The following is a 104,685-nucleotide window of genomic DNA, read 5'->3' on the forward strand; positions in this document are numbered from 1 at the left end:
GCCTCCATAGCAATAAGGCTACCTTCGGGGAATTGTCTAATTTTATCGAGCAGCTTGTTTCTGTTAACCTTTTTGTTACTCATGACAGAGTTATCCATAAGACAAACACAAACTTGAAAAACATTTTTGGCTAAATCGATACCAATAACTTTAATATCCATGATGGAAACCTCCAGAACTATTTGTCAGCTTTAAGCTTGGCATAATACTGCAAGCTTAGGTGCTGAGGCGTCCATCACATCACTACACTTCAAGGGACAGTATGTTGCTAAGAAATTCAGTTACGGAAGGTGCAGAACTGCAATTTTGTAGATATTCAAACAGCCCTACAATATTTTTATGATACTCAAGTGTGGCCATCGCTATTTCATCCGTATCCATCCTCTTAAACGGATGTTCACCTATGGTGTTAAAAGGAATAGCGGTTTTTTCATAATAATGCCGACAATAAGTGTTAAGTGCATTGCTATTGCCATTATCTTCGAACTGTCTGATAACCAGTGCCATTTTTTGCTCGTGGGCTGAAATATACTCCAACAGTAATCCGCTTCTTTCGCTATCATTTGTAAGTGCGCAATGTGCCGCAAATGCATGCAGCTGTTGGTGTATATTTCTAGTCCATTGCATAACATCATATAGCGTTTCTATTTGCATATTATTCTCCTCAAAATGGGAGTCCTTGGTCTTTACTGTAAAAAATGAATCACTTTTCTATGCATTGATGAAAATAAACTTACTAAATAAGCCCATATTTACAATGACATTATGCCCCATTAAAAGTGCAGTTTTGAAATGATTATTGACTAAGTAGTCAAGCGCTGATGTCTATTATTAATTTTATGTTGTTGACAATTTGTCATCAACATAAAATACTTTATAAGTCCAACAACGGTTTAATCTATGTAACATCTGGTCTTTAGCTTAAAAAGCTGGCGATAACCCACAACCTTGTAATAAGGCTAATGGCATGAGTATACCTATATTTTTCTATTGACTCTGTTCGTTGCCGCACTGATTGTTGACAATACAATGCGCACAAGAAAGAAGGAAAACTACCAATACAATATGTTGCCATTCCATAACTAGATTGAAGGGCATCATCTTCCCGCTTTCAATTAATAACAGCATTGGATTTTGGAACGAACCATAGGTGAGCTAGCCCAATATTTACCGATATCAGTACTGAGTCGTTAATAAGCACGAAACAAGCCATCAAAATATTTGGAATAACAATAATAGAAGATAAAAAAGGAGTCGCCGATAACGCGGCTACTCCTTTTATTTAGCGGAAAATTTAAAAGCGGTAATTAAAGCTCAGGGTCACATTACGTGGGGTTCCGTAATGATACACACTATATGCTTCGGACATTGAGGCAGAAGCAGACATATAAGCATAGTATTTTTCGTCTAATAGGTTCTCTACGTTAAGTTGCAGATCCATATTGTCAGTAAGGTTATAACGAGCCATCAGGTTGACTAAAGAGTAAGCATCCTGATCGATTTTTACTGTCCCCCCTTCAGAGTAACTATCACTCTGCCAGTTAATACCACCACCCACGCTCAACTCAGGCAGGTAATCGACAAACTGATAAGTTGTGAATAGTTTAAACTGTTTGCGAGGGCTAGTAGTCGCCACTTTTTTTCCTTCAGCATCTTCCGCTGTAAACTGCGAATAGCCAGCCGTGATATTCCACCCATCGATAAACTCCCCCACCACTTCTAACTCAAAGCCTGTACTCTCAGTACCTTGAGCAGCTTTGTAATAAGTGGTTGGAGTACCGTCAACAATGATAGTCCCAGCGGCTGTTGCCAGATTATCCTGTTCAATCTTAAACAGTGCTACAGTGGTGTGTAGACGGTCGTCCAGATAAGCGCTTTTTAAACCGATTTCATAGGCTTTACCTTCGAGTGGCTCTAAATAATCACCGTTAATATTCTTACTGTTCTGCGGATTAAATATTTCGGTATAACTAGCGTAAACACGATGCTCTTCGTTTATGTCATACAAGGCGCCAACATAAGGAACGAACACGCCATCATCACCAAAGTTGGTATCAGTACCATAGCTGACCCCTTCGCGGTTCCAACTAGAAATACGGCCACCAGCAATCACTTTTAAATCATCGGTAATTGTTAGCCGAGTTGCTGCGTAGAAACCTTTCTGCTCGGTATCCATATTTAACTGACGATTGGCGTTTGTTGACCATTCAGGCTCTTCAAAGGCGTTGCTTTGCCAATCATAAAAGTTTTCAACTGCCTTTGAGTCCCAGCCCGTCATATTCTCACGGATGGGTTCATAAGTATCAGCATAGGATTTCTGTTTGCTGTATAAGGCACCAGTCACAAATTGATGCTCACGGTTAAAGAGTTGGTAATCGCCTTTCAACTGAAAATCGAAATTATCAGAGTTACTTTCACCATGGCTGTGATAACGCTGACCGCTCAAACCTGCACCGGTTTCTTTATTCAGCAAGCCAGACATATAGATCATTTTGGTGGTGGTTTCATATTCCATGCGATTATAGTTCGCCACCAACTGCCAACCATTGCTGAAATAATGGTTCAAGTTAGCAAAATAGTTGATGTTAGTCGTTTCCCAACGGCTCCAATCTGCCGCTGTTGTAGTAGAAACATCCCAATCAGTAGCCGAACCATCGCTGAATACTGCTGGTAACGCACCCCACATCGCTCCTTTGGGGTTGTTGTTATTGTAACTACCGCCGACGCGCAGCATAGTGTTGTCAGTAATGTCTGAATCAATTACGCCGTAAAGAATAGTCTTACGGTCTTGATAAAGATCCTGATAAGAATCGCTATTGACATATTTAGCGACCATACGACCACGCACACTGCCACTGTCGTTAAGGCCATTAGAAACATCTGCGGTAACTTGTTTTTTATCCCAGCTACCCGTAGCAACATCAACATAGCCCTTAAGTTCGTCACTGTCGGCATGTTTGCGCACTAGGTTGATTGAAGCAGAAGGATCCCCTGCCCCCGTTAGTAAGCCTGTTGCACCACGCACCACCTCTACACGCTCGTACAGAGAGATATCTGACACAGTCTCACCTGCATCGCCCCCCAAGCTCCAAGATAAAGGTACGCCATCAATCTGGTAATTCTGAACCGCAAAACCACGGGCCATAAAGCCATTTCGAACGTTATCTGTTTTAGATGAAGACAAACCTACTGTGTTATTAACCACATCAACAACGGTATTGAGTGCCTGATCCTGGATCCGTTCAGCGGTCAAGATGCTCACTGACTGTGGCGTTTCCTGCAGTGACAGCCCTAAGCCTGTGGCGGTATCAATGGTTCGACTCACAGTGTACTTGCCCATCACTGTTATTTTTTCAATATTTTGATCATTTGCATCTGCAGCAGAAGACGGCTCTGCAGCCAAGACTGACAAAGGGTTTAATGCCAAAGTAATGGCAGACGCGAGAGGTAGTAGATAAAAGCGCATAGTAATTTAGGGAGTTTATTTAGGATGAACATACGGTAACACTATTGCGAATCACTTTCATTTGTATTTTGGTGATGTATATAACAAATTCATCATTTATTAATGAGGAATAAACGTCCCCGTTGTGTTTATGCCTTCAAAAGTGAGCGTTTACGGCGAAAAAGGTTATTCTTTACCCGTATTCGGTTAATCATTCTTAATCTACGCCACTAAAAGCGACCCTGAAATTATTACTCCATAGGATCGCCATTAGTGTTTAGCTTTTACCTCATTCAGTGTGTCTGTACTATTAGCTCGGCAGGCAGAGGCCACTTTGCCACTTGCCACTCACCTTGCCAATTCTCTATCGATATCCACAGACTATCTGCGGAGGTTAGTGTCTTAGTTGCGATGGCGTGTACGTGTTGGCCATGCTTATTACCGTGCAAAATACCATTCTCGCTGCGCTGTAAATCTGCTATTGGCAAAGCCTGCGTTCCAATATTGGCATAGCCTTGGCGTATATTGCCTACCTCACCTTTTTCAAAAACCAACATAAAATCTTTCACATAGTCATCATGATGTACATAGGGTGCTTTTAGATCTAAGGGTAAAGGGGCTATTTTAAATTCACCTAACTCTTGAGCCTGCCAGGCCGGTGGAAATGTAGGTGTTAGCGACTGATACAAAAACAATAGGGGGAGCAATAGAATAAACCCACTCAGTTTATATTTATTTTTTTGCCAAAAAGTTGAATGAATGAAAGCCATTAACGTACCTCCTCTAACCTATCTGCCACAGTACTGGGGGATCCCATTTTTTTAATTGCACGCACATTACGCAGTCCCCACATCATAAATCCTGTGATTGACATACCCGATAGGATCACCCCAAAAATAAACCAAATGATTTTTGTCCAGATACCACCTAAGGTACCGTAATGCAAAGGATCTGCGATATGCATTAGCGTTTGTATCCCTGTCATCGTCTCGGGTGATGTCGTTTTTGCAATCTCCCCCGTCCAAGGGTTAATGCTGAGGTTATAAGAATACTGATCGTAAAAAATGTGATCGCCGCTACCACTCAGATGATACATGTCACGATTATGCTCTGGTTTCATCACATAGCTTGGTTGAAAGTCTGGAAAGTGCGTTTGCGCTAATGTTAAGGCTTGTGCAAATGTCACGCTTGGATCTGCGGGATTCACATCACCCTTTTGGATAAAGGGCAATTGCTCAGCAGCAACCAATGGCGCATGTGGCTCGATATCAATATCTGCATGCCAAAAAATGGCTTGGACTAAATACCATAATCCGGTAACGGCCATAATCGTGATAAACCAAATAGACCACACACCAGACAATTTATGCAAATCGGCCAATAGTGTCTTTTTACCTTGACTCACACGCAATTTCGGAGCAAAAAAACTTCGCCAAAAACGTTTATAAACAATGAGTCCCGTCACTAAAGACGCGAGCATAAACAGCGCCATCGAACAGACAAGGTAATAACCCAAGCTGTAACCGCTTTGCCAAGGAAATAATAACCAAGCATGTAAAGATCTGATAAAACCGGCAAATGTCATGCCTTCATTAATCTGTTGTATCTCACCTGTGTATTGATTGACATAGGCCATGGCATAGGGTTTATCCGCGTCACTGAACATGATCACATTGACCATATAAGGTTCTAATGTCATAGTGCCAGAGACTGCCGCACTTGGGTAGGCTTCCTCAACAATCGTCATTAATTCACTAACCGGTTTTACGGGTAAATCATTAGGGTTCAACGCCCTCGATGCAGGATTAGTTAACCAAGTGATCTCATGACTCAGTACCGCAATCGTCCCCGTCAAGCAGATAAAACAAAATAACAACCAAATTGGGAGCGACACCCAACCATGCAACATAAACCAGAATCGGTTACTGATCTTCGCCATTTGTGACTTTCCTAACACTTATCGTATTTCGCGAGTGTAAAGGTAATGCAAATTGTTATCAATACGATGTGCTGGGAATTGTTTTCAATTAGAATGCCGGTCACAAAATACTATGATGGGGAATCATGATGGATAAAACCTTGTTAGCAGCGCTCATTTCGAGCCTATTGTTAGCGCCGAGTTCCTACGCCGACGAAACTCAATCAGACGCAGACGCCAATATCGAAGTGATCAGTATTAAAGGTAGTCGTTTAGATAAAGCTGCTACAGCAACGGGCTTACCCTTAACACTGAGAGAAACGCCGCAGTCAGTGACGATTATAGATCAAGAATTTATTCAGAGTTTTTCTCTTAACAATGTTGCTGACTTAATGTTTTTAACACCGGGTATTTCTGCACAGAAAGCAGAAACTAACCGCTACTTTTTCAGCGCCCGTGGTAATCCAATCACTAACTTCCAATTTGATGGTGTGCCTGTTAACTATTCTAGTTTCTTCAATGATGCTTCGACCGATACAGTTATCTTCGATCGAGTAGAAGTAGTTCGTGGTGCAACCGGATTATTAACGGGTGCAGGAGAACCCTCGGCCGCCATCAACCTCATTCGTAAACGTCCAAAATCTTCACCAGGGGGTTACCTCAGTGCAAAAGTAGGTTCATGGGACAGTTATCGTGTAGAAGGTGATAGTTCAGTGGACATAACAGAAGATGCCGATGTCCAAGCACGTTTTGCCGCCGCCTATGAAAAATCAGATAGTTTTACCGATCTAGCCGAAGATGAAAATCTGCAAATTTATGGCATCGTTACTGCAAGATTAAGTGATAGCACATTATTCACTTTGGGCGCGGACTATAGTGACCGCGATCCTAAAGGCTCCACTTGGGGAGCGCTGCCAGTGTTTTATGCCGACGGCAGTTTAGCGAGTGACCTTCCCCGTTCGACGACCACTGCAGCATCTTGGTCTAGTTGGAAACGCCATGGTGCGAACGTTTTTTCTACTTTAGAACACAACTTTGATAATAACTGGGAACTCAAACTCGACATAGAACATCGTGAGGATAAGATGGATGGGCACTTGCTATATTTATATGGCTCCCCAGATAAAATCACAGGTTTGGGGATGAGTGCATTGCCTATGATTTACCAATCAACCCGTAAGCAAGATGCGGCGCGAATATTTGCTTCAGGGCCATTCGAACTATTGGGTCGAGAACATAAACTAACAACCGGGCTACTCTATTCAAAACAAGATATTAGCGCCGACTCTTACTACACCACAGATGTTTTAAGCGTAGGTAATTTCTTTGAGTGGGATGGCTCGATTGCAGAGCCAAATTATCCATCGATTCCCACCAATGAAGAGACTGAAGAGATCCAAAAAGGTGCCTATATTGCTACCCAACTCAATTTGCACGATCAGGTCACACTGCTGTTAGGAAGCCGTATCAGCCAATATAAAGTCGATCCAGGTTATGAGCACAATGATGTCATTACGCCGTATGCAGGATTGATTTACGATATCAGTGACAGTGTGTCGATTTATACCAGTTACACTGAGATTTTTCAGCCTCAAGATGCCAAAGATGCTAATAACAAACGCTTAGACCCGACAACTGGCAATAATATTGAACTTGGCAGTAAAGCCGATTTTTTCGACGAAAAACTCACCGCCAGTGTTGCAGTGTTTAAAGTTCAAAAGGAAAATGTGGCGGAAAAAGATCCTAACATTAAAGACCCACTTCCTGATGGTAGCTTTCCAATGCGCGCTGTGGATGGCACCAGTAACCGTGGTTTTGAAATGGAACTAACGGGTAGGCCCACAGAGGATTGGGATCTGTACTTCAGTTACACCTACAGTGAATCTGAAAAAGCCGATGGTTCGGCCTTTGGCACACATTTGCCTAAAAACTTAGTACGATTATCTTCGCTCTATCACTTTGATGGCGCTCTAGAAGATCTCACATTAGGTGGCAACTTAAGCTGGCAGAGCAAGATTTATGTAGAAAACGCGGGGCCTAACGGCGAAAGCTCTGAACAAGCCAGTTATTTCCTTACCAATCTTATGGCAAGTTATCAACTCACTGATGATGCGATTGTTCGTTTGAATATTCGAAACTTGTTTGATGAAAAGTACTACTCGAGTATCGATTTCTACAATCAAGGTTTCTTCGGCGAACCGCGAAATGTCGAACTTAGCCTGAGTTATAATTTTTAGTCTAATTGTTAATCGCCAATACCGCGCATCACTTTTATGCGCGGTATACCTAAAGCTAAACTATCCTGCGTTAAAACAGCATCCGGTAAACTTCAATGGATTAACCCTTTGGGCTCAGGGGGATAATCCATTACAATGAAGTCCATTTTGAGTTCGTAAAACAGATGTTCCGCCTATGCCTAAATCTCACACCCACATGCATCAACATTTGCAGATGCCACATGCTAAATTAGATCTGCAAGCTCTAGCGGGCACCCTTGCCTTTGAGCAAGTGACCGTTATTGGTAATGCTTCTGGCGATTGGCAGCCTGCGACCACAGGTACGACATTTATTTTTAACGGTACTCAATGGGCTGAAAATAGCAATGTAAATAATCAGATAGTAAATATTGCCAACGGTGGTTTTGCTGAATCAAAATATGCCTTTGTGGTACAAGGTCATCCACAAAGTGGTCTGCTTACCCAAGCCTTGACGCAAGTTGCGATTGAATTAACGCCTCAGCTTGGTTGCTGGCCTTCATCTGGGTTAACCACAATCGTGTTGATGCAGCAGTTGTCTCAGCATGTGCAAGTGCAGCGGATGTCGCTGTTTCCGAGTTTAGCAAGACCCAATGATTTACCGCTTGAAGACCACTTACCTTGCATGGTGCATAATTGGTTAGGCGAGCGGCGAATTGCCCAGGCTTTGGTACCATCGCTCGACTGGCCTGAATTTAGCTTAGCGTCCGTACTTTTACCTCGCCTATCCGCAATAAACCAAATGCAACCATGCCAAGTCGCACCTAGGATAAACGCAGGTAATCCCTTTGATTTACTTGAGCGTTTACAAGAGTCGAGCTTATTAATCGCAGATGCGCTAAATCCAGCCACGCGGCAGATGCAACTTGAATGGCTAATCACACTGGCGCATACACCCATCAACATTTGGCAGCAATTTGCTCATCCTAGCCAGCTCATCAATGCTGAAGCTTTATTTTTCAACCACATGCCAGAATCAAAACCTAGCTATTGGTATTTAATGGATATTCAGGCATCTCAATATCTTGATGCGATTCGCCATAGTTTGGCCTATTGTTGGCAAACGTTGTCGACTAAGCACGCGAGCTAATGATTGGCAATCAGTCTTCAAACGGCTCGTGACCCTCCCCCTGTCCACTGCCATTCGCATTCAAAACACCTAAGGCGAATGTCGTTTTACATTTTGCCTTGCCCTCTAGCGACGCTAAATTAACCTCTGTTCAAATGCATGACTCAAAACGTCAACACACCCTAGTTAAGGGGATTTTTACCCAATGCGATCCCCAGCGGTTCAAAGTAATTGATCAGTGCCTGAAAAATCACTTGTCTGTGGGCCTCATCGGGATAAGCCCCCTCCTTTGCCATTGCTGAAAAACGGGTTCCCGACACTAAATACGGATTCGAAATATCAGTATAGGATTCAATACAGGCTTCAAATGCTCGCGCCATCATCTCCGTTGGCCGAGAGAAGTACTGCATCCCATGTTTTTTATCTAATACAATTGCTCGGCGAACATAATCATGGGGCTCATCACCCTGTCCACTCAACAATGTCACTTTGAAGATCTCAGATAATCGAGCATTTAATGGATGCTCTATGATGGGCAGATCGGATAGCCAAAGATCGCTCGCACACTGAAACCGCTTATTAGTGGGTTTGAATGATTTAGCGGCAATATAATGGTCAAACGCATGCCAAAACTCATGGGCTAAAGCACCAGCACCTGCATTTTTAGCCAATGCCAACTCTCGGGTCGCGGGTGCATAATGGGCCTGAACGCCCTTTTGGCCGCCATGACCAAAGGCCAGGCTGACGGTTTCCCGCAGCCCTAAAGTTAAAGGTGGCAATTTTAAGATAAAGGCCAAATCGGCGAGCGAATCAAATACTAAATCCGCAGCAATCCGCGATTCATCCCGCGTCACCCAGCGGCCAACACGCACATGGCTAAAACCAAAGGTTTGTTTAATATCAAGAAAAGTGACTTGCTCACCAAATCGATAATCGGGTCCATGGCGGTTATATTGCTGATTGATTAACACGGCTTACCTTGAACCCTATGCAGTGAGAGACACATTAAGCTGGCTATTTTAGGTGAAAATGCACAGGAACAAAACGCTGCATTAAGTGCAATATCAAGTTAAGAATAGGAGCCAAGCAGCGCTTACTCTTGGTTTGGTATCGCGATACTTAGATTTCGACAACCACAGGGTTCGTTAAGCTTTAGCCGTTAATATCACATCATCCCAAACCACGACACGATTTCGCCCCGTAGTTTTAGCGTGGTACAAGGCTTTATCGGCCTCGGCCACCAGCTTTTCAGCATCTGAACGGCACTGACTCCCGATTTCAATCGGTGAAGGCACAGACTGAAGCGCTAAAATACCGCTGTTTTCTTCGATGGCATGATGAGTGATCACAGGTGTTAACGCACTCACTCCTGCCGAAAATTGATAGTGAAAATCGTCGACTATCGCTGAAAGATCTTCATTCGCAAGCGCTGACATCATACGCGTCACAATTTTCTGCGCGACATCGACCGACGTTTCTGGCAGTAATAGCGCAAATTCCTCACCGCCGAAGCGACCAAAGATATCGTATGGGCGCGTGCGAGCACTGATAAATTGGGTAAAATGCTGCAGTATCTTGTCACCCACTTGATGCCCATAGCGATCATTAACGAGTTTAAAATAATCGATATCCATCATGACAAGGCACAAAGGTAACTGTAGACGACTCAAGCGTTTGATTTCATGCTCTAACTGCTGGAAAAAATGCCGTCGATTAGCAATACCGGTTAATTCATCGGTGAGTGCGAGTCGATTCAACTCAGTCTGCGCATTCCTTAGGGCAAATTCGACCTGTTTTAACTGGGTAATATCGGTGCAAACAATGACCATATCGCCATTGTGATAAACCTGCTCAGAAAGTTGCAACCAGCTACCGTCGACCAGATCCACTTCAAAACGTCGAAAAGCTGATTTACGTTGATTCGCATGAATAAGTTCAAGCCATTCCTCTATGGTTTCATGATCAATTTTAGGCCCTTGCTTATGGGTAAAGGCAAAGTGCATCATGTCGTCAAAATGCCGGCCAGCCATGTCTTGATCAACAAAACCAAACATTTTCGCAAAGGTATGGTTATAAAAGATAAAATGATTGTGCTTGTCCAAAACAGCGAGGCCATTCTCGCTTAGCCGTAAGGCTTCGGTTAAAAAGGGGTAAACAGACTCAAGAGATTCTTTTTCCATCGATTATTCCTAGCAATGACGCTTTTAGAGAAGATCTCCGACATGTTTAGATTAGCAGCGTTCTACACTAATCACAGCGTCTTTGTCTTTACCCCTATATTACCGCAACGGGATTAGCTCTACCGCGATGTAAATCCCACACATTCGGCAAATAAGCTTTAAAAACCAGATCCAATGCTTTGATAATTTAAGATTTTACGGCCAATTTACTGAGTTACAGTGGCGCGCGCATTTTTCACCAGAGGTATACGACAAAACATTAGATGCAGTCATGAAGCTTGAGCCCTGAAGAAGTTAGCCATGTTCATAAACTTAGAAACCCTAGGTTTCTACTCAACGTATTGGAGAGTAAATACCATCATGCTAAGCATGTGTGAGTCGTATCAGCAAACGCTAGATCCAAATAATTGAAGTGATAAGCTCTCAATAGTTGAAGTAAAATGTCAGCCTGTGTAATTTTCAAATATACTTTTATCCACTTTCAACATCTCCCCAACAAAAATGCTCAATAACTTTATTTAACGATAACCCTCTGCCTTTCACAAAAACGCATAAATATTCTCATTTAATTCAAATTGGCTGTTGCAAAGGCTCATAAAAGCGGTTAGTTTAAATCCACTTATACGGGTAGACGTCCGTAACAACGAATTCAACGCTTCACTGTATTTCGACCGCACTTTATTCGAACAGTTAAGCTAATAAAGTTAAATACCGAGAGAGTAAAATGAGCCAACTACTGAACGCTATCCACCATCACCACCATATGCGGTAGCCTTCGGACGCTCACTGCCGGAGGACTATATCCTTCTGGCGGACTGATTCAAGATGATCATAAACCCCTGGAAGGAATTCCGGGGGTTTTTGCATTTAGGCGTTAATTTGGGTTTTAATTTAAATAAGCAACTTTAGATATTTAATAAATTATCAATACGTTAGCTAGAGCACTGAGCTAGATTCCTTAGCTAGGGCCCATTGAATGGCAGGGCGTATTAAACCGATTAAACAACACACTTTTGAATCTTTTAATTTTGATACTTTTGAGCGAGATAACACTATGACTGAATCGAACCGTTTACGCATCGCCATCCAAAAATCTGGCCGTCTTTCTACTGACTCTCAGCAACTGCTAAAAAGCTGTGGCGTTAAATTTTCCATTAATGAACAACGCCTTATCGCTCACGCTGACAATATGCCTATTGATTTACTGCGCGTTCGTGATGACGATATCCCAGGATTGGTGATGGACGGCGTGGTTGATATGGGGATCATCGGTGAAAACGTGCTCGAAGAGGAACAAATCGAGCGTCAAACTCTGAACAAACCCGCAGATTGCCTCAAACTGCGTCAGTTAGATTTCGGATCATGTCGCCTCTCGTTAGCCGTACCGACAGAATTCAGTTACGCCGATGCTTCCTCGTTAGAAGGATTACGCATCGCCACTTCTTACCCGAACCTACTGCGCCGTTTTATGCAACAAAAAGGCATAACTTATCGCGACTGTATGTTAAAAGGCTCGGTTGAAGTCGCCCCACGTGCCGGCCTTGCCGATGGTATTTGTGATCTCGTGTCGACGGGCGCCACCTTAGAAGCCAACGGCTTATACGAAACCGAAGTGATTTACCGCTCTATGGCCTGCATCATTCAATCGACCCAAACCCAAACGCCGACTAAACAAGCACTCATCGACAAGATTCTGTCCCGTGTCAATGGCGTTATCCGCGCCCGTGAGAGCAAGTACATACTGCTGCACGCGCCAACCGAAACCTTAGATCAAATCGTCGCCCTGTTGCCCGGCGCGGAAAATCCAACCGTATTGCCATTAAATGATGATACTAACCGCGTTGCTATCCACGCCGTCAGTACCGAAGATTTATTCTGGGATACCATGGAACAGCTGACCGCACTCGGTGCCAGCTCGATTCTGGTGATGCCAATCGAAAAAATGATGGGGTAATGTATGGAAATCCTAACTTGGTCAACCTTATCAAGCACCGAGCAAAAAACGGCGCTGAAACGCTCGCCCTTAATTGGTGACAGCGGCTTAGAGCAAAGCGTTCGTGCCATTATCGATGCGGTGGCAACGCGGGGGGATGCCGCCATTGCCGAATTTAATCAAAAGTTTGATGGCTTCAATAGCGCAACCAGAGATTTAAATGGACAAGGAAGTGGCGAGCTGCGTCTGAGTGAAACCGACATTACTGCAGCAAGCGCACGAGTATCACCAGAGCTGAAAGCGGCGATCGCCAAAGCCATGGCGAATATAGATGTGTTTCACAGCGCCCAGCAATTTCGCCCGATTGATATGGAAACCGAGGCGGGAGTACGCTGCGAGCTACGTAGCGAACCGATTGAAAAAGTGGGTTTATATATTCCTGGTGGTAGTGCGCCATTAATTTCTACCGTGATGATGCTTGCCCTGCCCGCCAAAATTGCAGGCTGCGAACAAAGAGTATTAGTCAGCCCACCGCCCATCAACGATGCCATTATCTATGCCGCCAATGCCTGTGGGATCACTGAAATTTATCAAGTGGGTGGTGCGCAGGCCATTGCAGCGCTAGCCTTTGGCACGGAAACTATTCCCGCGGTCGATAAGATTTTTGGCCCAGGTAATCGCTACGTGACTGAAGCTAAACGCTTAGTGTCACAGGATGGTCGCTGCACTGTGTGTATCGATATGCCGGCTGGCCCTTCTGAAGTGTTAGTGATTGCCGATAGCGACACCAATTGCGAATTTATTGCCGCCGATTTGCTTTCACAAGCAGAGCACGGCCCTGATTCGCAAGTGATTTTAGTGACAGATTCGCAAGCTATCGCCGATGGCGTAAATGACGCGCTGACAAGACAGCTCGCTGCCCTGCCGCGTTGTGATATAGCTACAACGGCACTACTGAGCAGTCGCACTTTTGTTGTGGACGATATGCTACAAGCCGCGCAGGTTTCCAATCAATATGGGCCTGAGCACTTGATCATTCAAACGCGCTTTCCCCGTGAGGTGCTGAAAAACATTCGCGCCGCGGGCTCGGTATTTTTAGGCGCTTATACACCTGAATCTGTTGGCGATTATGCCAGTGGCACCAACCACGTGCTACCGACTTACGGTTACAGCCGCGCCGTGTCGAGCCTGTCATTAGCCGACTTTAGCCGCCGCTTTACCGTGCAGGAACTCAGCGCTAAGGGCTTAATCGGATTGGGGCAAGCAGTCATGACGTTAGCCAGTAACGAATTGCTCGATGCACACAAAAATGCCGTTGCCATTCGTCTAGCTAGCCTAGAGAAATGACCCGCCTAGATCTTAAGTGATTAGCACTTAAGTGAACAACTCTTAAGTGATTAGCCCTTAAGTTTATAAAAATAGAGCTGAGTGAAGAAAATGAGCCAAGTGAGCAATATGGAAAAGACAGCAGACCCCACAGCATCAACGTTAGCAGCATCAACGTTAGCGCAATCGGCGCCGCTAAATTTAGCCGAGCGTTTAGCGCGCCCTGAGTTACTGGATTTAACACCCTACCAGAGTGCCCGCAGACTGGGCGGTCGTGGTGATATTTGGATCAATGCCAACGAATCGCCTTTTAATAATGTCGATACGGCAGCGCTCGATTTATCAAAATTGAATCGTTACCCAGAATGCCAACCGCCGCAGCTTATCAATGCCTACAGCGAATACAGCGGCGTGAGCGCCAGCAAGATAGTTTCCAGCCGCGGCGCCGATGAAGCGATTGAACTGTTAATTCGCGCCTTTTGTATTCCAGGCGTCGACAGCATCGCCTGCTTTGGCCCGACGTACGGCATGTATGCCATCAGTGCGAACACCTTTAATGTGGACGTTAAAGCATTAAATCTCAGCGCGGAATATGGCTTGCCGACAAGCTATGCCGAGGACGTTCGCGGCGCAAAACTGGTGTTTATCTGCAATCCCAATAACCCGACGGGGACTGTGATCGACAAAGCCATTATTGAGCAAGCGATCAAGGCCCTGCCCAACACGCTTGTGGTAATCGACGAGGCCTATATTGAGTTTTGCCCCGAATACAGTGTGGCGGATTTGCTGGAAAGCTATCCGAATCTAGTGGTACTGCGCACCCTGTCAAAAGCCTTTGCACTTGCCGGCGCACGCTGTGGTTTTATGCTGGCAAACGAGGCCGTAGTCGAAATCATTATGCGCGTGATTGCGCCCTATCCAGTGCCGCTGCCCGTGAGTGAAGTCGCCACCCAGGCGCTATCGAGCGCAGGCGTTGCAAGGATGAAAGTGCAAGTCGCACAATTGAATGAGCAAGGCGCCAGACTCACTGCGGCGATCAGCGCATATTGTTCAAAATCGAATAGTTCAGAGTCCCGCGCCCGCGTGCTTAAGCCTAACGGCAATTATGTACTGGCTGAATTTGATGATGTCGCTAAGGTCGCAGCATTACTGCAAGGCAGCGGTGTTGTCGCCCGCGCTTACAAAGACCCAAGGCTTGCCAAAGCTATCCGCTTTAGCTTTAGTTCAAAGGCGGATACCGATGTGTTAGTGAATTTATTTGAATCGCAACGCACTGAGCAGTCATCAGAAAACGAATAATAAGTCACTGATAATAAGTCACTGATAATAAATCTCTGATCATAAAAAACTAATAAAAAGCGAATGCAACGCTGAAGGTAAAATCAGCTTAAGCATTAGCTAAACGACTTGAGTTTGAAGGTAGAGCCATGAACCCACAATTTATCCCGAATGTTGCACAAAAAATTCTGTTTATCGACCGCGATGGCACCTTGATTGAAGAGCCCATCACCGACAAACAGGTCGATAGTCTAGCGAAATTAGTGTTCGAGCCACAGGTGATCCCCGCTTTGCTACGTCTGCAAAAGGCAGGGTTTCGCTTAGTCATGGTCAGCAATCAAGACGGCCTTGGCACACCGTCTTTCCCGCAGGTAGATTTCGATGCGCCCCACAATATGATGATGCAAATCCTCAAAAGCCAAGGGGTGAACTTCGAAGATGTGGTAATTTGCCCACACTTTAATGATGAAAATTGCAGCTGCCGTAAACCTAAGCTTGGGCTAGTGAAAGACTACCTCACCCAAGGCTGCATCGATTTCACCCAATCGGCGGTAATTGGCGATCGCGAAACCGATGTGGAGCTGGGCAATGCCATGGGCATTAAAAGCCTGAAATATCAACGCGACACTTTAGGCTGGAACGCCATCGCCGATGCGCTGCTCAATAAAGGCCGCACCGCCACAGTCGTACGTACCACCAAAGAAACCGATATTCGCGTGACTGTGGATCTCGACAGCCCCGTTAAAGGTAAAATCGACACTGGCATTGGCTTTTTCGACCACATGCTCGATCAAATTGCCACCCACGGTAATTTTAGAATGGATGTGAAAGTCGATGGCGATCTGGAAATCGACGATCACCACAGCATCGAAGACACGGCACTAGCCATAGGTGATGCCCTGCGCCAAGCGCTCGGTGACAAACGCGGCATTGCCCGTTTCGGCTTTAGCCTGCCGATGGACGAAGCTAAGGGTGAGTGTCTGCTGGATATCTCTGGCCGCCCTTTTATCAAATTCTCGGCCGATTTTGAGCGCGAGCATGTGGGCGAAATGGCCACTGAAATGGTGCCGCACTTCTTCCGATCCTTTGCCGATGGCCTGCGCTGTACGCTGCATGTGTCGACGCAGGGCGATAACGATCACCACAAGGTTGAAGCCCTGTTTAAAGTGCTCGGCCGCGCGCTACGCCAAGCAGTTAAAGTTGAAGGCGATATTCTGCCATCGAGCAAAGGCGTACTTTAAGGCATCAGCATAAATCGTTTAAGAGGTTAGGATGCAACAAGACACTCTATTAACAGCTAGCCCGCAATTAACAGCAAATGAATCGCCAGATGCTGAAACCGTCATCATAGACACGGGCTGCGCCAATTTAAACTCAGTACGTTTCGCCTTCGAGCGTTTAGGCGCTAAGGTATTGGTCACAGACGATAAAGCCAAAATCAAAGCGGCAAAACGTGTGGTACTGCCGGGTGTGGGCACGGCGGGTGCAGCCATGGCGTCCTTACATGAAAAAGGCTTGGTCGAACTCATTCAAGGCCTGACTCAACCTGTGCTGGGTGTGTGCCTTGGCATGCAAATGTTGGCGGAAATTTCTAAGGAGCGCGGCGGAAAAGGTCAAGATTGCGAGTGCTTAGGCATAATCCCGACCGATATTTGCGAGCTGGATACGCAGTTACTCAAAGCTGAAAGCCTACCTTTGCCGCACATGGGCTGGAACCAACTTAAGCTTACGACAAACTCACAAGGAGCCAAAATCCCTAACGTTCACCCGCTGTTTACGGGCATTGAAGATGGCAGTTATGTGTATTTCGTCCACAGTTACCGCGCGCCGTTGAGTGAATTTACCTTAGCCCAATGTTCCTATGGTGAAGACTTTAGCGCCGCCATCGGCAAAGGCAACTTTATGGGCGTGCAGTTCCACCCCGAAAAAAGTGCCGCCGTGGGTGCGCAAATTCTGCGTAATTTTTTACTGATGGACGAGTTGCAAATGAACGAAGCTCTGATGAACGAAGCGCTGCAAAGCAACTCTGCTGATGGCCAATCTGGTGTAAAGAAGGCTGACCAATGAATAAATTACTCATTAAAAAAGTATTTATTAATAAATTACTTATAAACAAATCAATCAAGGATATGAGCTTATGATTATTCCTGCGATTGATTTAATTGATGGCAATGTCGTCCGCCTCTATCAGGGCGATTACGACCAGCAGACCACCTTTGATTTAAGTCCTTTGGCGCAGCTGCAATCCTACGAGGCACAAGGCGCTAACTGGTTGCATATCGTTGATTTAACCGGCGCGAAAGATCCCGCTAAACGCCAAACTCGCCTTATCAGTGAATTAGTGGCAGGACTAAACGCCAATATTCAAGTGGGCGGCGGTATTCGTACTGAAGAACAAGTCACTGAATTATTAGCTATCGGTGTAAAAAGAGTGGTAATTGGCTCACTTGCGGTGAAAGAACCTGAGTTAGTTAAACAATGGTTTATCAAGTACGGCAGCGAAGCGATTTGCCTCGCACTCGATGTCAATATCAACCAGAGCGGCGAGAAAATGGTCGCCGTATCCGGTTGGCAAAGTGGCGGCGGTAAGAGTTTAGAATCCCTTGTAGAAACCTTTAGCGCTGTCGGCTTAAAGCATGCGCTAGTGACTGACATTAGCCGTGATGGCACCTTAACGGGCGCCAATACCGCGCTTTATCAAGAAATTGCAGCTAGCTATCCCGACATCGCTTGGCAAGCCTCTGGCGGTATTGCGACCCTTGATGATGTGAGCGCCGTGCGAGATAGCGGCGCTGCGGGCATCATTATCGGTAAAGCCTTGCTTATCAATCAGTTTAACGTGGCGGAGGCAATCCAATGCTGGCCAAACGACTAGTCCCCTGTTTAGATGTAAAAGACGGTAAAGTAGTGAAAGGCGTGCAGTTTCGTAACCACGAAATTGTCGGCGATATCGTCCCCTTAGCCGCGCGTTATGCCGAAGAAGGCGCCGATGAGCTGGTGTTTTATGACATTACCGCCAGCGCCCACGAACGTGTGGTCGATAAATCTTGGGTGAGCCGCGTGGCGGAGCAGATTGATATTCCCTTCTGCGTGGCAGGTGGTATTAAAACCATTAGCCAAGCCCGTGAGTTATTAGCCTTTGGTGCGGATAAGATTTCGATTAACTCGCCCGCCTTAACCGATCCAAGTTTAATCTCGCGCCTGCAGGACGAGTTCGGCCGCCAGTGTATCGTGATTGGTATCGACTCCTTTTTCGATGCCACCAGCAACAGCTATAAAGTAAAGCAATTTACTGGCGATGAAGCGGCGACCAAAGATACCCAATGGTTTACCCAAGACTGGGTTGAAGAAGTGCAAAAACGAGGTTGTGGTGAAATAGTACTCAATGTGATGAACCAAGACGGCGTGCGCGGTGGCTATGATATCAAGCAGTTAAGTCTTGTTCGCGCCATCTGCGACGTGCCTTTAATTGCCTCGGGCGGTGCTGGGACTATAGCGCATTTTCGTGATGTATTTATTGAAGCTAAGGTCGATGCGGCGCTGGCAGCGAGCGTATTCCACAAGGCGATTATCAACATTGGTGAATTAAAAGCCTATTTAGCGGCCGAAGGGATTGCGATTAGACGCTAGAGCGGTTCTAGGTTCTAGGTTCTAGGTTCTAGGTTCTACAAAGAGATTAAGAGTAAATATTATGCCAACGCAAACAAACACTAAGTCGGATTTTAGCCCTGTTCAAGTTAATGAGCTGGATTGGGACAAACAGGATGGGCTCATTCCTGCCGTTATCCAAAATCATTTATCGGGCAAGGTATTAATGCTCGGTTATATGGATAAGGCCGCGCTGGAAAAAACCTTAAGCACAGGTGATGTGACCTTTTTCAGCCGCTCAAAACAGCGTTTGTGGACTAAGGGTGAAACCTCAGGCAATACGCTAAAATTGGTGGCTATCGATAAAGACTGCGATAACGACAGCCTGTTAGTTCAAGTGATCCCCAACGGCCCAACCTGCCACAAAGGCACCGAAAGTTGCTGGTTAGATGACAATGCGCACCCATTTTTGAACAACCTCGCCAGCTTAATCACCTCGCGTAAAGGGCAAAGTGCCGATTCCAGCTACACGGCGTCTTTGTTTGCGCGAGGCACGAAACGTATCGCCCAAAAGGTCGGGGAAGAAGGTCTTGAAACCGCCCTTGCCGCTGCGACCCACGATAAAGAAGAGCTAGTTAACGAAGCCTCAGATCTTATCTATCACTTGCTGGTATTGCTTGAAGATCAAGATTTAAGCCTCAGTGACATCACAGCAAACTTGCTGGCAAGACATGAAAAGGCGCTACGGAGTAAAGCATAATCTGCTTACTGTTCCTGATGTCTTACTATCGATTTTACCGCTAAAAATGCCGCCCGCTTAAATCAAGTCGGCGGCATTTTTTATCGCGCGATTCCCTCAAGTGCCATTGCCGCAATGTGATCAATGAATATCTTGCGCCTTAATCCTGTGACAAAAAAACAATCAAAATACTGTTGTAATGGTTGACAAGTACGGTTCAGTTCCCTATGGTAACCTCCGTTGCCGTTAGGTTATTAAGGCAAAGCATCAAAACACTTATCCGTTTTTACTCAACACACGCTAAGGCAAGTTTTATGTGTTTCACACCCTTTTATACTCCCTATCTGTAGCCGCAATGGATATACCCAAGCTACCTGAAGATATGAGTTTCAGAGCGCCTAGGGGGCTTCAATTCAAGGCGCATCAATGACAGAATGTCGACCACCTTTTGAATTGATGCAACACGGGAGTGGAGTACCCTAGACGCTCCGTCCCGGCGGGTTTTAACGCACTTTATGCGGTGTTGGTTATTTTTAACTTAGCCCGCTAGGTCTGCAAATAACCGCCTTGCCTAAAGTGCGTTAAACTCCCTCTGAATCCTGCATTTTCAGGTTGTTTGGGTATAAAGGCACCTCGCCTGACCTTCCATTGTGGCCATATCCTTTCGGATCCGCTGAGCGCCACTGTCTCATTTGCTTAAATCATTTTGTGCTTGAATCGCATCAAAATCCTTTAAGGCAGTTGCTTTAGGATCAAGTCTTTATCTCTTTTTCTTGTAACACGCTTTTGAGATCATGTTATGACACAGAATAAAATTTTCGGCAGTTTACTGCTTATCGCCGGCACCACAATCGGCGCGGGCATGTTGGCTTTGCCTATCGCTTCGGCGGGACTCGGTTTTGGCACCTCCTCCGCCATTATGCTCATCCTATGGGCGCTGATGGCCTACACGGCACTGCTTATGGTGGAAATCCATCAATTCGCCCCCAGCGATGCCAGCCTTAATCACTTAGCGCAACGCTTATTGGGTCGTAAGGGCCAGTTGATCGCCAATAGCGCCCTGATGTTTTTACTGTACGCCCTCTGCGCCGCCTACATTGCTGGCGGCGGCGAGCAAGTGAACCAAAAACTGAGCACTTGGCTAGGACTAAATTTGCCACCGCAGGCGGGTGCAATCCTATTCACCCTGCTGGTTGGCGCCATTGTGGGCATGGGAACCCACTGTGTGGATCTCATCAATCGCGGTTTATTTGCCCTTAAGCTATTGGCATTATTGCTTATGTTGGCCTTGTTACTGCCGCAGGTTGAAAGCCCACATTTGCTCGAACTCCCGCTCAACCAAGGGCTGATTATCACGGCTATTCCGGTGATTTTTACCTCCTTTGGTTTTCACGGTTCGATTCCCTCAGTGGTGCGCTACTTGGGCGTTGAAGTCAAAGCCCTGCGAAGGATCATGTTGTTTGGCTCGGCTTTGCCATTAGTTATTTACCTTTTGTGGCAACTGGGCAGTCAAGGCGTATTGAACCAAAGTCAATTGCTCGAAAACCAGAGTTTATCGAGCTTTATCAATCAACTGGCAAGTGTGCTGCACAGTGAATACTTAAGTAGCGCTATAAGTCTATTTGCCGATCTCGCCCTTGCGACTTCGTTTTTAGGGGTGAGTTTAGGTTTGTTCGATTTTATGGCCTCAAGCTTAAGGCAAGAAGATAATGCAACAGGTCGCAGCTTAACCGCGGCTATCACCTTTTTACCGCCCTTAGGTTTTGCCCTCTTCTACCCTCAAGGTTTTATCACAGCGCTGGGTTACGCGGCGATTGCGCTGGTGATCCTCGCCATCTTTTTACCTGTGGCCATGGTGTGGACACAACGACAGATGCGAGACGCTGCCAATATGCCGATGGGTTATCGGGTTGCGGGCGGCAAGTTAGCCTTAATGCTCGCCACACTTTGCGGAATTGTGGTGATCGCCGCCCAGATATTTAGCTAGCCGCAATTCACTCACCAAGGGTGAGTTAACTAAAAGTTAGCTAGCCCGAATGACAGATTAAGTACAAGAGTCTGTAAAACCTCAACTATTGACATCAGGCTCTTGTCTATTCAATGATCCTTTCACATTAGTCAGCTAAGCCCTTGAGTGTTAAACTGCCTCAGGTGCTCGTGCGCGATATAAGAGCTCCGATGTAGCCGCTCCGAAGTAAAAGTGCCGATGAAATATACACATTCGTGTATTTGTGCACTGCTAAGGCACGAGTTTGATCAGGGCTCAGTCAATAAGGATAAATATCAAACCCAATGCCAATCCACAACAAGCCAAGCCGTGGCAATGCCTCCGATAGCAAGGCACTTCAGCACGAGGCAACGCAGATATCCGCAGGCCCTCGCAGTGGTGCTTTAGGTTTTGGAACGGATACTCATGTTGCTGCGCAAAATCGCCGTAAATTCCCCCTAAAAAAAACCTTATTGGCGACCAGCTTAACGGGCATCTTGGCGGGCGTGGCGTTAACTGTTTGGATTGTGAATACCCAGGCTGAACAACTCATCATACGGGCGGCAAATTTTGCCCTCACAGGTATGGACAGCGAACTGATTGACATTGAATTAGGGAAAAGTCAGTTAGAACATTGGCGAATTACTTCTGCCAATCTGAGGGTGCATGATAGCCATATCAAGCTTAATGATTTGAATATTCAGCTAAAACTTGACTGGCCACAGAGTTTTGCCGAACTTAAACAGTTCAGCCAAGCCTCTTACCTCACTCAAAAAATTACCCAAATATCCACAGGTGATATTGAAGTCGAGTTAGGGCAATCACTGTTTTTACCCAATCGGAATGCCATCGATGAACAAGGCCCCGCATTGGCCTTAGATATCAAATCACTACCACTCATCGATATCGGAAAAACCAGCCTTATTCTCAACTCCCACCATCTCAACACCCATAATGATTTACCCGCCTATCGTTTGGTAATGGATAAGTTGAGCCTTAACGGCGCAGGGGAAATCAACAGCGAGTTTAGCCATGCAGGCGAAAGCATCGCCATACTTAAAGCCACACTCGAAACCAACAAATGGCAACTCATGAGTCAAATCCAGCTCGCGCCGCTGCTTGCAAGCTTGCATCAAATCAGCCTAAGGCAAGCGCAGGACAGTGTACTGAGTCCGTTAACTGAGCTTGATAAAGATTGGCAAGCGTTAGCGATTGATTTACAAGGCCAATTGATATCCAACAGCAGTATCACATTAACCTCAGGCGAGCTTATCAGTGAGCATCAGTTAATCGAGCCAAAGCTGACCTTTAATCAGTTGGCTGCGCTGCAACTTGCACCTAAACCCGAGCTTGCGCCAAAACCTGAGCTCGCATTTAAGATTGCTGGGCATTTAGCTGAACTTGACCTAAAACTAGAGCCCTTTAGCTTAGCGCTGAGTCCAAATACAGAGCAGCAACAGCGATTGATGCAGCTACTCGATAAGTCGCTGGCTAAGCCTTTAACTCAACCTTCGTCTCAATCTTTAACCCATCCGGCAGCCAAGACTGCTTCAGAGCAAGTGCCTGATCCGCTAGCGAGTCAAATCGCTAAGCTACTATCGGGGCTCAAAAGTACAGATACACCTGTGGGGATCGCACTGACATTGCCTGAAGCCCTGCACTATCCGCTGACTCAAATTCCGCAAGATGTGCACTTAGCTAATCCCCTTGCGATTAAACTTCCTCGAGTGAAGCTTAAGACCTTAGGCAGTAAGCTCGATACCCAAGTCGATTTGGCCAATGTTGAAATCACAAAATCAACCAAAGCACTGTCCTTCAAAACAGATTGGCGCCTTAGTACGAGACAAACAGGCTCAATGCAATTATCTGAATTGTGGGCAAATCCTCCGCAGGATTTTAGCTGGAATAATAGTCAGTTAACGACAGCAGGCACATTTAACTTAGTTCAGACGTCAAGTTCAACCGATTGGCAATTTATCACTGCCGCTACCGAATCGACTGAACTGACACAATCAATAAAACAAAATACAGGCAACACGCTACAGTTCGCCGTGGGTGAGCTTAAGCGTATTAGCACGCAAAATAAAAATGCGGCTAAACATGCAGAGTTTAGCCTTGGTAGTATCGCGATAAATGCCCTCGCGCCGCTGAACATAAGCTCGCAGAAAAGCACTCATACTCAGAGTTCTGGTATTCAAAACGCTAGCATTCAGAAAGTCAGTCCAGCGCAAAGCTCAGTGCCCACATCTGATACCGCAAACAGGTTAACCCTTGCCATACCACCTTTAAACTTAGCACTGGAGCAACTGTATTTTTCGCAGACCAAACAGACTTTAGTGACAGATGATGTAGTCACTGAGGCTAATGCGGATAAAAATGCTAGCACTAGCATCATAACGAAAACCGATATGAATGCGGGCAGTTTCTCGATTGCATTACAAAAAGCCATGTCATTTGAGCTTAAACCCGATATCGAAGCGCTGTTCGACTCACTACGCGCTACCACTTGGCGTAATCAACTCGCATGGCAAGCAAGTCAGCTTAATATCGAAAAACAGCTCAGCAGCAAAGGCCGCAGCCGCAAAGAAACCGTACTCAAGCTGGACAAGTTAACGCTGGCACAAAGCTTAGATTGGAAAAATAATACGCTCTTTGGTGATGAGCACTGGCAAGTGGGCACAGTTGAACTGCAAAGCCAACATAAGCTGAATCTTGCCACCGCGAACAATCCCTTAGTGTTAACGGGCCAATGGGTAGTCAACACTAGCATGACCGAGGCGCTAGCCTTGCTCAATCAAACCCAACCCTTACCATCTGAGCTTAATGTCACAGGTAATAACCAATTACAGGCGCAGTTTAATTTAACCCAACAGCGCGATCAGACCCAATTTGCCATGCAAATAACTCAATCGATGACAGAACTTGAAGGCTTTTATAAAGACATCATTTTTGAGGGGGGAAAACTGCAAGCGCAATGTGAGTTCACTTGGGGGCAATCTTATAAAAAAGTGTCTCCTAACAAGCCACAGGATAAAGGCTATTTTAGCAGCCTCAGTAAGCTCAATTGCCCGCAGACGCTGATGACCTTTAACTTATTTGATCCAGGCTTCCCACTGACCGATATCGAAGTGGAAGCCGATATCGCCCTTGGCAAAGATGCCGAGAAATTGCCCGACAATTGGATACAACAACTCACAGGCTTAAGTGACACCGATGTTTCCATGACCGCCAAAGGCAAAGTGCTCAGCGGCCAGTTTCTGCTGCCAGAATTTAATCTTAAATTGCAGGATAAATCCCATGCCTATCTGCTGCTGCAGGCCATGAGTCTAGAAGAGGTCCTGCGTATTCAACCGCAAATTGGCATCTATGCCGACGGCATATTCGATGGCGTGTTGCCCGTCGATTTAATCAACGGCAAAGTATCGATCACTGGCGGGCAATTAGCCGCGCGCGCACCAGGAGGACTCATCGCTATCTCGGGCAACCCCGCCGTTGAGCAGATGCGCCAATCCCAACCGTATCTAGACTTTGTCTTTTCGACGTTAGAACACTTACAATACAGCCAATTATCAAGCAGCTTTGATATGGACCAAGCCGGTGATGCTAAACTACTCGTCGAAGTGAAAGGCCGCGGTGAAGGGATTGAACGCCCTATCCACTTGAATTACTCCCACGAAGAGAACATGCTGCAATTATTTAGAAGTCTGCAAATTGGTAATGACTTGCAGGACAGAATCGAAAAATCAGTGAAGTAACAAGGAAACCTCAGTGAAGATAATTCAATTACAACAAATTAGCATTGGTACCCGAAGCGCGCTTATCGCATTGGTAGCCCTAGCCTCATTGCAGGGCTGTACGCCCACAGTCAAAATAGAACCGCCGGATAAACCTATCGTTATCAATCTCAATGTGAAAATTGAACATGAGATACGGATCAAAGTAGATAAGGAATTAGACCAACTCCTGTCAGACGATAAGCTGTTCTAATTAATTAAGAATTGAGGAATCACCATGAAATCAATCCGACTAAAAACAAAGTTATTATTGCTATTAACCCTCAGCTTTTTAAGCCTAAGCGCCTTTGCCATGTCACTTCAAGAAGCTAAATCACAGGGTTATTTAGGCGAACAAGCCAACGGCTACTTAGGATTAGTGCAAGCCAATCCCGAAGCCAAAGCCGTGATGGACGACGTAAATAACAAACGTCGTGCCCACTACGAAACCATCGCCAAGAAGAACAAACTCTCCCCCGCCGACGTCGCTAAACTCGCCGGTGAAAAAGCCATAGCCGCCACAGATAAAGGCAACTATGTACAAGATGCCAAAGGCAAATGGATTAAAAAATAATCCGCTTTTTAAGGTTCTAGCGCGTAAAAGCAAAACGAATAAATATAAACAAAACGCCTGCAGTAGCAGGCGTTTTTATGGGTGGATTTGTCGGTAACTGGATAGATGATTTACTTAACTAAAAGCTAACTGACGACAAAATAATTAATATTAATTTTCATTGCTTCCCCAGTCACTCGCCTTCCTATTTCTAATAAGAAGCATCCCACATTAATACAACAATTTTTCATGCCTGTAATTTGCCCACATGACATAACCTAAAACAATACAACCTGATAGCAAAAGAAAAACTCTGGTATTTTCTGTGTCAGGGATAGCTTGAAAGACAGAGTTTAGCCATAACGGGAAAAATATTCCAATAGGGATAACAGTGACGATGAACAATGCAGAAATAAAGTAGCAAATAAGAATGTTGCCGATGCCACGTGGTTTAGGCCATCCAAAGCGCAAATTCATAGATTTATGCAATTTAACCAAAAATGTAATCGTGGCTAGGTAGATTATGATTCCTACAATAAACAACAATATATCTATCATGTTCAATTTGGCTTATAACGCCGCTATCAATTGCGGCAAAAAGTGGAGTAAGTGAAGCGAACGTAACTTTTTGACGTCAATTACATAGCTTGGTTAGGCTTCCGTCACTTCTAGGATTACACTGGTCTGAATTTTTGGGTTCCAGTAAAGTCCTCCACCATATTTAAAGTGCTCCTTTACTGCACTCAGTGTTTCTGTATGAGACTCAAATATCGTGAACCTAGAGCCTAACTTTGTATAGTGCGCATGCGCGTTTACCTCATTAGACCAGTAAAAACGCGCATGGTTAACTAACTGTAATAAAAGGAACTTATCAGCTTTTGTTTAGATATACCATCAGGAAAAACGCGCATGCGCGTTTTCAAAACCTATTGTCTCAAGCTGTCAAAAAATAAGTTGTTGATAATAAATGCTATATACATCGAAAAGACCGAACACCAACAGATTTTTGCTTTTAGCGCTGCACAGACAACACTAAAAAATCAAAGTAAAACACCGTTAAATGTAATCTCTAATCTTTCAAATCTATAGACTACGCAAATGCTAAAAGGTGCGCCATGGTGATTGGCGAGACGACCGTCCGACCCATGGACGGGGCGGTCGAGCACTGAAGAATCCCCTGATGATTTACATATAAATCATCAGATTGGAGTGAACTTGCACCTTGAAGTGTGATCTGATGGAAGTGCGAACAAACATCAATCACAGGGCTTCAAGGTGCAAGTGTTAACTATCTTACATCAATCTCTCTATCAACATTGTCCAGAAATCCATCAAAAGCGACTCAATACCCTCATGGTTGCTTGCCGAGCACTTATCAACGCGGATTGCCTCACCCTAACGCATTTAGGGCGGCACATTGATGGCACCAGCACTCATACTAAGCACTCAATAAAACGCATGGATAGATTGTTGGGCAACCCGCATCTTCACCATGAAAGAATGGCTGTTTATCAGTGGCATGCAAAGTGGTTGCTAACAGCACATACGATGCCGACAATATTGGTGGATTGGTCAGATATGCGTGAAGGTCGTGAGCTTATTGCGCTACGCGCCTCTATCGCTATCAAAGGTCGCTCTATCACGCTCTACGAACGAACATTTCCGTTAGTGCTGCAAGGCACTCAAACCGCCCATAATCAGTTTCTTAATGAACTCAGAAAAGTATTACCTGACAACATCACCCCGCTGATAGTCACTGACGCGGGCTTTCGTAATCCATGGTTTCGAAAAGTCGAGCAGCTCGGTTGGTATTGGCTGGGTCGCGTTAGAGGATTGAGTGTCTATCGGCCGCATCCTTTCGGTCGCCAATTTTCACTAAAAGCGCTTTACCCCCACGCGCAAAACATGTTGGGCGGGTAGCGTTATCGGTAAAGAAACCTTTGTTATGCGAGATGGTGTTGTTCAGAGCTCAAAGTAAAGGTAGAAAAGGTCAGCGAAGTACGACAACAGACTGTCACCATACGGCGCAATGGATGTATGAGTTGACCGCCAAAGAGCCTTGGGCACTGGTGACTAACTTGACCATGGAAGCCATGCCGCCTCAAAAACTGGTCAATATCTACCAAAAGCGGATGCAAATAGAAGAAACCTTTAGAGATTTAAAAAGTCCCGCTTATGGCTTTGGTTTACGTCATAGCAGAACACGTTACGCGGCGAGAATGGATATACTGCTATTAATAGCATTATTGGTGCAACTGGCATTTTGGTGGGTAGGATTATATGGGGAAACACAGCAATTACAGCGGCACTTCCAAGCAAACACGATAAAGAAAAGGAATGTGCTATCAACAATCAGGATGGGCAAAGAACTGCTGCGGCGACGGCATGATTACCCCATATCAGCAGATAATTTGCTTTGTGCTGCGAAGAAACTAACTGAACTCTCATTAACTCATGGTTGTTGGGGTTATGAATTATGAGGGGATCCTACAGGGTCGAGCATCCAAGGATGGACTGGCTGCGTGTCGGTGAGTCAATGCCATGGCAAACCTATCTATGTGGATCAAGTGAGCTTATTATCAGTAAGGAATCAGTTCACTTTATGATGCTGGCAATCCATGACGGAATATTGTGCTCACCAAACTGCTCTGCATACTTCTTGGCCTCGTCACTCTCCTTCTATTTGATAGAAAAAGCTGAGCCGAGTTTAGAGTAATAAGACTCACAAATTATCGTTGGGTAGCATTCGATAGAAAGGTGTTGAAGAGTCACGTGACTAATTTTAGATAAAAGCTTTCTTAGCAGAAAAGAGTACGGATAGCGCACTAATACTATGGAGATTTAAGCGAATTATCGGCTAATAATAGATATCAAAAACCAATAATGACTATTGATCTACAACTACGCTATGCCGCAACCACGTGGCGCTGTGCACGCAGTGGGTGTAAGCGATTATGCATCACTTTGATGGTTTCAAACTGCACCATAGTTTTCGCGCCCGACAAAACACATTCAGGTGACAATAACATCACTAGCGCGGACTGTAGGGTATTTTCAACCACGAGGGCGAGTACTCTTTGCTTTTGGCATTTTAGCTCAAAGACTTTACCTACATCGCTATAAACACAGACATCACTGGTATCAAAAAACCATGATTTAGGCATTTGTGGTGTCAGCATAAAATGGGCTGCGGTGGCATTGAGGGCGATTTGCACAATAGCAGCATCGGACAAAGACAGGGTTTTAGGCAATCTATCGAGTAAGTTCATATAGAATTTGGCGTGCGCAATATTAAATTCCATGCTTGATAAGGCATCTGGAATGAGTAATTTTGCTTTATAAGACGTCAGAAATTCTATCTCGGAACCTAACGATACGCCTAATACACCATACGAATCGTTATATTTCCATTGCCAATCTTTTTGCGGCATTAATAACATAACGGTGACCCAATATTTGAACACTGGGACATAATAGTAGATATTTTATCCAATATCAAAATAAAAATAATAAAATACAAATTATTTAACAGTTACTTAGTCGATCTATTGTAAGATCTTAACAGCGATCTAAGGATCGTTTTAGATCGCTGTTAAAGAATAAGATCTTATTTTAGATCGTTATATTAATCCTAAGATCATTATTTCAAGCGGTATGCATTCACTATTTCTTTAATTAACTTCGGACCTTGATAAATAAAACCTGAATAAATCTGAACCATAGTCGCGCCCGCATCAAATTTGGCTAAGGCATCTTCAGCGCTATTAATACCGCCCACACCTATGATCGGGATCTGCCCTTTCAAACAAATCGCCAATTGCTTAATCACTTTAGTAGACAGCTCAGTTAAGGGTTTGCCGCTTAAGCCGCCGCTTTCATTGGCGTTGGCAAGACCGCTAACACCATCACGCGTTAAAGTGGTATTAGTCGCAATTGCGCCATCAAATTTGTTTTTAATCAAAGCTTGCGCGATATTTTCAATTTCTTCGATGGTTAAATCTGGAGCAATTTTAAGCGCGATGGGCACGTATTTTTTATGCTTTTCGGCCAGCTCAAGTTGCTTGGTTTTAATTGCGCTCAATAATTCATCTAATAGATCGCCATATTGTAGCGATCGTAATCCTGGGGTATTGGGTGATGAAATATTCACCGCAATATAAGCCGCATGGAGATAAACTTTATCCATGCAGATCAAATAATCGTCTTTACCTTGTTCTACTGGCGTGTCTTTATTTTTGCCAATATTGACGCCAACCATAATATCGGTCTTTTTAGCGATCAAATTTTTGACCAGATTATCGACACCCTTATTATTAAACCCCATGCGATTAATGATGCCTTTGGCAGGCTTTAATCTAAATAGACGGGGTAAATCGTTACCAGGCTGTGGTCTTGGGGTAACTGTACCCACTTCAATATGACCAAATCCCATCGCATGAAAGGCATCAATCGATTCGCCGTCCTTGTCCATACCGGCAGCAAGTCCCACTGGGTTAGGAAAGGTCAACCCCATAAAGCTGACAGGAGCGGGTGCAATCGTTTGTCCATATAGACACGTTAACGGGCTATTGGCGGTCATTTTTAAACTGCCTATAGCAAGATGGTGAGCTCGCTCAGGATCCATCTGAAACATGACTTTCTGTGCGATTTTATAAAACATGTACTTTCCTCGACCTAAAAAAAGCCCCGGCGATCGCCAGGGCTTCTGATTGTTATAATAAGTTTACTTTTGGCCTTCGCAATGAAGGATCAGAAGGTTAAGTTCACGTAGGGCGACAGAGAACTTAGCAAACTCATGAATTTGCGACGTTTTAAAGTCAGCTAGCATATGGAACCATCTTTCCAATAAGCCTTGATTTATCTCAATCCACTGAGAAATCACACTTTCGGCATCACAGGTTGCACTGCAGGTTCTTAAGACCACTGAACTTAATGCACGTTGTTGCCAATCTAACTCTTCCCTAAAGGCGGCACGAGCCAGTGCTTGCCAATGGTTCGCTACAGGTTGAGCGCTGATCTGTTCTAAGAACCAATGCAGCTCAACGCGGGCGCCGAGTTTGAAGTAAGTTTCAGCCACTAATGCCACTGTCTTATCTTCTGTTTGCGCAATTTGGGCAATGTCTAAGGCAGAGAACAAGGTGCTCATGTTAGCCACAATCGTTGCCACAGCTTGTGGTACGTTTTCTTTGACCAAGGCATTGATCTCAGATTGGATACCTTTCGCTTCTTCTTCAACCAGATATAAATGAACATTATCTTTAATTTGTTCAAATACCGGTTTGAAGAAAGCAACGGTTTGTTCGATGCTCCAAGAGCGGTTACGGTGACGTAGGAACCAGCGGCTAGCACGACGCATATTGCGGCGTAACTGATGCAGCATTTCACCTTGAACCACAGCCGGAACTATGCCGTTTAAGTCAGTGATCGATTTAGTTAATTCAGCTAAACCAAATACTTCGCGAGCCATAGTGTAACAAATTGCCGCGTCGGCAACTGAGGCACCAGTCTCATCTTGCATACGTTGAACAAAATTCAAGCCCATGTCGTTAACGAGTTCATTGGCGAGTGAGGTCGCAATGATTTCGCCACGCAGTGGATGGGTTGCCATTTTGTCGCTGTATTTTTCCTGAAGTTTTTTCGGGAAGTACGCGATAAGCAGTTGGCTTAACAGAGTATCTTCAGTGATTTCTGGGGTCACTAATTGCTCTTTCAGCACCATCTTCGCATAGGCAACCAATACTGATAGCTCTGGGCGCGTTAATGCACGACCACTGGCTAAACGTTCAGCTAGCTCGTCGTCAGACGGTAAGAACTCTAACGCTCTGTCTAACTTGCCTTCTTTTTCCAGATACTGGATAAAGCGGATCTGCTCTTTTAACTGCTCAGCACCGCGCACTTGAGTCACAGAGATAGTACGAGTTTGATCTTTACAGTCTTGTAGTACGATTTGGCCGACTTCTTCAGTCATTTCTTCCAGTAAACGGTTACGCTGCTTAAGCGTCAGTTCACCTTCAGTCACCATAGCGTTCAGCAAAATCTTGATGTTCACTTCGTTGTCTGAACAGTCCACACCACCAACGTTATCCACGAAGTCAGTGTTGATGCGACCGCCATTAGACGCATATTCAATACGACCTAACTGAGTACAACCTAAGTTACCACCCTCGCCGACTATCTTAGCGCGCAGTTCGCCACCGTTGACACGTAGAGCATCGTTGGCACGATCGCCGACTTCAGCGTGGGTTTCCCGTGAAGATTTCACATACGTACCGATACCGCCGTTCCAGATCAAATCCACTGGCATTTTCAGCAGTTCTTTCATCAGCTCAGTTGGGGTCATAGAGGTTTTCTCTGTGGCCAACATTTGCTTCATCTCTGCCGATAATGGAATGGATTTAGATGAACGGAGAAAAATACCGCCACCTTTAGAAATCAACTTGCTGCTGTAGTCTTCCCAGCTTGAACGTGGCAGAGCGAATAAACGCGCCCGTTCATCATAACTTAATGCCGTATCCGGATTTGGATCGATAAAGATATGCATGTGGTTAAAGGCTGCAACCAGTTTAGTGTGCTTAGACAACAACATACCGTTACCGAATACGTCGCCCGCCATGTCACCTATACCTAAACAGGTAAAGTCTGTGGTTTGGCAATCAATACCGACTTCGCGGAAATGACGCTTAACCGATTCCCAGCCGCCTTTGGCCGTGATACCCATTTTCTTATGGTCATAACCGTTGCTGCCACCCGATGCGAATGCATCACCGAGCCAGAAGCGGTATTCGAGGGAAATCGAGTTCGCGATATCAGAGAATGTCGCTGTGCCTTTATCGGCTGCTACCACTAAATATGGGTCATCTTCATCGTGACGAACCACATCCAATGGATGGACGATTTCACCGTTCAAAATGTTATCGGTAATATCGAGCAAGGCACGGATAAAGATGCGGTAACATTCTTGACCTTCGGTGAAGAAAGCTTCACGGCCGCCTTCCGTTGGCAATTGTTTACAAACAAAGCCACCTTTAGCACCCACAGGCACAATCACAGTGTTTTTCACTTGCTGTGCTTTTACCAAACCTAATACTTCGGTACGGAAGTCTTCACGGCGATCTGACCAACGCAGACCACCACGAGCCACTTTACCGTAACGTAAATGCACACCTTCAACCCGTGGCGAATAAACGAATATTTCGAATTTCGGCAGTGGACGTGGCATTTCAGGGATCAGTGAAGGCATGAATTTAAACGAGATATAACTCTTAGATTCGCCTTTGGCATCCAGTTGGTAGAAGTTGGTACGCAGAGTGGCGTTAATCAAGTCTAAATAACGACGAATAATACGGTCATCATCTAAGCTAGACACTTCGTCTAAACGTAAATTGATCTGCTCCAAAAACTTGCCCAGAGTACGAGTTTTCAGTTTAGGGTTAAATTTACGGATGAACATCTTCACCAACAAATCAGCGATTTGTGGGTAACGACCGAAGGTTTCTTCAATATATGACTGACTGAAAGTCGCATCGATTTGACGCATGTATTTCGCATACGCGCGCAATACAGAGACTTCACGGCCGGTTAAACCAGATGCCAGAATAATGCGGTTGAAGCCATCATCTTCTAACTTCTTTTGCCACACTTGTGACAGTGCAGTTTGGAATCTATCTTGGCTATCAGCGATGTTATCTGTGTTGACGACTTTAACTGTCATCAAGAAGTCTAAGATCCAGAAGGTAGAACCGTCTGAAGTCGTGACTTCATATGGACGCTCGTTGATCACGCGCAGACCAAAGTTTTCGAGCATTGGCAACACGTCAGATAGATGAATAGGCTCATCTTTATGGAATAGCTTTAAACGCACTTTGTTGTCGTTCAGCGCCGCTTCCTGCGGTTGATAGAACAACATGCCGAGCTTGTGTTCATCATCCAGTGCTTCGAGCTGTTGCATGTCAACGACGGCAGAACTTGGCAATACGTCTTCTTTATAGCTTTGTTCAAACGCATTGAAATAACGCTTAGTCAGATGAGTGCCAGCTTCTTCGCCGAGTGCACTGTTAAGCGCAGTGCTTAACTTATCTTCCCACGAACGTGCCGCTTCTATTAAGTTGTTCTCTATGGCAGCCACATCTACATCCATATTATTGTTATCAACTTTGACTATGTAGTGAGTGCGGGCTAGCGTCGACTCGGAGAAATAAGTCGTAAACTCTACATCTTCTTTGCTGTTAAAGTGCTGGGCCAGAATACGTTGAGTATCTTGGCGGAGTTTAGTGTTGTAACGATCCTTAGAAACGTACACTAAACAGGATAAGAAACGGCCAAAGCCATCTTTGCGTACAAAGAGTTTCAGCTTGTCTCTGTCTTGCATTTCTAACACGCCATGGGCCATGTGCGATAAATCATCAACATTGGCTTGAATTAGCTCGTCACGAGGTAAATTCTCAAGGATGTTTAGCAGGGCTTTATAGTCGTGTGAACGTGGGGTCAAGCCTGAACGATCTAACACACGCTGCACTTTTTCATTCAGCAGCGGGATTTCACGTGGGCTGCGGTTATACAGGTTTGACGCATATAAACCGATAAATCTATCTTCGCCAATCACATTGCCTTTCTTATCGAAACGCTTAATACCAATATAATCGACATAAGCTGGGCGATGCACGCGGCTCTTAGCACTGCTCTTAGTGAGGATCAGTAAGCTGTGATCTAAGGCTTCTTTGCGGGCACTATCGGAGAAGCTAGATAACAACAAACCTTGCTCAGGTTGCGCTTTAGTGTGCTTGTTCATCAAACCTAAACTAGAGGCAATATTAGGCACTAACTCAACGTCACCTTCGACACGCTTCAAATCGTATTGACGGTAACCTAGTAGCGTAAAGTGATGATTATTCAAGTAAGTCAGGAAGTTAATCGCTTCTTCTAACTCTTGCTTATCGCCCGGGAACGGACGTTTTGGCAATTCCTTGATCATCTCAGCCAACTTGGCAGACATGACTTCCCAGTCGTTAACTGATGAAGCGACATCGGCAAGCACAGACTGAATTTCGCGCTCTAATGCTTTGATATCGACCGTGCTGCTTTGACGGTCAATTTCAATCAAAAATACGGCGACATGCTCAGTGCTTTCAGGGCTCTTATTAAGATAAGTAACATTTGTCACACCACTTTCTGAACGCTCAATCGCCAGTGGAGTGTGCAACATCATGTGAGCAGTAATCCCCATACGATTCAATGCCATACCAACTGAATCGACCAAGAATGGCATGTCAGGTTGGATAACTTCAATGATCGAGTGAGTAGATTGCCAGCCGTGTTTGGCTTGGCTAGGATTGAACACTCTCAGATGAGTGTTACCTTTTGGTGTTTTGTTCAGGGCGTTCCATAAACTGAGAACCGCACCGTATAAATCACTGTCATTACGCGCATTGAGATCGTCTTTCGACATGTGGGCATAAAGGCAGGTGGCGAACTGTTCAACTTGCTTGGCTTGTGAATTAGGGACTTTAGCGTGAATTAAACTGACTACATTTTCAAGTAGTACTGAAGGCATTGCATCTTTCAAGGCCATGTTGCTGTTTCCTTAAGCGTCTATGGCAGCGCTTTTTTCATTATTTGGATGCTTCGGCTTAACAATCGCAGATAAATTAATGTGATCTAGATCGTCGCGCGAAGTTTATTACTAAAACCGCTGTATTTCGAGGAAAATTTTAGTGGTACATCCTCTTGAAATCCAGTATTGGCGTAAACAAGGAATGACAAATGACCAAACAATCGATAAAGCAGACTAAGTATTCAAAAGTAAATGGGGAGCTTAGCTCCCCATTTGTAGACTCTACTTAGGCTGGCGCCAGAAAATGGCGGCCAATGCAGGTAGGATAATTATGGCACCGAGCATATTTACCACAAACATGAATGTTAACAATATTCCCATGTCCATTTGGAATTTAAGCGCCGAGAAGAACCAAGTACTGACACCAATCGCCAATGTAAGGCCAGTAAAGATCACCGCACTACCCCGTTCGACCAACGCCTCATAGTAAGCCTGTTGCACTGGCATACCATTTGATAGCTTAGACGACATAGTCGAGAGGATATAAATACCATAGTCTACACCAATACCAACCCCCAGCGCGATGACAGGTAAGGTACTGACAGCTAAGCCAATATCGAGCTGAGTCATCAAGGCTTGTGCCAGTGTTGACACGACATATAACGGAATAATGACCGCCACAGTGGCTTTAAAAGATTTAAAGCTGATTAAGCAGAGTACAAACACGGCACCATAGACGTATATCATCATAGGTAACTGCGCCTCGGCCACCGCTTCGTTAGTCGCTGCCATTACACCCACAGGACCCGACGCCAGTTTAAACTGCAATTTCTCGTTGTCCATTTTCGCGGCGACGGCTTTGACCTTAGCGACCACAGTTTCTATGGTTTCGGCCTTGTGATCTTTCATAAACAGATACACAGGCATGACAGAACAATCGCCATTTAATAAACCTGAAGTCGTGGGAATTTGGCCAATGGCCTGTACTAAGCTCGCCGTTGTACGCGGCAACACTTCCCATCTTGGATTACCTTCGTTGAAGCCTGCATTCACTTTTTTAGCGACCGACGCCAGACTCACAGTCGACTCCACCCCTGGAGTATTGCGTACTAACCACTCAAACTGATCAATTTGAGTGAGCACATCGTGGTAAGTACAGGCTTCAGGTGCTGCCTCAACAATCACAGTCATCACATCTGTGGTGATAGAGAAATGATCTGTGATGAAGAAGGTATCGAGGTTATAACGCGAATCTTGATGTAACGCTGGCGCGCCGCCCTGTAAGTCACCAATCTTCATCTGATTAGCTTGTTGCAGACCCACAAAATACAACACCACAGTGGCAATAATGACTACCACAGCATATTTAGGTGTTGCAAAACGCGCCATGAAGCGCCAAATAGCCTCAGTTCGCACTTCTTCAGCGGTCGGTTCTGCGTGTTTATTGACTTTGATTTCAGTAAAAGAAATCACCAAAGGCAACAGGATAAGGTTAGTGAAAATGATCACGCCCACACCGAGCGAGGCAGAAATCGCCAGCTCGCGAATAATCCCAATATCGATAAATAACAGGGTAATAAAACCAACAGTATCGGACAGTAATGCCACACCACCCGGCACTAATAAACTACGAAATGCCGACGCCGAAGCCGCTTTTGTCGTTTGCCCGTCGAGCACTCGACGCCGTACAGCGTTGATGATCTGCACCCCGTGGCTCACACCAATGGCGAAGACTAAAAACGGTACCAGAATCGACATAGGATCGAGACCGAAACCTATCACAGTCAATAAACCAAGCTGCCAGACCACAGCCGTTAAACTGCAGACCAGTGGCAGCATGGTCAAGATGATGGATTTAGAAAAGAGGTAAACCATGATGGCAGTGACCAAAATCGCGATCACGAAGAACAGCAACACGCCCTTAGCGCCATCAGCCACATCCCCGGCCATTTTGGCGAAACCTATGATGTGAATTTTAACCTTATCGGTTTCGAACTTGCCCCTAAGCTCTTTTTCTAATTGTGCAGCAAAAGCAATGGTATCAAGCGGTTTACCCGTCTGTGGATCAAAATCCATTAATTGAGCCGACACCATAGCCGCACTGTAATCGTTGGCAATTAATCGGCCGACAATCCCTGCTTTTTCAATATTATCGCGAACCGTTTCTAACCCAGACACTGAAGTTGAAAAATCCGCTGGAATAACAGGCCCACCAGCAAAACCATCCTCAACGACTTCAGTAAAACGAGTGGAAGGCGAAAAAATTGATTTCACCTGCGCACGGTCAACCCCTGGAATAAAAAACAGCTGATCATGCACGTTTTTTAAGGTATCAAAATAGTTAGCATTAAAAATATTACCGCTGGTATCCTCAACCGCCACCATGATGCTGTTGGCACCACCAAAATCTTTTTGGTGTTTCAGGTAGGTCTGCATATAACTGTGCTGCAGTGGAATATTTTTGATAAAAGCCGCATCCATTTTGAGTTGACTGGCCTGATAGCCAAAAAACAACGTCAAAAACACAAAAATGCCGACGACCCATGCGCGATTGCGAAACAAAAATGACTCAAATCCGTTGACCAGTTTTTCTAACATCTTCTCGGCCCTGTTATTTATTGTAGTTTTAAAATTTTATGGCTTAAGAATAAACAGCCCTTGGCTGCCGGATAACCACACATTCCCTTGATTATCCTTCGCAATAGACACTAAGTTTTCCCCTTGGCGACGAGTCACGATACTGCTACTGTCGTCCTCATTTAGCTTGATCACTATCCCCGCATTTCCCACTAAATATAGCGCGTCGTCAGAAACAACCATGGCACCGTTGATTGAGGATTGCACAGGCAGTTCTATTTGATTCCATTGGCTTAAACTCACATCAGCTTTGAATATATGACCGCGAAGGCCCATCACATACACAGCATTTTTCGTTTCTACGGCGTTAAACATAGAACCATCGTAATCAAAATTGGTACGCGTAAATGTTTTACCTTGATCGCCAGAAACAGCGACTAAGCCCAGCTCGCCAACCAATAATAAACGTCCATCGGTTAAGGTTAAAATACGATTAAAGTGCGGCAATAATGAAGCGCGCGCACTCAAATAGGCCGATTGATCGCTGCCTTTTAACTCCGCCAAATAAGCCACATCTTCTTCAGCTAAAAGCTCCTCATGGAACTCCTCGCGCCATTGGGCACCGCCATCATTGGTACGATAAAACAAACCGTAAGCACCAATGGCAATACCATTGTTTTCGTCTAAAAACACCACATCGAGGAAAGGCTTTTCAATCTCTGGCGAATGCATTTGTAACTGCCAAGTTTGACCGCCATCCTGAGTATGTAAAATGGTTGCATCATGACCTACAGCCCAACCGCGTTTTTCATTGAGGAAAAAGACTTTGGTCAGCTGTGAACTCACGGGCGTTGCCACTTGATGCCAACTGCCGTCATACACCAGAGCATGGCCACGTTCACCCACAGCCACTAAACCTGCGCCTACGTTGGCAATATCTAAAATCAAAGATGAAGCAGCAAGAGGTTGAACTTGAGAAAAAATCGGATCAGAGGGCGTTGCAGATAACGTAGAAGGAAAAAAAGCGCCACCGAAACTTAATACAGCGACACACTGAAGGATGCGAAACGACATACAAACTTCCTTAAACTAATGAGGGGCGCTAAGCGCCCCTTTGTACGTGGCCTATTAACGGATACCTTCACGACGCAATGCATCGGGGGTAAAGTTAGCTTCAGTCAGTTTGGCATCGAAGTTATACATGCCACTTTGGTTGTCTAAGCCCATAGCGAGATAACGACGGGATTGCAAATCATGGAAGACTTCTAAAGTATCCCACTGTGCAGGTACTTCGTAGTAATTCAAGCCATGTGCAACGGCCACACGATACAACTGATCACGGTTGTCGTAGAGATCGGCGATTGACACTTGCCATGAATCTTCATCAAGGTACATATCGCGCACTTTATAAATGTGGCGCATACCGTCTTTCAGCGTCGCCCTCACTTGCCATACGCGGTGTTTTTCCCAACGAACGTACTCAGGATTCACATGACCAGGTTTCAATATTTGGTCATATTTCAGCTTATCCGAATGCAGTTTGTAATCGTTGTACGGGATATAAATTTCTTTTTTGCCAACCAGTTCCCAGTTGTAACGCACTGGGGAGCCGTTAAACATATCGAAATCATCTGTAGTACGCAGACCATCTGACACTGTACCCGGTGTATCAAAAGCCACGTTCGGCGCTTTACGTACTCGACGTTGACCTGTGTTATAGGTCCAAGCTTGGCGGGGAAGCGCCTCTTGATCCATGGTTTCTTTAACCAATAAGGCTGTACCTGCTAAACGTGCAGGCTGAGTCACCACTTGCTTAAAGTAGAACAGCGTATTGCTGGCTTTAAGCTGATCTAAGGTAATTTCTGGACGAGAATATTCGAAGCGAATTTCCTCAGCCGTTTCCACTAAGCTATAGCTACCATCGGCTGTAGGTGCAGCTTGGCTACGGGAAGTTTCGATATCGATACCACGAAAACGCAAAATGTGGTTCCAAATTGCTTCTAAACCATTGGCAGGGATCGGGAATGGAATACCAATAGCCGCGCCAGAAATACCATTGCCCTGTGCAATCAGTTCAGCACGAGTCGCGTTAACTTTAGTCGCATCGTAAACGAACTGTGGTACAGAGGCGCTACGGCGAGTCTTATACACATTCATCTTGTAGGTATCAGGATAAAGTTCGAACAGCTTCATCTGACCCGGCGTTAAAAAATCTTTATATTGCGCTTTGTTAGCATTGGTAATAGTAAATTCAATCTTATCCTCAGGGAAAGGATCTGGATGATGCATCCCTTTGGTATAACCCGCCACAGGCTTAGTGATACCTCCATCCCACGCAGGAATAGAACCATCAGCATTACCTGCTTTTTCAGCACCTAAAGGGGTAAGTTCATTGCCAAGTTTTGCCGCATCGGCTTCTGATATCTTAGCCATAGCGACTGGCGCTGCGAACGCCAGCATGACTGCACTCGCCAATATCGTCAGTTTCTTCATTGTTTGAGTCCTTTTAGATCGAATACTTGATATTGAATGAAACATAATCACGATCTGCCATCGCATTCGTCGTACCGACACCGCCAAAGAAATTGTTATAGGAGATATCTGCACCCCAACGGTTTTGATAGTCGAAGTTAACGCCTAGCGCGACAGACTTACGTCCTTCCGTGAACAGGAACATAGGATCAGGTGTAATACCATCAACGTCATGGGAGAAAATCACCCGTGGAGACATATTGACCCCAGCAAATACGTTGTTGAAATCCGCCTTTCCAACTAAACGGTATCCCCAAGCAAAGTCGGTTGGGAACGGGTTAGTTTCAGGACCGTTGTGCAAGGCTTGAATGATGCCGGGCATATCTGGGTTGCCGCCAGAACGTGACGTACCTGGACCATTGAGACGTAGCTCATCAAAACCTGGCATATCATGGATCCACACGCCACCCACTTCGGCCAACATAGTCAAGTTATCTAAACCTAACGTTGGACCAAATAAATGGGTGAAAGTCATCTGCGCCTGAGTGGTATCAAGACGGATAAAGCCATCCACGGTTTCACCCGGCTTAACATCTTTAATCTGTGAAATACCATCGAGATCTGGACGAAGACCAGCGTTAGCTAACTGCTGTGGCATACCGGCAAACAACAATTCTACGTCATCGATTTGCAGTGGTTCATCCTGACGATGGGCAATTTCAGCCGCGACAGAGGTATCACCAACCAAGGTATTGAAACTGACACCGTAGAGTTTAATATCTTCTGGGTAGACGATTTGCGCCTTAGAGAAGCTCTTAAGATTGAGCAAGAGTTCACGGTTGATGTTGCCCGCGTTCTGGCCTAAGGTCACCAGATCTGACGAGATTGCACCCTTGCTAAAATCTGCGGCAGTACCACTGATAAGTGGACGACGGCTATGGTAGTTCATGAAATAGAGACCAAATTCGGTTTCACCCAGTGAAGGCGCGTAATAACCCAGCTTAATGCCATATTGGCCATCATTGCTCGGTTCAGCCTCATCCTGTACTAACGTCACTTTGGTTGGATAAGCTAACGCCATTGCCCCCAACTGATCTCCCGTAAGTTGTCCGCTGGTAATCATACCCGCTAAACGCGCATATTCTTGCATCACAAAATCTAAGTTGATATCGGGGTTAGCATTAAACCCAAGCTGAGCGTTTTGAGCGTAACCACCGAAACCCGCAAAATCATTAGTCGCAAAGATAGATCCCGGTGTTGGGACCCAAATAGGTTGCCAATCATATTGATAAAATGCTTCAACGGTTAACTGTTCGGTAAGACCAAGAGATGCCCACACCATGCCTTGAGGTCTGAATGCTTCTTTGAGTTCAGCCCCTGGCGCATTAAGTATGTTCAAGTCAACGGCGTTGATTTCACTGATCCCATGGGAAATCAGTGTACTTTCACCCCATGAGACCACTTGTTTACCTACACGAATAGATAATGGATTAGCGCCATCGTTGAGGTCAAAGTTGCCATACACAAACGCATCGAGTAGACGAATATCTTTACATTGAACTTCTGAAGCACGGTTATCTTCGCAAGGGTCAAACTCTTTGCCCGTTAGCGGATCATTAAAATCATAATTACCGTAATTGAGTTTACGATCATAGAAATACATACCACGGGCAAATAAACCGTAGTTTTTGTATTTCAACGACAATTCATGCAAACCTTTAACGATTTCGGACGTAGTATCGCCTTGAGAATAAAGTAAATTACTTAAATCATTGTTACTGGAATACGATCCGGGCTGTGCCCAAATCTCAGCAGAAGTGTATTTAGTATTGCCAAATGCGCTGTAATTAGACCAATCGAATTGGGGTTGATTAACCTTACCAATTTGACCTTCCCAATCGCGCTCCCCTACACGCCAGCTCGCACCAGCAGTCCAAGTTGAGTCAAATGTGCCCTCAACCTCTCCCCAATTAAAAGATACTGCATTAACGCTTGGGATCATTAACAAACTCAATGCCGACGCCACCCCCAAAGCAAGCGCCGATTTGTTAAAACTATTTTTAACAATTTTCATTTTAGCTCTCCGTACCCTGCTGGATTCTTTGTTTTAGGAATTACAACCAACATCTTGTTAGCTCACAGGTAACATCATTGTTACAGCAATTAATCCCCTTGAGCAAGGCGCAGTTAGAGAAAATTTTCTAAAGAATTAAGCATGTAGGTACATTTGTACCGATAACTAAAAAGGAGAGATTTAAATTAGCGAAAAGCGGAATAGGAATGAAACATAAAAACACATTAAAAAATCATATAATTCATTAACATATTTAAAAATAAAATATCACAAAGCGAGCTTAGTAATCAGCCGACCGTTTAAAGTAATTACTCTAAGTAAAGATAAACAAATTAAGACTAAACTCGATTTAATGAAACAAATTGTCCCTTGTCATCTAAAACCAATTTGAAATAGCCTTGAATGCCATTTTCGGTTAAAAAACGCCTAAAATGACGGCCATTAATCCACAAAATCCGCCCTTGAGTTTCACGAACCTCGACTTTATCGGCAAGCCCTTGATAATAAGGTAAGAAATCTCGATAGCTAATCGATAGTTTGAAATACAGTTCCATAATATCAGGGCAGCACAGACTGCTGCCCTCCTCCTACAAACTGCTATTTTGCCAATGCTTTAGAGACTTTTTCGTACATATCCTTAGATAAGTCAGGCAAAGCCAAAAGTTGCCCTAAACAGGCTTTTATCAAGGTTTGGCGGCCTAAGTCGAATTTATGATACTGGATCAATGGCGTCACCATACGGGCCGCAACCTGCGGATTGAGCTTATTAAGGGTCATTAAGCATTCGGTTAAGAAAGCATAACCCTTACCGTCTCTACGGTGGAATTGATAAATATTACCGGCAGCAAAACTGCCCACTAAAGCACGCACTCGGTTTGGATTGCTCATACTAAAGCACTTGTGTTGCTGCAACTGACGCAAACACTCAATCACATCATCTGCATCACGGGTCGCTTGCAACATAAACCATTTATCCATCACTAATGGCGTATCCTGCCAACGTAGCTCAAATGTCGTCATCAGTTCATCACGACAAGGTAAATTCCCAACATTGGCTGCCGTCAACGCACCAAGAGAATCCGTCATATTACTGGCGTTATCGAACTGAGAAATCACTAACCCCTCGGCCCCATCCGACACCCGAGCTAACCAAGTTAAACACTGATTTTTAAGGGCTCTTGCCTGCGTACTCTCTACTGCGACTAAAGAACGATATAGCGCAATCAATTCATCTTCACTATGTGAAGCGAGCTCTATTAGTACAAATTCACGTGCTAAAGCTAACGCATCTAGATCAACACTCTCTGTTTGCTCAATCAAAGCCGAAGCCGTAGGTATCGCTAATATTTCGGCGATCAATGCCGGATCAAGCTGAATGTCTAACAACACACCTTTAAAACTATCGCGCACCCGGGGATCGAGAGCCATAGCTTGTTGCTGTTGTAAACTCGCCACATTTTGCCAAATCGCTTGGCTCACTAAGGTCACAGAAGCTTCCCAACGCGCCACTTCGCTGCTAGCAAAACGCATCAAGTGAACGAGTTGATCCACATTGAATCGATATTGTAATTTGACGGGCGCGGAAAAGTTTTGCAGTAACGAAGCGACGGGTTTATGAGTGAGTCCATCAAAGCTAAACATTTGTTCAGCTTGAGTAAAATCGAGAATCTCATTCACTAAAGAATGGCCCTTCGCATCTAAGAGCTCTAAGCTAAACGGAATATGCAGCGGTGATGCACAGTTCGCTAGACTTTGTTTAAGGGTCAATTGATAAACGCCCGTTTGCGCATCAAAACTGTCCATCGCAGTCACAATCGGCGTACCGGCTTGGCTATACCATAAACGGAATTGGGTTAAATCCACTCCGCTGGCATCTTCCATTGCCGCCACAAAATCATCACAGGTGACAGCTTGGCCGTCGTGGCGTTTAAAATACAGTTTCATTCCCGCCTGAAACTTTTCTTCGCCGAGCAAAGTGTGCATCATGCGGATGACTTCAGCGCCCTTGTTATACACAGTCACAGTGTAGAAATTATTCATCTCAATGACAGATTCTGGACGAATAGGATGGGACATAGGGCCAGAATCTTCTGCAAATTGCTGATTCTTGATCACTTTAATTGCGTGAATTCGATTCACAGCACGAGAGCCTAAATCTGAGCTAAATTCTTGATCGCGAAAAACCGTTAAGCCTTCTTTCAAACTTAACTGGAACCAATCGCGGCACGTTACGCGGTTTCCTGTCCAATTATGGAAATACTCATGACCTACAACCGATTCAATGCCGTGATAATCCTCGTCGGTGGCCGTTAAGGTATCTGCAAGCACATATTTAGTGTTAAAGATATTTAAGCCTTTGTTTTCCATCGCACCCATATTGAAAAAGTCGACGGCCACTATCATGTAAATATCTAAATCATACTCAAGATCAAAACGGCTCTCATCCCATGCCATGGATTTCTTAAGTGATGCCATCGCATGGTGTGCTTTATGTAAATTACCTTTATCAACGAACACTTGCAGGATCACTTTACGGCGACTGCGAGTAATGAACTCATCTTGCAATAGATCAAAATCGCCAGCGACTAAGGCAAATAAATACGCTGGTTTTGGAAATGGATCTTGCCAGCAAACATAATGGCGTCCACCATCTAACTCACCTTGATCAATCAAATTACCGTTACTCAGTAAAAACGGGAATGCGGCTCTATCGGCTTCAATACGAACTGTGTATTTAGCTAATACATCAGGGCGATCAAGGAAATAAGTGATACGTCGAAAGCCCTCTGCCTCGCATTGCGTGCAGTAGGCACCATCGGACATATAGAGCCCTTCAAGGCTCGAATTAGCTTCAGGATCGAGCTTAGTGATAATGTTCAGCTCAAACTCATCAAGCTCAGTTTCTAGAACTAATTGACCTGCACTAACATGGTAAGGCACAGCATCACCATTAACAGTCAGCGAAACAACGGTCAAATCTTCGCCATCCAATACTAAGGCTTGTGCATGTTTTGAAGTGCGTTTTATACGACTGATCGCCTGCACTTGGGTTTCATTGCCAGCCAAATTAAAAGCTAAATCGATAGTCTCTATCGTAAAAAGTGGCGCTTGATAATCTTTTAAGTATTTTGCTTGAGCTTGTGTCATTTCGATCCCTTTAACGCTGATCTAAATAAGAAAAAACGCGCCATAAGCGCGTTTTGATATCGGATAAATCGACTCGACTAGTGCCTACTTAGCACTAGTTTTAGCCACTTTTTGCACATCAGCCATATCTAAGGTGATATAAGCGGTTTCGTCTAAAAATGCATCTGGCAATTCAGCGTCGTCTTTAATGTCTTCCATTGATTTAACCGGTGCTAAACCATTGGCGACTCGACGCTCGTTTGTTCTGTCGAGGACTTTTTTCTCATCGGCTTCACGGGAAGCAATACGCTCACTTTCAACCAGAGACACAGTTTTCTCTTTGTGATGCTTTTTAAAGTCGGCAATATCTTGATTGATATAGGCAAACTCTACGCTGTTTTTTATACGGTTAAGGTGCTTAGATTCAAGGCTAGTCACTAACTCAGGCGTAACATCATTAAGCGTACCATATTGCGCCATTGGCACTTTATCCCAAGGTAAAGCATTTTTCTCTTCAGCTTCACCGTACTCGCCCGGCTCCAACGCACTTGGGTAAGCAATGTTGGGGGTCACACCTTTAATCTGTGTACTACCACCATTAATACGGTAGAACTTTTGAATCGTATACTGCACATGGCCAATTGGCTTCTCATACATGTCGTAGATACGGCCTAGGCTCTTATGCTGCTGTACTGTGCCTTTCCCAAAACTCGACTCACCGACAATCAGTGCACGGTCATAATCTTGCAATGCGGCAGCAAAAATTTCAGAGGCTGAAGCACTGTAACGGTCAACCATCACAGTCAATGGTCCTGCATAACTGGTTTTACCGTCGTTATCACGATGCGCAGACACTCGTCCATCGGCATCACGAATTTGCACTACAGGGCCCATATCGATAAAGAGTCCCGTCAGCAGCACGGCTTCCGTTAATGCCCCCCCACCGTTACCTCTAAGGTCGATGACTATGCCTTCTACTTTGGCGTCGTTTAACTTCACTAGCTCTTTTTCAACGTCCTGCGACAAATTCATATAAAAACCAGGAATTTGGATCACGCCGACTTTGCGATTAGCATACTCGCCGTCTTTAGGTTCAATTACCTTAGAGGTTGCAGCTCTGTCTTCAAGGCGAATTTTATCGCGAACTAAGGTAACATCGAATGGCTTCGCATTCGAACCGCCTTTCTTCGGTAAAATTTGCAGTACAACTTTACTGCCCTTAGGCCCTTTGATCAGATCAACCACGTCGTCTAAACGCCAGCCGATCACATCAACAATTTCACCGCCCTCTTGACCGACGCCGACAATCTTGTCTTCTGGCGACAGTTTTTCGCTGCCCGCAGCAGGGCCGCCAGTAATTAAACTTTTAATGACAGTGTAATCGTCTTCGAGTTGCAGTTGAGCACCAATGCCTTCAAGGCTCAAGTTCATTTCCATTTGGAAACGTTCAGCATTGCGTGGTGAAAGGTAACTTGTATGTGGCTCAATGCTACGAGAGAAGGCATTCATCACGCCTTGGAACACGTCTTCACTGTTAGTTTGAATCAACCGTTTAATAGCGTTGTTGTAACGCTTTTGGAGGATATCAACAATCTCAGGCCATTGCTTACCTGTGAGTTTAAGATTTAGTGCATCGTATTTAACACGTTGACGCCATAACTCATTAATTTCTGTCTGGTCTTTTGGCCAAGCGGCCTCATCGCGGTCGTACTCATAGGCATCACCGGGCGCAGAAAAATCCATCTCTTTATCTAATAGAGATAAAGCATAGACAAAGCCTTCATAGCGGCGCTTTTGGACGATATCAAACATTTTATAGGCAGGCTCAAGTTCACCAGAACTGAGCATGTCATCGAATTGGGTTGCATAAGGTTTAAAACTATCGACATCCGCTTGGGTTAACACATTGCGGCGATAGTCTAACTGCTGTAGATAACGATCAAAAATTTGCGCAGAAAAGGCGTCATCAAGATTGAATCTATGATAGTGCGAACGAGTGTATAAGTCCGTTACCCTTTTGCTCGCAACCTTATGTTGCGCTTCCTGCTTGAGAGTGGGTAACTCGCTGATTTGAATCGTGGGTGGTACGGCCCAAGCCGAGAATCCGACAAAAACAGTGGCGATCGAGGTAGCCAAAGTGAGTTTTCGCATCAACAAGTTACTCCGTTTTAATAAATGATTACAGCAGGATATGTTCTGCTCTAACTTTAATCGTTAGGCCACTATCAAGCTGAACATGAATATCTTCCTTGTTAATGTCAGTAATCACACCGGCTACGGGTGTCATACCTAATTTAACATTGACGCGTTGTTTTTTCGTTAAATCAGTCAATTGTGCTTGAACATAATTTACGACTGGCGCTGCAGCTTTTGGTGCAGGCTTAGCAGGACGCTCAGTTTTAGGACGCTGAGGAACGGCCACCTTTTTAGGTGCTTTCTTCGCCGCAGGCTTAGGTGCAAGTGCTGCACGTTTCGCTTTGGCCTTATCCTGACTCTCTTTCAACATGGCTTGAGCATGATCAATGTGCTCTTGCTCTAACTCGCCGCAAGGTTCGCCATCCAGGTTTACGCGTTGTGCGCCCGCTTTAACGCACTTTAAATAGCGCCAGCTGCTGGTGTAACGTCTCAAGGCAACTCTGAGCTGAGTTTTACTGACTTTAGAATCATCAGCCAACCTTTCAGCCAAATCTTGAAACAATCCGATTTTTAATGGCTTAGTTTCACCTTCAGCAATAAAGCACAAAGGAAATGTTTCATACAAATACGCCAAAATTGCATTGGTGTCGGTCAACTTTTCTGTTGATTCCATCATTACTTCCACAGTCAAAAAGGGACATCGATTCGAGGTGATATATATCAGCTTCTTACATGTCGTTTATCTTCGTTAAACTCAATATTGAGTCAACGTACAAATTAGCATCCTAGCCGCGTTTACTAAAGTTAAAAAATATACCTTAACAAATTTTGACAGCTCAAAACACTAAGCTTATTCATTGCATGCCAATCAAACCAGCTTAATGCGTGCAGGCGCATATTATAAGGCGCACGCCACCGATTGCGACTATGAATTATGCGTTATTGTACGCAAATTAATCAAATAGGCAGTTTTCAAAACTTTTAACCAGTAATTCCAGCCCCTTTTGGTCTTCTTCATCGAAACGATCGAAGATAGGACTGTCAATATCGAGCACGGCAACCACGTTACCTTGCGCACGAACTGGCACAACGATTTCAGAATTACTGGCAGAATCACAGGCAATATGACCATCAAATTGATGGACATCGGCCACTCGCTGAGTTTGATTAGTGAATGCTGCTGTACCACACACACCTTTTCCTAACGGAATGCGTGTACAAGCCACTTTACCTTGAAACGGGCCTAATACTAGTTGTTCGCCACGCATAACGTAGAATCCCACCCAGTTCAGCTCAGTCAAATTATCATTGAGTAAGGCTGAAAAATTCGCCATCGCCGCAACAAGGTCGTCTTCCCCTTCCAACAAGGCCAAGGCTTGACGGTTAAGTGACTCATAAAATTTCGATTTCATTACATTTCCTAACAATTTTATTCTGCTGCTTCGGTCTTTTTAGCCGCTTTTTTCGCTGCAGGCGGATTCGTTGGCGTACTATTAACCTGAACGGCGCCTTTAAGCAAGTTCGTCAGCTCATCTTTATTGTTAGCAAGATAGAATGCGAGCTTTTCGCCCACACTTTCATCTATACCCAAATCAGCTTTTTGAATGAAGGGGATAAGGTTATCGGCGATATCGAGCATCTTATCGTAGGCATCAGCCTCCTTCTTAGATGTGAATGTCATCTTTTCAACCCCTTCTCTGACCACGACAAACTGTGTTATTACTGCCATGACTGCCCTCGCACTGTTTTTATATACAGTAACTAGAGTGACATAGATTGAACTTGTGATGCAAGTGTTCTGATTAATCTGATATTATTAGCGTACTTTCGTTGCCAAGATTATAAAAGCGCTAGACGTGGCTGAACAGCTAACTAGCACGACACTTTGCACCGATCTCGCTGTTATTACTTCTATTAGGCTAATATATATTTTTATATGCATGAAAACGCAGCAGAAAATTCAGTAACCCTATGCCGTTCCTGCGATTTAGCAGTCCGCAAACGAGCCTTGCCAAGCGGCGTTAGAGCACTCTGTCCTCGTTGCAGCACTGCACTTTATGACACGCCATACTGCTCTGTAAATGGTATGTTAGCCCTATGTATTTCAGCACTAGTGTTTTATTTCCCTGCCAATTTTTTACCCGTACTCGAGATCCACTTTTTCGGCAGTATTCGTACTACCACGGTTTTCCAAGGGGCATTTGCAGTATTTGACCAAGGCTATTGGGTTGTAGGTGTCGCCGTACTTGCCGCAGCTGTGATAGGTCCAGGCTTATTACTGTTATCGATATTGACACAGATTTTAATTGTAAAATGGGGGTTGAGTAGCCTTTTTTGGCGTAACTCATTGAAGCAGTTATTAAAATTTCATGGTATCTTATCGCAGCTCACTATGCTGGAAATTTATGTGATCAGCTTCTTAGTTTCATCATTTCAGCTATCTGATTTTTCGGACATTTATTTTGGTATGGGCACATTTTGCTTCACTATGCTGTTTCTCGTGACCTTGTTTCTACAAAGAGAATACGACTTAGAACATATGTGGACGTTATTGGAAGGTCATAGCTGATATGAAACAACAAGGTAAAGATATCGGCCTATGTCTCTGTAAAGTGTGTAGCCAACTCAACAGCAGTGAACTCACGCACTGTCAGCGCTGTGAAACTGAGTTGCACGTCAGAGACTATTCCAGCCTGCAAAAAAGTTGGGCTTTGTTGATTACCGCTGCCATCTTGCTGGTGCCAGCCAACATTTACCCTATCACTATGCTGACCAATCAAGGGCAAGTGCGGCACGACACGATTTTTTCGGGCATTTTGCATTTAGTGCATTCAGATATGCTGCCTATTGCCATCATAGTGTTTACCGCCAGTATTTTAGTACCATGGATTAAAATCATCGGCTTATCCATTTATCTGTGTGCGATCAGCTTTGACATTCCGATTTCAAAAAAGAAATTGATGGTGGGTTTTCACATCATCGAATGGATTGGCCGCTGGTCAATGCTCGATTTATTTGTCATCTCAATCACAGTGGCATTAGTGAACATGGGACAATTACTCGACGCGAAACCCGCGCCTGCGGCTACCGCATTTGCCTTGGTTATTCTGTTAACTCAGTTAGCCGCAAAAGTTTTAGACACTCGTTTACTCTGGGATCGATTGGAACCTCAAGATGACACAAATTGAATCGCCGAAAGTTGTAAAGAAAAAACTCTTTTCGCCCATTTGGCTGCTTCCTATTGTCGCGTTGGCATTAGGTGCTTGGCTGGGCATTAAGAGCATTAAAGAATCGGGGGTTGAAATTCAAATTCACTTTCCGAGCGCCACTGGGATTGATGTGGGTAAAACCTTAGTCAAATACCAAGGTTTGACTGTCGGTAAAGTGAAAGACATTGGCATAGATGAAGATCTCAAAGGCGTGAACGTCAAGGTCATGATGGACTACCGCGCGAAGCCTTTCTTGAATAAAGAAACCCTCTTCTGGCTTGTCACACCTAAAGCAAGTATTACAGGTGTTGAAGGCTTAGATGCGCTGTTTTCGGGTAACTACATTGCTATTCAACCCGGTAAAGGCAATACATCAACCTTCTTCGAGGCAGAACGCCAACCGCCGCCGATGCAAATCGGCTCAGAAGGTGTGATGGTCGAATTGACCTCCGATAAACTCGGTTCGCTCGATGTTGGCTCGCCAATATTTTTCCGCCAAATCCCCGTGGGTAGCGTGGTCAGCTATCGTTTAGATGGCAATCAAAGAGTCATTATCAGCGCTTTCATTCAAGAGCAATATGCGCGGTTAGTGAAGAAAAATTCTCACTTTTGGAATGTTTCTGGCGTCAAAATTGATGCTTCACTAACTGGGGTTAAAGTCAGTTCAGAGAGTTTGGCGTCCATTCTGGCTGGCGGCGTGAGTTTCAGCTCTGACGATAAAGCAGACATAGCTAAAAACGGTGACGTTTTTTCGCTTTATGATTCAGAAACCACCGCCCTTGGCGGCATAGAAATAAGCTTGACCATGGCTGACGCTAACGGTGTCGACAAAGGCACTCGTATCGTTTATCGCGGCATGAGCATTGGCAGTATTTTAAGTAAACAACTCACGTCCAATGGTGTTACAGCCGTGGCTAAATTTGAACCTCAATACGGTTCACTGTTAACTAACGACGGCGTGTTTTGGCTTGAAGGTGCTGATATTTCCCTCTCAGGCATTAAGAATCCAGAACGCTTACTGACAGGTAGCGTGATCAACTTCCTGCCAGGCATCAACACCAAAAGCGCGGTACCAAACAGCTTTGTCTTACAATCAAAGGCGCCTGATTTACTGCAATCGAAGAAGCGTTTCTTGACCTTAACCTCAGCCGAAAACATGGGCATTTCAGCGGGCGCTCAAGTTCGCTTCAAGCAAATTCCCATTGGTTCAGTGCTTGCAGTTAAGTTAACCAAAGATTTATCGGCGGTGGAATACCAACTCGAGCTACAACCTGAGTTTGCCAGTCTAATACGCAGCGACAGCTATTTTGTGCCTGAGTCAGCATTAACGGTAAACGCATCGTTAGACGGTGTCTCAGTCAAAGCAAGGGATTTTACAACGCTCACTCAAGGTGCAGTTAGCTTGATCCAAGGTCACAGCGACACACCTTTAGCTGCTAACAGCGCTCTGACCCTCTTTAGCTCTGTGGATGCCGCGACAGCTTTTTATGATCGTCAGCAGCAAGTGCATTTAACGTTAATCAGTCAAGATGGCGCCGATGTCAGCCAAGGCTCACCGATTTACTATAAAAAAATGCAAATTGGCACAGTTGACTCAGTGAACTGGCAAAGCAAAACCGAAGACTTCGCTATCAAGCTCGCTATCGACAAACAGTTTCAACCCTTGCTGAAAAAGCCAAAAGTATTCTGGCGTAACAGCGCCGTGGATATCAGTGCCAGTCTTGCCGGTATTGATGTCGCCGTTGCCCCGCTACAAGGGGCATTAAAGGGCAGCATCAGTCTGGGACTGCTGGATAGCAATGACAAAGTGAGCAATACAATCCCGTTAAAACTCTATGAGAGCAAGCAGCTGGCATTAACTCAGGCGCAGGCGATTCGCCTCATATTACCCGCCTCCAGTAAACTTACGGCCAAGGCAGCGATTCGCTATCAAGGTCATCAAGTGGGTGAAGTGTCGCAGGTGAAGCTCAATGCGGATCTCAATACACTCACAGCTAGCGCATATCTCTACGGGGAATATGCCGAACATTTCAGCCGCAGTGACTGTGAATATCATTTAGTGGATGCACAAATTTCTCTGGCGGGGATCAAAGCGCCAGAAACGCTGATCACAGGTCCTTACATAGGAGTCTTACCGGGTAAGAGTAGTCAAAAAGCGACCCAGTTTGTTGCCAACCTCGCTGCCAGCAGCTATGCCAATGTTGCCGAAGATGCGCTGAAATTCATTCTAGAAGATACTAGCCTAGGCTCAATGAAAGTCGGCACACCTATCTTCTTCCGAGGGATTAAAGTCGGTCAAATCGACGGTTATAGCCTATCGACACAGGGTAATAGTGTATTGATGCAGGCCCATATCGAGGCTCAGTACAGTCACTTAGTGAATCAAAGCAGTCAGTTCTGGGATGCCTCAGGGATTAAAGTCGATGTCGGCCTCTTTTCAGGTGCACAAATCGAAGCGGGCTCGCTGGAAACCTTACTCGCTGGCGGCATCAATGTGGCGACTAAGGACACGACTCAAGGGGATAATCGTTTAGCAGCAGGAACAGTATTAAGATTGCAACACAAAGCCGAAAACGAATGGCAGCAATGGGCGCCCGCCCAGTAATTCTTTTCATCAAAATACTTACACCAACGCACTAATATTAAAGCTCTTACAAATAAATCAGGCGCATAATGCGCCTGATTTATTTTTAGCTTCTCTTGCAATTCTATTGAGACATTCTAGGTCGCTCAATACTCTAGCCCCCTTATCCATAGAACCAATAACAAACGGCAATCGCGGCACTGATCCCCGCAAAGTCTGCGGTTAAACCGCAAGCTAAGGCGTGGCGTCCATGACGAATACCCACAGAACCAAAATACACAGCGAGAACATAGAAAGTGGTTTCAGTGCTACCCTGAAAAATCGCTGCTAATCGACCCGCAAAGGAATCTACTCCATGGTGATCCATTGTCTCAAGCATCATAGCTCTGGCGCCTGAGCCACTAAAAGGTTTCATCAGTGCGGTCGGCATTGCATCGACAAAACGCGTATCAAAACCCAATATCCGCACACCAGTGGCAATCAACTGCAACAGATAATCCAAGGCGCCGGATGCGCGCAGTAAACCAATCGCTAATAACATAGCAAGCAAATAAGGGATCAACTGGATAGATTGAGCAAAACCCGCCTTCGCCCCTTCAATAAACTCATCATAAACCGCCACCTTGCGAATGCCCGCAACAATCACGAAGGTAAATACCAATAACAGCAAAATACCATTGCCCATTGCCGTCGACACAGTGCCAATGGCCTCTGCACTTAAGGTCATCAGATAAAAACCACTCGACACTAACCCTGAGAGCATCAAGGCGCCATAACCGAGCACCACTGAGTTTAATAATGAAATCCGCTGCACTAACGCCACAACCAGCAAGCCCGCCAATGTCGATGCAGAAGTGGCCAGTAAAATCGGTAAGAAAATATCCGCAGGCGCAGCGGCACCTTGCTGGGCACGATAAAGGAATACCGTCACAGGCACTAAGGTCACAGAGGAAGTATTGAGTACTAAAAATAAGATTTGCGCATTGGTCGCCACGGTTTTTAGCGGATTTAAACTCTGCAAATCATGCATCGCCTTTAAACCAAGTGGTGTGGCGGCATTATCTAACCCAAAGATATTCGCTGTTAAATTCATCGTGATACTGCCAAAGGCCGGATGCCCCTTGGGCACTTCAGGCATCAAACGGCGCAGTAATGGCTCAAACACAAAGGCAATAGCGCCGACAACGCCAGCCTTTTCTCCAACCTGCATCAATCCCATCCACAGAGAAAGCACGCCAATCAGCCCAAGGGAAATTTCAGCGGCAAGCTTAGCACTTGCAAATAATGCGGCGACTGAAGCCGATAATACTTCTATATGTCCATTGAATAACTGCACTGCTATTGCAAGCAATGCCGTGATAAAAAAAGCCAACCACACACGATTCAGCACGCTAATCCCCTTATTTTTATTTGTTTTTATTCTATTAGCTCATGGCTACTGAGTGCTAGCTTTATGGCGACTCATTCCAATATCGCTCAAATCGTCAAAGCATAAACATTAAATCACAATAGCAACCTTGGCTGCTCGGGATAAAATCTCAGACCCAATAAGGGATTATGATATACTCGCGCCAGTTGATACACAGTCTATTTTCCTATGGTTCAATGAAATCAATGGTCCAATTAAATCAAAATTTTATCGATACAATCACCCAAGAACTCCCCGCCCATTTATCCATGGACGAGTTTATTGCCGCCTGCGACAGGCCGCTTAGACGTTCAATTCGGGTCAATACCTTAAAAATCAGCAGTGACGACTTTAAGACCTTGATGCAACCTAAGGGCTGGACGTTCGATCCTATTCCTTGGTGTGAAGACGGATTTTGGATCAGTTACGACGAAGAAGAACAACTCGGCAATGCCTTAGAGCACATCCAAGGCTTATTCTACATTCAAGAAGCCAGCTCTATGTTGCCGCCGACCGCACTTTTTACACCGAATGCACATTGGCAGTGCGTACTCGATCTCGCCTCCGCACCCGGTTCAAAAACCACGCAAATGGCCGCATTAATGCAAAACCAAGGCTTATTGGTGGCGAATGAGTATTCGGCGAGCCGCGTAAAAGTATTGCACGCCAATGTGCTGCGCATGGGCGCGAGCCACTGCGCCCTCACCCATTTCGATGGCCGTGTATTTGGCGAATACCTGTACGAAAGTTTTGATGCCGTGCTTATCGATGCGCCCTGTGGCGGTGAAGGCACAGTGCGTAAAGACGCCGATGCGCTAAAACACTGGAACCTAGACGATGTGCTGGCGATTAGCGAAACCCAAAAAGCCTTAATCGAATCGGCGTTTCTCGCCCTGAAACCCGGTGGCAGTTTGGTCTACTCAACCTGCACCTTAAACCGCCTCGAAAACCAAGGCGTGTGCGAGTATTTAAAGCAAGTCTACGGCGATGCGGTGCAATTTGAATCCTTAAGCGATTTATTTGATGGTGCAAATCGAGCTACAACGCCCGAAGGCTTCTTACATGTCTGGCCACAGATTTACGACAGTGAAGGTTTCTTTGTCGCTAAATTGACAAAAACCGCCTCAGTGCCGCGTTTACAGCCTGAGCCTAAACTGCAGAAAAACTTCCCCTTCACGCCCGCATCAGCGAAACAAGCCCAAGGGATCAAAGACTATTTTCAGCAGGATTTAGGCATCAGCTTACCGGACGAACTCATCATGGTTCGCGATGATGAATTCTGGCTATTCCCGCATGAATTCAACGCTTTTATCGGCCGTATGCGCTTTCAGCGTATTGGCATTAAACTCGCCGATAACAGTAAACACGGCTTTAAAGTCCGCCATGAAGCGATTGTTGCATTAGCAGGAAAACAGCTCAGCCCAACCGCAAAAACGGTCGATGTGAGCGATGTTGAAGCGAAAGAGTATTTGATGGGGCGAGATATTGCCCTAAACACCGCAGTGAAAGCTCAAGGTGAAGTGATCGTCTGTTATGGCGGTGCACCATTAGGGATGGCGAAACATTTAGGCAATAAGTTAAAAAACAACCTACCCAGAGACTTAGTGAAAGATAAAGTGTTACTGCTACCAGAACAGACGAAATCGTTATAATTTCGCTGTTTTTTAGCGATAAATAACCTAAAAAAGGGGGAAAGTGAGCGCGACTATAAGACAAAAGCTCGACTACACTGAGTCTATTGTAAAGCGCACTGCATGGCGCTTTCACCTGTAGCGCACGGCTCTTCAATGAGCCATTCCCCTAGGCCCAAACAGCTTTCATCGTTTTGGGCCTTTTTTTATGCCTGTACGCTAACAATCATGCAATCGCATAAAATGGATCAAAGCACTTGCGGCTAACGGCCAACTAAACGCGCTGCATCTTTGAATAAATTAAAGAAGTTATTGCTGGTGTATTCAGCAAAATCTTCGTAACGCTCACCTCTAAGCTCTGCCACAAACTCAGCCACATCGCGCACATAGGCAGGCTGATTCTCTTGTCCACGGTGTGGGATCGGCGCCAAATAGGGCGAGTCCGTTTCAACCAACAGGCGATCCTGAGGCACTTTGCGGATAACGGTTCGTAGATCACCCGCATTTTTAAAAGTGACTATGCCTGAAACCGAAATATAAAAGCCGAGATCAATCGCTGCTTTCGCCATCTCCCAGTTCTCGGTAAAGCAATGCAGTACGCCGCCAACGTTATCCGCGTTGCCCTGCTTAAGCATATTGATCGTATCTTCACGTGCATCACGGGTATGGACAATTAAAGGTTTATTCACTTCTACCGCAAGGGCAATCTGCTGCTCAAAACATTGCTGTTGCAACAGCTTAGTGTCGTCTGCATAAAAATAATCTAACCCCGTTTCACCAATCGCGACTACTTTAGGATCGGTGGCAAAGCGGCGGATTTGCTCAACATCGAGGCCTTCTTTAACGTCTAATGGATGCACACCCGATGACAAAAATACCTGTTCGAAGGCTGCAACTTTATCTCGCATCGATTCAAATCCTTGCTGGCGTACATTCACGCACAACATATAGTCCACGCCACGGGCTTTAGCATTAGCAAGAATCTGTTCTAAGGTTTGTTGATCAGGCGCCGCTTTGAGGCGATCGAGATGGCAGTGTGAATCAATAAGCACAAGGATTTCCAAGCAGAGTAACAAAGAACGACAAGGATACCCAGCCAAGAGATCGAGGTCAAATTCAACAGAAGTAAATAGCCAGTTTAGGCAGTGAGCAGACGTTTAAACCAGAGCAATAATGCGGGCCAACTTACATAGTGCAGGTTAGATCGCCGGAAGCGAGTTCGCGGGACAGTAACTTTTCGATATGGTGTTTATGGCTATCTGGCTCAGAAATAATTTTAATGCCAATCCCCACAGGGCGGCCACCCGACGCTCCTAAGGGATTAATCCACACCACAACACCACGAAATTCATTAGTAAGGGTTGCGCCGGGTAAACGATACGCAATCGTCAGCGGTTGGCCAAGATAATGACTTTCACTGGTCGCAATAAATAATCCTGCCGGCTTAATAAAAGGCATATAGGCACGATATAACTGATGTAAGGTATCAAAATTAACGACGAGATCTACCATGGCATATTACTTATTTGTTATCTCTCTATATTCTAAGACATAACTTTGACACAGGGCCAGATAATTGACGCTCGGCATTGTGTTTAAGCTATGACACATTCCCATGATCTTAGCCGCCAAATTCCCGAGCTGCGCATGAACAAACGCATCTTGATGGCTATTTTTCAGTAAAACCTGTCGTATAAGTAGGTACAAAACCTTAAGAACATCAATTATTTGTTGTTCACTTATTATTAACAAACTAGCACACAGATGACCAGACGACAAACTTTGTGCCCAATCTTTGCGAAATTGTAGCAAGGATTGATACCGACTCTGTTGGCTACCCTCAGACTGCAAGCTCTCAGCCAACTTTAACGGCCCACCCACCACACTCAAACACCAAGTTACATCCTCTTGAATACCACATCGCTGGGCAAGCCAGTTTTTGATGACCTCTCGACTCGGAACGACAAAGGGAATGCGTTGACAACGACTGCTAACCGTCGCCATCAAACGTGCAGGCGTATCCGACTGCAAAATCAGTAAGGTGTCTTTACCTGGCTCCTCAAGGGTTTTAAGGAGTGCGTTCGCGGCTGCGGAGTTAAGACGCTCGCTGTGGTGGATAATCGCTACACGCCTGCCACTTTGCTGTGCGGTGGCTGTCAGACGCGTACACAGCTCACGAATTTGATCGACTTTAATTTGATTGCCATCGGCGGCGATATGATAAAAATCAGGATGATTGCCCGCATCATAGAGCTGACAAGACTTACAAAAACCGCACGCTCCCACAGGCGTTGGCTGCAAACACATAGCCGCGCGCGCCATAAACACACTCAGCAACTCACCACCATAGGCTGAATCAATGCCCACGAGTTGTGCGTGAGGTATTTTTTGACGCGCTAATTGCGCTAAAAATGCCTGTCTTGGCCCTTCGAGCCAAGGTAATTGCTCAGCCGTAAATCCGGACTCGGCTACCATACCATCGCCTGAAGCACGGCTAAGATATCTTTGTGCACTTCAGCCATAGTTTGGCTCGCGTCTATAACCACGATACTGTCATCTTCGCTGGCAAGTTTGAGATATGTAGCGCGTGCTCGCTCAAAGAAATCAATCGCTTGTTGCTCAATTCTATCAAGCTCACCACGTTTAGCTGCACGGGTAAGCCCAAGCTTAGGATCTAAATCTAAGTACAAAGTAAGATCGGGTTTAAATCCCTTTAGTGTTGCAGTGCTCACCGCTTCCACTAACGGCATTAAACCTCTGCCACCACCTTGATAAGCTAATGACGATAGATTATGTCTATCACCCAATACCCATTGCCCTTGCGCAAGCGCGGGCTTTATGACATTAGCAACTAACTGAGCTCTGGCAGCATAAATGAGTAAACACTCGGCCTCATCACACAGGGGATCGTTCGCATCGGCAATCTTAACTAAATCACGGATACGTTCGGCCAACGGTGTACCGCCCGGTTCGCGGGTGCAAATCGGCGCTTTACCCGTATGTTTTTCAATAAAGTCGCGAATAAGGTTAATCGCACTCGACTTACCTGCGCCTTCTAAACCTTCAATAACGATAAATTTTGCAAAAACTGACATTGGATTTTCTTTCTCTGCATTTTTACTTTGGTGATTTTTCTGGCGTCGCTGGTTTTATCTTACGCTGATAGACGTCTACGGCGTGATTGTGTTCTTCAAGCGTGGTTGAAAACACATGGGTGCCATCGTTGCGCGATACAAAATAAAGGTAACTCACACTGGCGGGCTTAGACACGGCCATCAATGAGGCTTTACTCGGTGCAGCTATCGGCGTCGGCGGCAATCCAAAGATGCGATAAGTATTAAAAGGCGTCTCTTCGACTAAATCTTTGCGGGTGATATTGCCCTTATAGCGATCGCCCATACCGTAAATAACGGTCGGATCGGTTTGCAGACGCATACCTAGATTAAGACGATTAACAAATACACCGGCGATTTGCTCACGCTCATGGGCTTGGCCGGTTTCCTTTTCAACTATCGATGCCAAAATCAGCATTTCATAGGGCGATTTTAACGGCAAATTTGGCGCCCGTTCTGCCCACGCTTTGGCAAGCTCCTGCTCCATCATTTTATAGCTTTGAGTCAGCATGACTTTAGCATCCGCCTCGGCGGTATAATGATAAGTGTCGGGGAAGAATTTTCCCTCAGGCAAACCAGAATCATCGCCTTGTGTCATCAATACCGCAGCAAATGCTTCTGGTGACATTTGTAAATGCGGAGCACTGGTAAGCTGTTGTTCCCATTCCACAATAGTTTTACCTTCAACTAAGGTCAAACTGAAGGTTTTTACTTTCCCAGCGATCAAATCATTGAGTAAATCAGTAATCGTTTGTGAAGGTGATATTTCATAAAGTCCCGTGCGAATTTTGGCAAGCTCAGGACGGAACTTAAGTAGCCACTTGAGTTTCCACGTATCTTGAATAACGCCGTCATCGGCAAGTTGCTGCGCCAGTTGATTTACACTGGTGCCGCGTTCAACCTTCAACTCTTTAGGCTCGCTGAGACTCAGCGGCGTTTGACTGTATTCGACAACCGTTTGATAGCCCCAAAAGGCACCCAAACAGACTAAGGTTAGCAAGGTCAACAGGGTTGAACTGGCGATAATAATGATTTTTTTCATAGAGTGAGTGAAAGTGTCTGTCTAAGTTGCGCGGTAATCGGAGCACGGGTGAACTTGAGCGAGTCTATCGCCAGTACATCCACAATCCCTAAAACGCTGTTAGTGATAAACGCTGAGTCAAATTCGATTAAACGCTCGGCGCCAACGGGCAAACATTCGATATTCATGTTCTGTTCAAGCAAGGCCAACATTATCTGTTCGCGCATCACACCCGCCACGCCACACAGGGCTAATGAAGGCATGATAATGCGATTATCTTTGATAAAAAATACATTCGCCATCGAAGATTCAATCACATTCTCCTCGATATCTTTGACTAACCAGTCATCAAATCCCTGCGGTAAAGGGTGGGATTTTATTAAGACTTGTTCGAGTCGATTTAAATGCTTCATCCCTGCCAACAGAGGCTGCAAACCCAATCGTACCGACGAAGTTTTAAGGCTAATACCCTGTTGCTGCCACTGAGCATAATGGCCGGGGATAGTATGAACTGAGACGATTTCAGTAGGATTAACCGTTTCTGGCGGTGTATAGCCACGACCACCAACACCACGGGAAACGATTAACTTAATGCAATTATGAGGATATTCAATGGCTAAGGTATTCAGTTGCTGTTGCAATGCTTCACTCATTTGCCATTGAAATCCAAGCCTTGCGGCGCCTGCGGTTAAACGGGCTTGATGGGCTTCAAAAAACATAATCCCCTCAGCGTCCGTTCGCATCGTTGCAAACAGACCATCACCGTAGGCAAGCCCTCGATCAGAAGGGTCGACACTTGCCTGCGATGCGCCATTCACCCAGAACACGCGTGTTAGTCCTGACTGATACGGCTAGCCACCGCTTCTTGCTGATCTTTGTACTTGGCACTCTTACGGGTGTTATAAGGACGTGCAACCGCATGATTTAAGCGTTCAAAGTTAAGCGCACCTATAGTCATGCGTGGACGCAAAGCTAAAGGCAACTTGCCGCTGTTATAAAACTCGAGCACAATTTTACCCTGCCAACCCGGATCGATACGGTGCGCCGTTACGTGTACCATCAGCCCTAAACGCGCTAGAGACGAACGGCCATCAAGCCAACCGACGATATCAGCAGGTAAAGTTACGCTCTCGTAAGTCACAGCCAAAGCCAATTCGCCAGGATGCAAGAAAAATGCTTCGCCATCGGGGATTTCGATAATCTCACTCATCACCCGATCGAGCGCCGCTTGCATCTCAGCACTTGGACCACTCAAGTCGATAAAAGGCGCGGTATGATCTTTAAAGACGCGAAACTGTCCACCTAAGCGCACATCAACACTGACGCCTGAAATAGCTTCTATGCCTGGGCGAGGTTCTATTACGATAGTGCCGTTATCAAGGGCCTGTTCAATTTCGATATCGGTTAAGCGCATCTTGCCTATTACTCCTTGAGTTTTTATGTCGTTATTTTGCCAGTAAATGTTGGATACGAGTCTTTAAAATATCGGTCGCAATACGATTTTTGCCGCCACGGGGAACGATAATATCGGCGTATTGTTTCGAGGGTTCGATAAACTGTAAGAACATAGGACGCACGGTTTTCTTGTACTGTGAAATCACAGACTCCATAGTACGGCCCCGCTCGGCCACATCACGAGTTAAGCGACGTAGGAAACAAATGTCCAGCGGTGTGTCCATAAACACACTCGCGTCCATCAGGGCACGTAACTTAGGATCGGTCAGCAATAAGATACCTTCTAAAATGATCACCTTTTTCGGTGTCATCTTTAAGGTTTCTGCGGTGCGTGTATGTTCTGTATAGCTATAACAAGGGATATCAACAGCTTCGCCAGACTTGAGCAACTGTAAATGCGTGCACAACAGTTGATGATCCAGCGCTTTTGGATGATCGTAATTCGTTAATACCCGTTCATCCATGGATAAATGACTCTGATCGCGATAGTACGCGTCTTCATTAATTACCCCAATTTGATCTGTGCCTAAATCGCGGCGCAATTCGTCAAAAATCGTTTTGGCAATTAAACTTTTGCCCGATGCTGACGCGCCAGCAATTGCAATAATGACACACTGCTGAGAATTCATACCCTTAAACCTTACTCGTCATCTGAAACACTAATAGAAACTGTTTTCTGGCTTTGCTTTAAAGCCAATTCTGCGCCCACTTTACGGGCAATTTCCCGATAAAGAGCTGCGACTTCACTGTCAGGATCTGCAACGACGGTCGGCGCACCATTATCCATGGCTTCACGGATATTGATGTGCAGCGGCAAAGCGCCTAACAGTGGAACTTGATAGCGTTCAGCGATTTTACTGCCGCCGTGTGTTCCAAATGGATGTTCTTTATGACCACACTCAGGACATAAATGGAAACTCATGTTCTCGACAATACCCAGCACAGGAATGTTCACTTTCTGGAACATATTGATGCCCTTCTTGGCATCGGCCAGCGCGATATCCTGCGGTGTAGTCACGATAACGGCGCCGCTCACAGGAACTTTTTGCGATAACGTGAGCTGAATATCCCCTGTGCCTGGTGGCATATCAACGACTAAATAATCCAGTTCTGGCCATTGGGTTTCATTCAGTAACTGGGCCAACGCGCCCGCAGCCATTGGGCCACGCCAGACGGCAGCTTCATCACCACTGAGCATAAAACCAATCGACTGCGCGGCAATACCATGGGCACTGGCGGCTGTCATATGTTTGCCATCGGGGGAAAGCGGTCTGAAATTAGGAATACCTAACATCATAGGCACTGACGGGCCGTAAATATCCGCATCGAGAATACCCACCTGCGCACCTTCAGCCGCTAATGCCAAAGCTAAGTTCACCGCTGTGGTTGACTTACCCACGCCGCCCTTACCTGAGGCTACGGCAATCACTTGCTTCACATTGGCAATCGGCGCAATAGAAGATAACGCTGAGTAGGCTTTAGGTTGAAAATCGATTTCACACTCGACTTCATCAATAGCATCGAGCACCGCTAACTTATTCGTCAGCGCCATAACAGTGTCGCGATACTGGGTCATACAAGGATATGGATAAACTAAGCCAAGCTGCAAACGCTTACCTTCCAATGCCAGCTTATTTACGCATCCTGCGCTCACTAACCCTTTCGCGAGATACGGGTCAACAAATGAATCGAGAATAGCCAGAACTGGCCCGAGAAGATCGTCATTCAGACGATAATCAGTTTGAGTTGAAGACAAAAGAATTACCCCCACCAATAAATTTGCCCAAGTGTACCAGATAATGCAGAAAACATTAGCGCAGATTTAGCTCAATTGGCTCAGGTTTTGATGAAAATCATCCTGTAATCGGTTAGTATCTCTACCAATATTTTTGGCCCACCACGATATTTGAGACAAGATGGCAACTTCACAACGTAAAATTCTCGTGACCAGCGCACTTCCCTATGCAAACGGACCGATACATTTAGGTCACATGCTGGAATACATACAGACAGATATCTGGTCACGTTATCAAAAGCTTCGTGGACATGAGTGCCACTATATTTGTGCCGATGACGCCCATGGCACGCCAATCATGCTTAAAGCACAGCAATTAGGCATAGCGCCAGAAGACATGATTGCCCAAGTGAACAAAGAACATCAGCAGGATTTTGCCGATTTCAATATCGCCTTCGATAACTATCACAGCACCCACAGCGATGAAAACCGCGTACTGGCGAGTGATATTTATCTCAAGCTACGTGCGAATGGCTATATCAAGAGCAAGAGTATTTCTCAGCTGTTCGATCCTGAGAAATCCATGTTCTTGCCAGACCGCTTCGTAAAAGGCACTTGTCCTAAGTGTAAGTCACCGGATCAATACGGCGATAACTGTGATGCCTGCGGCGCGACTTACAGCCCAACTGAGCTCATCAATCCAAAATCAGCAGTATCGGGTGCGACACCAGTGATGAAAGACACTGAGCACTTTTTCTTCGACCTGCCCGCCTTCGAAGGCATGCTAAAAGAGTGGACTCGCTCTGGTGCCCTGCAAGTCGAAATGGCCAATAAACTCGACGAATGGTTCGAGCAAGGATTGCAGCAATGGGATATCACCCGTGATGCACCGTATTTTGGTTTCGAAATTCCCGATGCGCCAGGCAAGTATTTCTACGTTTGGCTCGATGCGCCTATCGGTTATATGGGTTCGTTCAAAAACCTCTGTGACAAACGCCCTGAGCTGAGCTTTGAGGAATTCTGGGGCAAAGATTCAACCGCCGAGGTTTATCACTTCATCGGTAAAGACATAGTCTACTTCCACAGTCTGTTTTGGCCAGCCATGTTACACGGCTCAGGTTACCGCCAGCCAAACAGCGTCTATGCCCACGGCTATGTGACGGTCAACGGCGCTAAGATGTCAAAATCCAAAGGCACTTTCATCAAGGCGCGAACTTATTTAGAGCATTTAGATCCTGAATATTTACGTTACTACTACGCCGCCAAACTCAGCAGCCGTATCGACGATTTAGATTTAAATCTCGAAGATTTCGCCCAGCGCGTGAATTCAGACTTAGTCGGTAAGCTAGTGAACTTAGCCTCACGCACCGCAGGTTTTATCACTAAACGTTTCGATGGCAAGCTAGCGAAAATTAACGACACCACCCTGACTGAAGCGTTTCTAGCCAAGCAAGAGGTGATTGCCGAATTTTACGAAGGCCGCGAATACGGCAAAGCAATGCGCGAAATCATGGCACTGGCGGATATTGCTAACGGTTTTGTAGCCGATGCTGCACCTTGGCAAATGGTGAAACACGATGATCAACAGGAAGCGGCCCATCAAGTGTGTTCAAATGCCTTGAATCTGTTCCGTATTCTCGTGACGTATCTCAAACCTGTATTGCCACGTTTAGCCCAAGATGTGGAAGCCTTTTTCCAACTACCGCTCACTTGGAATGCATTGAACCAAGATTTAGCGGGTCATGAAATCGCGCCATTCAAAGCCATGATGCAACGTGTTGAGCTGGATAAAGTCAATGCTATGGTTGCCGATTCCAAGGATAACCTGCAAGTCACGGCCGACGCACCAAAGACGGCTGCGCCTGAAAAGACGGTTGAATCATCTAATGTCAGCAGTGAGCCTCTGGTTAACGATCCTATTAGTGAAACCATCAACTTTGATGATTTTGCTAAAATAGACCTGCGTATCGCTCGTATCGTGAAAGCCGAGCATGTTGCTGACGCTGACAAGTTACTGAAGTTACAACTCGACATCGGTGGCGAAACGCGCCAAGTGTTTGCTGGGATCAAATCGGCCTATTCGCCAGAAGACCTTGAAGGCAAACTAACTGTGATGGTGGCTAACTTAGCACCACGTAAGATGCGTTTTGGCATGTCAGAAGGCATGGTTTTGGCCGCTGGCCCTGGTGGCAGCGACCTGTGGATTTTAGAACCCCATGAAGGCGCACAGCCTGGCATGCGGGTTAAGTAATCTGCGCTAGATAACGCTCGAAAAATCAATAAGGCCGCATTTTATGTGGCCTTATTTGTTGATATCGATTGTTTGAGCCGATTCGTGGCCGCAAGTGTCACTCAGTCTTTTAAAAGACTGAGTTTAAGCCATTTAATTTTAGCTGAGTGGTTTAAGAGACCGAGTTAAAACTCGTATTTCTATCGACAAGATATTCACGGCAATGTGACATTCATATCAGTAACAAGTCTAAAATCGACGCAGTGCTAAATGAATAATTCGAGGAGTTGTTATGGGAAATATCGTTGAGCAGTTGCTGTTTTCGGCCTCGATTACGGGTCCAATCTGTTTGATGTTGGCACTCGGTGTGATCCTAAAACGCACCCAAATCATCAATGAAAACTTTATTGATGTTGCATCAAAATTAGTCTTTAACGTGACGCTGCCAGCCTTGTTGTTCCTTAGCATTATTAGCTCCAATCACGATCTCGCCTCCAGTGCGCCCTTGATTGGCTATGGTTTAGTGGCCAATTTCCTGTTTTTTATACTCTCCACCTATGCAACTGGGCGGCTATTTCCCAAGCACAAAGACCAAGGTGTGATCATTCAAGGGGGATTTAGAGCCAATACCGCCATTATCGGCTTAGCTTACGTTTCCAACGCCTATGGGAGTTCTGGTGTTGCCTTAGCCGCGGTCTATGTTGCCTCGATGACGCTGCTGTATAACATTCAAGCGGTTATTTGCCTAAGCCCTAAAGGCGAAGAATCCAGCCAACATGCATTTGGCGTGATCATCAAGACCATCACCAAAAACCCGTTGATCATTGCCATTATGGTTGGCATCTTGTTCTACTTGCTCTCCATTCCGCTACCGAAAATGGTGCTCGATGCGGGACAATACTTCGCCAATATGACCCTGCCATTAGCGCTACTGTGTACCGGCGGTTCGCTCGATGTTGGTTCACTCAAACATGAAAAGCATACAACTTGGTTCTCGACCGCATTGAAACTGATCTTTGCCCCGCTTTTTATCACTATTGGGGCCTTGCTGTTGGGTTATCGAGGGATTGAGTTAGCACTGGTTTTTTTAATGAGTTCTGCACCCACCGCAGCCGCAAGCTATGTGATGGCGCGCGCCATGGGTGGCAATGCGCCCCTTGCAGCCAATATTATTGCGCTAACCACAGTCTGCTCGCTGATCACGTGCACCTTAGGCATCTTTGTATTGTCCACTTTGGAGCTGATCTAGCAGTAGCTACGAGCTGATTACACAAACGCTAGAGAAAGGGATTTGAGTGACTATAAGTAATAATAAACCACAATAAAAAAGGCGAGCCATGCTCGCCTTTCGTTTAGGAATAAAACAGTTAGATGGTCATCATAAGCCGCTTTATGAATGGATTAGACCGGATTGGTGATATCCACAAAATGGTGCACGAGATCAAACTCACGGGCGAGATGACGGCCTAGGGCTTCAATACCGAAACGCTCAGTCGCATGGTGACCCGCTGCATAATAATGTATGCCCTGCTCTACCGCACTGTGAAACGTTCGCTCGGACACTTCACCACTGATAAACGCATCCACACCTAAACTCGCCGCAACATCGATATAATCCTGTGCGCCACCAGTACACCAAGCTACATGTTGGATCTTTGCATCGCTATCACCAATATGCAGTGGGGCTCTGCCTAACGCATTCTCAAGGGTGTGAGAAAATTCGCTAGCACTGACTGCAAGATCAAGTTTTCCACGCCACAGTAGCCCCTGAGCCACCTCTTCGATGGCTTCTGCGTCGACGATCCCAAGCTGTCTCCCCAAAGTCGCGTTATTACCGAGCATTGGGTGGGCATCTAAGGGTAAATGATATCCAAACAAGCTAATATCATGCTTGAGCAGCGCCTTAATTCGGCGTTGTTTCATGCCTGTGATCACTTCAGGCTCATTCTTCCAAAAAAAGCCGTGATGAACCAATATCGCATCGGCGTTTAATCGAATCGCTTCATCGATCAAGGCCTGACACGCTGTCACGCCCGTGACTAAGGTGTGGATCTCATCCTTGCCTTCTACCTGCAGCCCATTGGGTGCGTAATCCTTAAAGGCCGACACATGTAAAAAATCGGCTAAATATTGGCTTAGTTCTGTCCGTGTCATTGCATTACCGTCCGTTACTCAAAATGACCATTTACTGAAGATGAGCACTTATTCAATATGAGACAATCGCTTACATCGCGATATCAACACGCACGCCACCTTGCAGGTACACCACTCGAACTCTGTCACCCGCGTTAAACGTCATGCCAGCATCGTAATCTTGGATCACCATGACCTGAGTACCATCTTCTTGATTGATCATCAGTTCCACCAGCTTAAACGATTGCACGCTAGTACCGCTGCCATAACGGTTACCGATACCACCACCAATCAAGGCACCTAAAATCGTCGCCACATCTCGACCCGAACCGCCACCAAACTGATTACCAATCACCCCACCCGCTAAGGCGCCGCCGAAGGTTTTCCAACCTTGATTACGGTCTTCAATTAACTGGGTTTCGGTGATATTACGTACCGAAGTGATATCGCCATAGAGTACTTTCTCAACTGGCACGGCTTGATTGCGATCATAGCCAGCATTAGCGGGGCTGATGATAAAAGCAAAAATAAACATAAAGCTTGCTAGAGTAGGTTTCCACATATCTGAATTTCCGCTAACTTAATAATAAGGTCTATAACTAAATCATACTCAATTGTGAAGTCACTGTCTTTCCTGAATCACGAATTTGACGCTTTTCCTTCGCCCGAGCTCGCCTTAACCGATCCTAATGGTTTATTGGCTATCGGCGGCGACTTACGTCCTGAACGTTTACTCTCTGCTTACTACAACGGTATTTTTCCTTGGTTTAATTCTGACGATCCCATCCTATGGTGGTCACCGGATCCCCGCGCCGTGTTTATTCCAGGTGAAATTCACATCAGCACCAGCCTGCGTAAATACTTAAAAAAACAACCTTGGCGGATCACTATCAATCACGCTTTCACCGATGTGATGGCGGGATGCGCGCAGCCAAGAGAAAAACAGAGCGGCACTTGGATCACCCAAGAAATTCAAATGGCCTATCGCGAATTGCATCACACAGGTCATGCCCACTCCATTGAAGTGTGGGAAGGTGAACGTTTAATCGGTGGGCTTTACGGCTTAGCGATCGGCCAAGTATTTTGTGGCGAATCCATGTTTCACCGAAAAACCAATGCGTCCAAGGCCGCCGTTGCAGCACTGCAACAACATTTACTCAAGATGGGATTCAAACTCATCGACGCGCAAGTGATGAATCCCCACCTAGAAAGTTTGGGAGCTAAAGCTATTAAACGCATTGATTTTATAACGTTACTGAGCGAACTGAGAAACAATCCCGTGGACCCAAATACTTGGGCCACTAAAGAGGTCATCCTTGAACTCGAGTAAAGCATCGATCGCTATCGGTATCAGTCAAATATTTCCCTGCAGCTACCTTGATGGCCAGCAGGAGCAGCTACTCGTCATCCAAGAAGATACGCTCGATCCCATTTTATTTGAGCGTTTGCTCGCGGTAGGTTTTCGCCGTAGTGGTAGCTCTATCTACAAACCTCGCTGCCCTAGATGCAGTGCATGCCAACCAATCCGTGTGCCAACGCATGAATTTGTCCCATCGAAACGCCAAAAACGCACTTTAGCAAAAAACCAAGATCTGACTTGGCGAATTACATCGGAGCAAACCGCCGAGCAATATACGCTATATGAACATTACATTCGTGGGCGACATTTTGACGGCCCCATGTTTCCCCCAAGTGAAGATCAATATAATCACTTTCTTTTTTGCCATTGGTTACCGCCAACGTTTATCGAAGTCTATGATGGAAATAAATTATTGGCAGTTGCGGTCACTGATAGTTTGCCCAATAGTCTTTCGGCAATTTACAGCTATTTTGACCCCGACGAAGAACATCGCTCCCTCGGTGCACTGTTAATTTTAATTCAGTGTCGACTGGCGAAACTCATGAATAAAGAATTTGTTTATCTCGGATATCAAATAGATGAAAACCGTAAGATGTCTTACAAGCGTTTGTATCGCCCTTATCAAATTCTGACACCGACGGGCTGGGAGTATTCCCAAGTTTGCTAAGTACTTCCCCTTTACAGCGGGGGGAATTTGGGGCATGATACGCCCGTTTTTTATATTCGAAGGCTAATGGGATAATTAATTAATGGCGAAAGAAGACAACATTGAAATGCAAGGCACTATCCTTGAAACCTTGCCAAACACAATGTTTCGTGTAGAGCTTGAAAATGGTCATGTGGTGATAGCCCACATTTCAGGCAAAATGCGTAAAAACTACATCCGGATCCTCACTGGCGATAAAGTTACCGTCCAGCTGACTCCTTATGATCTGACCAAAGGTCGCATTGTCTTCCGCGCACGCTGATATAGCCTCTTAGATTTAAAAACCCGGCAAGGCCGGGTTTTTTTGTTTGCGAAAGATGAAAAAAATGGCTGCAATTGCAGCCATTTTTATGTCTAAAACTAATGGATAATCAAGCGTTAAGCTTTTGTTGTCGCTTTTTCGTGACGTTCGGTGCGAATGACAATCTCGCCCTCCTTCACATCCACATACGCAACACCGCCTGACTCTAAGACACCAAATAAGATCTCGTCTGCCAATGGACGTTTGATCAATTCGGTCACGACCCGAGCCATTGGACGTGCACCCATGTTCTTATCGTAGCCTTTCTCGGCCAATAAGGTTCTGGCTTCGTCGCTGACTTCCAAAGTAACGTGTTTTGCATCCAACTGAGCCTGCAATTCCACCAAGAATTTATCGACCACTTTGGCGATAATCGTCATGTCCAAATGATTGAACCAAATGATGGAATCGAGACGATTTCGAAATTCTGGCGAAAATACTCGATTAATTTCAGATAATGCATCTTGGGTGTGATCTTGCTGGGTAAAGCCAATCGACTTACGAATAGTCTCCTGTACACCCGCGTTAGTGGTCATCACCAAAGTCACATGTCTGAAGTCAGCCTTACGACCATTATTATCGGTCAAAGTACCGTGATCCATCACCTGCAACAGCAGGTTATAGACATCACGGTGGGCCTTCTCAATTTCATCCAATAGCACGACACAGTGCGGATTTTTAATCACAGCATCCGTGAGCAAGCCACCTTGGTCATAACCCACATAACCAGGAGGCGCACCAATCAGGCGTGACACTGTATGGCTTTCCATGTACTCAGACATGTCAAAGCGCACCAGTTTCATCCCCAAGCAGTTGGCCAGTTGGTTAGTGACTTCGGTTTTACCCACACCGGTGGGACCGGCGAATAAGAAGCTCCCCACAGGTTTTCGGTCAGCACCTAAGCCACTGCGCGATAAGCGAATGGCCGAACTCAGACTCTCAATGGCCTTATCTTGGCCAAAGACCACCATCTTAAGGTTGCGCTCAAGGTTACGCAGTAAGTCCTTATCAGTAGCGGATACCGACTTCTCAGGGATACGTGCCATTTTCGCCACAATCGACTCAATCTCGGCCTGGCCTATGGTCTTTTTACGTTTACTCATAGGCAGCATCACCATACGCGCACCCGCTTCATCAATCACATCGATGGCTTTATCGGGTAAATGCCTGTCGTTGATGTGCTTGGCCGACAATACTGCAGCGCTGCTGATCGCGGCCTGAGTATAACGAACCCCATGATATTCTTCGTATTTAGACTTAAGCCCCATCAAAATCTTAGTGGTTTCTTCCACTGAAGGCTCATTGATATCCACCTTTTGGAAACGACGTGCAAGTGCGCGATCTTTCTCAAAAATACTTTGATATTCTTGGAAAGTAGTCGAGCCCATGCAACGCAAATTGCCGCTAGATAGCAAAGGTTTCAGCAGATTAGAGGCATCCATTACGCCGCCAGAGGCCGCGCCCGCACCGATAATGGTGTGGATCTCATCGATGAATAGGATGGCATGCTTATCCGCCGCCAGTTCTTTTAACAGGTTCTTAAAGCGTTTTTCAAAGTCGCCGCGATACTTAGTTCCCGCCAACAGTGAACCTAAATCTAAGGAATACACTGTCGCTTCAAGCATTACGTCGGGCACTTGTTTATTGACAATGCGATACGCTAACCCTTCGGCAATCGCCGTTTTACCTACACCCGCCTCACCCACTAACAGTGGATTATTTTTACGGCGACGGCACAGGGTTTGAATCGCGCGCTCAATTTCTTGGTCGCGACCAATCAGTGGGTCGATGATCCCTTGCTTTGCAAGTTGATTTAAGTTGGACGCAAATTGCGACAACATACTGCGCTCTTCGCTGCCTTCGCCCTGCTCTTCAACACGTTCTTGATCTTGATGTGACTCAGCATCATCATTTTTGGCGAAACCATGAGAAATGAAATTCACTACGTCTAGGCGACTAATGTCGCAGCGGCGCAGTAAATACACGGCTTGGGATTCTTGCTCACTGAAAATGGCGACTAACACGTTAGCGCCGTTCACTTCATTGCGACCCGATGACTGCACATGGAATACTGCCCGTTGCAGCACTCGCTGGAACCCAAGCGTCGGCTGAGTTTCTTTGTCATCATCAATATCGGCAATGATTGGGGTTGTTTGTTGGATAAAGCTTGCCACTTCATCTCTGAGTTTATCTAGATTCGCTCCACAGGCGATTAACGCTTCTTGAGCCGCAGGATTGTCGATCAGAGCTAATAACAGATGTTCCACTGTCATATACTCGTGACGCGCGTCTCTGGCTTGCTGAAACGCCAGATTTAAGGTGACTTCCAGATCTTTGTTCAGCATAAGCACCCCCAAAATTAACAACAGACTACAGAGTAAAGCGGTTTTATGCTTTCTCTAACGAACACAGTAACGGATGTTGGTTTTGTCTTGCAAATTGATTTACTTGTATCACCTTAGTTTCTGCAATCCCAAACGGGAAAATACCGCAAATGCCTTTTCCTTGGTGATGGATCGTCAACATGATATCGGTCGCTTCCTGCTCGTTCTTGCGAAAGAAAACCTGCAAAACTTCAATCACAAAATCCATTGGGGTGTAATCATCATTATTGAGTACCACCTTATACATCGAAGGCGGCATTAACTCTGATTCGACACGTTCTTCAACGTGTTCAATATTTCCTATCTTTGCCATTTTTTAATACTAGCCTCTCGTGTTGGCCTCTTCCAATTGATCCGTTCAAATTAATCAGTTGTTACCCCTTTGTTAATTTTAGCTTGACTTCCGCATTTACTCCTTACATTCTGTTGTGCAGACGGTGAACGAATACCCGTCTATACAGGTTTTACTATCTTACTGGTAAGTAGACAACAGAAGGAAGTGGAAGTATGGCAAGCGGAACTGTTAAATGGTTCAACAACGCCAAAGGATTCGGGTTTATTTGCCCTGATCAAGGTGGTGAGGACGTTTTTGCACACTATTCTACCATTGAAATGGAAGGCTATCGAACTCTAAAAGCAGGCCAACCCGTTCAATTTGAAGTAGAAGCCGGTCCAAAAGGGATGCACGCTTCAGCCATTTCACCAACAAAATAACGTTTGGTGAGGCCAATGATCTAAAAGGCAGGGACTTGTCCCTGCCTTTTTATTGCTGCGTTTTTCATCAATTCTCACCACTTAATGCTGCATCGCTCATCATCATTTCGCAGGAATTTAATTCAAGTTCAATCGCCGCACATCACCAGCAAAAAGATTTTATCATCGGTCTCGACAGCAAATTTAAGGTATAAAAAAGGATCTGCAATGCAGATCCTTTTTTAAAATCAGTCTAATGACTTACAACTTTATATCAACTTAGATGGCAACACTGACGCGCACGCCATCTAAAAGTGATAACGAGCAGGATTAAGCAATCAACAGCTTGTTCAACGTCTCGCTTGGGCGCATGGCTTTTTCAGCCTTAACCGCATCTAAACGGTAGTAACCGCCTAAATCGACTGGTGCACCTTGTGCCGTCGCTAATTCAGCCACAATCACTTGCTCATTCGCCGCTAGCGCATGCGCTAACGGAATAAAGTGTGCTTGTAACTGCTCATCGCTGGTTTGCGCTGCTAAGGCTTGTGCCCAGTACATGGCTAAGTAGAAATGGCTGCCACGGTTGTCTAACTCACCGACTCTTCTTGATGGGGATTTATTGCTATCTAAGAATTGGCCAATGGCTTGATCTAAAGTATCGGCTAATACTTGGGCTTTTGGATTGCCCACGGTTTGGCTTAAATGCTCAAGAGACGCCGCCAGAGCCAAGAATTCACCCAGTGAATCCCAACGTAAGTGACCTTCTTTCTCAAGCTGTTGCACATGTTTAGGTGCACTACCGCCCGCACCTGTTTCAAATAGACCGCCGCCGTTCATTAATGGAACGATTGACAGCATTTTGGCACTGGTGCCTAGCTCGAGGATGGGGAACAAGTCAGTCAGGTAGTCACGTAGAACGTTACCCGTAACTGAAATGGTATCTTTGCCTTCTTTGATGCGAGCCAAAGACAAACGCGTAGCATCTTCTGGAGACATAATGCTGATGTCTAAGCCATCAGTGTCATGCTCTGGCAGATACTGCTGCACTTTAGCAATGATTTGCGCATCGTGGGCACGTTTGCTATCTAACCAGAATACCGCAGGGGTATTGCTTAAACGGGCACGGCGCACGGCTAGTTTGACCCAATCACGGATAGGTGCGTCTTTAACTTGGCACATTCTCCAGATATCGCCCGCTTCCACGTTATGGCTCATCAATACCTTACCGCTGGCATCAACAACGTTGACCACACCGTCAGCAGGAATTTCAAAGGTCTTATCGTGGCTGCCATACTCTTCGGCTTTTTGCGCCATCAAGCCCACGTTTGGCACGCTGCCCATGGTTTTAGGATCAAAAGCGCCGTGCTCTTTACAGAAAGCAATCGTTTCTTGGTAGATACCGGCATAACAACGATCTGGGATCATGGCTTTAGTGTCATGCAGTTGACCGTCTGGTCCCCACATTTGGCCAGATGAACGAATCGCAGCAGGCATAGACGCATCGATAATGATGTCGCTTGGCACGTGTAAGTTGGTGATACCTTTGTCAGAATCAACCATAGCCAATGCGGGACGCGCAGCGTAAACGGCGGCGATATCGGCTTCGACTTCGGCGCGGCTATCAGCAGGTAATGTCGCGATCTTGGCATAAACATCACCAAAACCGTTGTTAACATCAACGCCTAATTCAGCGAAAAGCGCCGCATGTTTGTCAAATACTGGCTTGAAGAAGACCTTCACAGCGTGACCAAACATAATAGGATCAGACACTTTCATCATAGTGGCTTTCAGATGCAGCGATAACAGCACATCTTCAGCTTTGGCGTTTTCGATTTCACGCTCATAGAAGCTCACTAAGGCTTTTTTACTCAACACCGCAGCATCGATAATTTCGCCAGCCAGCAACTTAAGACCGGACTTGAGTACCACTTCTTGGCCATCTTTTTGGGTCAGCACGATATTCACGCTGCCCGCATCAGATAAAGTGACAGACTGTTCGCTGCCGTAGAAATCACCGTCAGTCATGTGGGCAACGTGTGACTTGGAATCTTTGGCCCATTTCCCCATGGAATGCGGGTTTTTCTTGGCGAAGTTTTTCACCGATAATGGGGCACGGCGATCTGAGTTACCTTCACGCAGTACTGGGTTTACCGCACTGCCTTTAATCTTGTCGTAACGTGTTTTAATTGACTTTTCAGCGTCGGTTTTTGGCTCATCCGGATAATTAGGGATGTCGTAACCTTTTTGCTGCAGTTCAAGGATACAGGCTTTTAATTGTGGGATCGAAGCACTGATATTCGGTAACTTGATGATGTTCGCTTCTGGCTGATTCGCTAACTCGCCAAGCTCTGTCAGATGGTCGCCAATCTTTTGTGCTTGGGTCAGTTGCTCAGGGAAACTGGCAATAATACGGCCCGATAACGAGATATCACGGGTTTCAACCGCAACGCCCGCGGCGTCGGTAAACGTTCTGATAATAGGTAAGAGTGAGAGGGTGGCCAGTGCTGGCGCTTCGTCTGTTTCAGTGTAAATAATTGTTGATGAGTTATCTTTCATGTTACATCCTACATTATTGTAAAATTTAATATTTTTTATAATAATTTTATAGCATGGCAAACAAATCTGAGCACAGGGAAAATATCAATCAAGGCAATCGACCACGCCCTCACCTTTCAAATTCTCAATGCCCTTCTGTCTTTGCGCGCAAGCTAAAATTTGTTACAACGACTCATTAAAACCTAATAAACATTTAGGCACAGATCACATTTTCTGGCCGACATCATAGAGCATTCGCAATAATATTCAAATTCCACTAACGGCGAATGCCAAGTACACTATGACCACATTAACGACTCAATCAAGTCAGGTAAGCGTGTCTCAACCTCCTGTTAGCAAAAGTATGACCAAAAACAAGTTTCAACCTAAAGGTGCCAATGCCAGCGCTAGTTCCCCAGCCAAGAGCCCGATTAAACCCGCTAAGCCCGCCAGCAGAGGCCCTGCCAACCGCGCTACCGCCGTAGATAGCAAAGTGGCGCCAGCACGAAATGCCAATGGCAGTTTAAAGAAAGAACCCTTTAAAAATCCTAATCGACGCGCAATTGCGGCGGCAAAACCGGTGCAGAGCCAAACGCTCGCACCGATTATTGTGCTGTTTAATAAGCCTTTTGATGTACTTTGCCAGTTTACCGATGAGCAAGGTCGCAAGACCCTAAAAGACTATATCCCGATTGCTGACGTGTATGCCGCAGGCCGCTTAGATAGAGACAGTGAAGGCTTATTGCTGCTGACCAATGACGGTCAATTACAGGCAAGGCTGACAGAGCCAAAAAAGAAAACCTTTAAAACCTATTGGGTGCAAGTAGAAGGCGTTCCGACGGAAGATGTACTGACAAAACTGCGACAAGGTGTTGAATTAAATGATGGTATAACGCTGCCAGCTAAAGTCAAAATTATGGATTCACCCGACGTTTGGCCACGTAATCCACCGGTGAGAGAGCGCAAAAATATCCCAACAACTTGGCTAGAAATCCAAATTCATGAAGGCCGCAACCGCCAAGTCAGACGCATGACAGCGCATATCGGTTTTCCGACCTTAAGATTAATCCGTTATAAAATAGGCCAATGGAGTCTAGATAATTTGCCATCGGGTGAGCACAAATGTATCCGTCTCGGTGATGAAGTCTAAATTTCAGCCTACTTTCTTCATTCAAATCCACTCAAAGGAGGCTCCATGAGTCAAAGATATAAACCCCATGTGACCGTCGCTTGTATTGTTCATGCAACTTCACAGGACAAATATCTGATGGTAGAAGAGTGGATTGAAGGCGAGCAACGCTTTAATCAACCCGCGGGTCACTTAGAAGCGAATGAAAGCTTGATCCAAGCCTGTGAGCGCGAAGTGTTTGAAGAAACAGGGTTATCACTCAAAGCCCAAGGACTCGTCGGCATTTATCAACTCAGCGCCAGTGAAGACTTAGCCTTTGTGCGCTTTACTTTTTTCGTGCAGTTAGATGATATGCCCTCACCTGCGCCGCAGGATAAAGCGATCCATAGTGCGCATTGGTTAAGTCTTGCGCAGATAGAAGCCATGCCATCTTTACTGCGCAGCCCCTTAGTACTCGATTGCTTAAAAGACTATCTCAATCAGGCACAAAATGGCCAAACTTATCCCCTTAGCTTACTCAATAGTGACCGCCTCACGATAGCCCAAGCGAGCAAGGCGTGATAGAATACCGCCCCGCATAAACGGCTGGTTAAGCTTAATGCGTGTGCTACTGCAGAGGCCTTGTACAGCAAATAAATAGTTGGCCGTAAATGCGAGGTTTACTGACAGTTTGCGGACTCATTTTATTTGATAGCGCTGGAAAAGTTTGATTTAGCAATCAGCAGCACAGCACCTAGATGTAAAGTTAGCTTGGATTTAAAGTGAGCTTGGATTTTTAGTTAGCCCATATTTTTAGTTAGGTTAGGTATTTTTGTTACGCGCTCAATGTCGCGGCTTAAATTCATCCACCTAGCCAACACACATACTCAATGGTTTTTAGGATTTATGACATCAATCGAACCCACTCATACAGGAAAAAAAGTCATTGTCGGCATGTCCGGCGGTGTAGATTCATCTGTTTCAGCCTATTTGCTTATGCAGCAAGGCTATCAGGTTGAAGGCCTTTTCATGAAGAACTGGGAAGAAGATGACAATAACGAGTACTGCGCGGCCGCAGAAGATTTAAAAGACGCCCAAGCCGTGTGCGACAAGCTTGGGATCAAGCTACATACAGTCAACTTTGCTGCCGAATATTGGGACAATGTATTTGAGTATTTCCTCGCCGAATACAAAGCCGGCCGCACGCCAAATCCCGATATCATGTGCAACAAAGAAATCAAATTTAAGGCATTTTTAGAATTTGCCGACGAAATCCTCGACGCCGATTACATCGCAATGGGCCACTATGTTCGCCGTCGCGATAACAGCGACGGCAGTACGCAAATGCTCCGTGGCGTTGATGGCAATAAAGATCAAAGTTATTTCCTCTACACCCTTAGCCATGAACAAGTAGCCCGAAGCCTGTTCCCTGTCGGTGAGCTCGAAAAACATCAAGTTCGTGAAATTGCGAAAGAAATGGGCTTAATCACCCATGACAAAAAAGACAGTACTGGCATCTGCTTTATCGGTGAGCGCAAGTTCACTGAATTTCTAGGGACTTATTTACCGGCGCAGCCTGGCAATATCGAAACCCCAGAAGGCGAAGTCATAGGCACGCACCAAGGACTCATGTACCACACCTTAGGCCAACGTAAAGGCTTAGGCATTGGCGGCATGAAAAACAGCAATGACGATCCTTGGTATGTGGTCGATAAAGATCTTGAGCGTAACGTATTGATCGTGGGTCAAGGCGGACACCATCCCCGTTTGATGTCGACCGGCATGACAGTTAACCAACTGCATTGGGTGGATAGAACTGGGCCTGTCGATGGTTGTCATATCACTGTCAAAACCCGTTATCGCCAACAAGATGTGCCTTGTACATTGACCTACACAGATGAACACACCTTGCGCGTGGTCTTCGATGAACCTGTTGCGGCGGTGACGCCTGGACAGTCTGCGGTATTTTATGATGGTGAAGTCTGCCTAGGTGGCGGCATCATAGATCAATTAATCCGAGGGTAACGCGTGAACGAGCAACTCATTAACCGGACTATGGCGTTTGCAGGCATACTGCAAGCCATTGCCCAAGTTCAACATTTAGCGCGCCATGGCGAATTGGATATTGCCGAGCTCGCAGCGAGCTTAAACACTATTCTCGTCACCAATCCTGACAATACGGCCGATGTCTACCAAGATAAAATCGTATTGCAAAAAGGCTATAAACTGATCCTGAATCAGCTCGGTGACAGCAGCCAAAAAGATGTTGAAATCACCCGCTATTTAGTGGGCGTGCTTGCCCTAGAGCGTAAACTCGTGCGCTCTAACAGTGGCTTAGGCATGTTGGCTGAACGTATTAATCAAGTGAATCGCCAGCTACATCATTTTGCCATCACAGATGAGCAAGTCGTTGCCAATCTTGCCAGCATTTACAGTGACATCATCAGTAATTTAGGGCCAAAAATCCAAATATCGGGTAATCCTGTGTGTTTGCAGCGCCCTATTGTACAACATAAAATTCGTGCTCTGCTGCTTGCCGCTATACGCAGCGCAGTACTGTGGCGTCAGTTGGGCGGTAAACGTCGACACTTAGTCTTCGCCCGCAAAGCCATAGTCGATACAGCCAAGAAAAGTCTTACCCTATAATAAAATTAGCGTTCATCAAGGAGCTACACATGGATCTTTCCGCACTAACTGCTATCTCTCCGGTAGACGGTCGTTATGGTAGTAAAACCGCGTCATTGAGAGGGATTTTCAGCGAGTTCGGTCTTACCAAGTACCGTGTTCAAGTTGAAATCAATTGGCTAAAACTGTTAGCCGACTGTCCAGACATTAGCGAAGTGCCAACATTGAGCGCGTCAGCTATCGCCGTACTCGATGGCATTAAAGACAATTTCAACGAACAAGATGCGCTGCGTGTTAAGGCTATCGAAAGCACCACTAACCACGATGTAAAAGCGGTTGAATACTTCATTAAAGAAAAAATCGCAGGCAATAGCGAATTAGCCGCTGTGGGTGAGTTTGTTCACTTTGCTTGTACTTCTGAAGATATCAACAACTTAAGCCACGGTTTAATGCTGACTGAAGCCCGTGAGCATGTTTTACTGCCCTACTGCAATGAGTTGCTGACGGCAATTAAAAAGCTGGCGATTGAATATCGCTCTGTGCCATTAATGTCACGTACCCATGGCCAACCCGCGTCACCTTCGACGCTCGGTAAAGAAATGGCGAACGTCGCAGTGCGCCTTGAACGTCAAATCAAACAAATCGCCAATGTTGAAATCATGGGTAAACTGAATGGTGCCGTAGGTAACTACAATGCTCACCTGTCAGCCTATCCTGAAGTTAATTGGCATGAGCTGTCTGAGCGTTTTGTGACTAGCCTTGGCTTGCACTGGAATGCCTACACGACGCAAATCGAGCCACACGATTACATTGCCGAATTGTTTGATGCGGTTGCCCGTTTCAACACTGTGCTGATTGACTTTGACCGTGATATTTGGGGTTACATCGCCCTAGGTCACTTCAAACAACGCACTATCGCCGGTGAAATCGGTTCATCGACTATGCCGCACAAAGTTAACCCCATCGATTTTGAAAACTCTGAAGGTAACTTAGGTATCGCTAACGCCCTGATGCAACATTTAGCATCTAAGCTGCCGTTATCAAGATGGCAACGTGACTTAACTGACTCGACTGTACTGCGTAACTTAGGTGTAGGTATTGCCCATGCGTTGATCGCGTATCAAGCGACCTTAAAAGGCATCAGCAAGTTAGAAGTTAACGAAGCGCATCTGCGTGATGAGTTAGATCACAACTGGGAAGTGTTAGCAGAACCCGTACAAACGGTAATGCGTCGTTATGGTATTGAAAAGCCATACGAAAAATTAAAAGAACTGACGCGCGGTAAACGTATCGACGCGCAGCAACTGTCAGTGTTTATTGACGGACTTGAATTACCAGACTCAGTGAAAGCTGAACTGAAGAAAATGACGCCAGCCAATTACATTGGTCGCGCCGAAACGTTTGTCGACGAACTGAAGTAAGTTATTAATTAAAATTGGCGATTAACTGATATTAAGCTATTGACTGAAATTAGTTATTAACTGAAGTTGGCGACGGACAATACTCTTTCTTAAACAGAAATAAGGATTAAGGCGACCCACATCACCGCGATGTGGTCGCCTTTTTTAACACTATGTATACACTCAATCTCGATATCGCCCAGTTTCTTAGTGAATACTGGCAGAAGAAACCCCTGTTGATCAAAAAAGCATTTCCGCAATTTGAAGATCCTATCAGCGCCGATGAATTAGCAGGCCTTGCCTGTGAAGAAGAAATCTCTTCACGCATCGTCGTCACCAAAGACAATGATTGGGAAGTGGTGCAAGGTCCGTTTGAAGATTACGACAGCTATGGCGAAACCCATTGGCAGTTATTAGTGCAAGCAGTCAACCATTGGTATCCAGATTCGCAGCCATTAGTTGAAGCTCTCCGCTTTTTACCTGACTGGCGCTTCGATGACTTGATGGCATCATTTGCAACCCCAAGTGGCGGTGTCGGCCCACACGTCGATAACTACGATGTGTTTATCATTCAAGGCGAAGGTAAGCGTCGCTGGACTGTGGGTGACAATACCCCGCAACAACGCCGTGGTGGCAATCCCAACTCGCCGCTGGTTGAAGACTTCACCCCCATTATCGATGTAGTGTTAGAAAAAGGCGACATGCTTTATATTCCACCCGGTTTCCCGCATTGCGGCGAAACCCTAACTGTGGCAATGAGTTACTCGATTGGTTTCCGTGCACCTAGCCAGCAAGAATTGGTCAGTGAAGTCGCCGATTATTTGCTCGACAATAACTTAGGTCAGCAGCGTTTCACGTCGCAAACTGAACCGAGTTCAGCCGGTATCGTCAGCCAAGATCATCAAGTGGGCATAATGTCACTCTTGAGTCAGCTGAGCCAAGATCCCAATAGCTACCAAATCGTGTTAGGTAAGCTACTCAGTCAAAACCGTTTCGAACTTGATTTGTGTGAAGGCGAAGAAGCTTACAGCATTGAAGATTTGCAAGATGCCTTCGCCCAAGGTGCTGGCGTCAGCCGTATCGGCGGTTTGAAAGTATTGCGCCTTGAAAATGACTCCACGCCGCGATTATTCATCAATGGTGACGTGCATGAACTGCCCAATACACCGGCAGACGTGATCGCACAGTTGAGCGATAACGTCAGCTTAAGCGCCGATGAAGCGACTGAAATATGTCAGCATGAAGAAGTCCAAGCCCTACTGTTGACACTCATCAATCAGGGTTTCTACTACTTGAGCGACAGCGAAGAATAAGCCCTATCGACTTTGTTCGATGACCTTGTTCTTAACATAGGAAATCAACATAAAAGTCAGTATAAAAAAGGCACTCAACTGAGTGCCTTTTTATTATTTATGCCGTTATTTTGAGCAATCAACACAAGGGACTGTATTAACTCAATACTATCTAAATACAATCCTCAACTCATTTGAGTTTAAGCATTCCACAGTTTATCGTCGTTGTGCATACGATATAAACTCTCGGCACGCGATACTAATAGTTGAGCAAATTTAGCCTGAGTGGCATCACGGGTTGCACCCGAACGCACTAAGTTTTCCGCCTGCATTTGCCACATCATAGAGAAATGACGCACGGCATCACGGGCCGTCGCCGCCACTTTCACATCGACAAAATCCGACGGTAAATCACCTGACATCACCCAATAGGTTTTGTTGCTTGGACGCTTTGATTCCATCTTCCAAATCGCCATATAAGGCGCAAGATAACGGCTTTCATCGGCTAGGACTTTGCTTGGGATCACGCCTTTTTCAGCGAGAAAACGATTAGCTTTTTGAAATTGAGTTCTGACCCACTCTTGACGCAGCTTTTCTATTTCTTCAGCTGATAAATTTTGTTGAGTTTGGTCGACAGCTTGTTCAGTCATACTTCCGTCCTATCTTATTGTTATAACGCGAGCCTAATTCTTGGGATCAGTGCGCGATTCATTCTATTCGTTACGTTAAATTCAGTACAATCCATTCTTAATCGCAAAGCTTACGTTTACGTAAAGTGGAAAGCTAAATTGCCACAAATAATGTATTTATTCGGTCATTATGCATGGTTGAGAGTATCGCTAAATGCTATGGTTCTGCAATAAATATAACAAGCAGTCGATAGAGGCTCACCTCGTCGGCTTTTTCATTGTGTATAGCGGAGAAATTCACGTGGCTGTATTTAATCATGTATCCTTTGACGAACATGAACAGGTTGTATTCTGTCATGATAAAGAAAGTGGCTTAAAGGCCATTGTCGCCATCCATAACACCAACCTTGGTCCTGCCGTGGGTGGATGTAGGATGTGGAACTACCAATCGGATGATGAAGCCCTGACTGACGTATTACGCCTCTCTCGTGGCATGACTTATAAAAATGCCCTAGCAGGTTTAACCATGGGCGGTGGCAAATCAGTGATCATTGCCGATCCGAAAAGACAAGACCGCGAAGCCCTATTCCGCGCCTTTGGCCGTTTGATTAACAGCCTAGGTGGCCGATACTATTCAGCGGAAGATGTTGGCACTACTACGGCTGATATTATGATCGCCCATGAAGAAACCCCTTATATGGCGGGTCTTGAAGGCAAAAGTGGCGATCCATCACCGTTCACAGCCCTTGGCACTTATTTAGGCATCAAAGCTGCGGTTAAACATAGACTTGGTTTAGACAGCCTAAGAGGCCTTAAAATCGCCGTTCAAGGCGTCGGTCACGTTGGCTATTACCTGTGCAAACACTTGCATAACGAAGGCGCTGAACTGATTGTTACCGACATTCATCAAGCCTCGTTAGATAAAGTCGCTACCGACTTTGGTGCCATTGTTGTCGCGCCTCAAGAAATCTACGCGCAAGATGTGGATGTGTATGCCCCTTGTGCCCTTGGCGCAACCTTAAACGATGCGACCTTACCGCAACTGAAAGCCAAAATTGTTGCTGGCTGTGCCAACAACCAATTAGCCGAAGTACGCCACGGTGAACAACTGAAAGAAATGGGCATACTGTACGCGCCAGACTATGTGATCAACGCAGGCGGCATTATCAACGTGTCGTTCGAAAAAGATTACGACGCAGCAAAATCGACGGCTAAAGTAGAAGAAATTTACAACACGCTGCTGAAAATATTCAGCCAAGCCGATGCACAGAACCGTACAACTGGCGCCGTGGCTGATGAAATGGCAAAAGCCATTATCGAAGCCGCTAAGCAGTAATTTTTTACGCGTTTATTATTTTTTATGCCCGTCAAATATTGAAAAAAGCGACCTCCGGTCGCTTTTTTGTTATCTAAAATTTAATCTATCACTAAGCTCATGGTTTAGCCGCGCTTTTAATTTCGACACAGAATATTCATTTAATCACGCTGGAAAACGTCATATTTGTCTGCTTGAATTAGTCTATCAGGTCCCAGCACAGGATAGCGCTATGATCCGTTTCAAATATGATCTCAACCAAGATGTCGTAGAACTGCAAGCCAGCAATTGGAGTGGTTTAGAGCGGGTCTTCGTTAATGGGCAGATGGTGTCGCACAAGCTTAACTTTAAACCTCAAAGCGAGCATACCATTCAGCTTAAAGATGGCGCACCTTGCAAGTTTGAACTGCTTATCGATCCCCAAACCGATGAGTTAATGTGCCGAATTTATAAGCAACATAGACTCGTCGCTAGCCTAAAACAAGGCAAAGAGAATTTATTAGCCAGCCGGCGTTATTTACAGCACTCAGTGATAGCCGTAAGTCTGCTTTGTGTCTTTGCACTTTACTTAAATTAATCAAACCAGTTTAATCCCGCAGAGTGAGGCATAGTGGATGGGATTAAACTGGGAACATGATTTAGATAACCACATACAGATAGAAGTAAAAACGGCTAAACCACAGTTTTCCTCCATACCCATTAGATTCAAAATTTCAAGCCAAACGGTTGATTTTATTTAATAGTAAAATGAATGTCTGTTGTTCATCTTCACTTAAATTTGACAGAAATTTTTCATTGACCCGCTCAGCTTCGCAGATAAGATCTTGCTCTAATGCTTTGGCTTCATCGGTCAAAAAGATTTGGAAAGCACGCCGATTATCGACTTCTTGATGACGAGTAATAAGACCTTGCACCTGCAACTGATCGAGTAAGCGCGTCATAGTGTAATTTGCCACATCGCAACGCTTAGACAATTCAGTTTGGCTTATGCCCTCTTCTTGCCACAAAGCAAACAGCACAGGCCACAGTTTTATATCGAGTTGATATCGCTTAAGATGCAGATCAAGCTCATTTTGCAGCTCGATATTTAAGTGGGATACAAGATAGCCTAAGCTTTCATGACGATTCAAACAGCACCTCCTACAGCAAAGGTTTAACGCGTTTTCACTTACTCTGCACGCCATCATAGGAACCCAGAGTTAGTTTTAATACTACCACTTAACCCATAATAAACTAGCTTAGACCACAGCAAATTATGCGATTAACCTACGAGCTCATTCCTCATCTAGATCAGATAAATTGAATTCATTCACAAAATTATAGTAACAGGCCCGACCTAATTTGCCCCATAAACCGCGCTCAAGCGGCAAATAAACACTGTCATCGGTGAGCTTCATCTGTTTTATATCGACTTTATGATGCTGTGTTTCAATACTGGTTCTTACATTGAGCAGCGAATGGGGTTGCGCTCGCTCGAAATCGACAATCAGTAAGGGAGCTTCTTCAACCCGCACTCGCACCTTCTCCACTGGGGTAATTAAGAAATACTCATCATCAATGCAATGTAAAATACTGGCGAACAACTTAGCAAACTTTGCTGGCAGCGATGTGCCTAGATAGGTCCAATCACCCAAGGCGTTAATGTCAAACAATGGGGCTTCACTGCACAATGGCGCAACCGAGGTTAGCTTACTATCGGCGGCGAATTGTTTGAGTGTGTGCTGAATACTGTCAGTCATCTTTTCCATCTAGGCCTCCATCATCCATAAAAAACCAGCCTTGCGGCTGGCTTTAGTGTGACATTCAACACTTGGATATACCAGTGAGGATAATTACGATCTGACTAGCGCAATCAAAACGGCATAAACACTATTAAATATTTGCTAACTCGAGTAAGGCCTCAAGTGGATGCTTTGGCTTGTATCCGGCAAAACGTTTTACCTGACTACGGCACGAATAACCAGACACTAACACTTGCGGCTGCTCAATTTTCGCTAGCGTTTGCTGCCAAGACATATCAAACAAGGCTTTAGAGCGCTCGAGGTTTTCTGCCTCATGACCATAGGTTCCCGCCATACCACAACAACCTAAATTGACTGCGGTTAACTTAGCGCCAAAATGGGCAAAGATTTTGGTCCACTCATTGGCGGTATTTGGCTTGGCCGTCGATTCGGTACAATGACTAAACCAAGTATATTGCTTATCTTGCGCAGCTTTTGCAGGTAAATCTTTGATGACATTCAGTAGCCATTCGTTGGCTAACTTGACCTCAAAATTACCGCGATTAGCCCCTAAGACTTCACGGTATTCATCGCGATAACACAAGACTAAGGCAGGATCGATGCCGACCATGGGCATGCCCAGTTTATGGACTTGGTTCAAAAAGTCTGCACTCGACTGCGCCGTTTTAGCAAACTTATCTAAAAATCCCTTGATATGTGTTGGCTTACCATTGGGTTTGTAGGGCAATAACACCGGCTTTAAGCCGAGTTTTTCTATCAATTGGATAAAGCGCAGCACAAGACCTGAGTCATAGAAACTGTTAAAAGGATCTTGTACCACCAACACAAACTGCGAGCGCTTCTCTTCGGGAATCGCTTGCAACGCAGCTAAGTCGTAACCACGGCTTGCATGACCATCGAGTCTTTGCTTCAAAGTCGGCACAGATAACGCAGGCGCATCCACATAACCAATCGCCTGTTTAATCACCCATTGGCTCAATGGATTTTGTGCAACAAAGTTAGTGAGACGCGGTGCCGCAGCCATCAATGGCAAGCTATCTTCAATCCCGGCAACGAGATAGTCTTTCGCGGGTCTTAAATAGCGTTGATAGTAAATATTGAAGAACTGCGCCCTAAACTTAGGCACATCCACTTTAACCGGACATTGTCCAGAGCAGGCTTTACAGGCTAAACAGCCCTTAAGCGATTCCATCACTTCGTGGGAGTAATCATAATCACGTTTGGCATTGATGGTATTTTGTATGCGCTGCAATATACCAAAAGGTTTCGCTTTGGCGAGGGCATTAACATCAACCCCTTCAGCCTCAAGCAGTCTTAGCCACTCTCTCATGAGCCCTGCACGCCCCTTAGGCGACTGCACTCTGTCACCCGTCACCTTAAACGATGGGCACATGGGCGAATAGCTACTGTAATTAAAACACAGGCCATTACCGTTACAATTCATCACATCGGGGAACGCATCACGCACATCAACGGGGATTTGTCGATCAAACTTACCGCGCTTAGCACTGTCAACATCGTAATAGAGGGCACCTGTATCTTTAGGCGCCACAAGCTTGCCGGGATTGAGTCGGTTATCGGGGTCAAACAAACCTTTAATATCTTGCAACACACCGAAAAGTTCATCACCAAAGACAGCTGGACCGTATTCACCGCGCACGCCTTTACCGTGCTCGCCCCACATTAGACCGCCGTATTTAAGTGTCAGTGCCGCGACTTGATCAGAAATGACTCGTAGTAATTTTTCATCTTCAACATCGCACATATCGAGCGCTGGACGAACATGCAACACGCCCGCATCCACATGGCCGAACATACCGTATTGCAGATTATGCCCGTCGAGTAACGCGCGAAACTCCATAATGTAATCGGCGAGTTTTTCGGGCGGTACCGCAGTATCTTCAGCAAAGGCGATAGGCTTACGGCGACCTTTAGTGGCGCCGAGTAAGCCAACGGCTTTTTTACGCATGCCATAAATTTTTTCGATACTCGGCTTATCTTGCGTCACTTGGTAACCCAATACACCGCACTCGCCTTTGCTGATCTGCTCAGTTAACACAGCTTCCAAACTCGCGAGCTTTTGCTCAACTTCGACCGTGTCACCTGCAAATTCGACCATATTGAGGCCATCAATAACTTTACCTGGCACTTCTTGGATAAGATCAGCCACCGAATGCCAGACAATATCTTCGCGGGCTAAATTAAGCACTTTTGAATCGACGGTTTCGACCACAGTCGCCCGCGCGGCAACTAAGGATGGCGCATGACGCAATGCCGATTGGAACGAATCGTACTTAATGTTCACCATAGCGCGCTCAGTCGGCAGCGGGGTGAGATTAAGTTTGGCTTCGGTTATCACCGCAAGCGTACCCTCTGAGCCTGTCAGAATTCGTGATAAATCGAATTGCGTCAGCTTGTCGTTCCACACGTGTTTTAAGTCATAGCCCGTGAGGAAACGATTGAGCTTAGGAAATTGATTTTCAATCTGAGTGCGCTTTTCGCGGCATACCGCCGCAACAGCAGAAATCAATTTCTGTCCCAGCGGATTATCACTGACATTATCGGGGTTACACAGTAGTCCCGCATCTAGAGGATGCGTATCCAGCACACTGCCATCGATCAGCACACTGCGCAGCGCCAGCACGTGATCTGACGTCTTACCATAGACCAGTGAGCCCGCACCCGAGGCATCGGTATTGATCATGCCACCAATAGTGGCGCGGTTTGAAGTGGATAAATCGGGACTAAAAAAGAATCCATGGGGACGCAATGCATCGTTAAGCGCATCTTTAATCACGCCAGCTTCGACTCGAACCCAACCTTGCTCAGCATTCACTTCGAGCACACGGTTCATGTAACGCGACACATCCAAAATCAAACCATGGGTCAGAGATTGTCCGTTGGTGCCCGTACCACCGCCCCGCGCACTGAAGGTCACGCTGCGAAATGCGTCTGTAGCAGCCAGCGTCAATGCAATTTGAATATCCTGCTGATTTTTAGGATAAAGCACGGCTTGAGGCAAAAATTGATATACAGAGTTGTCGGTGGCTTGCACTAAACGGGCGCTGTAACGTTTGTCTATATCACCGGAATACTCACTTTGCTCCAGTGCATCAAGGTATGCCAAATACACTGGCTCTAATGTTTGTTGATGTGATAGCAGGGGTAGCATAGATGGCTTCTGTCAATTATCGTTATGGCGCCATTATAAACAAAAAAAAGCCGCTAAAAAGCGGCTTTTTTAACAAGTTTATAAAATTACTATCTAGATCAACCGTGCGCTTCGGCTAAATACAACCAAGTATCAATCACAGTATCAGGGTTTAATGACATTGTATCTATGCCTTGTTCTACCAACCAAGCGGCAAAATCAGCGTGATCTGAAGGACCTTGACCACAAATACCTATGTAAGCGCCCTTCGCTTTAGCCGCTTTAATGGCTAATGAAAGTAGCATTTTAACGGCTTCATCACGCTCATCGAATAAATGGCTAATGATACCTGAATCACGGTCAAGGCCGAGTGTCAGCTGAGTTAAATCGTTTGAGCCGATAGAGAAACCATCGAAATGCTCAAGGAATTGGTCTGCTAACAGGGCGTTTGAAGGCACTTCACACATCATGATGACACGTAAACCGTCTTTACCACGCTCTAAACCTTGCTCTTTGAGCAGGCCGACCACTTGCTCAGCTTCTTTCACTGTGCGAACGAATGGGATCATGACTTCAACGTTTTTCAGACCCATGTCATTACGAACGCGTTTGATCGCTTCACACTCAAGGGCAAAACAGTCACGGAAGGATTCAGAGATATAACGGCTCGCACCGCGGAAGCCCAGCATTGGGTTCTCTTCTTCTGGCTCGTATCGGTCACCACCAACCAAGTTTGCGTATTCGTTAGACTTAAAGTCTGACATACGTACGATCACTTTCTTCGGATAGAAAGCTGAACCGATAGTCGCAATACCTTCAACTAGACGGGCAATGTAGAACTCAACGGGTGATTCGTAACCAGCAATCATTTCGTTGATTTCAGTTTGCAGCGCTGCATCCTGTTGATTGAATTCGAGCAGTGCCTTTGGATGGATGCCGATCATACGGTTGATGATGAATTCTAAACGCGCTAGACCCACACCTTCGTTTGGCAAACGGGCAAAATCAAATGCACGATCAGGGTTACCCACGTTCATCATGATTTTCATTGGCAATGCAGGCAGAGAGTCAACACGGTTTGAAATCACTTCAAACTCTTGTTTACCTTCGTAGATAAAGCCAGTGTCACCTTCGGCGCAAGAAACAGTCACGATTTGACCATTCTTGATACGGTCAGTCACGTCACCACAACCCACCACAGCTGGCACACCTAATTCGCGGGCGATAATCGCCGCATGACAGGTACGACCGCCACGGTTTGTGACGATAGCACTTGCGCGCTTCATGATAGGTTCCCAATCAGGATCTGTCATGTCTGTCACTAACACATCACCAGGTTGGATTTGATCCATATCGGCGATTGACGTTAATACTTTGGCTACGCCAGTACCCACTTTATGGCCAATAGCGCGACCTTCACAGATCACAGCGCCACGGCTCTTTAAGTGATAACGTTCAATCAATTGCACATCTTCACGGCTACGAACCGTTTCTGGACGCGCTTGAACGATATACAATTTGCCATCGTTGCCGTCTTTTGCCCATTCGATGTCCATTGGACGACCGTAATGTTTTTCGATCACCATGGCTTGTTTGGCTAATTCTTCGACTTCAGCGTCATTGATAGAGAATTGACGACGTTTGTCAGCAGTCACGTCTTCAATTTTGACTTGTTTGCCGTGAGCAGCATCATCTGAATACACCATTTGGATGAGCTTGCTACCGATATTACGGCGCACAACAGCCTTGTGACCTAAGGCTAAAATAGGTTTATGAACATAAAATTCATCTGGGTTTACCGCGCCTTGAACAACCATTTCACCCAGACCAAAAGATGAAGTGATAAACACCACATCGTTATTGCCAGATTCAGTGTCCATAGTGAACATCACACCTGAAGCCGCTTTATCTGAACGAACCATGCGTTGTACGCCAGCAGACAAGGCAACACCGTGGTGCTCATAACCTTGATGCACACGGTAGGAAATAGCGCGATCGTTAAAGAGTGAAGCGTACACATGCTTGATCGCTGTCAGTACGGATTCAAATCCTTTTACGTTTAAGAAGGTTTCTTGCTGACCCGCAAAAGAGGCATCTGGCATATCTTCAGCTGTTGCAGAAGAACGTACCGCGAATGACGCTTCGCTAGTTTCAGCGGCAAGTTTATCGTAAGCTTCACGAATCGCTTGCTCTAATGCTGGTTGAAATGGAGTGTCGATAACCCACTGTCTGATCTGTGCACCTACTTTAGCCAGCGCATTGACATCATCTACATCCAGTGTGGCTAGAATGTCATAAATCTTCTGGTTAACTCCGCTTTGTTCAAGGAACTCGTTGAACGCATGGGAAGTTGTCGCAAATCCGCCAGGTACTTGAACACCGGCATTGGCCAGATTGCTGATCATCTCGCCTAGAGAAGCATTTTTACCGCCAACCAAGTTGACGTCACCCATGCCTAATTCTTGATACCAGAGTACGTATTGCTGCACAGTTCTATCTCCGCAAGTTTATTTCAGTGGCCCCTTCACACGAGGGCAGCGGCATTTTACACTCCTGTCGAACACGCGTAAATCTATAATTTTATTTGTAATTTTATTACTACAAGAGGTCAGTATGGCACCAAAAGTATTCTATATCTCCGACGGGACAGCGATCACAGCTGAAGTTTTTGGTCATGCGGTTCTCTCGCAATTTCCATTAGAATTTGAGTCACTTACGATTCCATTTGTCGAAACATTGACGAAAGCGGAGCAAGTTAAGCGACAAATTAATGATTGTTTTATTACAACAGGTGAGCGGCCGTTAGTATTCCATTCCATCGTAAAAGCCGAGATCCGCGACATCATCTACTCGAGTGAAGGGGTTGATTATGATTTTTTGAATACTTTTGTGGCCCCACTCGAACAACATTTAGGTGTTTCTGCCTCTCCAGTTGTACATAGAACCCATGGAAAAGCGAATCACGGCTATGAAGCGCGTATTGATGCCATTAATTTCGCCATGGATAACGATGATGGCCAGACCATGAAACATATGGATCAAGCCGATCTGGTTTTACTTGGGGTCTCTCGCTGTGGCAAAACGCCATCGAGCCTGTATTTATCAATGCAGTTCGGCATAAAAGCGGCAAACTACCCTTTCACCGAAGATGATATGGATAACCTTAAGTTACCTGAAGCGCTGAAACGCAATAAGAAAAAACTGTTTGGTTTAACGATTGATCCCGTGCGTTTACATGAAATCCGTCAGAGTCGAATGGAGAATAGCCGCTACTCATCGCTCAAACAGTGCCGCTTAGAAGTCAAAGAAGTTGAAATGCTGTTTAAACGAGAACGCATTCCTTACATAGACACCACTAATCATTCCGTGGAAGAAATTGCCACTAAAATATTAGATGTCACGGGCCTAGAACGGCATATGTTCTAAGCCTAATAAGCCAAAATCAGCAAAAGAAACCGAGTGAATTTAGTCTAAAAGAAACTAACTTAAATCAAATTCATTGCACAGTTGCCGACAATTAACGCAATTGGCACTGTGCAACTCGGTTCGATTCGTTATAATCCGAGGCAATCTGGCGAAAAGCGCCGCACGCAAGCTCGGTATTTTGAATGACCATAAAAACAGACGAACTACGCACTTCCTTATTAGCAAAAGTCATCTCACCTGCGCAACTGGCATCTGAGTTCCCATTAACTCAAGATGCAGCCGATTATCTGGTTCAGCAACGTCGTGAAGTCGAAGCCATCATTATGGGTGAAGACCAACGTCTATTGGTGATCATAGGCCCATGTTCAATCCACGATACTAAAGCGGCATTAGATTATGCTCAACGCTTAGCCGCGTTACACCAAGAATTGAAAGATGACTTGTGTATCTTAATGCGCGTCTATTTTGAAAAACCCCGCACAATTGTCGGTTGGAAAGGATTAATTTCAGATCCCGATCTCGATGGCAGTTTCGAACCAAACAAAGGTTTACGCATTGCCCGCGAATTGCTGCAACAAATCACTGAATTAAAATTGCCTATCGCCACCGAATTTTTAGATATGGTGAACGGTCAGTACATAGCGGATCTCATTACTTGGGGCGCTATTGGTGCGCGTACTACGGAAAGCCAAGTCCACCGTGAAATGGCTTCGGCACTGTCTTGCCCCGTTGGTTTTAAAAATGGTACTGATGGGAACATCAATATTGCCGTTGATGCAGTTCGTGCCGCACAAGTACCACATGTTTTCTATTCACCGGATAAAGATGGCGCTATGGCGGTCTATCGCACCCACGGCAACCCGTTTGGCCATATCATCCTACGTGGTGGCAAAAAACCTAATTATCACGCACAAGATATCGAAGAAGCGCGTCAACAGCTTGCATCTGTTGGGGTAACTCAACGTATGGTTATCGATTTCAGCCACGGAAACAGTGAGAAGAACCATCTCAAACAGCTGATGGTCGCCGATGAAATTATGACTCAAATGCGTGCTGGCAGCACTGCCATCGCAGGTATTATGGCTGAAAGCTTCTTACAAGAAGGTAATCAAAAAGTCGTTGAAGGCCAGCCACTCTGTTATGGCCAAAGTATCACAGACGCCTGCTTACATTGGGACGACTCTGAAATTCTGCTACGTAAGCTCGCAGCGGCTTCCCGCGAAAGAAAAGCACTGTTAACCAAATAAATCTGAAGTAAAATAAATCGTCCAATAAAAAACCGATCTCATTTCGGTTTTTTTATTGGAAGCATGACATTATCCTCAGTCATATGCCTACTGCAGGTTAAAGCCTGTAGTTTTCTATCTTTAACCACCATAAATCTTTATAATTCGAGCTTATTTTGCTGCATTACCTTAGGTTGCTGTATGTCGCTTACCCCCATGCCCACAAACACCGAAAATACCTCACGAATCGAAGCCGCTGAAACACCTTTTCCTGACGCGATTCAAACTCGAATTGATTCCTCAGAAGCGCGTGTGATTAAAGCAGTATTTCCCTCAATCACCAACCATCACAATACGTTATTTGGTGGCGAAGCTTTAGCGTGGATGGATGAAACAGCCTTTATTGCGGCAACTCGTTTCTGCCGTAAAACCTTAGTCACAGTGAGTTCCGATAGAATTGATTTTAAAAAGCCTATCCCAGCTGGCACACTAGCCGAACTCATCGCTCGTGTGATCCATGTAGGTAATACGTCATTAAAAGTTGAAGTCAACATCTATGTCGAAGACATGTATCAAGACCATCGAGAGCATGCCATACGTGGTGTGTTCACCTTTGTTGCGGTTGACGAACAACGAAATCCCACAAAAGTGTGGACATATGGGTAGTTTTTAGACGATTTTAAAGTATAGGTTAGCCCGTACTTTCGGGCTTTCAATTGAAACAATACGGTCCATCTTTTTCCCCGTAAAACGCCGACCAAAGTCTAACAACCAGAAACATATCAAAATTTTGTCCTTATTCCTGAATAAAGCAATAGGATCCTTGATTACTTTTCTGTTACATTGAGTTCAATCTTCACGCGCACCGAACATAATCATAAAAGCCATGAAGCTAGAAAACTTAAATATTATTATCGCAGACGATCATCCATTGTTCAGAAATGCACTACGTCAAGCGCTGACCAGCGCTTTCGAACATGCACAGTGGTTTGAAGCAGACAGTGCTGACGCACTGCAATCTGTATTGGATGTTCGAAGCGTCGATTACGATCTTGTACTGTTAGATCTGCAGATGCCGGGGTCCCACGGCTACTCCACACTTATCCACCTACGCTCACATTATCCTGAGTTACCCGTTGTGGTGATTTCAGCCCACGAGGATATCAATACCATTAGCCGTGCGATTCATTATGGCAGCAGTGGTTTTATCCCTAAATCAGCTTCAATGGAAACCCTAAAAGAGGCGCTAAGTGCGGTGTTATTCGGTGATATTTGGTTGCCTAAAGGCACTGAGATTATTGCTATCAATGACGATGCCATTGATAAAATGGCCAGCAAGTTATCCGATCTCACGCCGCAACAATATAAAGTGTTGCAGATGTTTGCCGAAGGTTTATTAAATAAACAAATAGCCTACGATCTTGGCGTGTCTGAGGCGACCATCAAGGCGCACGCTACCGCCATATTTAGAAAACTTGGCGTTCGCAACCGCACTCAAGCAGTTATTGCCCTTGCGCAACTCGAGATGGATAAAGTCGATTTATCTTAATCGCTAAACCCATAAAAAATGCCGCTTTTATTAGCGGCATTTTTATGTTTGTAAATCATCCACGTTAACGCATTGGCAGATTTTTATCGGCAAACATTTCATCTATGAGCTGTTGATCCCGTAATGCTACGGCTTTCTCCACCACATCACGGGTTAAATGCGGCGCAAAATGCTGAATAAAATCATACATATAACTGCGCAAGAAACTGCCCTTCCTAAAACCAATTTTAGTCGTACTGTGGGCAAACAAATGGCCAGCATCAATAGCGACTAAATCTTTATCAACATTTGGATCAATGGCCATAGACGCGATGACCCCCACGCCTAATCCTAAACGAACATAGGTTTTAAGCACGTCGGCACTGGTCGCACTAAAGACAACACGCGGCTCTAAATTGGCCCGATTGAACGCTTTCTCAATTTCAGAAGCACGGTCAAAACCAAAGACATAGGTCACTAAGGGGAAACGGGCTAAATCTTCGATACTAATCAAGCTGACTTGATTGCGGGTCGCAAGAGGATGGTCTTTGGGTACAACGATAGAGCGGTTCCAGTGGTAACAAGGCAACATGATCAGATCTGAATATAAATGCATTGCTTCGGTCGCAATGGCAAAATCTGCATCACCGCGAGCAGCCTGTTCGCTGATCTGAGACGGTGTCCCTTGGTGCATATGCAAGTTCACTTTAGGATAGCGATCAATAAACTGACGAATTATCGTCGGTAATGCATAGCGTGCCTGAGTATCTGTTGTGGAAATATTTAACTCACCTTGATCTGGCTTAGTATATTCTTCAGACACTTTTTTGATACTTTCAACTTTACCTAAAATATCATTGGCAATGCTGATCACTTGCAAACCCGCAGGTGTCACATGGGTTAAATGCTTACCGCTACGACCAAATATTTGGATCCCCAACTCATCTTCAAGCATACGAACTTGTTTACTGATCCCAGGTTGAGAGGTATACAAGTTTTCAGCTGTCGCCGATACATTGAGGTTATGTTTTACGACCTCAGCAATATACCTGAGTTGTTGCAGTTTCATCTTATTTCCTTGTCTCAAACACGTAAAATGCCATTAACAACTGAGCCCTCAAAGCACTCTCAGCTATAATCAATCGTTATAGTATATAGTAAAAATTAAAGCAAATAGGAATATAGAGCACAAGTCTACAGATTCATACGACAGAAATGATAACCTAGGCTAAGATAACTATGCTAGTTTATTGATTTATTGTAGCATTAGCTCAATTGGATAAATAATGGAACATCTATGTCATTCACCTTGGTTCTGATCCTCATCGGTGCGCTTTTACTGCTTGTTATCGGAATTAACGTATTACAGCAACAAAAAGAACGTGTAGAGGCTGAGCGTCGCATTGAATTTGCCCGTCAAAGAGCAATTATCGATGAAACTGAAACTGTGTTATCAAACACAGGAATGATGCCTTGTAGCACGAATATAGTGTTGGTTTTGTACCGGCGTGTACAAGATGCCTTGCAATCTGCAACAGCGATCAGTAATGGCCAACAACAGTCAGACTACCAACGCCGCTTAGCCGATATTAATAATCAAATAACAAGCTTACAGTCTGGACAACCTCAAACTCCTCCAATTGAGAATTTCAGACTACCCGATAATGACAAACAAATTTTAGCGCTTGTTCAAACCTTAAAAAAATTAAAGGCGATACTCAGAGCCGAGCATAATAAAGGTAAAGTCGATCCGAGCATTTTTGCTCAAGAAGAAAGCCGCATCGACAGTTTACAGCTCAGAATTAATGTCGATTCTATGCTTTCTCGTGCCCGCGCGGCCAGTTTTATGAAGCAATATGGCTCATCAAAACAAATGGTAACCAAAGCCCTATCAACATTACACGCCATTAAGGCACAAACGCCTAATGATCCCTTCATTGGGCGTAAAGTCGATGAGGCTAAACAATTACTTGATGAAATTATGGGTGCACAGAAACAATCTGAGCCCAGTGCGCCTAGACCTAAAAATGAAGAAGATGATATCGATATGCTGTTTCAACCTAAAAAGAAATGGTGATCAGTCTCTATTTGCTTACCGTTAAGTTGAATTAGCGACACATTTGCCACCATTCTATCGCGTCATTGTGAGTCAGTTTGTATCTGTAAGTGTAAAGTACTCAACATGTTTAAATTATTATCTATAGCAACAAATTAATATCGGAAAAACGCAAACAAAAAGCCAAGTCATATTTGACTTGGCTTTTTGTTGTTCTCTTAGCGTTAAGCTAGCTTAATCCGTCGCTATGCGCCTTTCTTGGCCTTCTTGGTAGATTCACTCACCCACTTCCCATTGACGTAATGCGCAGACCAACCCGTGGCTTTACCATCGACTTCAGTCGCAACGTATTGCTCTTTCGTCTTACGGCTAAACTTCACCGCAGCCTTATTGCCTTCATCATCAGTGACGGGCGCATCCGCTAAATACTGATACTTAGGCCATAGCAGCTCACGGTATTGAACCAGTTCCTCAACCAGAGGCGCACGGGTTTCACGTGATTTAGGGAAAGTACTAGCCGCTAAGAAGATACCCGCCGCACCATCACGTAATACGAAATGGGCATCCGATTTACTGCATTTCAGTTCGGGTAAATAAATAGGATCTTCTTTTGGCGGCGCCGCCTCACCATTTTTCAACAGTTTACGAGTATTTTTACATTCCTCGTTAGTACAACCGAAATACTTACCAAAACGACCATTCTTCAGTTCCATATCGTGACCACAGCGATCACACTCAATCAGTGGACCTTCATAGCCTTTGATCTTGAATTGGCCTTCTTCGACTTCATAGCCTTCACAGATTGGATTGTTACCGCAGACGTGTAACTTACGCTTCTCATCGATCAGGTAACTGTCCATTGCCGTGCCACAAATACTACAACGGTGCTTCGCACGCAGTGCATCTGTTTCGGCATCTTCACTGTTTTCGCTAATCGCCTCAACGCCAGGCGTGAGGTTCATCGTCGTCTTACAGCGTTCTTTAGGAGGCAATTCATAACCAGAGCAACCAAGGAAAACCCCAGTCGTTCCAGTGCGGATCCCCATAGAACGACCACAAGTTGGGCACTTGATATCCGTCATCACCATTTGGTTAAGACGCATGCCACCTTCTTCGGGATCTAGCTCCGCTTTTTCTAATTGCTTAGTAAAGTCAGCATAGAAACCATCGAGTACTTTTTTCCAGTCTAACTCGCCCCGAGCCACATCATCTAATGTTTGCTCCATGCTGGCGGTAAAGTCATAGCTCATCAAATCAGCAAAACTGCTCACCAATCGTTCGCTGACAATTTCACCCATTTTTTCGGCATAGAAACGACGATTTTCGACTTTTACATAACCACGATCTTGAATCGTTGAAATGATGGTTGCGTAGGTTGAAGGGCGGCCAATACCGCGTTTTTCTAATTCTTTTACTAAAGAAGCTTCGCTGTATCGTGCTGGCGGCTTAGTAAAATGTTGTTTAGGCTGCAATTCTTTTAATGCTAATACATCGCCCTGAGCCACGAATGGTAACGTATTGTCTTCTTCGTTTTTCTTCTTAAGCGCTGTTTGTACGCGAGTCCAACCATCAAAACGTAAGGTACGTCCCGTGGCTTTGAGCTCATAATCGCCCGCTTTTACGGTCAACTTAGTGGCATCATATTGTGCAGGTGTCATTTGACATGAGACAAACTGGCGCCAAATCAGCTCATATAAGCGCTGAGCGTCACGTTCCATGTCAGATAAGGTCGCTGCTTGCACTTGAACGTTTGATGGGCGAATCGCTTCGTGAGCTTCTTGTGCGCCTTCTTTTGATCCGTATCGAATCGGTTCGGCGGGTAGATACTTATCACCAAATTCTTTGGCAATCATATCGCGCAAGTTTTCAACGGCTTCTTGACTCAAATTGGTCGAGTCGGTACGCATATAAGTGATATGACCAGCTTCGTAAAGTCGCTGCGCCATCATCATGGTCTTCTTTACACCAAAACCTAAACGTGTACTCGCGGCCTGTTGCAGTGTCGACGTAATAAAAGGAGCCGATGGTTTACTTTGAGTCGCTTTATCTTCGCGGGCCAGCACAGTAAAACTTGCCGCAGATAACGCTTGAACCGCAGCCATCGCTTGCTGTTCATTGATAGGATTAAAGGCAGCATCTAGATGCTTAACCACTTCCATCCGCAAAGCTTCTTGAGCGGGCGTATTGAGCTCTGCGTGTACATCCCAAAATTCTTCAGGCACAAAGGCTTTGATTTCGCTTTCGCGTTCGACCACTAAACGCACGGCAACCGACTGCACTCGCCCAGCGGATAAACCACGAGCGACTTTTTTCCACAGCAGAGGCGACACCATAAAACCGACAACTCTGTCTAAGAAGCGGCGCGCTTGTTGGGCATTAACCATGTTAGTGTCGAGTGTCGACGGTTTACTAAAAGCATCTTGAATCGCAGACTTAGTAATTTCGTTGAAAACAACACGTTGATACCGTGAAGGATCACCACCAATCACCTCTTGCAAATGCCAGGCGATAGCTTCTCCCTCACGGTCTAAGTCGGTTGCGAGATAGATTTGGTCAGCAGAATCGGCAAGTGCCTGTAACTCTTTAACGACTTTTTCTTTACCCGGTAAAATTTGGTACTTAGCCGCCCAGCCCTTTTCAGGGTTTACGCCCATACGAGACACTAGCGCTTGCTGATCTTTCACCTTTTTATATTGAGCTTTTTCTTCTGGCGACATCTTCTTAACTTCGGCAGCGGATTTAACCTTTTCATTGCCTTCTGAAGTCGATGATGTCGGCAGATCACGGATGTGACCTACGCTCGATTTAACGATGAATTCTTTGCCAAGATATTTATTAATAGTCTTAGCTTTGGCCGGTGATTCGACAATAACTAGCGATTTACCCATAGTTTAATTTGCGCCAAAAAATCTCAAGAAGGTGGAAATTGGCACCATATATAGAGGGTTGTACTGATAGTTTCAAGTTAATCCCTCTTTTATATGTACCAGCGAGTCACTTTTTAATCAAAGTTGAAAAAATGTAAAAATATAATATGCGTAATTAAAAACTAATATTTCATTATTTGCCAGCAAGCAAGAAATAGTTATGCATTTATCGTGAAAAAGTCGCTTTGAGCACAAAACCGTCCGCTTGTGCACTCGAAAAGCTTCAGTATACTGGGTTCCCTCAGGGACCATATGAACAAATAATAACTTTCCCTATCACAAGGATAAGCAATGAAGCACTTTGAAGCGAATTTTGATGGACTCGTTGGACCAACACACAATTACGCAGGGTTGTCTTTTGGCAATGTCGCCTCACTTAGCAATGCCGCCTTAGTTTCCAACCCCAAAGCTGCTGCAAAACAAGGACTCCAAAAAGCCAAAGCACTAGCCGATATGGGCATGGTTCAAGGAATATTAGCTCCTCAAGAGCGCCCAGACCTCTATACATTGCGCCGAATTGGATTTTCTGGCTCTGATGCTAATGTATTAAAACAAGCGGCAAAAGAAGCGCCCATATTACTTAATGCCTGTTGCAGTGCTTCCAGTATGTGGACAGCCAATGCCGCTACCGTCTCACCAAGTGCAGATACACGTGACGGCAAACTGCATTTTACCCCAGCAAATTTAGTCGATAAACTGCATCGCAGCATCGAGCCTTTGACAACGGGGCGCATATTAACAGCAACTTTCAGTGATCCCCACTATTTTCATCACCATAGTCACTTACCTGAGCATAATAGCTTCGGTGATGAAGGTGCCGCAAACCACACTCGTCTCTGCAATGAATACGGCCATGCTGGTGTTGAGCTGTTTGTTTATGGACAAGAAGCCACCAATCCCAACGCACCTAAACCGCAAAAATATCCAGCAAGACAAACCTTAGAAGCGTCGATGGCAGTCGCACGCTTACACCAGCTGGAAGACGATAATTGCGTCTTCATCCAACAGAATCCTGATGTAATTGATCAAGGTGTATTCCATAACGATGTTATCGCAGTAGGTAATCAAAATGTCCTGTTCTACCACGAACAAGCCTTCTTAAATACCCAGAATAAGATCGATGAAATTAAACGTAAACTCGACACTGAGCTGTATTTCATTGAAGTGCCCACCGCGAAAGTAGCAATTAACGACGCAGTCAAAAGCTATTTATTCAATACTCAAATTATTACATTGCCATCCGGTGAAATGGCAATTATTGCCCCAACGGATTGCCAAGAAAATCCCGCGGTATTTGCCTATTTGAACGAATTACTCACGTTAAACACGCCGATTAAGCAAGTGCTTTATTTCGACGTAAAACAAAGCATGCAAAACGGTGGCGGCCCTGCCTGTCTTCGTTTACGTGTCGCCATGAATGAAGTGGAAGTCGCAGCGGTAAATCAACACACTCTGATGAATGATGCTTTATTTACTCGTTTAAACCTTTGGGTAGACAAACATTATCGAGACAGATTAACCACCCAAGATCTTGCAGACCCTCAGCTAATCATCGAATCTCGAACAGCTCTGGATGAACTGACACAGATCATGAAACTAGGTAGCGTGTATCAGTTCCAGCGTTAATGAATAAATATAATTCCAAAGACTAGATACTAAAAAGCGCACAATTAAGTGCGCTTTTATTCGTTTACCTTAAAAATTATAAGATATTTACAGCTATCGAAAGCACCTCTGTAACCGTATTATTAGGTGTCGTCACAGTGACAAGTAATGTACCAGAATTAGGCTTATCTTCGCCTTTTAATGATACGGTAAAATCACGACCGCCATTATGATTAGAGCTTGGCCAAGTATATTGACTTGAGCTAGTGACAGAACCAGCACTTGTTGTAAAACTCACAATTGAACCTGCAGGCATTTGCTGATTATGAACATCTGAAATAGTAAAAGATACTGAAGCGACTCCCTTACCGAAGATTTGAACTGCGCCACCCAAATGCTCATTCGCCACGATCACAGTGATAGGCTTACCATCAGCATCAACAGCAGGTACTTTTTCTTGATCAATGATTTTTACATCACGCTTATCAGTTGCATAGGCGGTGCTACCCGACATAACCATGACAATACTTCGACGCACATAAAGCGACTTCGATTGACTTATGCCATCAGCACAACCAGCATGAACAGGATCAGAACATAATACACCATTATATTTATCGTCTTTTACATCAAAGACCCCATTCGAATTAAAATCAATTAATTCTTCTAGCTCACCACCTAATTGCCCACTGGCCTGCTGCGGATTAAAAATACCATCTTCATTATAATCGTTAAATGCATCATTTAAATCAAATGATTGGCCCGTAACATCCTTACCCGTAAGAAATGTTGTCATTTCGCTAGCATCAAAACGACCATTACCGTTCAGATCAGGAAATGATTCCTCACCAATAGCGGTTGCTGTAATAGTTGCTCGTCCACCGTATTTCTGACCATAAAAATTCCCATAAACGCCTAATGCCGGATATTCAACCATATCTGCTTTAGGGTTTAGAATCATCTCTCCGGCACCATCAATAATAACCTTACCCTCTGGTCGTGGTAATTGACTAGTCCATTTAACAGAACATGCCCCTTTTATCGTTTGGCACGCATCCTCTATTGAGCCCCCCTCTGTCGTAAAGGAAACCGTGGTGCCATTAGGCACTGGGTTATTAAACGCATCCGCTAAACGTGCAGTAACTAACACCTCAGTGCCATCCCGATTCCATCCCTCTGCATTTAATACTTCTGCTGATAATGAAAGACTGTCTTGATCAGGAATACCCGTCGAAATAATCAATTGACTCGATTGACTTGATATTGCAGGAATAGAATTATCATCGACTGTCGCCGTTACCCTTAAAGATGTGGCAACCGTTCCTGTAGTCACGACTGTTTGCACCAGCCCTTCATTATTAGTCGTGGCCTCGAGTGGTGCTAACTTGACACCACCCACGCCAGTATTTAAATTAAACTTCACATTCTGATTACTTACAAAGTTACCATTCTTATCTAAAACTCTAAACTTAACCACTGACGATTCAATACCACCAGTGCCAAGAATACTGATATTTTCTGGGATTGCAGATACGAATACTATACTTCCTATCTCAGACCGTAAAACATTAATCTTTCCGACCGCCGACAAACTAATACCACCCGCATTCGCTGTCACATTAATTTGGTCTTCTCCTACACAGCCTTGTGCTAAATAGGTTGAAGTTGCAACACCATTACTGGATGATACTGGCGAACTTATTTGTGCTTGAGCTGGTATTTTAGTTGCACAGGTTGAAGAGAAATTCACATCCACAGGTTGTGTAAATGGATTACCTAGATCATCTTGAATTAATACTGAGATACTTGCTGTACCACCAGCAGAAACTGTTGTACTACTTATGGCAGCCTGACCTTTAACAAATGGAACTCCACTACCCATAACTACATTTGTTGCACCTACCACCACTATCGTATTACCTAGCTCTCTATAGTGGTCAACTAAATTTGGCCACAGCTTTAGAATCTTCCCAAAATCGTCGCTCTGATTCATTTGGGCTCAATCCTGCATTGTAATGATGTGGCCTGACTTCACAGTAATAACCAATGATGTAATCGGTCACATCTTGTTTAGCTTCGCTAAAACTCTTGTAGCCTTGTGTCGGGAGCCATTCCGTTTTTAAACTTCTGAAAAACCGCTCCATTGGCGCATTATCCCAGCAGTTACCGCGACGGCTC

80 protein-coding genes and 3 pseudogenes are annotated in these 104,685 nt (G+C 45.2%); 39 read left to right on the plus strand and 44 right to left on the minus strand.

The features are described from left to right. The 5 genes and pseudogenes from L5M71_RS17195 to L5M71_RS17215 form a co-directional block, all read right to left on the minus strand. Nucleotides 1-161: pseudogene (locus L5M71_RS17195) on the minus strand (IS110 family transposase); the annotation flags it as partial. An 82-nt stretch (nt 162-243) separates the two neighbouring features. Beyond that, nucleotides 244-654, minus strand: a complete 411-nt coding sequence (locus tag L5M71_RS17200; RefSeq protein ID WP_263207765.1) for a hypothetical protein — start codon at nt 652-654, stop codon at nt 244-246. Between the two features lie 640 nt (nt 655-1,294). Beyond that, nucleotides 1,295-3,466 carry a TonB-dependent siderophore receptor gene (locus L5M71_RS17205; protein WP_263207768.1) on the minus strand — a complete coding sequence of 724 codons (2,172 nt, stop codon included), beginning with the start codon at nt 3,464-3,466 and terminating at the stop codon, nt 1,295-1,297. Between the two features lie 272 nt (nt 3,467-3,738). Beyond that, complete coding sequence (locus L5M71_RS17210; protein ID WP_105252512.1) at nt 3,739-4,215, minus strand: hypothetical protein; 477 nt, start codon at nt 4,213-4,215, stop codon at nt 3,739-3,741. Continuing rightward, nucleotides 4,215-5,384 carry a PepSY-associated TM helix domain-containing protein gene (locus L5M71_RS17215; protein ID WP_263207770.1) on the minus strand — a complete coding sequence of 390 codons (1,170 nt, stop codon included), beginning with the start codon at nt 5,382-5,384 and terminating at the stop codon, nt 4,215-4,217. Before L5M71_RS17215 ends, L5M71_RS17210 begins: the two co-directional genes overlap by 1 nt. Nucleotides 5,385-5,512: 128 nt before the next feature. On the opposite strand from L5M71_RS17215, the gene L5M71_RS17220 reads away from it, so the two are divergent. Continuing rightward, entirely contained in the window at nt 5,513-7,600 is a 2,088-nt protein-coding gene (locus tag L5M71_RS17220) for a TonB-dependent siderophore receptor (protein ID WP_317630050.1), read from the plus strand. A gap of 175 nt (nt 7,601-7,775) precedes the next feature. Beyond that, nucleotides 7,776-8,708 carry a hypothetical protein gene (locus L5M71_RS17225; protein ID WP_263207774.1) on the plus strand — a complete coding sequence of 311 codons (933 nt, stop codon included), beginning with the start codon at nt 7,776-7,778 and terminating at the stop codon, nt 8,706-8,708. Nucleotides 8,709-8,869: 161 nt separating this feature from the next. Here the strand turns inward: L5M71_RS17225 and L5M71_RS17230 are convergent, their stop codons facing one another. After that, nucleotides 8,870-9,658 (minus strand): CLCA_X family protein, encoded by a 789-nt coding sequence (locus L5M71_RS17230; RefSeq protein WP_263148289.1) that lies wholly within the window; start codon nt 9,656-9,658, stop codon nt 8,870-8,872. Nucleotides 9,659-9,832: 174 nt separating this feature from the next. Further along, nucleotides 9,833-10,867 (minus strand): GGDEF domain-containing protein, encoded by a 1,035-nt coding sequence (locus L5M71_RS17235; RefSeq protein ID WP_263207776.1) that lies wholly within the window; start codon nt 10,865-10,867, stop codon nt 9,833-9,835. A gap of 1,054 nt (nt 10,868-11,921) precedes the next feature. On the opposite strand from L5M71_RS17235, the gene hisG reads away from it, so the two are divergent. The 13 genes and pseudogenes from hisG (at nt 11,922) to L5M71_RS17300 (ending at nt 28,524) form a co-directional block, all read left to right on the plus strand. Next, nucleotides 11,922-12,821 (plus strand): ATP phosphoribosyltransferase, encoded by a 900-nt coding sequence (gene hisG, locus L5M71_RS17240; protein ID WP_006086295.1) that lies wholly within the window; start codon nt 11,922-11,924, stop codon nt 12,819-12,821. A gap of 3 nt (nt 12,822-12,824) precedes the next feature. Then, nucleotides 12,825-14,147, plus strand: coding sequence for a histidinol dehydrogenase (gene hisD, locus L5M71_RS17245; protein WP_263207778.1), 1,323 nt, complete (start codon nt 12,825-12,827; stop codon nt 14,145-14,147). Between the two features lie 90 nt (nt 14,148-14,237). Continuing rightward, nucleotides 14,238-15,425 carry a histidinol-phosphate transaminase gene (hisC, locus tag L5M71_RS17250; protein ID WP_263138951.1) on the plus strand — a complete coding sequence of 396 codons (1,188 nt, stop codon included), beginning with the start codon at nt 14,238-14,240 and terminating at the stop codon, nt 15,423-15,425. 128 nt (nt 15,426-15,553) lie between these two features. Beyond that, nucleotides 15,554-16,645 (plus strand): bifunctional histidinol-phosphatase/imidazoleglycerol-phosphate dehydratase HisB, encoded by a 1,092-nt coding sequence (hisB, locus tag L5M71_RS17255; RefSeq protein WP_263207781.1) that lies wholly within the window; start codon nt 15,554-15,556, stop codon nt 16,643-16,645. 31 nt (nt 16,646-16,676) lie between these two features. Next, nucleotides 16,677-17,471 carry an imidazole glycerol phosphate synthase subunit HisH gene (gene hisH, locus L5M71_RS17260; protein ID WP_263207783.1) on the plus strand — a complete coding sequence of 265 codons (795 nt, stop codon included), beginning with the start codon at nt 16,677-16,679 and terminating at the stop codon, nt 17,469-17,471. A 70-nt stretch (nt 17,472-17,541) separates the two neighbouring features. After that, nucleotides 17,542-18,279 carry a 1-(5-phosphoribosyl)-5-[(5-phosphoribosylamino)methylideneamino]imidazole-4-carboxamide isomerase gene (gene hisA / locus L5M71_RS17265; protein ID WP_263207785.1) on the plus strand — a complete coding sequence of 246 codons (738 nt, stop codon included), beginning with the start codon at nt 17,542-17,544 and terminating at the stop codon, nt 18,277-18,279. Next, the gene (hisF, locus tag L5M71_RS17270; RefSeq protein WP_263207787.1) at nt 18,261-19,034 is read left to right on the plus strand and encodes an imidazole glycerol phosphate synthase subunit HisF; all 774 of its coding nucleotides are present in this window, start codon (nt 18,261-18,263) and stop codon (nt 19,032-19,034) included. The genes hisA and hisF overlap by 19 nt, the downstream gene beginning before the upstream one ends. A 61-nt stretch (nt 19,035-19,095) precedes the next feature. Next, nucleotides 19,096-19,752, plus strand: a complete 657-nt coding sequence (hisIE, locus tag L5M71_RS17275) for a bifunctional phosphoribosyl-AMP cyclohydrolase/phosphoribosyl-ATP diphosphatase HisIE (RefSeq protein ID WP_263207790.1) — start codon at nt 19,096-19,098, stop codon at nt 19,750-19,752. 778 nt (nt 19,753-20,530) lie between these two features. Continuing rightward, a complete protein-coding gene (locus L5M71_RS17280; protein WP_263207792.1) occupies nt 20,531-21,718 on the plus strand; it encodes an aromatic amino acid transport family protein in 1,188 nt (395 codons plus the stop codon). A 305-nt stretch (nt 21,719-22,023) separates the two neighbouring features. Further along, entirely contained in the window at nt 22,024-25,473 is a 3,450-nt protein-coding gene (locus tag L5M71_RS17285) for a YdbH domain-containing protein (protein ID WP_263207794.1), read from the plus strand. A 13-nt stretch (nt 25,474-25,486) separates the two neighbouring features. After that, nucleotides 25,487-25,705, plus strand: coding sequence for a YnbE family lipoprotein (locus tag L5M71_RS17290; protein WP_028759774.1), 219 nt, complete (start codon nt 25,487-25,489; stop codon nt 25,703-25,705). 24 nt (nt 25,706-25,729) lie between these two features. Next, complete coding sequence (locus L5M71_RS17295) at nt 25,730-26,065, plus strand: YdbL family protein (RefSeq protein ID WP_106650697.1); 336 nt, start codon at nt 25,730-25,732, stop codon at nt 26,063-26,065. A 1,254-nt stretch (nt 26,066-27,319) separates the two neighbouring features. Continuing rightward, nucleotides 27,320-28,524 (plus strand): annotated as a pseudogene (locus L5M71_RS17300) (IS4 family transposase). A gap of 426 nt (nt 28,525-28,950) precedes the next feature. Here L5M71_RS17300 and L5M71_RS17305 read toward each other — a convergent pair. The 13 genes from L5M71_RS17305 to L5M71_RS17365 all read right to left on the minus strand — a co-directional run bounded on the left by L5M71_RS17305 (nt 28,951) and on the right by L5M71_RS17365 (nt 49,708). Then, a complete protein-coding gene (locus L5M71_RS17305) occupies nt 28,951-29,484 on the minus strand; it encodes a cell division protein ZapC (RefSeq protein ID WP_105252649.1) in 534 nt (177 codons plus the stop codon). Between the two features lie 200 nt (nt 29,485-29,684). Then, on the minus strand, nt 29,685-30,704 hold the full coding sequence (gene pyrD / locus L5M71_RS17310; protein WP_263207796.1) for a quinone-dependent dihydroorotate dehydrogenase: 1,020 nt from the start codon (nt 30,702-30,704) through the stop codon (nt 29,685-29,687). 63 nt (nt 30,705-30,767) lie between these two features. After that, nucleotides 30,768-35,612 (minus strand): NAD-glutamate dehydrogenase, encoded by a 4,845-nt coding sequence (locus tag L5M71_RS17315; RefSeq protein WP_028759769.1) that lies wholly within the window; start codon nt 35,610-35,612, stop codon nt 30,768-30,770. Nucleotides 35,613-35,876: 264 nt separating this feature from the next. After that, nucleotides 35,877-38,192, minus strand: a complete 2,316-nt coding sequence (locus tag L5M71_RS17320) for an efflux RND transporter permease subunit (RefSeq protein ID WP_113940560.1) — start codon at nt 38,190-38,192, stop codon at nt 35,877-35,879. Nucleotides 38,193-38,228: 36 nt separating this feature from the next. After that, nucleotides 38,229-39,245 carry a WD40/YVTN/BNR-like repeat-containing protein gene (locus L5M71_RS17325; RefSeq protein ID WP_263207801.1) on the minus strand — a complete coding sequence of 339 codons (1,017 nt, stop codon included), beginning with the start codon at nt 39,243-39,245 and terminating at the stop codon, nt 38,229-38,231. Between the two features lie 54 nt (nt 39,246-39,299). After that, nucleotides 39,300-40,664 carry a DUF1329 domain-containing protein gene (locus L5M71_RS17330; RefSeq protein ID WP_198572303.1) on the minus strand — a complete coding sequence of 455 codons (1,365 nt, stop codon included), beginning with the start codon at nt 40,662-40,664 and terminating at the stop codon, nt 39,300-39,302. A gap of 13 nt (nt 40,665-40,677) precedes the next feature. Further along, nucleotides 40,678-42,717, minus strand: a complete 2,040-nt coding sequence (locus L5M71_RS17335) for a DUF1302 domain-containing protein (protein ID WP_263207803.1) — start codon at nt 42,715-42,717, stop codon at nt 40,678-40,680. 338 nt (nt 42,718-43,055) lie between these two features. Further along, nucleotides 43,056-43,271, minus strand: coding sequence for a DUF2835 domain-containing protein (locus L5M71_RS17340; protein WP_028759764.1), 216 nt, complete (start codon nt 43,269-43,271; stop codon nt 43,056-43,058). Between the two features lie 43 nt (nt 43,272-43,314). Beyond that, nucleotides 43,315-45,864, minus strand: a complete 2,550-nt coding sequence (gene pepN / locus L5M71_RS17345) for an aminopeptidase N (RefSeq protein ID WP_263207805.1) — start codon at nt 45,862-45,864, stop codon at nt 43,315-43,317. Nucleotides 45,865-45,948: 84 nt separating this feature from the next. Next, nucleotides 45,949-47,994, minus strand: a complete 2,046-nt coding sequence (gene prc / locus L5M71_RS17350; protein WP_263207807.1) for a carboxy terminal-processing peptidase — start codon at nt 47,992-47,994, stop codon at nt 45,949-45,951. Between the two features lie 28 nt (nt 47,995-48,022). Continuing rightward, nucleotides 48,023-48,652, minus strand: a complete 630-nt coding sequence (gene proQ / locus L5M71_RS17355; RefSeq protein ID WP_028759761.1) for an RNA chaperone ProQ — start codon at nt 48,650-48,652, stop codon at nt 48,023-48,025. 280 nt (nt 48,653-48,932) lie between these two features. Beyond that, nucleotides 48,933-49,391: a GAF domain-containing protein gene (locus L5M71_RS17360; RefSeq protein WP_028759760.1), complete on the minus strand. Its 459-nt coding sequence runs from the start codon at nt 49,389-49,391 to the stop codon at nt 48,933-48,935. Between the two features lie 17 nt (nt 49,392-49,408). After that, entirely contained in the window at nt 49,409-49,708 is a 300-nt protein-coding gene (locus tag L5M71_RS17365) for a YebG family protein (protein WP_263207809.1), read from the minus strand. A 207-nt stretch (nt 49,709-49,915) separates the two neighbouring features. Here L5M71_RS17365 and L5M71_RS17370 point away from each other — a divergent pair, with 207 nt between their 5' ends. The 3 genes from L5M71_RS17370 to L5M71_RS17380 are packed head-to-tail and all read left to right on the plus strand — an operon-like array spanning nt 49,916 to nt 53,793. Beyond that, complete coding sequence (locus L5M71_RS17370; protein ID WP_173496834.1) at nt 49,916-50,548, plus strand: paraquat-inducible protein A; 633 nt, start codon at nt 49,916-49,918, stop codon at nt 50,546-50,548. Between the two features lies 1 nt (nt 50,549). Beyond that, on the plus strand, nt 50,550-51,167 hold the full coding sequence (locus L5M71_RS17375) for a paraquat-inducible protein A (RefSeq protein ID WP_263171996.1): 618 nt from the start codon (nt 50,550-50,552) through the stop codon (nt 51,165-51,167). After that, on the plus strand, nt 51,154-53,793 hold the full coding sequence (locus L5M71_RS17380; RefSeq protein ID WP_263207811.1) for a PqiB family protein: 2,640 nt from the start codon (nt 51,154-51,156) through the stop codon (nt 53,791-53,793). The genes L5M71_RS17375 and L5M71_RS17380 overlap by 14 nt, the downstream gene beginning before the upstream one ends. Before the next feature lie 142 nt (nt 53,794-53,935). On the opposite strand, the gene L5M71_RS17385 is transcribed toward L5M71_RS17380, so the two are convergent. Next, nucleotides 53,936-55,162: a nucleoside recognition domain-containing protein gene (locus L5M71_RS17385; protein WP_263207814.1), complete on the minus strand. Its 1,227-nt coding sequence runs from the start codon at nt 55,160-55,162 to the stop codon at nt 53,936-53,938. A 224-nt stretch (nt 55,163-55,386) separates the two neighbouring features. Between L5M71_RS17385 and rsmF the strand changes: the two genes are divergently transcribed. Next, entirely contained in the window at nt 55,387-56,832 is a 1,446-nt protein-coding gene (gene rsmF / locus L5M71_RS17390) for a 16S rRNA (cytosine(1407)-C(5))-methyltransferase RsmF (RefSeq protein ID WP_263207816.1), read from the plus strand. 242 nt (nt 56,833-57,074) lie between these two features. On the opposite strand, the gene L5M71_RS17395 is transcribed toward rsmF, so the two are convergent. From L5M71_RS17395 to apbC, 9 genes are all read right to left on the minus strand, one after another. Then, the gene (locus tag L5M71_RS17395; protein WP_263207818.1) at nt 57,075-57,863 is read right to left on the minus strand and encodes a TatD family hydrolase; all 789 of its coding nucleotides are present in this window, start codon (nt 57,861-57,863) and stop codon (nt 57,075-57,077) included. A 133-nt stretch (nt 57,864-57,996) separates the two neighbouring features. Then, on the minus strand, nt 57,997-58,323 hold the full coding sequence (locus L5M71_RS17400) for a PilZ domain-containing protein (RefSeq protein ID WP_028759752.1): 327 nt from the start codon (nt 58,321-58,323) through the stop codon (nt 57,997-57,999). 6 nt (nt 58,324-58,329) lie between these two features. Beyond that, nucleotides 58,330-59,286, minus strand: a complete 957-nt coding sequence (gene holB, locus L5M71_RS17405; protein WP_263207820.1) for a DNA polymerase III subunit delta' — start codon at nt 59,284-59,286, stop codon at nt 58,330-58,332. Further along, a complete protein-coding gene (tmk, locus tag L5M71_RS17410; protein ID WP_028759750.1) occupies nt 59,280-59,906 on the minus strand; it encodes a dTMP kinase in 627 nt (208 codons plus the stop codon). Before tmk ends, holB begins: the two co-directional genes overlap by 7 nt. 22 nt (nt 59,907-59,928) lie before the next feature. After that, nucleotides 59,929-60,966 (minus strand): endolytic transglycosylase MltG, encoded by a 1,038-nt coding sequence (mltG, locus tag L5M71_RS17415; RefSeq protein ID WP_263162745.1) that lies wholly within the window; start codon nt 60,964-60,966, stop codon nt 59,929-59,931. Further along, a complete protein-coding gene (gene pabC / locus L5M71_RS17420; RefSeq protein ID WP_263207822.1) occupies nt 60,963-61,772 on the minus strand; it encodes an aminodeoxychorismate lyase in 810 nt (269 codons plus the stop codon). The genes mltG and pabC overlap by 4 nt, the downstream gene beginning before the upstream one ends. A gap of 5 nt (nt 61,773-61,777) precedes the next feature. Then, a complete protein-coding gene (dcd, locus tag L5M71_RS17425; protein WP_028759747.1) occupies nt 61,778-62,359 on the minus strand; it encodes a dCTP deaminase in 582 nt (193 codons plus the stop codon). A gap of 31 nt (nt 62,360-62,390) precedes the next feature. Continuing rightward, entirely contained in the window at nt 62,391-63,029 is a 639-nt protein-coding gene (udk, locus tag L5M71_RS17430; protein ID WP_028759746.1) for a uridine kinase, read from the minus strand. An 11-nt stretch (nt 63,030-63,040) separates the two neighbouring features. After that, entirely contained in the window at nt 63,041-64,156 is a 1,116-nt protein-coding gene (gene apbC / locus L5M71_RS17435) for an iron-sulfur cluster carrier protein ApbC (protein WP_006086266.1), read from the minus strand. Between the two features lie 160 nt (nt 64,157-64,316). Here apbC and metG point away from each other — a divergent pair, with 160 nt between their 5' ends. Next, on the plus strand, nt 64,317-66,386 hold the full coding sequence (metG, locus tag L5M71_RS17440) for a methionine--tRNA ligase (RefSeq protein ID WP_219251600.1): 2,070 nt from the start codon (nt 64,317-64,319) through the stop codon (nt 66,384-66,386). 271 nt (nt 66,387-66,657) lie between these two features. Then, complete coding sequence (locus tag L5M71_RS17445; protein WP_219251601.1) at nt 66,658-67,614, plus strand: AEC family transporter; 957 nt, start codon at nt 66,658-66,660, stop codon at nt 67,612-67,614. Nucleotides 67,615-67,766: 152 nt separating this feature from the next. On the opposite strand, the gene L5M71_RS17450 is transcribed toward L5M71_RS17445, so the two are convergent. Both L5M71_RS17450 and L5M71_RS17455 read right to left on the minus strand, forming a co-directional pair. Further along, nucleotides 67,767-68,519 carry a Nif3-like dinuclear metal center hexameric protein gene (locus tag L5M71_RS17450; protein ID WP_219251602.1) on the minus strand — a complete coding sequence of 251 codons (753 nt, stop codon included), beginning with the start codon at nt 68,517-68,519 and terminating at the stop codon, nt 67,767-67,769. Between the two features lie 70 nt (nt 68,520-68,589). After that, nucleotides 68,590-69,060, minus strand: coding sequence for a glycine zipper 2TM domain-containing protein (locus tag L5M71_RS17455; protein ID WP_028759742.1), 471 nt, complete (start codon nt 69,058-69,060; stop codon nt 68,590-68,592). A 54-nt stretch (nt 69,061-69,114) separates the two neighbouring features. Between L5M71_RS17455 and aat the strand changes: the two genes are divergently transcribed. The 3 genes from aat (at nt 69,115) to infA (ending at nt 70,826) form a co-directional block, all read left to right on the plus strand. Then, nucleotides 69,115-69,828, plus strand: a complete 714-nt coding sequence (gene aat, locus L5M71_RS17460; protein WP_131523329.1) for a leucyl/phenylalanyl-tRNA--protein transferase — start codon at nt 69,115-69,117, stop codon at nt 69,826-69,828. Then, complete coding sequence (locus L5M71_RS17465) at nt 69,815-70,525, plus strand: arginyltransferase (protein ID WP_028759740.1); 711 nt, start codon at nt 69,815-69,817, stop codon at nt 70,523-70,525. The genes aat and L5M71_RS17465 overlap by 14 nt, the downstream gene beginning before the upstream one ends. Nucleotides 70,526-70,607: 82 nt before the next feature. Continuing rightward, on the plus strand, nt 70,608-70,826 hold the full coding sequence (infA, locus tag L5M71_RS17470) for a translation initiation factor IF-1 (RefSeq protein ID WP_006081934.1): 219 nt from the start codon (nt 70,608-70,610) through the stop codon (nt 70,824-70,826). Between the two features lie 116 nt (nt 70,827-70,942). On the opposite strand, the gene clpA is transcribed toward infA, so the two are convergent. Continuing rightward, the gene (clpA, locus tag L5M71_RS17475) at nt 70,943-73,210 is read right to left on the minus strand and encodes an ATP-dependent Clp protease ATP-binding subunit ClpA (protein WP_131523328.1); all 2,268 of its coding nucleotides are present in this window, start codon (nt 73,208-73,210) and stop codon (nt 70,943-70,945) included. Nucleotides 73,211-73,253: 43 nt separating this feature from the next. Beyond that, on the minus strand, nt 73,254-73,562 hold the full coding sequence (gene clpS, locus L5M71_RS17480) for an ATP-dependent Clp protease adapter ClpS (protein WP_006081936.1): 309 nt from the start codon (nt 73,560-73,562) through the stop codon (nt 73,254-73,256). A 194-nt stretch (nt 73,563-73,756) separates the two neighbouring features. On the opposite strand from clpS, the gene cspD reads away from it, so the two are divergent. Continuing rightward, nucleotides 73,757-73,963 carry a cold shock domain-containing protein CspD gene (cspD, locus tag L5M71_RS17485; protein ID WP_006081937.1) on the plus strand — a complete coding sequence of 69 codons (207 nt, stop codon included), beginning with the start codon at nt 73,757-73,759 and terminating at the stop codon, nt 73,961-73,963. 309 nt (nt 73,964-74,272) lie between these two features. Here the strand turns inward: cspD and L5M71_RS17490 are convergent, their stop codons facing one another. Further along, a complete protein-coding gene (locus L5M71_RS17490) occupies nt 74,273-76,498 on the minus strand; it encodes an NADP-dependent isocitrate dehydrogenase (protein WP_263207826.1) in 2,226 nt (741 codons plus the stop codon). Between the two features lie 343 nt (nt 76,499-76,841). Between L5M71_RS17490 and rluE the strand changes: the two genes are divergently transcribed. The 6 genes from rluE to L5M71_RS17520 all read left to right on the plus strand — a co-directional run bounded on the left by rluE (nt 76,842) and on the right by L5M71_RS17520 (nt 82,923). Continuing rightward, complete coding sequence (rluE, locus tag L5M71_RS17495) at nt 76,842-77,627, plus strand: 23S rRNA pseudouridine(2457) synthase RluE (RefSeq protein WP_258547645.1); 786 nt, start codon at nt 76,842-76,844, stop codon at nt 77,625-77,627. A 45-nt stretch (nt 77,628-77,672) separates the two neighbouring features. Then, nucleotides 77,673-78,167, plus strand: a complete 495-nt coding sequence (locus L5M71_RS17500; protein ID WP_198572319.1) for an NUDIX hydrolase — start codon at nt 77,673-77,675, stop codon at nt 78,165-78,167. Between the two features lie 324 nt (nt 78,168-78,491). Further along, entirely contained in the window at nt 78,492-79,610 is a 1,119-nt protein-coding gene (gene mnmA / locus L5M71_RS17505) for a tRNA 2-thiouridine(34) synthase MnmA (protein ID WP_014610717.1), read from the plus strand. A gap of 3 nt (nt 79,611-79,613) precedes the next feature. Next, a complete protein-coding gene (gene hflD, locus L5M71_RS17510) occupies nt 79,614-80,231 on the plus strand; it encodes a high frequency lysogenization protein HflD (RefSeq protein WP_263207831.1) in 618 nt (205 codons plus the stop codon). A gap of 29 nt (nt 80,232-80,260) precedes the next feature. After that, entirely contained in the window at nt 80,261-81,631 is a 1,371-nt protein-coding gene (gene purB, locus L5M71_RS17515) for an adenylosuccinate lyase (protein WP_113940534.1), read from the plus strand. Between the two features lie 152 nt (nt 81,632-81,783). Next, nucleotides 81,784-82,923: a cupin domain-containing protein gene (locus tag L5M71_RS17520; protein WP_263207834.1), complete on the plus strand. Its 1,140-nt coding sequence runs from the start codon at nt 81,784-81,786 to the stop codon at nt 82,921-82,923. Between the two features lie 179 nt (nt 82,924-83,102). Here the strand turns inward: L5M71_RS17520 and L5M71_RS17525 are convergent, their stop codons facing one another. Then, entirely contained in the window at nt 83,103-83,552 is a 450-nt protein-coding gene (locus tag L5M71_RS17525) for a DUF4826 family protein (protein ID WP_011789106.1), read from the minus strand. 280 nt (nt 83,553-83,832) lie between these two features. Between L5M71_RS17525 and L5M71_RS17530 the strand changes: the two genes are divergently transcribed. Continuing rightward, on the plus strand, nt 83,833-84,867 hold the full coding sequence (locus tag L5M71_RS17530; protein ID WP_173244498.1) for a Glu/Leu/Phe/Val dehydrogenase: 1,035 nt from the start codon (nt 83,833-83,835) through the stop codon (nt 84,865-84,867). A gap of 211 nt (nt 84,868-85,078) precedes the next feature. Next, nucleotides 85,079-85,423: a hypothetical protein gene (locus L5M71_RS17535; protein ID WP_011789104.1), complete on the plus strand. Its 345-nt coding sequence runs from the start codon at nt 85,079-85,081 to the stop codon at nt 85,421-85,423. A 136-nt stretch (nt 85,424-85,559) separates the two neighbouring features. Here the strand turns inward: L5M71_RS17535 and L5M71_RS17540 are convergent, their stop codons facing one another. The 4 genes from L5M71_RS17540 to ppsA form a co-directional block, all read right to left on the minus strand. Continuing rightward, complete coding sequence (locus L5M71_RS17540) at nt 85,560-85,976, minus strand: MarR family winged helix-turn-helix transcriptional regulator (protein WP_028759729.1); 417 nt, start codon at nt 85,974-85,976, stop codon at nt 85,560-85,562. Between the two features lie 144 nt (nt 85,977-86,120). Continuing rightward, on the minus strand, nt 86,121-86,594 hold the full coding sequence (locus L5M71_RS17545; RefSeq protein ID WP_263207836.1) for a DUF1285 domain-containing protein: 474 nt from the start codon (nt 86,592-86,594) through the stop codon (nt 86,121-86,123). A 124-nt stretch (nt 86,595-86,718) separates the two neighbouring features. After that, complete coding sequence (locus L5M71_RS17550; protein WP_263207838.1) at nt 86,719-89,760, minus strand: FAD-binding and (Fe-S)-binding domain-containing protein; 3,042 nt, start codon at nt 89,758-89,760, stop codon at nt 86,719-86,721. A 98-nt stretch (nt 89,761-89,858) separates the two neighbouring features. Next, nucleotides 89,859-92,228, minus strand: coding sequence for a phosphoenolpyruvate synthase (gene ppsA, locus L5M71_RS17555; RefSeq protein WP_263207840.1), 2,370 nt, complete (start codon nt 92,226-92,228; stop codon nt 89,859-89,861). Nucleotides 92,229-92,352: 124 nt separating this feature from the next. Here ppsA and L5M71_RS17560 point away from each other — a divergent pair, with 124 nt between their 5' ends. The 4 genes from L5M71_RS17560 to L5M71_RS17575 all read left to right on the plus strand — a co-directional run bounded on the left by L5M71_RS17560 (nt 92,353) and on the right by L5M71_RS17575 (nt 95,940). Beyond that, nucleotides 92,353-93,165 carry a pyruvate, water dikinase regulatory protein gene (locus L5M71_RS17560; RefSeq protein ID WP_028759725.1) on the plus strand — a complete coding sequence of 271 codons (813 nt, stop codon included), beginning with the start codon at nt 92,353-92,355 and terminating at the stop codon, nt 93,163-93,165. 182 nt (nt 93,166-93,347) lie between these two features. Further along, nucleotides 93,348-94,412: a 3-deoxy-7-phosphoheptulonate synthase gene (locus L5M71_RS17565; RefSeq protein WP_028759724.1), complete on the plus strand. Its 1,065-nt coding sequence runs from the start codon at nt 93,348-93,350 to the stop codon at nt 94,410-94,412. A 180-nt stretch (nt 94,413-94,592) separates the two neighbouring features. Then, a complete protein-coding gene (locus tag L5M71_RS17570) occupies nt 94,593-95,057 on the plus strand; it encodes an acyl-CoA thioesterase (RefSeq protein ID WP_198572322.1) in 465 nt (154 codons plus the stop codon). Between the two features lie 220 nt (nt 95,058-95,277). Continuing rightward, nucleotides 95,278-95,940: a response regulator transcription factor gene (locus L5M71_RS17575; RefSeq protein WP_028759722.1), complete on the plus strand. Its 663-nt coding sequence runs from the start codon at nt 95,278-95,280 to the stop codon at nt 95,938-95,940. Between the two features lie 64 nt (nt 95,941-96,004). Here L5M71_RS17575 and cysB read toward each other — a convergent pair whose 3' ends face one another. After that, complete coding sequence (gene cysB / locus L5M71_RS17580; protein WP_263207842.1) at nt 96,005-96,988, minus strand: HTH-type transcriptional regulator CysB; 984 nt, start codon at nt 96,986-96,988, stop codon at nt 96,005-96,007. Between the two features lie 228 nt (nt 96,989-97,216). Between cysB and zomB the strand changes: the two genes are divergently transcribed. Further along, nucleotides 97,217-97,996 (plus strand): flagellar motor control protein ZomB, encoded by a 780-nt coding sequence (gene zomB / locus L5M71_RS17585; protein ID WP_028759720.1) that lies wholly within the window; start codon nt 97,217-97,219, stop codon nt 97,994-97,996. Between the two features lie 224 nt (nt 97,997-98,220). Here the strand turns inward: zomB and topA are convergent, their stop codons facing one another. After that, complete coding sequence (topA, locus tag L5M71_RS17590) at nt 98,221-100,863, minus strand: type I DNA topoisomerase (protein ID WP_263207844.1); 2,643 nt, start codon at nt 100,861-100,863, stop codon at nt 98,221-98,223. Nucleotides 100,864-101,193: 330 nt separating this feature from the next. On the opposite strand from topA, the gene astB reads away from it, so the two are divergent. After that, on the plus strand, nt 101,194-102,528 hold the full coding sequence (gene astB / locus L5M71_RS17595) for an N-succinylarginine dihydrolase (protein WP_131523320.1): 1,335 nt from the start codon (nt 101,194-101,196) through the stop codon (nt 102,526-102,528). Nucleotides 102,529-102,604: 76 nt separating this feature from the next. On the opposite strand, the pseudogene L5M71_RS17600 reads toward astB, so the two are convergent. Next, nucleotides 102,605-104,434: pseudogene (locus L5M71_RS17600) on the minus strand (Ig-like domain-containing protein); the annotation flags it as partial. 10 nt (nt 104,435-104,444) lie between these two features. Next, the coding region (locus L5M71_RS17605; RefSeq protein ID WP_263208127.1) for an integrase core domain-containing protein at nt 104,445-104,685 on the minus strand (241 nt) is incomplete at its 5' end.

It is taken from the genome of Shewanella sp. SW1 (assembly GCF_025653545.1).
In the GTDB taxonomy this organism is placed as follows: Bacteria; Pseudomonadota; Gammaproteobacteria; order Enterobacterales; family Shewanellaceae; genus Shewanella; species Shewanella oncorhynchi.

Excerpts from the sequence above, each read along its gene's own strand:
- rluE (WP_258547645.1), top strand. The coding sequence starts at position 76,842 with ATGACCAAAAACAAGTTTCAACCTAAAGGTGCCAATGCCAGCGCTAGT.
- L5M71_RS17225 (WP_263207774.1), top strand. The coding sequence starts at position 7,776 with ATGCCTAAATCTCACACCCACATGCATCAACATTTGCAGATGCCACAT.
- L5M71_RS17315 (WP_028759769.1), bottom strand. The coding sequence starts at position 35,612 with ATGGCCTTGAAAGATGCAATGCCTTCAGTACTACTTGAAAATGTAGTC.
- L5M71_RS17340 (WP_028759764.1), bottom strand. The coding sequence starts at position 43,271 with ATGGAACTGTATTTCAAACTATCGATTAGCTATCGAGATTTCTTACCT.
- clpA (WP_131523328.1), bottom strand. The coding sequence starts at position 73,210 with ATGCTGAACAAAGATCTGGAAGTCACCTTAAATCTGGCGTTTCAGCAA.
- L5M71_RS17550 (WP_263207838.1), bottom strand. The coding sequence starts at position 89,760 with ATGCTACCCCTGCTATCACATCAACAAACATTAGAGCCAGTGTATTTG.
- L5M71_RS17305 (WP_105252649.1), bottom strand. The coding sequence starts at position 29,484 with ATGTTATTAATGCCGCAAAAAGATTGGCAATGGAAATATAACGATTCG.
- hisIE (WP_263207790.1), top strand. The coding sequence starts at position 19,096 with ATGCCAACGCAAACAAACACTAAGTCGGATTTTAGCCCTGTTCAAGTT.
- L5M71_RS17560 (WP_028759725.1), top strand. The coding sequence starts at position 92,353 with ATGGCACCAAAAGTATTCTATATCTCCGACGGGACAGCGATCACAGCT.
- dcd (WP_028759747.1), bottom strand. The coding sequence starts at position 62,359 with ATGCGCTTAACCGATATCGAAATTGAACAGGCCCTTGATAACGGCACT.
- L5M71_RS17575 (WP_028759722.1), top strand. The coding sequence starts at position 95,278 with ATGAAGCTAGAAAACTTAAATATTATTATCGCAGACGATCATCCATTG.
- L5M71_RS17570 (WP_198572322.1), top strand. The coding sequence starts at position 94,593 with ATGTCGCTTACCCCCATGCCCACAAACACCGAAAATACCTCACGAATC.
- L5M71_RS17535 (WP_011789104.1), top strand. The coding sequence starts at position 85,079 with ATGATCCGTTTCAAATATGATCTCAACCAAGATGTCGTAGAACTGCAA.
- L5M71_RS17335 (WP_263207803.1), bottom strand. The coding sequence starts at position 42,717 with ATGAAAATTGTTAAAAATAGTTTTAACAAATCGGCGCTTGCTTTGGGG.
- astB (WP_131523320.1), top strand. The coding sequence starts at position 101,194 with ATGAAGCACTTTGAAGCGAATTTTGATGGACTCGTTGGACCAACACAC.
- L5M71_RS17380 (WP_263207811.1), top strand. The coding sequence starts at position 51,154 with ATGACACAAATTGAATCGCCGAAAGTTGTAAAGAAAAAACTCTTTTCG.
- metG (WP_219251600.1), top strand. The coding sequence starts at position 64,317 with ATGGCAACTTCACAACGTAAAATTCTCGTGACCAGCGCACTTCCCTAT.
- purB (WP_113940534.1), top strand. The coding sequence starts at position 80,261 with ATGGATCTTTCCGCACTAACTGCTATCTCTCCGGTAGACGGTCGTTAT.
- hisA (WP_263207785.1), top strand. The coding sequence starts at position 17,542 with ATGATTATTCCTGCGATTGATTTAATTGATGGCAATGTCGTCCGCCTC.
- pepN (WP_263207805.1), bottom strand. The coding sequence starts at position 45,864 with ATGACACAAGCTCAAGCAAAATACTTAAAAGATTATCAAGCGCCACTT.
- mnmA (WP_014610717.1), top strand. The coding sequence starts at position 78,492 with ATGACATCAATCGAACCCACTCATACAGGAAAAAAAGTCATTGTCGGC.
- L5M71_RS17450 (WP_219251602.1), bottom strand. The coding sequence starts at position 68,519 with ATGACACGGACAGAACTAAGCCAATATTTAGCCGATTTTTTACATGTG.
- L5M71_RS17220 (WP_317630050.1), top strand. The coding sequence starts at position 5,513 with ATGGATAAAACCTTGTTAGCAGCGCTCATTTCGAGCCTATTGTTAGCG.
- L5M71_RS17455 (WP_028759742.1), bottom strand. The coding sequence starts at position 69,060 with ATGTGGAAACCTACTCTAGCAAGCTTTATGTTTATTTTTGCTTTTATC.
- L5M71_RS17400 (WP_028759752.1), bottom strand. The coding sequence starts at position 58,323 with ATGGTAGATCTCGTCGTTAATTTTGATACCTTACATCAGTTATATCGT.
- L5M71_RS17525 (WP_011789106.1), bottom strand. The coding sequence starts at position 83,552 with ATGACTGAACAAGCTGTCGACCAAACTCAACAAAATTTATCAGCTGAA.
- L5M71_RS17205 (WP_263207768.1), bottom strand. The coding sequence starts at position 3,466 with ATGCGCTTTTATCTACTACCTCTCGCGTCTGCCATTACTTTGGCATTA.
- L5M71_RS17295 (WP_106650697.1), top strand. The coding sequence starts at position 25,730 with ATGAAATCAATCCGACTAAAAACAAAGTTATTATTGCTATTAACCCTC.
- proQ (WP_028759761.1), bottom strand. The coding sequence starts at position 48,652 with ATGGAATCAACAGAAAAGTTGACCGACACCAATGCAATTTTGGCGTAT.
- clpS (WP_006081936.1), bottom strand. The coding sequence starts at position 73,562 with ATGGCAAAGATAGGAAATATTGAACACGTTGAAGAACGTGTCGAATCA.
- rsmF (WP_263207816.1), top strand. The coding sequence starts at position 55,387 with ATGGTCCAATTAAATCAAAATTTTATCGATACAATCACCCAAGAACTC.
- hisH (WP_263207783.1), top strand. The coding sequence starts at position 16,677 with ATGCAACAAGACACTCTATTAACAGCTAGCCCGCAATTAACAGCAAAT.
- tmk (WP_028759750.1), bottom strand. The coding sequence starts at position 59,906 with ATGTCAGTTTTTGCAAAATTTATCGTTATTGAAGGTTTAGAAGGCGCA.
- L5M71_RS17330 (WP_198572303.1), bottom strand. The coding sequence starts at position 40,664 with ATGAAGAAACTGACGATATTGGCGAGTGCAGTCATGCTGGCGTTCGCA.
- zomB (WP_028759720.1), top strand. The coding sequence starts at position 97,217 with ATGTCATTCACCTTGGTTCTGATCCTCATCGGTGCGCTTTTACTGCTT.
- prc (WP_263207807.1), bottom strand. The coding sequence starts at position 47,994 with ATGCGAAAACTCACTTTGGCTACCTCGATCGCCACTGTTTTTGTCGGA.
- L5M71_RS17370 (WP_173496834.1), top strand. The coding sequence starts at position 49,916 with ATGCATGAAAACGCAGCAGAAAATTCAGTAACCCTATGCCGTTCCTGC.
- cspD (WP_006081937.1), top strand. The coding sequence starts at position 73,757 with ATGGCAAGCGGAACTGTTAAATGGTTCAACAACGCCAAAGGATTCGGG.
- L5M71_RS17375 (WP_263171996.1), top strand. The coding sequence starts at position 50,550 with ATGAAACAACAAGGTAAAGATATCGGCCTATGTCTCTGTAAAGTGTGT.
- L5M71_RS17320 (WP_113940560.1), bottom strand. The coding sequence starts at position 38,192 with ATGTTAGAAAAACTGGTCAACGGATTTGAGTCATTTTTGTTTCGCAAT.
- L5M71_RS17500 (WP_198572319.1), top strand. The coding sequence starts at position 77,673 with ATGAGTCAAAGATATAAACCCCATGTGACCGTCGCTTGTATTGTTCAT.
- hisG (WP_006086295.1), top strand. The coding sequence starts at position 11,922 with ATGACTGAATCGAACCGTTTACGCATCGCCATCCAAAAATCTGGCCGT.
- L5M71_RS17235 (WP_263207776.1), bottom strand. The coding sequence starts at position 10,867 with ATGGAAAAAGAATCTCTTGAGTCTGTTTACCCCTTTTTAACCGAAGCC.
- L5M71_RS17545 (WP_263207836.1), bottom strand. The coding sequence starts at position 86,594 with ATGGAAAAGATGACTGACAGTATTCAGCACACACTCAAACAATTCGCC.
- hisC (WP_263138951.1), top strand. The coding sequence starts at position 14,238 with ATGAGCCAAGTGAGCAATATGGAAAAGACAGCAGACCCCACAGCATCA.
- L5M71_RS17280 (WP_263207792.1), top strand. The coding sequence starts at position 20,531 with ATGACACAGAATAAAATTTTCGGCAGTTTACTGCTTATCGCCGGCACC.
- L5M71_RS17520 (WP_263207834.1), top strand. The coding sequence starts at position 81,784 with ATGTATACACTCAATCTCGATATCGCCCAGTTTCTTAGTGAATACTGG.
- L5M71_RS17445 (WP_219251601.1), top strand. The coding sequence starts at position 66,658 with ATGGGAAATATCGTTGAGCAGTTGCTGTTTTCGGCCTCGATTACGGGT.
- L5M71_RS17490 (WP_263207826.1), bottom strand. The coding sequence starts at position 76,498 with ATGAAAGATAACTCATCAACAATTATTTACACTGAAACAGACGAAGCG.
- hisF (WP_263207787.1), top strand. The coding sequence starts at position 18,261 with ATGCTGGCCAAACGACTAGTCCCCTGTTTAGATGTAAAAGACGGTAAA.
- infA (WP_006081934.1), top strand. The coding sequence starts at position 70,608 with ATGGCGAAAGAAGACAACATTGAAATGCAAGGCACTATCCTTGAAACC.
- topA (WP_263207844.1), bottom strand. The coding sequence starts at position 100,863 with ATGGGTAAATCGCTAGTTATTGTCGAATCACCGGCCAAAGCTAAGACT.
- L5M71_RS17285 (WP_263207794.1), top strand. The coding sequence starts at position 22,024 with ATGCCAATCCACAACAAGCCAAGCCGTGGCAATGCCTCCGATAGCAAG.
- holB (WP_263207820.1), bottom strand. The coding sequence starts at position 59,286 with ATGGTAGCCGAGTCCGGATTTACGGCTGAGCAATTACCTTGGCTCGAA.
- L5M71_RS17360 (WP_028759760.1), bottom strand. The coding sequence starts at position 49,391 with ATGAAATCGAAATTTTATGAGTCACTTAACCGTCAAGCCTTGGCCTTG.
- L5M71_RS17365 (WP_263207809.1), bottom strand. The coding sequence starts at position 49,708 with ATGGCAGTAATAACACAGTTTGTCGTGGTCAGAGAAGGGGTTGAAAAG.
- L5M71_RS17200 (WP_263207765.1), bottom strand. The coding sequence starts at position 654 with ATGCAAATAGAAACGCTATATGATGTTATGCAATGGACTAGAAATATA.
- hisD (WP_263207778.1), top strand. The coding sequence starts at position 12,825 with ATGGAAATCCTAACTTGGTCAACCTTATCAAGCACCGAGCAAAAAACG.
- hisB (WP_263207781.1), top strand. The coding sequence starts at position 15,554 with ATGAACCCACAATTTATCCCGAATGTTGCACAAAAAATTCTGTTTATC.
- L5M71_RS17325 (WP_263207801.1), bottom strand. The coding sequence starts at position 39,245 with ATGTCGTTTCGCATCCTTCAGTGTGTCGCTGTATTAAGTTTCGGTGGC.
- L5M71_RS17215 (WP_263207770.1), bottom strand. The coding sequence starts at position 5,384 with ATGGCGAAGATCAGTAACCGATTCTGGTTTATGTTGCATGGTTGGGTG.
- cysB (WP_263207842.1), bottom strand. The coding sequence starts at position 96,988 with ATGAAACTGCAACAACTCAGGTATATTGCTGAGGTCGTAAAACATAAC.
- mltG (WP_263162745.1), bottom strand. The coding sequence starts at position 60,966 with ATGAAAAAAATCATTATTATCGCCAGTTCAACCCTGTTGACCTTGCTA.
- udk (WP_028759746.1), bottom strand. The coding sequence starts at position 63,029 with ATGAATTCTCAGCAGTGTGTCATTATTGCAATTGCTGGCGCGTCAGCA.
- L5M71_RS17210 (WP_105252512.1), bottom strand. The coding sequence starts at position 4,215 with ATGGCTTTCATTCATTCAACTTTTTGGCAAAAAAATAAATATAAACTG.
- L5M71_RS17565 (WP_028759724.1), top strand. The coding sequence starts at position 93,348 with ATGACCATAAAAACAGACGAACTACGCACTTCCTTATTAGCAAAAGTC.
- pyrD (WP_263207796.1), bottom strand. The coding sequence starts at position 30,704 with ATGTTTTATAAAATCGCACAGAAAGTCATGTTTCAGATGGATCCTGAG.